100 protein-coding genes, 4 pseudogenes and 2 riboswitches (1 of these 106 running past the window's edge) are annotated in these 115,343 nt (G+C 36.0%); of the genes and pseudogenes, 34 read left to right on the top strand and 70 right to left on the bottom strand.

Annotation, left to right across the window (positions count from 1 at the left end):
* From KDN24_RS20765 to KDN24_RS20795, 7 genes are all read right to left on the bottom strand, one after another.
* On the bottom strand, nucleotides 1–199 hold the 5' portion of the coding sequence (locus tag KDN24_RS20765) for an RNA 2'-phosphotransferase (protein ID WP_409974324.1). The gene continues 341 nt to the left of window position 1, outside the view; only the first 199 of its 540 coding nucleotides appear in the window; the start codon lies at nucleotides 197–199; its stop codon lies off the left edge, out of view.
* Between the two features lie 47 nt (nucleotides 200–246).
* Entirely contained in the window at nucleotides 247–615 is a 369-nt protein-coding gene (locus KDN24_RS20770) for a hypothetical protein (RefSeq protein WP_409974323.1), read from the bottom strand.
* A gap of 11 nt (nucleotides 616–626) precedes the next feature.
* On the bottom strand, nucleotides 627–8,795 hold the full coding sequence (locus tag KDN24_RS20775; RefSeq protein ID WP_491348146.1) for an RHS repeat-associated core domain-containing protein: 8,169 nt from the start codon (nucleotides 8,793–8,795) through the stop codon (nucleotides 627–629).
* Nucleotides 8,796–8,810: 15 nt separating this feature from the next.
* Nucleotides 8,811–9,788 (bottom strand): hypothetical protein, encoded by a 978-nt coding sequence (locus KDN24_RS20780; RefSeq protein WP_409974319.1) that lies wholly within the window; start codon nucleotides 9,786–9,788, stop codon nucleotides 8,811–8,813.
* A gap of 1,213 nt (nucleotides 9,789–11,001) precedes the next feature.
* Complete coding sequence (locus tag KDN24_RS20785; protein ID WP_409974355.1) at nucleotides 11,002–11,196, bottom strand: helix-turn-helix domain-containing protein; 195 nt, start codon at nucleotides 11,194–11,196, stop codon at nucleotides 11,002–11,004.
* A complete protein-coding gene (locus KDN24_RS20790; protein ID WP_409974318.1) occupies nucleotides 11,183–11,314 on the bottom strand; it encodes a hypothetical protein in 132 nt (43 codons plus the stop codon). The genes KDN24_RS20785 and KDN24_RS20790 overlap by 14 nt, the downstream gene beginning before the upstream one ends.
* A gap of 92 nt (nucleotides 11,315–11,406) precedes the next feature.
* Entirely contained in the window at nucleotides 11,407–11,553 is a 147-nt protein-coding gene (locus KDN24_RS20795) for a hypothetical protein (RefSeq protein WP_409974317.1), read from the bottom strand.
* A 656-nt stretch (nucleotides 11,554–12,209) separates the two neighbouring features.
* On the opposite strand from KDN24_RS20795, the pseudogene istA reads away from it, so the two are divergent.
* The 3 genes and pseudogenes from istA to KDN24_RS20810 form a co-directional block, all read left to right on the top strand.
* Nucleotides 12,210–13,308 (top strand): annotated as a pseudogene (istA, locus tag KDN24_RS20800) (IS21 family transposase); the annotation flags it as partial.
* A gap of 67 nt (nucleotides 13,309–13,375) precedes the next feature.
* Nucleotides 13,376–13,669 (top strand): transposase, encoded by a 294-nt coding sequence (locus KDN24_RS20805; protein ID WP_409974316.1) that lies wholly within the window; start codon nucleotides 13,376–13,378, stop codon nucleotides 13,667–13,669.
* A gap of 11 nt (nucleotides 13,670–13,680) precedes the next feature.
* Entirely contained in the window at nucleotides 13,681–14,259 is a 579-nt protein-coding gene (locus KDN24_RS20810) for an IS3 family transposase (RefSeq protein WP_409974354.1), read from the top strand.
* A 592-nt stretch (nucleotides 14,260–14,851) separates the two neighbouring features.
* Here the strand turns inward: KDN24_RS20810 and KDN24_RS20815 are convergent.
* The gene (locus tag KDN24_RS20815; RefSeq protein ID WP_409974315.1) at nucleotides 14,852–15,031 is read right to left on the bottom strand and encodes a hypothetical protein; all 180 of its coding nucleotides are present in this window, start codon (nucleotides 15,029–15,031) and stop codon (nucleotides 14,852–14,854) included.
* 739 nt (nucleotides 15,032–15,770) lie between these two features.
* On the opposite strand from KDN24_RS20815, the gene KDN24_RS20820 reads away from it, so the two are divergent.
* Nucleotides 15,771–17,027, top strand: a complete 1,257-nt coding sequence (locus tag KDN24_RS20820) for a DUF445 domain-containing protein (protein ID WP_409974314.1) — start codon at nucleotides 15,771–15,773, stop codon at nucleotides 17,025–17,027.
* A 126-nt stretch (nucleotides 17,028–17,153) separates the two neighbouring features.
* Here KDN24_RS20820 and KDN24_RS20825 read toward each other — a convergent pair whose 3' ends face one another.
* Nucleotides 17,154–18,884, bottom strand: coding sequence for a glycine betaine ABC transporter substrate-binding protein (locus KDN24_RS20825; protein WP_409974313.1), 1,731 nt, complete (start codon nucleotides 18,882–18,884; stop codon nucleotides 17,154–17,156).
* 4 nt (nucleotides 18,885–18,888) lie between these two features.
* Nucleotides 18,889–20,094, bottom strand: a complete 1,206-nt coding sequence (locus KDN24_RS20830; protein ID WP_409974312.1) for a quaternary amine ABC transporter ATP-binding protein — start codon at nucleotides 20,092–20,094, stop codon at nucleotides 18,889–18,891.
* Between the two features lie 992 nt (nucleotides 20,095–21,086).
* On the opposite strand from KDN24_RS20830, the gene KDN24_RS20840 reads away from it, so the two are divergent.
* Nucleotides 21,087–23,111 carry a S9 family peptidase gene (locus tag KDN24_RS20840; RefSeq protein WP_409974311.1) on the top strand — a complete coding sequence of 675 codons (2,025 nt, stop codon included), beginning with the start codon at nucleotides 21,087–21,089 and terminating at the stop codon, nucleotides 23,109–23,111.
* Between the two features lie 129 nt (nucleotides 23,112–23,240).
* On the opposite strand, the gene KDN24_RS20845 is transcribed toward KDN24_RS20840, so the two are convergent.
* The 3 genes from KDN24_RS20845 to KDN24_RS20855 all read right to left on the bottom strand — a co-directional run bounded on the left by KDN24_RS20845 (nucleotide 23,241) and on the right by KDN24_RS20855 (nucleotide 24,769).
* Complete coding sequence (locus KDN24_RS20845) at nucleotides 23,241–23,444, bottom strand: DUF1259 domain-containing protein (RefSeq protein WP_491348147.1); 204 nt, start codon at nucleotides 23,442–23,444, stop codon at nucleotides 23,241–23,243.
* A gap of 445 nt (nucleotides 23,445–23,889) precedes the next feature.
* Nucleotides 23,890–24,582 carry a YfjL-like protein gene (locus tag KDN24_RS20850; protein ID WP_409974310.1) on the bottom strand — a complete coding sequence of 231 codons (693 nt, stop codon included), beginning with the start codon at nucleotides 24,580–24,582 and terminating at the stop codon, nucleotides 23,890–23,892.
* Nucleotide 24,583: 1 nt separating this feature from the next.
* Complete coding sequence (locus KDN24_RS20855; protein ID WP_409974309.1) at nucleotides 24,584–24,769, bottom strand: hypothetical protein; 186 nt, start codon at nucleotides 24,767–24,769, stop codon at nucleotides 24,584–24,586.
* A 123-nt stretch (nucleotides 24,770–24,892) separates the two neighbouring features.
* On the opposite strand from KDN24_RS20855, the pseudogene KDN24_RS20860 reads away from it, so the two are divergent.
* The 4 genes and pseudogenes from KDN24_RS20860 to KDN24_RS20875 all read left to right on the top strand — a co-directional run.
* Nucleotides 24,893–25,059, top strand: a pseudogene (locus tag KDN24_RS20860) (transposase); the annotation flags it as partial.
* A gap of 114 nt (nucleotides 25,060–25,173) precedes the next feature.
* Complete coding sequence (locus KDN24_RS20865) at nucleotides 25,174–25,611, top strand: LytTR family DNA-binding domain-containing protein (protein WP_409974308.1); 438 nt, start codon at nucleotides 25,174–25,176, stop codon at nucleotides 25,609–25,611.
* A 15-nt stretch (nucleotides 25,612–25,626) separates the two neighbouring features.
* On the top strand, nucleotides 25,627–26,061 hold the full coding sequence (locus tag KDN24_RS20870; protein ID WP_409974307.1) for a DUF3021 family protein: 435 nt from the start codon (nucleotides 25,627–25,629) through the stop codon (nucleotides 26,059–26,061).
* A 182-nt stretch (nucleotides 26,062–26,243) separates the two neighbouring features.
* Complete coding sequence (locus KDN24_RS20875; RefSeq protein ID WP_409974306.1) at nucleotides 26,244–27,542, top strand: alpha/beta hydrolase family protein; 1,299 nt, start codon at nucleotides 26,244–26,246, stop codon at nucleotides 27,540–27,542.
* Between the two features lie 303 nt (nucleotides 27,543–27,845).
* Here the strand turns inward: KDN24_RS20875 and KDN24_RS20880 are convergent, their stop codons facing one another.
* The 4 genes from KDN24_RS20880 to KDN24_RS20895 all read right to left on the bottom strand — a co-directional run bounded on the left by KDN24_RS20880 (nucleotide 27,846) and on the right by KDN24_RS20895 (nucleotide 31,888).
* The gene (locus KDN24_RS20880) at nucleotides 27,846–29,045 is read right to left on the bottom strand and encodes a benzoate/H(+) symporter BenE family transporter (RefSeq protein ID WP_409974305.1); all 1,200 of its coding nucleotides are present in this window, start codon (nucleotides 29,043–29,045) and stop codon (nucleotides 27,846–27,848) included.
* Nucleotides 29,046–29,160: 115 nt separating this feature from the next.
* On the bottom strand, nucleotides 29,161–29,814 hold the full coding sequence (gene deoC / locus KDN24_RS20885) for a deoxyribose-phosphate aldolase (RefSeq protein ID WP_409974304.1): 654 nt from the start codon (nucleotides 29,812–29,814) through the stop codon (nucleotides 29,161–29,163).
* 312 nt (nucleotides 29,815–30,126) lie between these two features.
* Nucleotides 30,127–31,560 (bottom strand): MocR-like pyridoxine biosynthesis transcription factor PdxR, encoded by a 1,434-nt coding sequence (gene pdxR / locus KDN24_RS20890; protein WP_409974303.1) that lies wholly within the window; start codon nucleotides 31,558–31,560, stop codon nucleotides 30,127–30,129.
* A gap of 133 nt (nucleotides 31,561–31,693) precedes the next feature.
* Entirely contained in the window at nucleotides 31,694–31,888 is a 195-nt protein-coding gene (locus KDN24_RS20895) for a hypothetical protein (RefSeq protein WP_409974302.1), read from the bottom strand.
* A 398-nt stretch (nucleotides 31,889–32,286) separates the two neighbouring features.
* Between KDN24_RS20895 and qoxA the strand changes: the two genes are divergently transcribed.
* The 4 genes from qoxA to qoxD are packed head-to-tail and all read left to right on the top strand — an operon-like array spanning nucleotide 32,287 to nucleotide 36,059.
* On the top strand, nucleotides 32,287–33,186 hold the full coding sequence (gene qoxA, locus KDN24_RS20900; RefSeq protein WP_409974301.1) for a cytochrome aa3 quinol oxidase subunit II: 900 nt from the start codon (nucleotides 32,287–32,289) through the stop codon (nucleotides 33,184–33,186).
* Nucleotides 33,187–33,231: 45 nt separating this feature from the next.
* The gene (qoxB, locus tag KDN24_RS20905; protein ID WP_409974300.1) at nucleotides 33,232–35,172 is read left to right on the top strand and encodes a cytochrome aa3 quinol oxidase subunit I; all 1,941 of its coding nucleotides are present in this window, start codon (nucleotides 33,232–33,234) and stop codon (nucleotides 35,170–35,172) included.
* Between the two features lie 3 nt (nucleotides 35,173–35,175).
* Complete coding sequence (locus KDN24_RS20910) at nucleotides 35,176–35,772, top strand: cytochrome (ubi)quinol oxidase subunit III (protein ID WP_409974299.1); 597 nt, start codon at nucleotides 35,176–35,178, stop codon at nucleotides 35,770–35,772.
* 2 nt (nucleotides 35,773–35,774) lie between these two features.
* Complete coding sequence (gene qoxD / locus KDN24_RS20915) at nucleotides 35,775–36,059, top strand: cytochrome aa3 quinol oxidase subunit IV (protein ID WP_409974298.1); 285 nt, start codon at nucleotides 35,775–35,777, stop codon at nucleotides 36,057–36,059.
* Nucleotides 36,060–36,120: 61 nt separating this feature from the next.
* Here the strand turns inward: qoxD and KDN24_RS20920 are convergent, their stop codons facing one another.
* Together KDN24_RS20920 and KDN24_RS20925 are read right to left on the bottom strand one after the other, a co-directional pair.
* Nucleotides 36,121–36,666, bottom strand: a complete 546-nt coding sequence (locus KDN24_RS20920; RefSeq protein ID WP_409974297.1) for an HXXEE domain-containing protein — start codon at nucleotides 36,664–36,666, stop codon at nucleotides 36,121–36,123.
* Between the two features lie 225 nt (nucleotides 36,667–36,891).
* Nucleotides 36,892–37,626 carry a polysaccharide deacetylase family protein gene (locus KDN24_RS20925; protein ID WP_409974296.1) on the bottom strand — a complete coding sequence of 245 codons (735 nt, stop codon included), beginning with the start codon at nucleotides 37,624–37,626 and terminating at the stop codon, nucleotides 36,892–36,894.
* A gap of 245 nt (nucleotides 37,627–37,871) precedes the next feature.
* Between KDN24_RS20925 and KDN24_RS20930 the strand changes: the two genes are divergently transcribed.
* The gene (locus KDN24_RS20930; protein WP_409974295.1) at nucleotides 37,872–38,468 is read left to right on the top strand and encodes a hypothetical protein; all 597 of its coding nucleotides are present in this window, start codon (nucleotides 37,872–37,874) and stop codon (nucleotides 38,466–38,468) included.
* Nucleotides 38,469–38,661: 193 nt separating this feature from the next.
* Here KDN24_RS20930 and KDN24_RS20935 read toward each other — a convergent pair.
* Nucleotides 38,662–38,997, bottom strand: a pseudogene (locus KDN24_RS20935) (alpha/beta hydrolase family protein); the annotation flags it as partial.
* 81 nt (nucleotides 38,998–39,078) lie between these two features.
* Here KDN24_RS20935 and KDN24_RS20940 point away from each other — a divergent pair.
* The 4 genes from KDN24_RS20940 to KDN24_RS20955 all read left to right on the top strand — a co-directional run bounded on the left by KDN24_RS20940 (nucleotide 39,079) and on the right by KDN24_RS20955 (nucleotide 42,991).
* The gene (locus KDN24_RS20940; RefSeq protein ID WP_491348498.1) at nucleotides 39,079–40,374 is read left to right on the top strand and encodes an ATP-dependent nuclease; all 1,296 of its coding nucleotides are present in this window, start codon (nucleotides 39,079–39,081) and stop codon (nucleotides 40,372–40,374) included.
* Between the two features lie 182 nt (nucleotides 40,375–40,556).
* Nucleotides 40,557–41,408, top strand: coding sequence for an ornithine cyclodeaminase family protein (locus KDN24_RS20945; protein ID WP_409974294.1), 852 nt, complete (start codon nucleotides 40,557–40,559; stop codon nucleotides 41,406–41,408).
* 30 nt (nucleotides 41,409–41,438) lie between these two features.
* Nucleotides 41,439–42,308, top strand: a complete 870-nt coding sequence (locus KDN24_RS20950) for a PhzF family protein (RefSeq protein ID WP_409974293.1) — start codon at nucleotides 41,439–41,441, stop codon at nucleotides 42,306–42,308.
* A 425-nt stretch (nucleotides 42,309–42,733) separates the two neighbouring features.
* Nucleotides 42,734–42,991, top strand: coding sequence for a hypothetical protein (locus tag KDN24_RS20955; RefSeq protein ID WP_409974292.1), 258 nt, complete (start codon nucleotides 42,734–42,736; stop codon nucleotides 42,989–42,991).
* Between the two features lie 145 nt (nucleotides 42,992–43,136).
* Here the strand turns inward: KDN24_RS20955 and KDN24_RS20960 are convergent, their stop codons facing one another.
* From KDN24_RS20960 to KDN24_RS20975, 4 genes are all read right to left on the bottom strand, one after another.
* A complete protein-coding gene (locus KDN24_RS20960; RefSeq protein ID WP_491348148.1) occupies nucleotides 43,137–43,466 on the bottom strand; it encodes a hypothetical protein in 330 nt (109 codons plus the stop codon).
* Nucleotides 43,466–44,236: a hypothetical protein gene (locus KDN24_RS20965; RefSeq protein WP_409974291.1), complete on the bottom strand. Its 771-nt coding sequence runs from the start codon at nucleotides 44,234–44,236 to the stop codon at nucleotides 43,466–43,468. Before KDN24_RS20965 ends, KDN24_RS20960 begins: the two co-directional genes overlap by 1 nt.
* 448 nt (nucleotides 44,237–44,684) lie before the next feature.
* Nucleotides 44,685–45,314: a hypothetical protein gene (locus KDN24_RS20970; RefSeq protein ID WP_409974290.1), complete on the bottom strand. Its 630-nt coding sequence runs from the start codon at nucleotides 45,312–45,314 to the stop codon at nucleotides 44,685–44,687.
* A gap of 63 nt (nucleotides 45,315–45,377) precedes the next feature.
* Nucleotides 45,378–45,539: a hypothetical protein gene (locus KDN24_RS20975; protein WP_491348149.1), complete on the bottom strand. Its 162-nt coding sequence runs from the start codon at nucleotides 45,537–45,539 to the stop codon at nucleotides 45,378–45,380.
* Between the two features lie 482 nt (nucleotides 45,540–46,021).
* Between KDN24_RS20975 and KDN24_RS20980 the strand changes: the two genes are divergently transcribed.
* A complete protein-coding gene (locus KDN24_RS20980) occupies nucleotides 46,022–46,231 on the top strand; it encodes a sigma factor-like helix-turn-helix DNA-binding protein (RefSeq protein WP_409974289.1) in 210 nt (69 codons plus the stop codon).
* Here the strand turns inward: KDN24_RS20980 and KDN24_RS20985 are convergent, their stop codons facing one another.
* A complete protein-coding gene (locus tag KDN24_RS20985) occupies nucleotides 46,232–47,305 on the bottom strand; it encodes a Mu transposase domain-containing protein (protein ID WP_409974288.1) in 1,074 nt (357 codons plus the stop codon). It lies immediately after the preceding gene.
* Between the two features lie 331 nt (nucleotides 47,306–47,636).
* Here KDN24_RS20985 and KDN24_RS20990 point away from each other — a divergent pair, with 331 nt between their 5' ends.
* Together KDN24_RS20990 and KDN24_RS20995 are read left to right on the top strand one after the other, a co-directional pair.
* Nucleotides 47,637–47,972, top strand: coding sequence for a YolD-like family protein (locus KDN24_RS20990; RefSeq protein ID WP_409974287.1), 336 nt, complete (start codon nucleotides 47,637–47,639; stop codon nucleotides 47,970–47,972).
* Nucleotide 47,973: 1 nt separating this feature from the next.
* The gene (locus KDN24_RS20995; protein WP_409974286.1) at nucleotides 47,974–49,248 is read left to right on the top strand and encodes a Y-family DNA polymerase; all 1,275 of its coding nucleotides are present in this window, start codon (nucleotides 47,974–47,976) and stop codon (nucleotides 49,246–49,248) included.
* A 110-nt stretch (nucleotides 49,249–49,358) separates the two neighbouring features.
* On the opposite strand, the gene KDN24_RS21000 is transcribed toward KDN24_RS20995, so the two are convergent.
* On the bottom strand, nucleotides 49,359–50,099 hold the full coding sequence (locus tag KDN24_RS21000; RefSeq protein ID WP_409974285.1) for a hypothetical protein: 741 nt from the start codon (nucleotides 50,097–50,099) through the stop codon (nucleotides 49,359–49,361).
* A gap of 203 nt (nucleotides 50,100–50,302) precedes the next feature.
* Here KDN24_RS21000 and KDN24_RS21005 point away from each other — a divergent pair, with 203 nt between their 5' ends.
* The 3 genes from KDN24_RS21005 to KDN24_RS21015 all read left to right on the top strand — a co-directional run bounded on the left by KDN24_RS21005 (nucleotide 50,303) and on the right by KDN24_RS21015 (nucleotide 51,899).
* Nucleotides 50,303–50,620, top strand: coding sequence for a hypothetical protein (locus KDN24_RS21005; protein WP_409974284.1), 318 nt, complete (start codon nucleotides 50,303–50,305; stop codon nucleotides 50,618–50,620).
* Between the two features lie 261 nt (nucleotides 50,621–50,881).
* Nucleotides 50,882–51,376, top strand: coding sequence for an SRPBCC family protein (locus tag KDN24_RS21010; protein ID WP_409974283.1), 495 nt, complete (start codon nucleotides 50,882–50,884; stop codon nucleotides 51,374–51,376).
* Nucleotides 51,377–51,599: 223 nt separating this feature from the next.
* Nucleotides 51,600–51,899 carry a CotD family spore coat protein gene (locus tag KDN24_RS21015; protein WP_409974282.1) on the top strand — a complete coding sequence of 100 codons (300 nt, stop codon included), beginning with the start codon at nucleotides 51,600–51,602 and terminating at the stop codon, nucleotides 51,897–51,899.
* A gap of 223 nt (nucleotides 51,900–52,122) precedes the next feature.
* On the opposite strand, the gene KDN24_RS21020 is transcribed toward KDN24_RS21015, so the two are convergent.
* From KDN24_RS21020 to KDN24_RS21050, 7 genes are all read right to left on the bottom strand, one after another.
* On the bottom strand, nucleotides 52,123–53,478 hold the full coding sequence (locus KDN24_RS21020) for a purine-cytosine permease family protein (protein WP_491348150.1): 1,356 nt from the start codon (nucleotides 53,476–53,478) through the stop codon (nucleotides 52,123–52,125).
* A gap of 32 nt (nucleotides 53,479–53,510) precedes the next feature.
* On the bottom strand, nucleotides 53,511–54,119 hold the full coding sequence (locus tag KDN24_RS21025) for a substrate-binding periplasmic protein (RefSeq protein ID WP_409974280.1): 609 nt from the start codon (nucleotides 54,117–54,119) through the stop codon (nucleotides 53,511–53,513).
* Nucleotides 54,120–54,126: 7 nt separating this feature from the next.
* Nucleotides 54,127–55,173 carry a 2,5-dihydroxypyridine 5,6-dioxygenase NicX family protein gene (locus KDN24_RS21030; RefSeq protein WP_409974279.1) on the bottom strand — a complete coding sequence of 349 codons (1,047 nt, stop codon included), beginning with the start codon at nucleotides 55,171–55,173 and terminating at the stop codon, nucleotides 54,127–54,129.
* Nucleotides 55,174–55,437: 264 nt separating this feature from the next.
* Nucleotides 55,438–57,048, bottom strand: coding sequence for a PucR family transcriptional regulator (locus tag KDN24_RS21035; protein ID WP_409974278.1), 1,611 nt, complete (start codon nucleotides 57,046–57,048; stop codon nucleotides 55,438–55,440).
* A gap of 244 nt (nucleotides 57,049–57,292) precedes the next feature.
* A complete protein-coding gene (locus tag KDN24_RS21040) occupies nucleotides 57,293–58,279 on the bottom strand; it encodes a metallophosphoesterase (protein WP_409974277.1) in 987 nt (328 codons plus the stop codon).
* Between the two features lie 343 nt (nucleotides 58,280–58,622).
* Entirely contained in the window at nucleotides 58,623–59,189 is a 567-nt protein-coding gene (locus KDN24_RS21045) for a class I SAM-dependent methyltransferase (protein WP_409974276.1), read from the bottom strand.
* A 47-nt stretch (nucleotides 59,190–59,236) separates the two neighbouring features.
* Nucleotides 59,237–60,295, bottom strand: a complete 1,059-nt coding sequence (locus tag KDN24_RS21050; protein WP_409974275.1) for a suppressor of fused domain protein — start codon at nucleotides 60,293–60,295, stop codon at nucleotides 59,237–59,239.
* Nucleotides 60,296–60,527: 232 nt separating this feature from the next.
* Here KDN24_RS21050 and KDN24_RS21055 point away from each other — a divergent pair, with 232 nt between their 5' ends.
* Both KDN24_RS21055 and KDN24_RS21060 read left to right on the top strand, forming a co-directional pair.
* Nucleotides 60,528–62,138, top strand: coding sequence for an ABC1 kinase family protein (locus KDN24_RS21055; RefSeq protein ID WP_409974274.1), 1,611 nt, complete (start codon nucleotides 60,528–60,530; stop codon nucleotides 62,136–62,138).
* A 377-nt stretch (nucleotides 62,139–62,515) separates the two neighbouring features.
* Nucleotides 62,516–63,340, top strand: a complete 825-nt coding sequence (locus KDN24_RS21060; RefSeq protein ID WP_409974273.1) for an aldo/keto reductase — start codon at nucleotides 62,516–62,518, stop codon at nucleotides 63,338–63,340.
* 591 nt (nucleotides 63,341–63,931) lie between these two features.
* On the opposite strand, the gene KDN24_RS21065 is transcribed toward KDN24_RS21060, so the two are convergent.
* From KDN24_RS21065 to KDN24_RS21180, 24 genes and pseudogenes are all read right to left on the bottom strand, one after another.
* Nucleotides 63,932–64,366 (bottom strand): hypothetical protein, encoded by a 435-nt coding sequence (locus tag KDN24_RS21065; protein ID WP_409974272.1) that lies wholly within the window; start codon nucleotides 64,364–64,366, stop codon nucleotides 63,932–63,934.
* Between the two features lie 219 nt (nucleotides 64,367–64,585).
* Complete coding sequence (locus KDN24_RS21070; protein ID WP_409974271.1) at nucleotides 64,586–64,972, bottom strand: OsmC family protein; 387 nt, start codon at nucleotides 64,970–64,972, stop codon at nucleotides 64,586–64,588.
* A gap of 82 nt (nucleotides 64,973–65,054) precedes the next feature.
* Complete coding sequence (locus tag KDN24_RS21075; RefSeq protein ID WP_409974270.1) at nucleotides 65,055–66,050, bottom strand: ABC transporter ATP-binding protein; 996 nt, start codon at nucleotides 66,048–66,050, stop codon at nucleotides 65,055–65,057.
* A complete protein-coding gene (locus tag KDN24_RS21080) occupies nucleotides 66,031–67,050 on the bottom strand; it encodes an ABC transporter ATP-binding protein (protein ID WP_409974269.1) in 1,020 nt (339 codons plus the stop codon). The genes KDN24_RS21075 and KDN24_RS21080 overlap by 20 nt, the downstream gene beginning before the upstream one ends.
* Nucleotides 67,051–67,077: 27 nt before the next feature.
* On the bottom strand, nucleotides 67,078–67,986 hold the full coding sequence (locus tag KDN24_RS21085; RefSeq protein WP_409974268.1) for an ABC transporter permease: 909 nt from the start codon (nucleotides 67,984–67,986) through the stop codon (nucleotides 67,078–67,080).
* A gap of 14 nt (nucleotides 67,987–68,000) precedes the next feature.
* Nucleotides 68,001–68,951, bottom strand: coding sequence for an ABC transporter permease (locus KDN24_RS21090; protein WP_409974267.1), 951 nt, complete (start codon nucleotides 68,949–68,951; stop codon nucleotides 68,001–68,003).
* Between the two features lie 93 nt (nucleotides 68,952–69,044).
* Nucleotides 69,045–70,625, bottom strand: a complete 1,581-nt coding sequence (locus KDN24_RS21095; protein WP_491348151.1) for an ABC transporter substrate-binding protein — start codon at nucleotides 70,623–70,625, stop codon at nucleotides 69,045–69,047.
* Between the two features lie 431 nt (nucleotides 70,626–71,056).
* Nucleotides 71,057–72,391: pseudogene (locus tag KDN24_RS21100) on the bottom strand (MFS transporter).
* 35 nt (nucleotides 72,392–72,426) lie between these two features.
* Nucleotides 72,427–73,146, bottom strand: a complete 720-nt coding sequence (gene deoD, locus KDN24_RS21105) for a purine-nucleoside phosphorylase (RefSeq protein WP_409974265.1) — start codon at nucleotides 73,144–73,146, stop codon at nucleotides 72,427–72,429.
* Between the two features lie 245 nt (nucleotides 73,147–73,391).
* Entirely contained in the window at nucleotides 73,392–74,126 is a 735-nt protein-coding gene (locus KDN24_RS21110; RefSeq protein WP_409974351.1) for a GntR family transcriptional regulator, read from the bottom strand.
* Between the two features lie 515 nt (nucleotides 74,127–74,641).
* Nucleotides 74,642–74,974: a hypothetical protein gene (locus KDN24_RS21115; protein ID WP_409974264.1), complete on the bottom strand. Its 333-nt coding sequence runs from the start codon at nucleotides 74,972–74,974 to the stop codon at nucleotides 74,642–74,644.
* 289 nt (nucleotides 74,975–75,263) lie between these two features.
* Nucleotides 75,264–76,217: a HAMP domain-containing protein gene (locus KDN24_RS21120; RefSeq protein ID WP_409974263.1), complete on the bottom strand. Its 954-nt coding sequence runs from the start codon at nucleotides 76,215–76,217 to the stop codon at nucleotides 75,264–75,266.
* A 293-nt stretch (nucleotides 76,218–76,510) separates the two neighbouring features.
* A riboswitch (cyclic di-GMP riboswitch) is annotated at nucleotides 76,511–76,612 on the bottom strand.
* Nucleotides 76,613–76,626: 14 nt separating this feature from the next.
* On the bottom strand, nucleotides 76,627–76,992 hold the full coding sequence (locus KDN24_RS21125) for a hypothetical protein (protein WP_409974262.1): 366 nt from the start codon (nucleotides 76,990–76,992) through the stop codon (nucleotides 76,627–76,629).
* 103 nt (nucleotides 76,993–77,095) lie between these two features.
* Nucleotides 77,096–77,197, bottom strand: a riboswitch (cyclic di-GMP riboswitch).
* 153 nt (nucleotides 77,198–77,350) lie between these two features.
* Nucleotides 77,351–78,217 (bottom strand): alpha/beta hydrolase, encoded by an 867-nt coding sequence (locus KDN24_RS21130; protein WP_491348152.1) that lies wholly within the window; start codon nucleotides 78,215–78,217, stop codon nucleotides 77,351–77,353.
* Between the two features lie 180 nt (nucleotides 78,218–78,397).
* On the bottom strand, nucleotides 78,398–79,636 hold the full coding sequence (locus KDN24_RS21135) for a M20 family metallo-hydrolase (protein WP_409974259.1): 1,239 nt from the start codon (nucleotides 79,634–79,636) through the stop codon (nucleotides 78,398–78,400).
* Between the two features lie 109 nt (nucleotides 79,637–79,745).
* Nucleotides 79,746–81,872, bottom strand: a complete 2,127-nt coding sequence (locus tag KDN24_RS21140) for a heavy metal translocating P-type ATPase (RefSeq protein WP_409974258.1) — start codon at nucleotides 81,870–81,872, stop codon at nucleotides 79,746–79,748.
* 57 nt (nucleotides 81,873–81,929) lie between these two features.
* Nucleotides 81,930–82,799 (bottom strand): cation diffusion facilitator family transporter, encoded by an 870-nt coding sequence (locus KDN24_RS21145; protein WP_409974257.1) that lies wholly within the window; start codon nucleotides 82,797–82,799, stop codon nucleotides 81,930–81,932.
* A gap of 631 nt (nucleotides 82,800–83,430) precedes the next feature.
* Nucleotides 83,431–83,880: a nucleoside deaminase gene (locus KDN24_RS21150; RefSeq protein WP_409974256.1), complete on the bottom strand. Its 450-nt coding sequence runs from the start codon at nucleotides 83,878–83,880 to the stop codon at nucleotides 83,431–83,433.
* A 229-nt stretch (nucleotides 83,881–84,109) separates the two neighbouring features.
* Nucleotides 84,110–85,651, bottom strand: coding sequence for a xanthine permease (locus tag KDN24_RS21155; protein ID WP_409974255.1), 1,542 nt, complete (start codon nucleotides 85,649–85,651; stop codon nucleotides 84,110–84,112).
* A 574-nt stretch (nucleotides 85,652–86,225) separates the two neighbouring features.
* Nucleotides 86,226–87,176: a carbamate kinase gene (gene arcC / locus KDN24_RS21160; protein ID WP_409974254.1), complete on the bottom strand. Its 951-nt coding sequence runs from the start codon at nucleotides 87,174–87,176 to the stop codon at nucleotides 86,226–86,228.
* 26 nt (nucleotides 87,177–87,202) lie between these two features.
* On the bottom strand, nucleotides 87,203–88,378 hold the full coding sequence (locus KDN24_RS21165; RefSeq protein WP_409974253.1) for an ankyrin repeat domain-containing protein: 1,176 nt from the start codon (nucleotides 88,376–88,378) through the stop codon (nucleotides 87,203–87,205).
* Between the two features lie 315 nt (nucleotides 88,379–88,693).
* Nucleotides 88,694–90,121: a YlbE family protein gene (locus KDN24_RS21170; RefSeq protein ID WP_409974252.1), complete on the bottom strand. Its 1,428-nt coding sequence runs from the start codon at nucleotides 90,119–90,121 to the stop codon at nucleotides 88,694–88,696.
* Between the two features lie 14 nt (nucleotides 90,122–90,135).
* Nucleotides 90,136–91,671, bottom strand: coding sequence for an acyl-CoA synthetase FdrA (gene fdrA, locus KDN24_RS21175; protein WP_409974251.1), 1,536 nt, complete (start codon nucleotides 91,669–91,671; stop codon nucleotides 90,136–90,138).
* Between the two features lie 162 nt (nucleotides 91,672–91,833).
* Complete coding sequence (locus tag KDN24_RS21180) at nucleotides 91,834–92,751, bottom strand: oxamate carbamoyltransferase subunit AllH family protein (RefSeq protein ID WP_409974350.1); 918 nt, start codon at nucleotides 92,749–92,751, stop codon at nucleotides 91,834–91,836.
* Nucleotides 92,752–93,065: 314 nt separating this feature from the next.
* Between KDN24_RS21180 and KDN24_RS21185 the strand changes: the two genes are divergently transcribed.
* From KDN24_RS21185 to KDN24_RS21195, 3 genes are all read left to right on the top strand, one after another.
* On the top strand, nucleotides 93,066–94,760 hold the full coding sequence (locus tag KDN24_RS21185) for a PucR family transcriptional regulator (RefSeq protein WP_409974250.1): 1,695 nt from the start codon (nucleotides 93,066–93,068) through the stop codon (nucleotides 94,758–94,760).
* Nucleotides 94,761–94,915: 155 nt separating this feature from the next.
* Entirely contained in the window at nucleotides 94,916–95,080 is a 165-nt protein-coding gene (locus KDN24_RS21190) for an aspartyl-phosphate phosphatase Spo0E family protein (protein ID WP_409974249.1), read from the top strand.
* 135 nt (nucleotides 95,081–95,215) lie between these two features.
* Nucleotides 95,216–96,214 (top strand): potassium channel family protein, encoded by a 999-nt coding sequence (locus KDN24_RS21195; protein ID WP_491348499.1) that lies wholly within the window; start codon nucleotides 95,216–95,218, stop codon nucleotides 96,212–96,214.
* Between the two features lie 48 nt (nucleotides 96,215–96,262).
* On the opposite strand, the gene KDN24_RS21200 is transcribed toward KDN24_RS21195, so the two are convergent.
* The 3 genes from KDN24_RS21200 to pruA form a co-directional block, all read right to left on the bottom strand.
* Entirely contained in the window at nucleotides 96,263–97,612 is a 1,350-nt protein-coding gene (locus tag KDN24_RS21200) for a glucose-6-phosphate isomerase (protein ID WP_409974349.1), read from the bottom strand.
* A 554-nt stretch (nucleotides 97,613–98,166) separates the two neighbouring features.
* Nucleotides 98,167–99,366, bottom strand: coding sequence for an ornithine--oxo-acid transaminase (locus KDN24_RS21205; RefSeq protein WP_409974247.1), 1,200 nt, complete (start codon nucleotides 99,364–99,366; stop codon nucleotides 98,167–98,169).
* A 228-nt stretch (nucleotides 99,367–99,594) separates the two neighbouring features.
* Nucleotides 99,595–101,142 (bottom strand): L-glutamate gamma-semialdehyde dehydrogenase, encoded by a 1,548-nt coding sequence (pruA, locus tag KDN24_RS21210; RefSeq protein ID WP_491348153.1) that lies wholly within the window; start codon nucleotides 101,140–101,142, stop codon nucleotides 99,595–99,597.
* 230 nt (nucleotides 101,143–101,372) lie between these two features.
* Here pruA and KDN24_RS21215 point away from each other — a divergent pair, with 230 nt between their 5' ends.
* A complete protein-coding gene (locus tag KDN24_RS21215) occupies nucleotides 101,373–102,791 on the top strand; it encodes a sigma-54 interaction domain-containing protein (RefSeq protein WP_409974244.1) in 1,419 nt (472 codons plus the stop codon).
* A 99-nt stretch (nucleotides 102,792–102,890) separates the two neighbouring features.
* Here KDN24_RS21215 and KDN24_RS21220 read toward each other — a convergent pair whose 3' ends face one another.
* The 5 genes from KDN24_RS21220 to yugI form a co-directional block, all read right to left on the bottom strand.
* Nucleotides 102,891–103,541, bottom strand: coding sequence for a nucleotidyltransferase family protein (locus KDN24_RS21220; RefSeq protein WP_409974243.1), 651 nt, complete (start codon nucleotides 103,539–103,541; stop codon nucleotides 102,891–102,893).
* 1 nt (nucleotide 103,542) lies between these two features.
* A complete protein-coding gene (locus KDN24_RS21225) occupies nucleotides 103,543–104,364 on the bottom strand; it encodes an XdhC family protein (protein ID WP_409974242.1) in 822 nt (273 codons plus the stop codon).
* A gap of 18 nt (nucleotides 104,365–104,382) precedes the next feature.
* On the bottom strand, nucleotides 104,383–104,715 hold the full coding sequence (locus tag KDN24_RS21230) for an XdhC family protein (RefSeq protein WP_409974241.1): 333 nt from the start codon (nucleotides 104,713–104,715) through the stop codon (nucleotides 104,383–104,385).
* Nucleotides 104,716–104,884: 169 nt separating this feature from the next.
* Nucleotides 104,885–106,225 carry an acetyl-CoA carboxylase biotin carboxylase subunit gene (locus KDN24_RS21235; RefSeq protein WP_409974240.1) on the bottom strand — a complete coding sequence of 447 codons (1,341 nt, stop codon included), beginning with the start codon at nucleotides 106,223–106,225 and terminating at the stop codon, nucleotides 104,885–104,887.
* Nucleotides 106,226–106,376: 151 nt separating this feature from the next.
* Complete coding sequence (gene yugI, locus KDN24_RS21240) at nucleotides 106,377–106,778, bottom strand: S1 domain-containing post-transcriptional regulator GSP13 (RefSeq protein WP_409974239.1); 402 nt, start codon at nucleotides 106,776–106,778, stop codon at nucleotides 106,377–106,379.
* Between the two features lie 206 nt (nucleotides 106,779–106,984).
* On the opposite strand from yugI, the gene KDN24_RS21245 reads away from it, so the two are divergent.
* Nucleotides 106,985–107,815, top strand: a complete 831-nt coding sequence (locus KDN24_RS21245; RefSeq protein ID WP_409974238.1) for an alpha/beta fold hydrolase — start codon at nucleotides 106,985–106,987, stop codon at nucleotides 107,813–107,815.
* A gap of 39 nt (nucleotides 107,816–107,854) precedes the next feature.
* On the opposite strand, the gene KDN24_RS21250 is transcribed toward KDN24_RS21245, so the two are convergent.
* Nucleotides 107,855–108,139, bottom strand: coding sequence for a DUF1871 family protein (locus tag KDN24_RS21250; RefSeq protein ID WP_409974237.1), 285 nt, complete (start codon nucleotides 108,137–108,139; stop codon nucleotides 107,855–107,857).
* 60 nt (nucleotides 108,140–108,199) lie between these two features.
* Between KDN24_RS21250 and KDN24_RS21255 the strand changes: the two genes are divergently transcribed.
* The gene (locus tag KDN24_RS21255; protein ID WP_409974236.1) at nucleotides 108,200–109,369 is read left to right on the top strand and encodes a MalY/PatB family protein; all 1,170 of its coding nucleotides are present in this window, start codon (nucleotides 108,200–108,202) and stop codon (nucleotides 109,367–109,369) included.
* Nucleotides 109,370–109,461: 92 nt separating this feature from the next.
* Here KDN24_RS21255 and KDN24_RS21260 read toward each other — a convergent pair whose 3' ends face one another.
* From KDN24_RS21260 to KDN24_RS21270, 3 genes are all read right to left on the bottom strand, one after another.
* Nucleotides 109,462–109,992 carry a superoxide dismutase family protein gene (locus tag KDN24_RS21260; RefSeq protein ID WP_409974235.1) on the bottom strand — a complete coding sequence of 177 codons (531 nt, stop codon included), beginning with the start codon at nucleotides 109,990–109,992 and terminating at the stop codon, nucleotides 109,462–109,464.
* A gap of 1,049 nt (nucleotides 109,993–111,041) precedes the next feature.
* Nucleotides 111,042–111,254 carry a hypothetical protein gene (locus KDN24_RS21265; RefSeq protein ID WP_409974234.1) on the bottom strand — a complete coding sequence of 71 codons (213 nt, stop codon included), beginning with the start codon at nucleotides 111,252–111,254 and terminating at the stop codon, nucleotides 111,042–111,044.
* A 96-nt stretch (nucleotides 111,255–111,350) separates the two neighbouring features.
* Nucleotides 111,351–112,022: a peptidylprolyl isomerase gene (locus tag KDN24_RS21270; RefSeq protein WP_409974233.1), complete on the bottom strand. Its 672-nt coding sequence runs from the start codon at nucleotides 112,020–112,022 to the stop codon at nucleotides 111,351–111,353.
* 239 nt (nucleotides 112,023–112,261) lie between these two features.
* Here KDN24_RS21270 and kapB point away from each other — a divergent pair, with 239 nt between their 5' ends.
* Nucleotides 112,262–112,642 (top strand): kinase-associated lipoprotein KapB, encoded by a 381-nt coding sequence (kapB, locus tag KDN24_RS21275; protein ID WP_409974232.1) that lies wholly within the window; start codon nucleotides 112,262–112,264, stop codon nucleotides 112,640–112,642.
* Between the two features lie 41 nt (nucleotides 112,643–112,683).
* On the opposite strand, the gene kapD is transcribed toward kapB, so the two are convergent.
* Nucleotides 112,684–113,304 (bottom strand): 3'-5' exonuclease KapD, encoded by a 621-nt coding sequence (gene kapD / locus KDN24_RS21280; RefSeq protein WP_409974231.1) that lies wholly within the window; start codon nucleotides 113,302–113,304, stop codon nucleotides 112,684–112,686.
* 145 nt (nucleotides 113,305–113,449) lie between these two features.
* Here kapD and KDN24_RS21285 point away from each other — a divergent pair, with 145 nt between their 5' ends.
* Entirely contained in the window at nucleotides 113,450–115,324 is a 1,875-nt protein-coding gene (locus KDN24_RS21285) for a transglycosylase domain-containing protein (protein WP_409974230.1), read from the top strand.
* Nucleotides 115,325–115,343: the final 19 nt, after the last annotated feature.

Raw genomic sequence — 115,343 nt, forward strand, 5'->3', positions numbered from 1 at the left:
CATGTCGTTTTTTATCTGATATCTCAACCATTTTAACCATATCATTCACATCTAAATGTTTCCACTGATTGTTAATTCGAAAGGTTATTAATAGTTGTTCAATATCTACCCAACCTTCATCATCTAGCTCTAATTCATACTCCCAAGGAGCATGACGTAGCGCATACGAAATTTCTTTACTTAGTTTAAAGTAATCCATACTCCTCCAACCTTTTGCTTTAGCCCCCTTAAAAAGAAGGCTAAAGATTATAAATTTAACCCTTTAATGAAATTGGTTCCTAGAAATTCATAAGCACCAAAGCCATCAAAATAGATCAAATAATGGTTATAATAAGTCTTGTCTTTTTTTATAGGACTTTCTTCTTTTAACCAATTAGACATTTTTACAATTCCCACAGCATTATACGCCTTTAGCATATCCTCATTAACCTTGTTATCAGGAGTATGCCTATACTTAGCAACGTCCTTAAATGTAATTCCTGTCCATTGATAAGAACCCGATTCTGATTCAAAATCAAACATAAGGATATAATCTCCCCCCCTTTGTTCAACCTTGGGAGTATGCATAAAGTCTTGGGCTAACTCATCAATTATAAAAACCTTTTCAACTTCCATGCCTAACCTCCTTATTTTAAACTACTAGCATTTTTTCCTACACCAGTAATTCTAAGAACGTCAGTTCCGTAATTATCCAATCCATTCCGTAACAGTCTCTCGGTTATTTTGGCTTCAATAACTGAGTCTCCAGTTTTATTGACTAAATTCCATTTTGATTCCGCCATGCCTGCACGTTTTAGCGCTAATGAAGATCTAGTATTTTCGATTAATTTTACACCGTTCCTTTCGATATAAACCACAGGAACATCCTTAACATTAATTTGACCATTTCGAATCATACCTGAAACTTCTCCAATTGTTTTGCCAGCAAATTTTCCTTCTTGGCTGAAATATGGTGATGCAGTTATCTGTGTAAACTTTGCATTACCCCTACCCTTATAGATATTCTTTCCAGCCTTAATCAAGCCCTCTGTTGCATGCTTCCCTACAAGCTTCATTCCAGGGATCGGGATGAAACTCATTGTGGAACCTATTCCTTCAGACCAGCGTTCTGCTGCGGAAAGCTTTGTACCGGTCACGTGATTCATTCCGCTAAAGGCTTGTTGGAACCCTTTTAACGTTCCAACATAAGGAATCAAATCAGCTAAAAAGTTTCCACCTTGAAGCCATTTTGAATCACCATCTCGACTCAAACCGAATGGGTCAATATAGGTGACTGGATTGCCGTTTACATATGCATAACGATTAAGAGTTTGAGCTGTGTCGATCGTACCTCTCAGGACGTCACGATTGATAAATCGTTTTATTTCTGGGTTGTAATATCGTGCTCTCATTTGATATAAACCGTTAGGATCTGTCATGACACCATCGCGTCCATTATACATGAATGGTTGCACTGTTGTCCCTTCATGTGCAAGCATTTCTCCATATGGGTCATAGTGATACGTATCAGTTATTTGCCCACTTGTATTTGTCAGTGCAACTGTACTTCCACGGCGATCAAAATGATATATCTGGTAATTGCCAGAACTATCCTCCCGACCAATAAGCCCAACACCGTACACATAATAAGCTTGTGCCCGTCCATCTACATCTGTTTCCATCAATAATTGAGACAAGATCGCATGAGGATTGATCACAAAGTTTGTCGTTTCTCCATTAATTGTGAGTGATGTCCTAGTGTTCTCACTATTGTATCCATATTGAACTTCCCCCGCCTTTAGAAGTCGATTACGAGAGTCATACACATAGGAATCCATTTTACCATTCAATGGACCATAGACCATATTTCCATCTTGATCAAATTGAACATCTACATCATTATAAGTTTCTAGACGGTTATCACCCGTGTAAGTCATGGATGCATCAGAATCTTTTATCTCATTTTTCTCGTCTGACATACTAGGGGACAAACCCGGACCATCAAGAGAGAAATAAAATGATGATTCATCATCTGTTCCTTCTTCAAGTAGTGTGTCAGATGTTAGACCCAGAGAATTAAAATCAGACAAGTTCGGTGAAATCCCACCTTCTTCAATCAATAGATTACCAACAGCATCATATTCATAACTATAATCATGAATGATTTCACCGTTTGCTTTCTTATTAGTAAGCCTCGTCATTTGTCCTAAGGAATCATAGGTTCTCGTTTCTACAGAGCGATCAGGACGTGTCGTTACTATTAATCGACCATTGGCATCATATTTATAAGTTGTCTTTCGACCCTTCCAATCTGTAACTGATGTCATTTGATCATCAGCATCGTACGTATAAGTTACTGTTTTCCCATCTGGGTATATGAGATGAGTTAAACGACCGGCAGCATCATATTTATAAGAAATTGTCTGACCATTCTCATCCGTATATTGCTCTACACGGTTTAGTTTATCATATTGTCGAGTAAGCTTACGACCATTCTCATCTATAATGGCTGTAACATTTCCATTCTCATCGTATGTGTAACTCACTTTTCCATCTGGGTCAGTAAATTGAGTTAATTGTTCAGCCGCATCATAATTATATGTTGTTTCATTTCCTCTACTATCCTTTTCACTTTTTAGCATACCGAGACGATTGTAACGGTATGAATGTTTTCCCCCGATCGCGTCGGTTTCACTTAGATAACGACCAATACGATCATATGTGTTGACTGTCAAATTTCCATTTGGATCGCTCAACTCCACGATTTTGCCTATTGCATTATACTTGTGGTTCGCCTGTCCTTGTAGAGGGTCGGTGACAGATACGAGACGATTCAAATCATCATAACTGAATTTTGTTGTACGTCCAAGTGGATCAGTGATCTCAACTAGTTGATTCAACTCATTAAAAATGTTCTTATACGATGCGTCTAGACCGTCAGTCCATGAAATGATATTTCCTGCTTGATCATAATTCGCTGAATAAAACTTTTTACTATTCGCATCATACGCTTCAATTAACTGATCCAAGTCATCATATACATAGCTAAAAGCTTTTCCTAAACCATTTTTAAAATTCACGACATTTCCAACAGCATCATACTTCAAATTTGTTTGATAACCTAATGGGTTTTTAACGGATATTATTCGTCCTTCTTTGTCATTCGTAAATGTTGTTGTCTGGTTTAAAGCATTCGTTATTCTAGTTAAGTCACCGTTTCCATCGTAGTTATAAGTCGTAATGTTACCTCTCGCATCGGTTTCACTTACTAAATTCCCTTGGCTATCGTAAGTAAATAACTTCGTTCGACCGAGTGGATCGGTTTCTGATAAAAGTAGATCGTTATCGTTATAATGCAACAACATTTTATTGTCTTCTTCATTTATCATGCTGTTCATTCGATTAGCATGATCATATCCGTAATTCAGCTTTTCACCTTCAGCATTGATTACCTGAAGCAATTGACCATTCCGATAAATATATTCTGTGACACCGCCTAGTGAGTCCATCATAGTTTTCAACAAGCCATCTGTATCATAAGTATAAGTTGTTACATCGCCTTTTGGATTTGTGACCGATATTAAACGATGATTATTATCATACTTATAACTAATGGTTTTTTTATCAGGGCCAATAACTTCTGTAAGATTGTTATCTGCATCATACTTCATAAAGACAGATTGACCACTATAATCAACAACTGTTTCAAGATTGTTGCATGTATCATACGTAAAGCTTGTCCTTTGATTTAGAGGATTCGTTATACTTGTCCGATTGCCTGCTTCATCATACGTATAGATTGTAGTCCTTTTAAGTTCATCTTCTATTCTAATCAAATGGTAATTCTTATCATGAATATGTTTCTTCTTATTACCATTTCGGTCGGTTATTGTTGTAAACAACATTTCCGCAGCTTCTTCATAAGCAAATCTTGTTGATGAGCTATTTGCATCCCGCTGTTCTATAATACGCCCTTCTCCATCATACACATTGTAGAAAAGCTTGATCCCATCACTAGTTGCCGAAATAATTTGACCAGCTTGATTATAACTGTAAACTGTAGCCGTTCCAATTGGTTCAGTTATTTTTATTAATCTTCCTTCAATATCATAATTAAATTCGACTTTTCGTCCAGCTTGATCTTTTACTTCTGCAAGATAACCTAATGAATTATAGTTAAATTGCAATTTAGCACCAGATATTTGATCCTTAATCATCAATAGATGCCCAGAATCAGAATAATTAAGTGTCAGCTTTAACCCAGTTTTATCCTCCATAGATGTTAGCTGTCCATTAACATTAAAATGGTATATTGTCCCATCATTACGTTTTAGCAAATAAGTACCATTTGGATTTTTCTTTAGTCGATCCAATTTAGTGGCCGTTTCTTTTGAGATGAAATTTCCTTTTGAATCCTCTTCAAACATATTAGAACGGAAATCGTTCCAGAAAACATTAACTATGCTTCCCTTTACTTCTAAACGGATATTGAAATTATGGCTCCAACTCTCCCCAAGTATCCCTTTATCTGTTAAGAGAGAATGATACTGTGCTTGAAATGGAATCGGTACAATTCCATATGATGTTAACAATGTCCGGTTAATTATTTGTGCACCAGTAGAAGTATCAATTGGATCAGCATGGAATGACTGTGGGTCATGCTGGATAGGATCTAGTTTCTTAATTTTCTCTGCTGCCTTAATTCCTGATAGTTGCTTGTTATTTTCCTCTTTAAATTCATCAAATTGTAAAATCCCATAAGGGCTATACAACAAAGTATTTTTAACAGTAGAGTTACGAACTGTTGCCGCTGATCCTGAAGGAATAATAATTGAATTTTGACCGTTTCTTTCAGAACCTGCTCCAATTTTATAGGAAAATTTCCCATCAACTCCTACTATCTGATTTACTTTTGTAAAATTTATAGTACTAACCTTTTCACTAGGTACAAGTATCTTTTTAAATAAAACTGGATAAGAGAGATTCTTTATTTCGAAAGCATCGTAAGGTCCTTCTATCATCATTGTAGTCGTACCCACATTTGTAAGAGTTAATCGTGATTGACTACTTAAGGTTGAGGTAGTGGTTTTGACATTATGATTGATACCCGTAATATTGCCTAATTGATCATACAATACAAAGTCATATTCTCCTGTTAAATTTACTGAATAGCTGCTCGATGCCTTATTTCTTAGCTCTATGCTTTTACCTGGAAGTAACATTCCCGTGAATGTCACAGGTGTTGAGCGTTTGGATACTTCTAATAAATCGTAGACACCATATGCTTCGATCGCTTCGGCAGATGTGTTCATGACCGCCAAACGACTCCCAACTCCGAGACTTGTAGACCCTGCACTAGTTCGTCTCGAATAATTTGTTTGTTGACCTTGAGCATTATACATAGCAAAATCATGTTTTCCTGTTAGGTAAACCGTTGAGGAGCCACGATCCTTTTTATACTTGAACTCAATATTTTCTTTAGGGGCAAGTAGTTGTTTGATCAACACTGGATTGGAACGTTTATTTATCTCGAAAGCATCGTAAGAGCCTTCAATTACCATTGTTGACGTGCCCACATTCGTAAGGGCTAAACGGGACTGACTCTCTATTGTTGAAATGGTCGCCTTAACATCACGACCAATGCTAAGGACACTGTCTGATGCGCTATAGGTTACAAAATCATATTCCCCTGTTAAATTTACCGAAAAAGTACTTGTTGCCTTATTTTTTAGTTCTATACTTTTACCTGGAGGTAACTTCTCCGTGAATGTCACAGGTGTTGAGCGTTTGGATACTTCTAATAAATCGTAGACACCATATGCTTCGATCGCTTCGGTAGCTGCGTTCATAACCGCCAAACGATTCCCTACCCCAAGACTTGCAGACCCAGTACTTGTTCGTCTCGAATAACTTGTTTGCTGACCTTGAGCATTATACATGGCTAAGTCATGTTTTCCTGTTAAGTAAACCGTCGTGGAACCACGATCCTTTTTATACTTCAACTCAATATTTTCATTAGGGGCAAGTGGCTGCTTGAGCAACACCGGATTGGAACGTTTATTTATCTCGAAAGCATCGTAAGGGCCTTCTATCACCATTGTTGACGTACCCACATTCGTAAGGGCTAGACGAGACTGACTCCCTATTTTTGATGTAGTCGCCTTAACATCACGATTAAAGCTCTGGACGCTATCAGATGCGCTATAGGTTACAAAATCATATTCCCCAATTAATTTTACCGAGTAATCACTTATTGCCTTATTTTTTAGTTCTATACTTTTACCTGGAGGTAACTTCTCCGTGAATGTCACAGGTGTTGAGCGTTGGGATACTTCTAATAAATCGTAGACACCATATGCTTCGATTGCTTCGTCAGCTGTATTCATGACAGCCAAACGATTTCCTACTCCGAGATTTGCAGACCCAGCACTGGTTCGTGTCAAATAGTTAGTGATTTGCTCTTGAGCATTATATAGTGCATAATCATGTTTTCCTGTTAGACGAACCGTCGTGGAACCACGATCCTTTTTATACTTGAACTCAATATTTTCTTTAGGGGTAAGTGGCTGCTTAAGCAACACTGGATTGGAACGTTTACTTATCTTGAAAGCATCGTAAGGGCCTTCAATCACCATTGTTGATGTGCCCACATTCGTAAGGGCTAGACGAGACTGACTCCCTATTTTTGATGTGGTTTCCTTAGCATCACGACTAAAGCTCAGGACACTATCAGATGCGCTATAGGTTACAAAATCATATTCCCCTGTTAATTTTACCGAATATTCACTTGTTGCCGTATTTTTTAGTTCTATACTTTCACCTGGAGGTAGCTTCTCCGTGAATGTCACAGGTGTTGAGCGTTGGGATACTTCTAATAAATCGTAGACACCATATGCTTCGATTGCTTCGTCAGCTGTATTCATGACAGCCAAACGATTTCCTACTCCGAGATTTGCAGACCCAGCACTGGTTCGTGTCAAATAGCTGATGATCTGCTTTTGAGCATTATATAAAGCATAATCATGTTTTCCTGTTAAATGAACAGTCGTAGACGAGCTATCCTTTTTATACTTGAATTCAACATTTGATTCTGGAGCTATAGTTTGCTTGATCAATGCAGGATTGGAACGACCATTGATCTCTATCGCATCACGCGGTCCTTCGATCACTATTGCAGATGTACCTACGTTCGTAAGTACTAATCTTGTCTTATTTCCAAGTTTAAAATGATTCGACTTTTCATCACGTCTAAAATTAATTACATTATCTATATTACTGTAGTAAACATAATCATATTGCCCTGATAGATAATTTGAAAATGTATTAGTAGTTTTATTTTTAAATTCAATACTTTTACCAGGCAACAAAGTTTCTGAATATGTTACTGAACTTGCTCGTGTATGAAAATCAAATACTCCATAAGGAGCATAAATTTCTTGGGGCTTTTCACCTGTATTAGTCAATGCCAATCGTTGCTTACTATCTACACTAATCTTTTTTATCTGCTGTTTTTGGTAATGACTTGACACTTGATTAGTCCCATCATAAAAAGAATAATCATAAACTCCATTTAGAGAAATTGCTGTTAAATATGAATTTTGGTTAGTTACATCAAGACTATTCCCTTCCTGGATAGTTAATTTCGAAAGCGCAGGATTTAAACTATTTTCCCACTTAACATCCTCTCTAGGTCCAATGACACGAACTGAATCTCCGTTCAAATTAGTTATTACTATTGAACTGCCTTTAGAAAGGTTTTTCACTGAATCAGAAATATTTTCCCCATAACTAACTACTTGACCATTTGAATAATATTGTGCATAATCATATGTTCCTTCTAATTGTAATCTTAATGATGTATTAGAATTATTAGTTACCTTAATACTTTTTCCATTTTGTAATTTCTCTCTATGCAGTGCAGATATGTTTCTAGATATTAATGTGAAACCATCATATGGACCTCTTACTTCCAACTCCTCGTTAGACTGATTAGTCACAATCATTTGTCCTGAGGATAATATATTAGTAGAGTTAGAGCCTAGTACGCCATAAGAAGTTAATTTATCATTACTGTAGGTCGCATAATCATAATTATTATGATTAAAATATAAATTAAAATTGTTTGAAGATATACTCTTAAACTCAACAGTATCACCATTCTTAATAACTTTTTTAAAAGTAGCAGGTGTACTTCTACCTGAGAACGTGAAAAGTTTATAAGGTGCAATAACTTCATAACCTTTTTTACCAGAATTTGTAACAACCATACTTTCATCTACATATACATTTTGAGTACCTGATGAAGAATTAATGCGATAATTTTTAATATTTCCAGTTTTATCATAGGTCGCATTATCATGTGCTCCTCCAACTTTATATGAGGCGGAGCTTGTACTTTTATTTTGAACCTTAATAGTTTCCCCTGGATCAATTTGTTCTTTCTTTAACGCTGGTGTTCCCCTTCCGCTTATTTCTACTAATTTAGATGCTGTACTTATTTTAATCGTACTCCTGGAAGTATTTGTTACTACAGCTTCCTGATTGCCATAAATATCAAAGTAATAATCCCCTTCACCTTGAAATAGTGAAGAATACGTCCCTCTGCTAGTATATTTCGCAAAATCGAACGAACCGTTCCTAATGTACACCCTAACGTAACTAGTATCGTTTTTATAAGGAAAACTAATTGACACCGAATTACCTGGCTCTAGTTCATAAACATTATTATTTGCTTTAGTAACCTGTATACTAACATTAAATAAAATAATAAAAACTATTAAAATACCAATAGTTAGATTAGTTTTATTTTTAAACATTTTTGTCAAAACACCTTACTTCCTATATATGGAATCTTTTTCTAGAGTAATACCTGAAAATTTAGCAGTACCTAAACCAGATGAATTAGGAAATAATATTTGTAAATGAACCCTTGCGTATGTTGAATCAATTGGAGGTGTCACACTTGAATCAATCCAAATCCAATCTGTAGGTTCAAGTATATTTTTTATATTTTCATGACTAATCAACATGTTATTTATATCATAATAATTAATGACCACTTGTATAGCTGCCCGCTCTAATTCTTCTGCTTTCACCCAACCTTTGATAGTGTAAGTGTTATGATCCTTTAAGTGAAAATCTCGATAAATATTTGCTCCACCAGGCTGAACTGAAATAGCTGATATTTGCTGAACTTCATTAAGTTTCCCAGCATTATTATCCTTTATATCATGAGGACTTGTCCTATTTTCACTCTCTTCCTCAACCTGCTCTCCACTTTCAATTACTTCCTCAATTTGTTCGCCACTTCCAATTTTTTCTTCAACCTTTTCATTGTCTATAATTTCAGATTCTTCCCCTGATTTTAGTTCTTCTTGTAATTCATCCTTTACATCTTCCTCTAATTTACCTTCATTCTCTAGCTCATTCTCTACTTCAATATTTTCAACCATCTCTAGGTTATTATCTTCTACAGTTCCCTGATTCTCATTAAATTGATTTACTTTTTCTAACAATAACCTGTATTCTGACGTAACCCCGTTTGTGGCATAAGGGTTCCAATTGTTGCTAACCTCTAGTGACGAGAGTTCATCCATAGAAGATAAAACCGTTTGGGCACTCGATGTATTAACTTCTAACAGATTCCCCCCTATATCATAAACATAATTGAGCCGCTTTTTTGTTACTACATCAGCTTCCACCAACCGATTTAACTCATCGTATTTATAGTGGATTTTTTGTGCAGAAACTGGAGTAATACTACAAAAAATTAACATAACAGTCATTACTAAGTATTTTTTTCTCTTCATATACTTACTGTCACTCCTCTCGTTTTAATTATTCACAACTAATCATACTGCAGTTTAATAGGAAAAAACAACTATTTTTAATCATATTTTCCAGTAAATATAGTATAATTTAACTATTTATATCATATATAATAGAAATATATGTAATATAATGTATAATTTATATTTCAACACTTCTTTATGAAATATTTGTTCTATACTAAACACAATTTAGAAGATTGTTTTCTAGAACTTTAGTTATTTAGCTTACTCTTAATTGAAAAAAATTTTTATTATTTTTTATAGTCAACTGTGGTAACTAATTATGTTCGGTCATCCACCAAAAAGGAAGCTGACTAGAATGACGTTAACAACGACTTTTAACTCAGATTCTACTTTTTTCTTTTAGAAGTTATAAAATGAATTAATTAGGTTTATTTTCATTCCTTAAATCGACTATTATGTTCTATTTCTTTGTTTTTACTATCTTCTCTCTTCTGTGGTAAGCGTCAAAAAATCCCCACCTACTCCGTAGATGGGGATCAAGTTTTTATTTAGATAATTGGTTAAAAACTCTGCAAATGATTGGTAAGGTTGTTGACCAAGGTAGTAATTTATCTAAAGCATTTCCATCTATAATATACATGTTGGGAAGAACCTCAAATAGATAGCGAAGATAATAATATGGGCACCTTCAAACGGAATTGCAACCACATTTAATTGAGCCGAAGGTAACCTAGTACTACTAACAGTATTTACTTTTCTAATGTATTTTTTCATTAGTTCTCTGGCTGTAGTAGAAAGGTTTTTTAATGTGGACTACCTTTTTGATTCTTCACTATCACCATTCGATGAATCCTTAGTACAAAACCACCTTTTACATTAGTTAACTTTACATTTACAAAAAAGAAGTTTGAATCTTGGTCGTTTTCTTCCGTAAATGCTGGTAAAAATGATTTAAAATCGGCTCATTGTCTTCACTAAATGTATAATTAAAGTTTGCTATGTGCAAACTTTTCCCCAATCATATCCTATTGTATTAAATTCCAACTTCCAAATAATTATCCTCGGTTCGTTAAAGTGTTGATCCGATATATTTTAACAGGTGTAATATTATCCTCCGAAATCTTTACCATTTAATCGAGGATTAATCTTAAAATAAAAATTACATTATTTTTAGGTGTACCAGAACTTATACATAACTGGACTTAAACCCAGTCTTTGAAACTACATATTATACTTTTCCATTTGTCTTAAGCCATTCAAAAAACTCATCTCGTAAAACCCTTTTACATCTCCTAATATTTAACGACAGAAAGTTCTGAATTTTCATGACTTCATATGCAGTTAGCTTTGATATTTTTAAGATTTGACTAATATCTTGGGCAGTAAGAACGATAGGATAATCTTCCACATCATTCTTTTTCATCACTATCAACTATCCTATGTTCAAATTGTTCATATTTATCCAAAATCCCTTTCCATTCTCGTAATATCTCTAAAGCCTTTCGTTTTCTCTTACATGAAATTGATTTTTCAGAATTCAAAATAAAACCTCCTATTATTTAATAACAAGAGGTTTTTCATTTAATATCTTTAAGCTACCCTTATCTAATAAATAGGATAATTATTTTTTTCTTTACTTATATGGAATAATATAGTTGCTTGGAATTTCTAGAATTTCTTCAATAAAGTAATCTAACTCTTCTACATCTCTATCCAAATTATCATAGTATCCATAAAATGATACTTTTGAAGCCTGACGAAAAGGTGCATTAGATTGCACGATATATTTCACCTTATTGTCTAACGCACTATTAATCCCTCTTACTATTTCAAGATCCATGTGTCTTTTTGAAGTTGTGTAAAATTGTAAGCTGAAATAATTCAGATTTCTATCCAACCGAGCTATTGTAATGTTCTCATATTACAAAAATGAACTTTCACCAGTATTAATAACAAAATCTTCTATTTTCCTAGTATCAGGCATTGTAAGGGTTGTTTTTAAAACTTTTTTTAAACTAACTATTTCGCTTTTATTGTATTTGTACTCAAAAAAGCTATTCCTAGCTTCAAAATTCAGCATTTCATCACTAATGTAAGCATCTCCATTGGCACATCGAGGACTATCGCCAATTTCAACAACTTATTACTAATTCCTCTAATTTTGGTATTTGGATAATCTTCACCAATATATCTTTCAGCTCCTTTAAGTCCCATATAATTAAGATTCTCAAAAGTTAATTCATGAACCTCCAACAATGCTTTCAATCTTAACCCAGGGGGAAGCTTTCTAATAAATTGGTCAAATAAATAGGATTCCCTTACAAAATACTTTATGTGTTTCCAATTAGAAATGCTAATTTAAATATGTACAATAATGCTTGAATAAACATGTACAAAGTTGATGGTGACCTACATACTAGTCTTGAGGTGATTAGTATGTACATACCGTTGAATCTTGATATCAATTTTGAGATTAAAAGTCTGTTAGACTTACCAAAATTCAAACAATTAATGGAGTACATGAAAATGAAAATTAATAAAAGTAAATTAGCAGAAGAATTGGGTGTGGATCGCCGAACCATTGATAAATACCTAAATGGTTTTGTGCCAAAAAGGAAACGGGAAAAGCCATCCAAGATTGATGAGTATTATGAAATAATAGCTGCCCTCCTTTCGGAGGAGTCCAAACAAGTATTCTACTATCGCCGAGTGCTTTGGCAGTATTTAAAGGATAATCATGGATTTGGAGTGTGGGGCTTCTACCTTTCGTGCCGATATAGCACGTACACCAGAATTTAATGCCTACTTTACAGAGGACAAACGTATTGCTTCTCCTAAGGGAACGATTCGTTATGAAACTCCACCAGGCAAACAAGCACAATTAGATTGGAAGGAAAACATTCTGTATGAGACAAAAGATGGTGAACAGGTTGAGATAAATGTGGCTGCCCTCATTCTATCAACTTCAAGAGTACGTACATTCCACATGAGTATATCAAAATCACAAAGCACATTGTTTTCCTTTTTAACAGAAGCTTTTGAAACGTTTGGGGGTGTGCCTGCAGAAATCCTTACGGATAATATGAAAACCGTGATGGATGAAGCTAGAACGGAACATGGTCCAGGTAAAGTGAATATAAAGTTTGAACAGTTTGCGAAAGACTTTGGCTTTAAAGTGAGGGCATGTATCGCTGGCCGACCAAGGACAAAGGGGAAAATAGAGACCACAATGAAGCTACTAGACGAAATACATGCCTATCAGGGACAACTAACATTAGAGGAATTGCATCAGTTTATACAGGATTTAGCCAACCGAGTTAATCACCAGATCCACCAAGGTACGGGAAAAATTCCGATCATTGAATTTAAAAAAGAAAGGAACCACTTATCCCAGCTACCAACTGAAAAAATAAGAGATTCCTATCGCATCAAGCATACACTGGTAAAAGTCAATGCATCCAACATGATCTCCTACAAATCAAGCCAGTACTCCGTACCACCAGAATATCAAGGAAAGAAAGTAGGCTTACAAGTGATGCTAGACTAAAAAGTAGACACAGATTGTTATAATAAATATATCAACTATAACGAGGTGTGTCTGTATGACAAGAGGTAATGGCAAACGATACGATGAGACATTTAAAATTGAGACGGTAAAATATATTCGTGAAAACCATAAGTCTGTAGCCCAAGTAGCTAGAGAAGTAGGAGTGAACGAAAATACTTTACATGGCTGGGTAAAGAAATATGGCAACCAACCAGAAATTAAAGCTGTACAAACATTTCCCACCGAATCAGCTGAATTAAGAGCTCTTCAGAAGGAACTTCGGGACCTCAAGGAGGAAAATGAAATCTTAAAAAAGGCGATGCACTACTTCGCGAAAAGCCCTCGGTAAAATATGAATTCATTCATGACAATCGCTCCCGATACCGAGTGGAGAAGATGTGCAACGTTCTGGGAGTTTCCAAAAGTGGCTACTTCAAATGGATAAACCGTCCGAAGAGTAACCGACAGACTCAACACGAGCAATTATACCAAGAGATTCTTCAAACCCATTTAGAAGTCAAGCAGCGTTACGGTAGCGTCAAAATCGCTAAAGCCCTGAATAAACGCGGTGTAAAAGTCAGTGAGCGTACGGTTTCTCGTATTATGACAAAGAACCAATGGAAGTCTTGTACCGTCAAAAAATACAAGGCAACGACCAATTCTAAGCATCAACATCCAGTAAGTGAAAACGTCTTAAATCGGCAGTTTAAAGCAAGTAAACCAAACCAATATTGGGTCACGGATATCACTTATATTCCGACCAATGAAGGCTGGTTATATTTGGCGACCGTAATGGATTTGTATTCTCGTAAGATTGTAGGCTGGGCTATGGGCAATAACATGACCAAGGAATTAGTCATTTCCGCATTAAAGATGGCCTACAAGCGAAAGCACGGTAGAAAAATCTGTGTCTATTTTCTTGACGTAGTATCAAAATAGACATAGATTTCTACCGCGCTTTCGCTCGATTGCGTTCATTAAACGGTTTAAATAAAGGGAAATTAAAAGGAAAATCAAACTGCGGAATTTCCATACTTTTGCCCAAATACATCCGGTGAATATACCCTTACGTCGAATGAATCCGTTTGGAGTTATAGAAGAACTCTATGTATTTCAAACAATGATTTCTTGGTTTCCTTCTTAATTTTATACCAAGTCTGATACGTCCACTTCTAGGATTACATGCTTGGATTTCAAAGCCATAAAAAGCTGCAAACTGTAAAAACTCATTCGTGAGTGTGGCTTCCTCATTCTTTCCTCTAGGCTTTATCATGCGGCTTTTAAATTATCGATCTTAATTTTTCTAGGTACCCACCTAATGATTGAACATAATCTTTAGCCCATATAAGAAACATTCTTGATTCTTACTTGGTAATGGGATACAAGAGGCTGAATTACTGTAAGGTAGCTCATGATTAAACAATGTACATCATTATACTTTCCATCTTTTACTGCCTCTGTAATTCCAAAATCAACTTGTGCTTCAGCTGGAGGATGATTTAGGCACTTGAAGTTTCTATCCTTCCATCTTCTACTCTATCTTTTCCTTCTCGCCAATCAGAAACAAAATAACAGACGGATAGGATCCGGTAAATCCCATCATTTGTAGATCAGTGAATAGCCTTTTATTGGTTCTTCTTTGTTTTCTCTTTAACTTTTCATCCTCCGCAAGCCAATCCCATACGATTTCTCCCCATTTTTCTTTGCACATCATCCCACTTTTTTATTGTGTACTTCCTCCAAAATTTTAAGGAATCAAAAATTATTATCCATTAATATAATATCAAAAAACTAGGAATTAATTGGAGTGCTGGCAAGGCCTTTTTTCTATAAAAATAGAAGTGCAAAGTTATGTACTTTTATGTCTCATAACTCTGTACTTCTATTTTGCAATAAACATTAGTTTCGTATTTCTCTTCAGATTAAACCAAATAGATTCTTATTGAATAATCAAAAGTGTGCACAAAAATGTGCACAGACTTAATTTTTTTATTTTATCTTGATTATCCTAGATTTCTTTTAGTAGCCCTCAAACCCTTGATACACAAGACTTAATCAATCTGTATTTATCTTATTTAACTCAGTTTATTTACTTGAATCCCTCTGGCAGCGTAGAGGTCAGGGGTTCGAGCCCCCTATTCTCCATACACGTAAACCCTTGATATTTGAAATGACCCTAAAAGTTAGACACGGTTAATTCATTAGGCAGCTTGAGGGTGGTCTGGCTTACTCCCATTGAAAGGGGGTGAGGCTAATGACAACATTTGAAGCTATCATGTTAATGCTAACATTCGGCTCCCTTGAACCGTATCTTCTCCCCAAACATTCAATAACTTCTGATTTTTCATCATGCGCCACAACATTTCCTCTAGTTCAAATTCATCTGGTGACTGAAATATTTTATTATTTTATGGTATAGTTAATCAAAAATATATCTGAGGGACGTTACGATGAAGAAGAAAGAAAAAAATTCAAGATATTTTGCGAAAATTTCATTGGGAATTATGTTTGCAGGGTTTCTCATAAGTATTCCTTTTCAAGACTCTTTTATTGGTCGATTATTACTTGGAGGATTTGAGGCGGGTCTTGTAGGAGGACTGGCAGATTGGTTTGCTGTTACAGCTCTTTTTCGCCACCCTCTTGGTATTCCTATCCCGCATACGGCATTACTTCCAAAAAACCGCGATAGAATGATCAGAGGTCTTATATCCATGCTTGAAAACGATTGGCTGACAAAAGAAAGTATTCAAGGGAAAATCAAACAATTCAAATTTACAGACAGATTATTGCAAATGACAGAGAAAGAATTGTATTCGGATACATTTAATAAACGGATTGGTTCAATACTCCGTCAGGCCATAAGCTATGTTAATCCAGAAAAAATAACCCCGTTTATAGAAAAGGAGCTAAAGAAATATATACTGTCTATAGATGCAGCAGGTTTTCTCCAATCTATAATTAATAAAGCTCTCAACAGGAATTTAGATGAAAAGGCTTTGGACTATATTCTGACTGAAACTGAAAAATGGATGGCAAAAGAAGATACAAAATTAAAAATCGGTATTATGGCTAAACAATTGCTTGATAATACTGAAGCAGATGGCTTTCTAAAGATAGCGATTAATTCTATTCGCAACTTAATTAATGAGGAAAAGCTTGGGAATATTCTACAACCATTTATTCTTAAAAGAATTGTTCTCTTACAAGAGGGTAATAATCCATATAGGCACTTGATCCTTTCACGAATTCGCAAAGAATTAGAAAGTGTGCAAGATAAAAAAGAGCTAGTAGTTGAATTAAATGTTTGGAAAGATACGCTGGTAAATAATTGGAGTCCAGCAGATCAAATTACGAAGATTTTGGAGCATTCTCAGAATAAATTGATTTTACTGACCGAGGATAAAGAATTTATCGAGCAGTATGTACTATCAATTATTAGAGATCTTTTAGATAGAATGAAGGAGGCTCCAGAAAAAATCGACAGCATTGAAAATTGGGTACAAAATCAAATTTTCTATTTGATTGAAAAAAACCATTCTAAAATGGGTAATCTTGTAAAAGAAAATCTTGAGAAACTGGATAACGAAACTCTTATCGATTTAATGGAAAAAAACGTAGGTAAAGATTTACAGTGGATTAGAGTGAATGGAGCTATTTGCGGTTTTTTAATTGGTTTGATTTTAACAATTTTTAAGGTTATTGTGTAAAACCATTATTAAAGAGCTTGTCGTTGTTAATTTAGAACAAGCATGTATCATGATTTTAGGAGTGGGTATCTAAGGACCTGCTATAATTTTTTGAGAGAGTCTCCAGAAGGACACTCTCTCGTTATTTTATTTCAAGTCTTCAATCGAATGAATGTCGACATACTCTGGTACAACTAGTCCATTCTTCGTCCCATGAAGATTTCGTCCAAGGTCAATGAAATCCTTCTTATAGGTATTATAATACTCAACATGCGTAGTTGGGAGCCATGCACCAACCATCCCATCCGCACTTCCATTGGCTACACCAGCAAACATTGGCCCAACTTCAACTTGGCTTAATGTCACATCATAGCCATTTTGCTCAAGAACCTTGCCAATAACATATGTACTAGCTATTTCTGTGTCCCAAGCAACAAAAACAAGCTTAAGCGGTTGGCCACTTTCTGATCGGGCACCGTTTGTCCATTCAGAAACTTTGTCAGGATTGGCATCAATCCACTTTTCAGCCGCTTCTGTTGGATCCATTCCATCTGTAATATCGACCATCACGGCTTCCATATCACTTGGTTCCCAAGAAAATTGATCAAGGATTTTATAGGCGCCAGGTGCATCCTGTTCAAGACCTTTTCTTACGATTGTATGAATACTCTCAGCCCCACCAAAGGATCCTTTCGGGTCGTCGAGATATTTCAAATCGAATGAGGAGAACATCCAATGTGGTGACCATCCAGTGATAATAATGGGTTTTTGATTATTATAGGCTTTCTTCAGTTCAGCAACCATTGCGGCAGAAGAGCCTTCAAGTAACGTCCAATCATCTAACTGGTAATCTTTTAGTGCTGTACTTGTCAACCCCATCAAGCCTGCTCCAGGTTCAATCCCAACAATTTCATAATCTGTTTGGACACCAATACCATTCGCATTTCCATTCTCAGTAGCCTTGTTTTTTGGAATCGCTACCACAATAGCCGTACCAACTACAAGAATAGCTAAAATAGAAAAGGCTATTTTAGGCTTAACAACATGTCTGTAAGCTGGGTTACGTAAATTTTGCGTGATGCGGTCAAGAATAATAGCGATGAAGACAATCGATAACCCAGCTTCAAATCCTTGTCCAACGTTAATTTGACTAACCGCTCGGTAAACATCTGCCCCAAGTCCAGGTGCACCAACTAACGATGCCGTAACAACCATCGATAGAGCAAGCATAATACTTTGGTTAACCCCTGCCATAATGGTTGGAGTAGCTAAAGGTAATTGAACTTTGAACAATTTTTGACTGGTAGTTGCACCAAAAGCATTTGTCGCTTCAATTAAATCTTTCGGCACTTTCTGAATACCAAGATTCGTCATACGTATGGTTGGGGCAATAGCGAAAATAAAGGAGGCAATAATTCCTGGTACGACTCCAATCCCAAAAAATAAAATGGATGGAATTAAATACACAAATGCAGGCATGGTCTGCATAAAGTCTAAAATAGGTGTAACAGTGTTTTGCACTGTTTTTCTTTGCGCACACCATATTCCCAGCGGGATCCCAATGATGATCGTAAGTAATCCTGATAATAATACAATTGCAAGAGTTTGTATACTTGAATCCCAATAACCAAGATTATCAATCAATAGTAAACTAATGAACGTAAAAACTCCTAATGGCCATCTGCTTGTATAGATAACCAAGAGAGTCAAGAAGAGAATTAAGACAATGGGAGGACCTACACTTAATACATCCACTATTACATCCAAGAGCCCATCGATTAAATTGGTTATAAAGGTAAAAAGTCCAGCCATCGCAATGGTTAACCATGCAACAAAAGAATCTACCCATTCTCCTAAGGGAATTTTGGGAATATCCATTTATTTAGTCACTCTCCAATTCATTCAAAGAATCTTTATTTCCCGTTAAAGCACCAATGACTGCCCCGCGTATCACAATTCCTTTGAATCGATTTTCTTCATCAATAACCGATATTGGTAAATTGGATGTTGCGATCACTTCCATCAGATCCGTAAGTAATGTATCTTCTGATACGGTTGGGATATCCGTTGTCATGGCTTCGGCAATGGATTGATTTTGATCAATGGCTTGACGTGCTTGTTCCGCAGTAATTGCCCCCAACAATTTATTTTTACGGTCTACAATAAATATGCTGGAATATCCTTGATTTCGCATAATTTCCAATGCAACCCTTGGACCTCGGTTTACACCGATTTTTTCGCCTCGCTTCATCACATGTGAGGCAGTTAGGACTTTTGATAAATCAACATCTTCAACAAACTTTTCAACAAATTCATTTGCGGGCTTGATCATAATTTCTTCGGGTGTCCCTAGTTGAATGACACTTCCATCTTTCATCAGGGCGATTCGATCCCCAATTCGCAGCGCTTCATCTAAATCATGTGTGATAAAAATAATCGTTTTCTGGTATTGTTCTTGAATGCCCATTAATTCATCCTGCATATCTTTACGTATTAACGGATCTAGGGCGCTGAAGGCTTCGTCCATCAAGATAATATCAGTATCGCTTGCAAGAGCTCTAGCAAGACCAACCCTTTGTTGCATTCCACCGCTTAATTGTGATGGGTATTGATGTTCGTAACCTTTTAACCCGACAGCTTCTAAAGCCTGCATCGCTTTTTCGCGGCGTTCATCCGGAGCGACTTTCTTAATTTCAAGACCAAATTCAGCGTTTTCGAGTATCGTTTTATGTGGAAAAAGGGCAAAGTTTTGAAAAACCATACTGATTCTTTTTTGTCTGGTTTCCCGTAATCTTGCGGCATTCATTTTAACAATATCCTCATTTTTTATTAGTATTTCTCCAATTGTAGGATCGATCAGCCTGTTAAACATTCGAATTAAGGTTGACTTTCCGCTTCCAGATAAACCCATTATGACAAAAATTTCACTGGGATAAATGTTAAAACTAACATTATTAACTCCAACCGTGAGCCCTGTTTCTTTTAAGATTTCTTTCTTTGATTTGCCCTGTTTCAATAAATCAATGGCAGCTTTAGGAGATTTACCAAAAATCTTTGAGACATTCCTAACTTCTACATATGGATTCACCGAATCACCTCATTTTATTAATCACCTAGTCCCTATTTAGTTTTCCCTATTGTGTGTCTCAGTATGAAAGATTCTAAAGGAGAAGGGAAAATAGCATGAACCCATTGAATGATTTGATCACCACAAAAAGATCGAAAAATGGATGAGATACAAATTTTTATTACAATACAAAAAGGATATGAAATCTTTCCTTTGAAAGAAAAGTTTCATATCCTTTTACTCTTTTAGTATAAAAGTTCAACCATTTAGTGTAATAAAGCAAATTGACTCTGATTCAAATTTCTGTAGAGTTGAGGTAAAATAATAATCATTTTTGCCTAATACAATAATTAGCAAATCGAATCCTAAAATAAATATAAATAACAGCTTTATTAATCTGCTAAAAACCTTCAAAGTTTTACCCCCGATTTTTCTTAACCTATATTACATAGAATACAAACGTACATATTGACCTTAATTTCTCTAAAAATCAAATACATTAATATCCAAATAGGTAGGTTCTTATCGCATCAACTCGTCCGATAGTTAAATACCATCTTTCTCAAATACCATACTATTATTACCAGATTTTTTCAATTTTTCCCGATGTTCTTCCTCCGTTAAATGGCTCTTTTCATGAAGAAAGACGCTTTCCTTATTTCAGAAAAGCGCACTTTAATGGAATAATTAAAATATGGCCGTAGTACAAACATAACTTAATTATTCTTGTACCAACTCCCCCATTAGTTCAACGAGAAAATGCTAATTTCGTAAAACATATGGAGGCTTTATTTTTTATTTATTATTTCCACGAGACCAGATCACGATTGGTATGATACTAAGGACATAATCCCGCCAGCAAGTGATAAAGCTGTACCACTTATCAAACCAAAATTCCATCCTATTAAAAGTAAAGCAAGAGCAACGACCTGAAGGAATAAAGAATCACCCGGTCTATCCGGATACAAAATTAAATAGAATATATAGCAAAACAAATAAAGGAATGATTGGAAATGAAGAGGCCATTAAATCCTGAGGATCTGTTTGAATTAAAAGTCGTTAGTGATCCGCAAATTTCACCTGATGGTAAGAGCATTGTCTATGTTGAAACAAAGATGGACAGGGATACCAATAAATATAGCAGCCGCATCTGGATCGTTTCCACCTCTGGAGAGAACGCCCCACAACAATTCACCTCCGGTCCCGGACTTGATTTTGCTCCCCGTTGGTCTCCGGACGGCAAGTGGCTTGCTTTCGTATCAACCCGGCGAGGACATTCCCAGCTTTGGATTATGTCCAGTACGGGTGGCGAAGCCGAAGCTCTTACTAATATTCGGTATGTCAGTGGCATTCCTGTATGGTCTCCAGACAGCCGAACCATCGCTTGTGTAGTTCATGTGGGCCCGGAAGGCCCGGAAGATGATATTGGTCGAAAACGAACACCAAGACAACGGTTTTCAGAAGATGTGCTCGTCATTGATCGTCTTAAGTATAAGTTGGATACCACTGGTTATTTAGTCGGGAAAAACTGGCACCTTTTCACTATCCCTGTCGTCGGTCCTGATCGCGGTAAATTCCAGCAACTCACGTTTGGCGACTACAACTACTCTTCCCCAGCATGGTCTCCCGATGGACAATACATCGCCGTAGCCGGTAACAGGACACCAGAACGTTTAGACCTCGCTTTGGTCAATGATATTTGGGTGATTGCTGCTACAGGGGGAGTACCTCACCGGTTAACTCGAAGTCAAGGGCCTGCCAACCATCCGACATGGTCTCCTGATGGACAAGTGATTGCTTATGTTGGACATGATCGGAGATACGGCGGTTATACGAACCCAGGCATTTGGATGGTTGCTGCCTCCGGGGGAGAGCCATGGGAATTGACTAACGGCTTCCCCTATCCCATAGGCGATAAATCCATTGGGGACATCCGCGGTCATAAAGAGCCTTCGATTAGCTTAACTTGGGCTCCTAATGGTCAAAACATTTATACATGTGTAAGTAAAGCCGGAGCTGTTCATCTTTGGCGCTTTTCCATTCCAGATAATCAAGCAATTCAAATGACCACTGGGAATTCAGTCATCTACAATGTAAGCTTTACTCTGGACACTCGTCAGGTGGCTATGGCCATTACTACAGCTACGCTGCCAAATGACATCTGGGTTGCTGACATCTCTAATGAAACGATTACCAACAAACGTCGGCTCACAAGAGTGAACCGAGATTGGCTCAGTCGGCTTGCCATTTCCGAGCCGCTCCATTTTTACTCGCGTTCGGCGAATGGTCCGGAGGTCGAAGGTTGGATTCTTTATCCGCCTAGGAGGATTCCCGCACGAAGTCTAATTCCTGCGATCCTGGAAATCCACGGTGGACCGATGATTATGTATGGCTATGTCTTCTTCCTTGAATTCCAGTTGCTAGCTTCACAAGGTTTTGCCGTGATTTATACCAACCCTCGTGGGAGTATGGGCTACGGACAAGAGTTTGTCGCATCCATTCGAGGAGATTGGGGAAACCATGATTATATGGACTTGATGGCGGCAATGGACTACGTTCTATCGAAGGGAACGCTCGATCCGAACCGTCTTGGTGTTGCGGGCGGAAGTTACGGTGGTTATATGACTAACTGGATCGTCACCCAAACCCACCGTTTCAAAGCTGCCGTTTCGATGAGAGGCATCAGTAATCTGTATAGTCTCTTTGGTACGTCAGATGGTGGATTTTTAAAGGCCGATGATTATGGGGGGCCACCTTGGGTGTTTCCGGAAAAGTACATGAAGCGCTCACCAATCAAGTATGTGGCCAATGTTCGAACACCGCTCTTGATCATTCAAAGCACCCTCGATTTTCGAGTTCCTATTGAACAGGGTGAACAATTTTATACTGCCCTGAAGTTTCAGGGACGTAACGTGCGCATGATCCGCTTTCTCAATGATACCCATGAGCTGTCACGTTCTGGAAACCCCTGGCATCGGGTGATTCGACTGGAACATATTCTAAGCTGGTTTCAGAAACACCTTAAGTTGACTGAATAAGGAAATAAAACAAAGAAGACCTTCAGACCGCGCCGGACGCCTTTCTTAATATTAATATCTTGTTGAAGGAAACAACATCGTAGTACAGTGAAATGACGAAAATTCTACTTAGCATTCGAACTAAACAGTCTACATACTATGAGTTTTATCTATAGCTTCTCGTAGTGCTTTAGCTAATTTGATTGGATCGTCCTTTGCCCAAAAATGCATAAAAAACAGTCGAGGATTCTCGGTTAACATGTGATTATGTATAATATATTTCCATTTGTACATTGAGTAACTCTCCTTTAGATGTATAGTGAAATATTTGGATATAATATTATAATTTCCCATTCATCCTTTTTCTTGCACATAACAGCTCGTTAGTGAAGGAGGGTTAAAGAAATAAATAGCACAGGACTATTTTTAAAAAGATAACACTTACTCAATTAAATGGCTCTTTTCATGAAGAAAGACGCTTTCCTTATTTCAGAAAAGCGCCATATTATTGAATAACGTTCAGCTTATATTAGCAGGTTTATGATATAACATATGAATTTCTAATTTTAGCTGTATAAAACTTCATATTATTAATTTAATACAAACTTTTAATATCAACATTGTCTGGCAACTTGTATGGGTTTTCTGTATTTATTCTGTCATAAAACATTATTCCATTTAAATTACGGAGTTTAAATTTTTTAGATATATCTGGGTCTTGGCTGTTTTTCAAATATTGAAGCATACAAAACTTTTTTGAATGAACATACTTAGTTCTTCTTTATTGTTACTTTCTTTTTTAAAATACTTGAATATACTTTTTTACATCGTCTTCCGTCTTAATGGAGTTTAATTTATCACTTGGAATTGTAATGTAAAATGTTTCGGGCTTTTTATCTTCTAGTTCTTGTTCTTTTAAATAAAACGTTAATTCGATATTTTTAATCTCTTTTTCGTTTACTTTTTGAATGAAAGAAACAACTTCTTTAATCAATGCTTCTTCTGTTTTACTAGAACGTTCCTCTTTGAAATGAATGACAACATTGATACCTGTTTGAACATCTTTGTAACTCGGTACGTCTTTTTTTATATCTTCTAGGCTTCCTATGCCATACACAGGATATACACCATAACGATCAACAGAAAGAGAATCAAAAGAACTATCTATTAATGGGACTAGGTCCCCTTTTACTTCTTTCTCCCAAACTGCTTCTGGATAGTAATCATGTAATGTATTATCGCGTTGTTTTTCAGCGCTAAATGAAAATTCTTTATCATCTTTTAGTGTAAAAATGGTTCCGTAATTATCAAATTTAAAATTAAAATAAGATTCTTTAATGTCGACCTTGATGTCGTATTTTTCTTCAACATACTGTTTTAATTCTTTTGAAACTTGTGTTTTTTTCCATGGAAGTCCATAGAAAGAAACATAAATAAAAAGTACAAAAGCTACTATTAATAACAAAACAACTAGTAGGATAATTTTTTTCATCCTAAATCCTCTCCTTGTCATGATAATATCCGCACCCGTTACTTGATATTCTTTTTCTTTTATTTGAGAGTACGATTGCCATAACAAATAAAATTATTGAAATCAATAGAGCTGTTCCCGAAGCAATAGGTGTTAATATTCCTATTATTAGTAGAATAATCCCTAAAACAACTAATCCGATAACCATTGAAATTCATCCTACCCTTATTAAGGAAATATCATAATTATTTCATCTTAGCATTTATTACCTTTTCATTGTACAAAAAATGGAGAATTACTTACTTTTTGGCGTAAACTACTCCGCTACTTTGAATCTGGAACGTTCAAAGGTACTCAAAATCGAATTACTAAAAGAGGCTCTAGTAGATTGAGACAAACTCTATATGTGCCATTCGGGACTGTCGAAAGCAAAAAACGACCAATGAAATCATCCCACGCAACAAGTGTTTACGAGCTTTTTATGATAAGAAACGTGAAATCATTTGAGTGTGTTATAATGATCTGGTCTGAAGGTTGTTTTTTCCAAATCCGGTCGTGCTAGTAAAATTACGGACATCTAACCTGAAATAGTGAATTTTCGTGGGTGATAATTTGAAAATTTCAATAGAAGAAATAAGTAGAGAACTGGAAGAAGAAATCCTCATTAGGTGTCATGAGATAGATGAAGAAATACGAGAAATCGTGAGTATACTAAAAACTGAAACACTCATCATACTCGGATATCAAAATGATAGAGTTCATCGTATTAATCTTAGAGATATCTATTATTTTGAGGCAGTTGACGGAAAGATTTTTCTTTACGGCAAGGATAACGTTTTTGAAGTAAAACATAAGCTTTATGAGTTAGAGGAAATATGTAAAGAAAAGGACTTTTTTCGTGCCACCAAATCAACCATTCTAAACATAGCTAAAATTTCGTCCGTTCACCCTTCCTTTAGTGGTCGATTCGAGGCAGTGCTTGATAATGGGGAACGTGCTGTTATATCAAGGCAGTATGTGCCTGTTCTAAAAAAAATGCTTGGATTGTAAAAGGTGGATACATATATGAAACTTTCCGAATTTGTACGAAACATCATTAGCGATTTCTTGATTATTTTCGCATCGATAATTATTATTATTACTATTTTAAGACAAATATATTATCCCAATATGGCCTTTGATTTAAAGTCAATTTATATCATTATTGCTTTTTCATTTTTAAGTGCACTAACGGGATTTATTTTATATTCTCCTAATAAAATAAGTGAAAAGAAAATGCGGATAAAAATGGTTATTCATTTTTTCACCTTAGAGATTCTATTGATTACCCTTGCTAGCATTTTCGGTATTGTGAGAAGTGGATTAGATGTAATTATTATTGCACTGCAAATTGCTGTTATTTATATTATCGTTCGTCTGTTGTCATGGAAAAATGATATAAAAGAAGCCCAAAAAATTAACGAAAAACTAAAAACATTTAAGAATAATGATAATGAGTAGTCGAGAAAATCATTATGCAGTTTTTTCTGCAACAGATTATTTTACGGTAAACTTTATAGTTTACCTCTTTTTTTTGCATCTTATTTGTCTGTAAGAGCAACTTACCGTTTTTCTATATACTTCTTTTCGTCCACTTATTATGATAAGTTCATAAAAATGTTTGGAAAAAAGGAGTAACAAAAATGGGAACTTTATTATTAATTATCACTTTGATTTTCGAAATTGTTTCTACAGTTTACTGTATGATAACAAAGCAAACCCATAGAAAAATAATGAATTATATTAGGATTGCTGGATTTATTGCATTTGTAATACTCACACTTTCCTCTGTGATTGAGTGGAGTTTACGCTGGGGAATGTTTGGTATTCTGCTTCTCTCATTAGCGGTAAGGGCGACAGTTTCTCTTATTCGTAACAAGGAAAACAAAAAATATAAAACTTCTAAAATTGTGTGGAAATCCATTGTAATGATAGTTGTAACAGCATTTGCGCTTGCACCTGCAATTGTTTTTCCGGAGCATAAATCACCAAAAGTAACTGGTAACTATAAAGTTGCAACCGCTACTTACACATATACGGATAAAAACCGTATGGAAGAATTTACGGATAAGGAGCAACACAGATTTGTGAATGTAAAGTTTTGGTACCCAAAAAACGGCAATGAAACATACCCAATTTTAGTGTTCTCACATGGTGCATATGGCATTAAGGATAGCAATAGCTCTACCTATACTGAACTTGCTAGCCACGGTTATGTAGTCGTTTCCATCGATCATCCCTATCATTCCTTCTTTACTCGTTCAGAGGATGGAACAGTAGCTATGATCAATTCAGATTTTAGCCATGAAGTCGAAAATATGAATAAGGGCAGTTACTCGAATGAAGAATTATATAATATCATTCAAAAATGGATGAAACTGCGAACAGATGATATGAATTTTGTCATTGATACGATCCTTAAAAAAGCACAAAATGACAATACCCCTCTTTATCAACATATCAATACAGAGAAAATTGGGGTGTTCGGGCACTCAATGGGCGGTGCCGCAAGCGTTTGGCTAAGCAGGGAGCGCGATGATGTAAGTGCAGTAGTAAATATCGATGCGCCTTTCTTTAGTGAACTTGTTTATAACAAAGCAGATGATAATTTTATGGCAAACAGCAAAGCCTACACAACCCCTCTTTTTAATATTTATTCTGACGATGTTTGGAGACAACTGGATAGTACTCCTGTTTATGTAGCGAATAAACTCAACAATAAACAGTTCGAAGGAGCATATACTACTCATTTTAAAGGCGCAAAACATTTAAGCTTGACCGATTTACAACTTTTCTCTCCTATACTTGCAAATATTCTGCAGGGTGGAAAAGCCAACATCGATCCATATTACTGTCTTGAAATGGAAAATGAATTAATTCTTGAATTTTTCGACTATGAATTAAAGGGCATTGGTCATTTCAATCCGAAGATGACGTATTGATTTTGTATTTAAATAGACTTAGGCTTTGTACAAAATTTCTGCCATAACTGTCCCAAAGGGCTGACTCAAAAAGTCGATAATAATGATTGAGGATTTGTAAAAAAACATTGGTTGGAGCTTAAGGCACAGACTCCTGCGGAAAAAGTGGGATAACTGGTAGATTAAATAAGGAGTGACTAAAAGGTACTTATTTACTGACCTCTGATCACTCCTCAATACATTACCTATATTAAGTGGTCCTCCGCCCATATTGATTTATTAATGGTTTAATCTGTTGAAAGATGAACTTACAGTTTCATAAAATTAAGCCGTTCTTTTTGCCTTTTTCTCCTCGTTGATTAGTGAGGACTTTTCAATGTACCTCGCAATGCAAGTACCAACCAATAAGGAACACAATGGAGCACTTATATTTAAAATTGAAACATTAGAAAAAGCAATTATATAAGAAAATGCTGTACTTATTTTCATTGATGACCTTGAAAAACTTTGGTTCAGACTATTTCCGAAAACACCAAGAAGAGAAAATCCTACAATAATTGAAATAAACTCTTTCGGCAAAGTTTGGATCAACGGAATTAGTTTCCATGAAAATAGACCGAAAACAAAAAGGAGAATACCTGAGACAACTGCTCCCATGTACCTTTTTTCTCTAGGACCTGCCTCTTCACCTGAACATATTGCAGTAGCCATCCCCGCAACATTTGCCGATTGTCCCCCAAAAAGGCCTGATAATATTGAAAATAATCCTCCTGCGGAAATAATTTTATTTACAGGAGCTCGATAGTTATTTTGTTCTAATGCACCAATCGCTACTGCCGCATCATTACTTAAAATAAGCAGAGCAAGTGGAATAGAAATAGAGAGAAAACTTACAGGATTAAACTCTGGAACCTGGAACCGAAGAATAGATACTCCTGCAGACCATTCGATACTGTTCAAAGGATAAAACAAAATCATCGTCATAAACCCGACCACAATTGCTGCAATCGTAGGTGGAATTCTTGACTTCCACCTGCTTAAAATGAAGAAGGTGGCCAGAGAAACGCTACCAACAAGTAATAGCTGATTGATAGAGATAACGAAGTTCACCATATACTTTGTAATCATTCCTGCTAGCATAGCTGAGATTATTTCTTTAGGTACTAAATTTATTAATTTGGAGAAAACATCTATTGATCCAATAAGTAACATTAATAATCCTGAAACCACATATGCCCCGATTAATTCATGAAAAGTAAACTGAGAAGTCATTGTTGTAAGAAATGCAATTCCTGTTAGTGTAAGTCCTCCTACTATTGGAATCTTATAATATAATGGAAGTAATATCCCTAAAATTCCTCCAAATACATAGACGGAAAACATCCATAAAGACGTCTGTTCATTCGTAAAAGCTCCATTTGAGGTTGCTTCTAATATAAGAGCAGATGGTCCAGTTATAATAAATATTCCCGCAATAACTCCGCTTGAAATATTTTTACTATTTAAATCCCTAAAACAAAACATATTCCTCCTCGGTTTAGCTGTTTAGTTAATTTTCAAAATAATTAGTGTTTCCACGCAAAAAACAATCTATAAGTATGATAGTATTCTATTTTTGGTTGTTATAGACCATCCACATTCAGGAATCGAGTTCTCCCAATATCCTTATGGCTGAACTAGTACCTATCCTGGATGCACCTGCATCAACCATTGATTTTATATCATCCTTGTCACGAACTCCCCCTGATGCTTTAACCCCAATATTTGGTCCAACTGCCTTTCTCATAATCGCAACATCTTCAACAGTTGCTCCGTACAGTGAAAAACCTGTTGAAGTTTTGACATAGTCTGCGCCAGCTTTGACAGATAATTTACATGCTTTTACTTTTTCTTCATTTGTTAATAGACAGGCCTCTATAATAACTTTAACTAGAGCTTTTCCTTTTGCAGCATCCACAACTGATCTTATTTCTTCCTCAACAAGTGTATAGTTTTTATCTTTTAATGCCCCAATATTTATTACTGTATCTATTTCTGTAGCTCCATTTTTAATGGCATTTATTGTTTCAAATACCTTTGTTTCTAGAGTGTTTGCACCTAAAGGAAATCCTATGACCGTACACACGTTTACTTCTGAATCCCGCAAAAGTTCTGCTGATAGGCTTACCCATGCAGGATTTACACATACAGATGCAAAGCCATGTTGTTTTGCTTCTTGACATAAATTAATGATTTCTTTTTCATTCGAAACAGGTGAGAGTAATGTATGATCTATTAATTTTGCAAAGTTCATCTACTCCGCCTCCCTTATCGTTTTTGATCTCCCTCCTAAACTTCCGCGATCCTTCTAAAGTTTTGAGGTGGGGCCTTGCTGCTTGTTCATTCTCGATAAATAATTACTAACAAAAAACTTAACAACATAATTGTGAATCAATTCGCGCACCTAAACATTCTATAGGGTGAATATGAATTGTGAGTAACCTACTCTTTTATCATAATGAATGTAAGTATTTTTTGATCATCCACTTCGGTGCTTTTTTACCCATCCATTTACTCCTAGAGCATAAAAAAAGAGAATCATGAATGAAATCATGTTTCTCTTTTTTTATCTGGTTGAGTTAAAGGCATTCGCAAACCTTTTAATTCCTTCGTTTATTGTCTCTTCATTCTCTCTTGCAAAAGTGAATCGTGCATAACACTTTTTGGATCCCATCATAGATCCTGGGACATAGATCACTCCTCGCTTTATAGAGTTTTCTAATAACTTCATTTCATCTACATCTCTTTTTAATTTACACCAAATATGGATTCCACCTTGAGGAATCGTAAACGCGACTTGATCTTTTAGAAAATCATGAAAACTTGATACAATTTGATTGCGCCGCTTCTCTAATTCCTTTACTAATTTCTTGATATGAAAATGGAAATGTTCTGATTCTAAAAAATCGTTAGCGATCCATTGGGTAAAGCTAGCATGTCCAAAATCAATTTGTTGTTTGGCATCAGATAATCTTTCTATTACCGATCGTGGTCCTATAATCCAACCAATTCTTAAACCCGAAGCAACAAACTTCGATAAAGAGCTAATGTATAGGACATTTCCGTGTTTATCCAGGGATTTTAATGTTGAAACTTCCTCTCCTTTAAAAGACGTTAAACTATATGGATCATCTTCCACAACAGGAATTCCATGTTCTGATGATATTTCTAAAATAGCTTTCAGCTGGCTCTCTTTTAGCAAAGTTCCCGTTGGATTTTGAAAAACTGGATTTAAAAATATCATTCTTATCCGATGTTTTTTGTGTAATTCTAGTAACTTATTTGGATCTACACCATTCTCACTTACTGGTAAATAGAAAATTCTTAAACCTGCTGATTTAAATATTGGGAGATTAAAATGATAGGATGGATCCTCAATCACCACTGCATCACCGGGCTTTAATAAGCATTGAACGACTAAGTGTAGAGCCTGTTGAGCTCCGGAAGTAATCAGAATAGATGATGGGTTTGTTTCAATATTGCGAAGCTGCCTCACATGCTTTGTAATGGTAGTCCTTAATATTGCATTTCCCTGTGGATGATCATAACCTAACCTACCGATAAAAGACCTAGTTGAAGTAATCTCTCTAAAGGCGTTCATCGGAAAGAGATCTTCCGATAATTCACCACTGGCTAAATTGATTAATTTTTGCTCTTCCATCTCTTTACGTATTCTTTGAGCGACTGGTAGATTAGGTAAAAATGAACCTGCTTCAATGTATCTGTTCCAGCTAGGTATACGTTTTTTTGTGATCCCCCATATATCTTTACTTATCGTAGTACCACTTCCACGATTACGTTGAATGAGACCATTTGATTCAAGCTCATCATATGCAGCGACAACAGTACTCCTATTTATATTTAACTCCTTAGCTAAATATCGCTCAGAGGGTAAGGGTTTATCTGGCGGAAAAGTTCCATCAGCAATGCCATTTTCAATATACTCAGCAATTTGTTTATAAATCGGTTTTTTAGCTTTTCGATCAATATTCCAATCCATTTATTTGCATCCCTTTTTAAAAACTTGTTTTTGTTTTATTTATTGTAACCCAATTTTCCTTACTTTTCCCATTAATACAAATAAATACCCTATTGAGTCACAGGTACCAATAGGGTATTTACGTTACTATCTTCTAAACAATTTTACTAATATAAACACCAAGCGCGATGACAGACAATAGAATAACGATAGCATATATGAATGTTAAGTTAGTAGTATTTCTTTTTGTAGAGTTACGATAATTTTTATCACTTTTACTCGCTACGAGTACTGTCCCAACCCCAGCTAGTATAGAAATAATTACGACAAATGCAATCAATATAGTCATACGTCACCTCTTTACTGTATTTTTATAACAAAAGTCTATCAAAAATCCCCTTATATAATATTTCATCTAAATCATCACTATAAAATAAAAAGTAATATTTGCACCCATCCATTTTTAAATAAATTTCACCATCCACTTTATTGTATTTCACCATCTCCCTTCATCTTAACCTTATTGTAAAAGCCCATTTATTAAGCTATTTTAAGATTTTTGAAAGCTATTAAATAGCTAAATATCCCTTAAAAAAATTTTTTCTTATTTGAACAATTTGTGAAACATCTTTACATTTAATTGCATTTAAAAATGGGTGTCATTAGTATAAAAATCAATTGTGAATCAGTAACCTATCAAAACCATTTCATTTTTACTTGAACATAAAAAAGTAAAGGAGTTTATTTATGAAAAAAAAAGGGGCTTTACTAACTATTTTTTTTACTATTACCACACTGTTAATAGGGTGCGAGCCGTTATTGGTTTTAGACCCTAAAGGTCCCCAAGCAGAGACACAAGCTAAAGACATTATGATTTCTATATTGATCATGTCTTTTATTGTCATTACCGTATTTGCCATGCTTTCATTTATGGTAATAAAATACCGTGCTTCAAAACAAAGTTCTGATTACGAGCCACCACATATAGAGGGAAGTATACGTGTTGAAGCAATATGTATTGGAATTCCTGTGTTAATTGTTACATTCTTATCTATCCTATCTGTCCAAAGCAACTATAAAGTTGAAGCTACTCCAGAAAAATACAAAGATAAGGAGCCGCTTGTGATTTACGCTGCCACTTCTAATTGGAAATGGCATTTTAGCTATCCTGAAGAAAACATTGAAACGGTTAATTATTTGTATATTCCAGTTGGCCGCCCTTTAGAATTTAAGCTTTATTCGTACGGACCAATCACAAGTTTTTGGATTCCTCAACTAGGTGGCCAAAAATACGCAATGGCGGATATGGTAAACACTTTACATTTGGCAACTGATGTTTCAGGTGAATATATGGGACGAAATGCAAGCTTCAGTGGGAAAGGGTTTGCCGAAAATACCTTTAATGTCACAGCCATGACTCAAGATAAATTCGAAGATTGGATAGACGATGTAAAAAATACAGCTGAACCTTTAACGGAAGAAAAATTTAATGAATTGTTGAAACCAGCTATTGTTGGGCAGTCAACCTTCACGGGTACACATTTGGATTTTTTACCGCCTCCTGAAGGACATCACGGTTCAAATAAATTAGAACATGCTAATAAGGATACCCATTCTGACACTGTAACATCGGATGATAAACATTAAAACTATAACTGAAACTTATACAACCCGGAAGGAGATTTATGTAAAATGGATTACTTCGAACGATTTGCCGTTCCTCATCCTAACCCCGCTATTTATGCATCAATGGTGGCCATTGGGCTAACAGTTATCGGGATAATTGCAGGATTAACATATTTTAGAAAATGGGGATATCTTTGGCGTGAATGGTTGACTACCGTTGACCACAAACGTATTGGGATTATGTATTTGATTTCTGCTCTATTAATGCTTTTCAGAGGTGGAGCAGATGCTATTATGATGCGTGCCCAACTAGCTGTTCCTGAAAATAAGTTGCTAGATGCGCAACATTACAATGAAATTTTCACTACTCATGGAACTGTCATGATAATTTTTATGGCCATGCCATTTATTATGGCCTTTATGAACTATATTGTTCCATTACAAATTGGTGCTCGTGACGTAGCTTTCCCAAGACTGAACGCACTGAGCTTTTGGTTATTTTTTATGGGGGCCATGTTATTAAACATCTCCTTTGTCATAGGAGGATCACCGGATGCAGGATGGACTAATTATTTCCCGCTTGCAGCAAATGAATTTAGTGAATCTGTGGGAGTAAATTATTATATGTTTGCTCTTCAGATTTCCGGTTTGGGGACATTAATGACTGGTATTAATATGATTACCACTATTTTAAAAATGAGAGCACCTGGTATGTCTTTAATGAAAATGCCCATGTTTACATGGTCTTCCTTAGTGGCTAATGTTATTATCGTGTTCGCTTTTCCAGTATTAACAGTGGCACTTATTATGGGAACGATGGATCGATTATTTGCCACTAACTTCTTTACCTCCACAAATGGCGGAATGGATATGCTTTGGGCAAACTTCTTCTGGGTTTGGGGACATCCCGAAGTATATATTTTGATTCTTCCTGCATTTGGTATTTATAGTGAGATTATTTCTACTTTCTCAGGCCGCAATCTTTACGGCTATAAATCAATGGTCGGCTCGATGGTCATAATCTCTGTATTATCATTCTTAGTTTGGACGCATCATTTCTTTACAATGGGTCAAGGAGCTTTAACAAACAGTATCTTCTCAATTACAACGATGGCCATTGCAGTTCCAACAGGAGTTAAAATATTCAACTGGTTATTTACACTTTGGAAAGGAAAAATTGTTATTACAACTCCAATGCTTTATTCATTATTATTTATTCCGATTTTCACAATCGGTGGAGTGACTGGGGTTATGCTTGGAATGTCAGCCGCCGACTACCAATACCATAATACGATGTTCTTAGTTGCCCATTTCCATATGGTGATTATTCCTGGTGTCGTGTTCGCGATGCTTGCTGGTCTCCATTACTATTGGCCAAAAATGTTCGGCTTCAAGTTGAATGATAAAATTGGGAAAGTGGAAGCTTGGGTAATTTCCATGAGCACTCTATTAGCATTCATGCCCATGTTTTTCTCTGGATTAGATGGTCAAGCACGTCGGATGTACACTTACTCTTCTTCAACTGGATTTGGTTTTTCGAATATGCTTTCGTTTATCGGAGCAATTGGACTTGCTATCGGTTTCTGTTTAATTGTTTACAACGTTTACTACAGTACTCGTCACTCTTCCAGAAAGATCAGTTCAGATCCATGGAATGCACGTACTCTTGAGTGGGCTACTCATAGTCCAGTTGCAGAATATAACTTTGCCATTACGCCACAGGTTAAATCTGTTGAACCGTTATGGGATGCAAAGAAGCGTGGGCATGAATTATTCCCTGGTTATTATGAAAAAATTCATATGCCAAATAATAGTGGTGTTCCTTTCATTATGGGCTGTATCTTCTTTGCATGGGGATTCTCATTTGTATTCGGAATGTGGATTCCTGCCATCATCACAACCATTGGCATCTTTGCGTGTCTGGCCCATCGCTCATTTGAGAACGATCATGGTCGTTACATCTCTGTAAATGAAATTCAAAAAACTGAAACATCGCGAGGTGCTTAAATAATGAAAATAGATAACTCGCTACCTCTAGAATATAGTACAGGACAAAACCAAGCTAATATTTTAGGATTTTGGATTTTTATAGGTGCCGAAATTATGCTTTTTGGTACACTTTTTGCCGCATACTTTACATTAGTGGATCGTACCGGTACCGGTCCAGCAGGAACAGATATTTTTGAAATCGCGCCTGTATTGATTGAAACCTTTATACTGTTAACAAGTAGTTTTACGATTGGATTAGCCATTCATGCTATGCGTCTCGGCAGACTGAAGGCCATGATGACATTCTTTTGGATTACACTTCTTCTTGGTCTCGGATTCTTATGTGTCGAGATTTATGAGTTTAATCACTTTTATCACGTTGGAGCAGGATTACAAACAAGTGCATTTACCGCAATCTTAATAACAACATTAGGAACACATGGAGCTCACGTTACGTTTGGTCTATTTTGGGGAATATCCATTATCCTTCAAATGAGGAAGCGTGGATTAACTCCTGAAACGGCTAATAAATCATTTATATTTTCACTTTATTGGCATTTCCTAGACGTTGTTTGGATCTTCATTTTTAGCTTCATCTACCTGAAAGGACTGATGTAAACATGAGTGAATTATTTCCGCGTAAACAAGTCATGGGTTTTGTATTTTCACTAATACTTACGGCAGTAGCCCTTATGGTTTACTTCACTAACATGCCATTCACAATAGGCATGACAGTCCTACTCATTACTGCCTTCATACAAGCAGCACTTCAGCTAATTGTATTTATGCACGCTAGTGAAACAAAAGATAAAGGACCCATTTACACAAATATTTATTACTCATTGGTGATTGGTCTTGTAACTATTTTTGGTACATTACTTTGTATGATATGGGGTTATGTATAATTTAATTGTTTTGAAGCGTCTTTTAAAGACGCTTCTTTTGTTATACATTAGATGAAATTGATTATCGTATTAGTTTCCGTCCTAAAAGATTCCCTATAAGAAAAATTGGTGCCATAAAAATACTTAGGGGAATACTTTTGAATAGTAAATGACTGTCTATGAAACCTAATTCAAACAAGCGGTTATAGGTAAGGATAGAATAGGGAATTACGATGAATAACGCCGTTATGACACCAGGTGTATAACTACGAAAAATAATCGTTTGACCAATATGAGAAAATGACTGTATAAAGAATACATTTAATGCAGCAGTAAATAGAAGAAAGTTTGCCCCGATTGGCAGCAGGCAAACGGTCATAAATGCGATAAATGATATAAAAAGCAAAATCCATGCCATACTAATAGAAAGTTGGACAGATTTCGCACCCAATTTTTTTTTGATGGTTAACGTAAGTTTGACAAGGAAAGTTTCCCGAACCTTATTTTTGTACTTTGTTATAAAACTCTCAATAGTTATAATCTCCTCTAAGCCATGGAACATAAAAGTGACAGGGAACAACCAAATAATTGTTTCAATATAAAAAAGTTCATATACTGTCTCTAGCATCTTTAGCCTCCTCATGGGGATACCTGAGCATGTCTATCTAATTAATATATTTTATGCCATGGATCGAATTTAAGAATTAGACAGTGACTAAATGGGTGGTCTTTGAAGATTTTCTTAGTTCTAACTAGTAATTTTCCAGTTTCTTAACCTATTTGCTTATCTACACTATTAACCACTTTCCCTTGGTTCCAAAAAAAAAACGATTACCTAGTATAGTAACCGCCCTCATTCTCCGTTAACGATCTTCGCAAATTCATCAAGAGTAGTTGAATATTTGATATAGATTCGTGGTAAAAGATACAATTCGTCTTTTATGCCCTTCTCAGAAAATAGTTCAGGAGTTGTCGTAAGCCCAAACATATAGTATTTCTTCGTTTCTGCTACGACCTTGTTACTAAAATTTCCGTATGGATACGCAAGAGCATTAACTGGTTTGCCCGTTATTTTTTGGATTTTATCTTTGGATCCTTTCAATTCATATTCATAATTTTTTATTTTCGTCAAATCAGGATGTGTAGCAGTATGAGACTGAATGGAGATAATCCCCGAATCAGCCATCATTTTTATATCCGATTTCGATAATCGGTTGGAGCGACCGATAAAGTCAGAAATAATAAACATGGTACCAGTTGGTTTAAAACGTTCGTTTTTTAGTTTTTGAAAGATACCAAATGCATTCAAATTGTTTTTGTACCCATCATCAAAGGTAATGAAAATGGGTTTGTTTACTTTATAAATGTCTTGCCAACGCTCAAAAGTTAATAATGTATAGCCATGATCTCTTAGATAAATCATTTGTTTCTCGAAGTTCTTCGGTGTTACATATAACTCCTTTGAACCCTGTCCTTTAAATTCGTCAATCGAATGATAAACTAAAATAGGTATTTTCCGTTGAGCAAAAGCTTGTGATGGAAGAAATAATATAAGAAGGCATAGGAAAAACATGGCAACCTTTTTCATAAAACTCCTCGCTTTTTATCCTTTTTATTATTGTTCAATATATTGTTCCTCCAAAAACATCGGATTATGATGATTTCTCCAATATTTCATTCCATCTACCCATTTTTTTGTTTTTAAAATCCATCCTCATTTCAGAACAATTATCACTAATTGTTTCTTGGCTTTTCTATATGAGAATTCTTTTGCAAATTAGATAAAACATGTAAAATATATGTTAAATCCGAATAATAAGGAGGATGAGTATTTTGGAGCAAAAGCCCTTTGACTTTTCAAATAATCCATATGAAGAAAAAAATTACTTAATCGGTGAACAGCTTTGTCAGTCATTGAAACAATGTAAGATGATTTTTGATAATGATCCATTTTTCTCATTTTCTAAATATATTCCATATTGGTCTAAAAACTTTGTTCTTTACAAAGATTTAATAGAAACAGTTATTGAAGCTGTACAAAAATCTGAAGAATTTAGACCACGGATTAAACCAAACGAATTCAAAAAAAATATATCTATTTTTAAATCCATTGAAAAGGGACAGTGTTTATACTCAGTGCCCTTTATTCGTCAATATAAAAATGCAAGTATAGTACAATTTAATATTGATCGAGTTCCTAATGATATAATGAATAACCAACATATTGATTCTTATTTTGAATTATTTTTAGGTGAACAATACGAATGCCGAAGGATAAATAGTTCTGACTCTATGAATCATTCTTCCATGAACTTCATAGTATCCCCAGCGCTACCTGACGATCTATCAGGTATTGAAATGATTTTCAAAGAATACAATACACCTTTTAAGTATAATTCCACAGGTCTTGAAATAATAATTAAAATTTAAATTAAATACAAAATTTTCAACTGACATAAAACCGGAACTTTATCTTCAGATTTTTTTCCGCTTTTACTAATATCACAAATTCGTATGAATAAAAACCCCGAATCGAATTTACAATGATCCGGGGTTAATCTTAAATTATCACATGATTATTTTTAACCTTAGGTATCCTGTGAGGATATCCATTTATTAATCATTAAACCCTAAAATCTTTCATACTTTCTCCAAGAATATAGTGTGAAAACCACATCAAATTCTGCTTCATAATAGCCGCATTAATTCCTGGCTGGTCAGAACTATAGGCCATTCCTTTAAATATAATTAATTCTGTATCAACTTCCATATCTCTTAATCCTTGATATAGCTCATATGCATTTGGTACTGGAACTCTTGCATCTTTTTCGCCATGTTGGATTAAAGTGGGCGTACAGGCTGATTTAATATATGTCATCGGTGATGTTTTAGCATATATCTCTGGATCATTCCATGGAGTATTTCCTAAATACATCCTCATAAAGTAAGGGATATAGGTGGCGGGAAAGGAGGTTCTCATTTTCTAAATGTTTTCCCTGAGATTATATATATCCCAGCGGTAAAAAATGCAAGTGACGATATTAAGGATTCATCTCCATATATGAAAACCCTGTCTACTCTATATAAAGATGTTATTAAAAATTTAGATGAATATAAAGAGGCCCAGGCTAAAACCGAACTTTTGCAAGATAAAATCAATGCACATGATAATGAACAAATTAAGTATTTTGAAAATGAAGTTCAAGGATTTTTGAAAGAGGTAACTGAAACAAAAATAAGGTTTAATGTTGATATAAATCCTTTGGATGAGATAGTTGGGACTTCTTTAAAGCCTAATTTTGACTATAATGGACTCGAAACTTTATTAGATCATCAGGGAAATGGTGTTCAACGTACTTTTATATTGTCTATCCTTAAAGGATTTAAGATGTATAATAAAAAATATCAATCTGAAGAAAAAGGTGTAGGTAGACCATTAATAATAGCTATTGAAGAACCAGAGCTTTATCTACATCCTCACCTCGCTAGAGTATTTAAAGACACACTCTATAGCTTAGCAGATGAAAGCTTTTTTCAAGTTTTGGCAACTTCGCATTCTCCTAATTTTATAGATTTGTCACGGTCCAATAGAACTTTAGCTAAATTTTCGCTTGATGATAATAAAAATGTGTTTGCTCATCAAGTGGATTCAGATATTTTTGGATTACCGACTCAAGAGAAGGACAAATTTCAGGCTCTATTAAAATTTAATCCATACGTTAATGAAATATTTTTTGCCGAAAATGTAATTTTGGTGGAAGGGGATACAGAAGTAGTTGCACTAAAATTAATTGGAGAAAAGCTCGTGGAAGGTAATGAATTAGAAAGTGACATTTATAATAGGACGTCTGTAGTAAATTGTGCCGGTAAAGGTACAATGTATGTTGTACCAAACGTCCTTAATAATTTTGGTGTAAAGTATACTTGTATACACGATTATGATATCACAGAGTATAATAAAAAGGATGAGAAAAGAAGTAAAGCTGCTTTAAAAGCTGTTTTGACTCTCAATCATAAAATAGAAAGGTTATCTAAAAATCAAGATAATAAAAAAGCTGTGTTTCGGCATACTTTTGAAGCGGAAATGCCAGCGGATTATGAAAAAGGGAGTTCAAAATCATTTGCTGCATATGAGTATTTAAAGGGAATAAAAATTAATGATTTACCTATCGGATTGTTAAATATAGTACGGTTTGCATATAATATTCCGTTGGAAGATGTTCTAAATCATGACAATGAACTCCTGCTTAGTTATTATGATTGGGATGTACTCAGGGAGGCTAAAGAAGAGTGGCTACCAGAACCCGATGAAAATTATATAATTACTGTTAAATAACAGTGATTTCTATAGAATAAAGTGCAATAAGTCTTTATAATTATCACTAGATGATTTCGCTATGCATTAAGCCGGTTTTTCCTACACTAAGGAATCATCGGCTTTATTGTTTTTCTGTAATATTTCCTGTTCTTGATCTAAACATACAACTTTTTCTCCTTACGAAAACGCGCATTTTCTTAATGGAAGGTTTCATCGCCTTTTCATGGTTTGGTGATAATAAAAATCAAGGGCTTCCAGCTATAACTGGGCTGACTATGTTATTTGATTTGAAGAATGGGTTTCCTAAGGCAATGATCAACGCAAGTTATTTGACAGGAATGCGTACTGGAGCAGCAGGTTCAATAGGCGTGAAACACCTGTCAAAACAAGATTCAAAAACACTAATGATTGTAGGTACAGGAGTTCAGGCGATTTTTCAAATAGCAGCCACTCTATCTCAAGTTCAGACAATCAACAAGGTATATATATATAACCCCGAAAAATATGAAAATGCATCAAAATTCCAGTATTCAATAAAGACGGAACTAGATAAAATCATAAATGATATCAACGATACTTATAATAAGAACTGGAAACAAAGAATTGAGTCAGTTCAGTTTGTAGCTGTAGAAAATCCAGTGAAAGCTTTGGAGGAAACCGATGCAGTAATTACGATAACGCCTTCGCGAAAACCACTGATTTTTAAGGAGTGGATTAAGCCAGGCATACATTTCAGCCGTGTGGGGGCAGACATGACTGGAAAACAGGAAATAGATGAAAAGATCTTTGAGGTAGCTTCTGTATATGTAGATGATATTACACAAGCATCGACAGTCGGAGAAACACAAAGTGCTATAAGGGCTGGTATATTAGGCAAAAACAATTTGACTGAAATCGGACAATTCATACTTGGAAATGCGAAAGGACGTACAAGTGATGAAGAAATTACGATTTTTGATAGTACTGGCATAGCATTGCAGGATCTTGCAGTTTCAAAATATATTGTATCAAAAGCAGAAGAAACGAATGTTGGGACAATCGTGCAAATATAAAATCGATATACAATTTGGAGGGATCATATTATGAAGTTAAAAGTTTATACATTAAATTCATTTGCAAAATCCATTGAGGGAGGGAACCCTGCCGGAGTGGTACTTAGCGCTGATTATCTATCAGATGAGGACATGAAAAAAATAGCAGGTATCATCGGTTTTAGTGAGACTGCTTTTGTCATGAGGTCAGACCTTGCTGACTTCAAGGTTAGATTCTTTACACCTAATGAAGAGGTTGATCTTTGTGGCCATGCAACGATAGCAGCGTTCTATACACTTTCAAGCCAAGGGTATATTAAACCTGGAAAATATTCTCAAGAAACAAAGGCTGGAATTTTAAATGTAGAAGTAATGGAAGACCTATCAATTATGATGGATCAAAATGCTCCAAGCTATTATGAAATAATAGACAAGGAGGAAATTGCAGATTCCTTAAATATTACTATAGATGAAATGTTGGGGGATCTACCAGTGCAAATTGTATCTACTGGCCTTAGGGATATACTTGTACCGATTAGAAACTTAGATATATTAAATTCTATAAAGCCAGATTTTGAAAAAGTAACAAATATCAGCAGTAAATATAATACCATTGGTTATCATATTTTTACCCTTGAATCACTAAAGGGTTCAAATGCTCACTGTAGAAATTTGGCACCTTTATATGGAATTCCAGAAGAATCTGCAACTGGTACATCCAATGGTGCCCTTTCATGTTATCTATATAAATATGGTAAAATCAAACCTGAACATGTTATTAATATATCTGTTGAGCAAGGTTACTCTATGAAAAAACCTTCAGAAATAGTTATAGCGTTAACCACTCAAGGGAAAGAAATTATTGAGGTAAAGGTGGGCGGAAAAGCATTGAATTTGTCCGAAACAGAGGTTGAAATATAATTGTAGAATATAAATATCTAATAAATTGAAATAATAAGATAGCTGGATTAGGTGTTATGTTACATCTAGTATGGCTATTTTTTTCTTAATTAAATATCCTTGGTAATATGTTAGCTATTATTATAGCCAATTATATTTTTAAGCATAAATTCGGGCTATATACAAAGGCAACCCCCTATATCAATGGGGGGCTTAAGAGGTCTAAACCCATTATTTCTGCTTGTTAGTATCATCTTTCTATTACAACACATGAATTCTGCTTGTCTTCAGGCTTTGTGCATATGTCGCTAAGGCAGGACACCTACTTCACTTAAATTAGACAGTGAGGTACGTTATTTTATGTTTTTATTGAATATATCTGGAGAAAAAAGTTACTGGCCCAGAGGGAGAGCCCCAGAAACAGTTTGTTCCTTCTGGTGGTGTGAGTGGAGTTGTTTTTGCTCTACCCTATTGAGCAATTACAAGATTTAGTTAAAGGCTTTACTAATTATAGTATTGATTCAATTGAAGTCCATGTTAAAGGTGTAGCACAGACAGATGGTCTTACAAGATTAGTAGTGGGGGTTTCTGGTGAAGCAGGAGTTAAATTAGTAATGAAAAAAAATCAATATATTTTTATCAAACTTTATTCAAAACCAACAGGTGATTGTGGTTTTGAAATAAAGTCATACTGTTTAAAATAAAGTTGCACTATTTTACCCATTTGGATATGCATTGTTCAAATGGTGGTGGAAACAAAAATACGGTAAATGATGTCAAAGTAGTTATTATGATGGATAATTTAAAAGCCCTTTATTAATAAGGGCTTTTAGATTTATGGAATAACCGTTAAATTGCTATAAATAATAAAAAAGAATAGGAATCATCCGGTGAAATCACCTTAACCATGTCCCAGGTTAGATGAACATGTAGAAGACTATAATTGGACGCTCTCGGAACATGAACGAGCACCTGATCAATTTTTAATTCATTGTATTTATTCACTTTTCCCAGCTCTTCCTTAAATACAGGATAATCTGCCTCAGGAAGGTGAAGCAGCTGTTTCCTCTCTTGTTCCCAAAGTTCGTTGATAAGCACATTCTTCTCATAATGCAGGCGGTTCCGGTCCTCTATTAATTGTCTTTCTAATTGAACTGTTAAGTCTTCAAAACTGCTCATCAATGGTGCCTTATTAAAGAAGTTATATCGAACATATCCGACCTTGTTCTCAACGTTTCCTTTTTCATGTCCACTCCTTGGATTACAGGCTTTGACCTCAAAACCATAGTGATTTTGAAAGGAGATAAACTCGTCAGTGAGTTGAACTTCTTCTGTTTTTGAACGTACTTTTTTACAGCAGGAGTAAGATTATCAATTCTTACCTTTATAGGTACACCGCCTGCCTGTTGGAAAAGTTGCTTGAATCCAAATAAGAAACATTCTTGATTTTCAGACGGTAAAGGTATGGCAAACCCTGAATTACTATAAGGAAAAGACATGATTAAAGCACGAATATCTACTAGTTCTCCGTCTTGTACAGCTTCCATGACACCGAAATCTACTTGTGCTTCTCCAGGAGGATATTCTAACCGTTCAAAACCCTTGTCTTTTTCGTAATTGTGCGTATTTTTCCACTCTTGAACGAAATAACAAATGGTCCGGTAGGACCCTTCAAATCCTAGACCCTGTAATTCTTTGAACAATTGCTTGGTCGTTCTTCTATCTTTTCTCCTCATTTTAGAATCTTCAAATAGCCAGTCTGAAACAATATTTCCCCATTTTTCTTCATACATCATGCCACTCTTTTTAGTTATAGTTGCTTCGGGTAATTGTTCCCCGTCCGCATATTTCTTCGCTGTTCTCCAATTAATGTTTAAGGTTCTTTGTATATTGGTAATAGATAACTCTTTGTTGTTCCTTAAGTGTTTGATACAATTAATATCAGACATTGCTAGCATCCTTTCCATTCCTCCACTCTAAGTTGATTCGACACCAATTACAGTAGAGGAACTTGGGGTGACTGGCAAGTCTTTTTTTATGCCCTATAAAAATAGTACAGGACTCTGCAGTTTTACCTTGCAAAGCCCTGCACTTCTATTTTGCAATAAAAATAGCATCCTTATATGACAAAATCTATATAAAAATAGATAATGCTATTGTTCAAGATACAAACCAAATTAGTTATCTTATAGAAAGAAGGAAAACTCATTATTCTTGAAAATAAAGTGATATTGAATACAAATAAACAAAGAGGCTGGTAGATTTCGAAAAATTTCTATCAGCCTTTTTTACAGCTAAAATACAGTATATACTCGCTATCTAAGTATTCTTCTCAGAACAAGCATTTTCCCTTATAGGAATGGATAGGGTTATCAAACTCTATTAAAAATAAAATTTTTAAAACTCTCTATAAAATGTTGCAGTAATTTTTTCTGAACTACTCATTCTTGGATATATTGTGCCCATTCTTCCATCCCAAGAGTACACAGAGTTAAATTTGAGACCAGTATTATGATCATAGCCCTGAACTATTAAAACTGGCTTCCCATAATCAGAGTATGCTCTGATATTACTCGCGAATACGGCTCTCTCAGTAACTGTATAGAAACCTAGAACTGAAAAGTATGGAGAAGCTTTAGGTATTATGGATCCTATAAACCACGCGACACCTTCATATACACTTGCTTCAACTTTAGAAGCATATTGAGCTGCTTCTCGAGAATTCATAAAAAGATAATTATATTCTATGTTTACACGGCCACCACTTTGATAAATTTCTGTCTTCATATATGCAGAATGAATTGGTGTTAAATCAGGTAAGCCTAGCATTTCAAGATCTGTATCTTCAATAAATTCTTCAATAGATTCTTCAATAGATTCTTCAATAGATTCCTCTGCGACAATATCTTTTTTAGAAAAATCACCTTCCGTTATAGAGGTAGTTGAAGCAAAAGTACTATTAGTATTACTTAGAAATACAAATCCCATGGCAAAAAGAAACAGAAAAGGTACAAAAATTCTCTTCATTGTTAATAATCCCCTCTCTTGTAATATTTTACAAATTAATATTACTATAAGGAGATTTTATTTTCAATATTTTCTGTTTTTTTTATGTTTTCCGATAATATAAATCAGCAATCCTCCTAAAAGTACAAAAAAAGAGAATAATATATCAAATTTAAAAGTTAATAGTAAAATAGAGGATCCCATCGTTAACATCCCTAGAAAAATAATAATATTCCATTTCAACATAAGAATTCACTCCCTATTGGATTTTTTTACACTTTTAGAAAATATTCTACACGGATACATATAACCCTCTTATTAATATGGCTAAATTAAATATTTAGATCAAAATCTATTCTAAAGTTAGCAACTGAACAAGAGGCTTAAGCTTATTCGAATATGTCCTATGACTCTATACAATAGGGAGCTAGCCTTACATCCCCGGCGAGGGTAAAATTAATCGAGTTAATGATAAAGCAAATATTATAAATTTAGAGTGAAAGTTCAATTCTGGATGAATATTATTACCCTATTGCACCACTGAATATCATAAGTTGCACCACCGCATATAAAAAAGAAAACCACTTAATGTGTTTTTGATAAGTTAGTTTTGAGCCACTTTTATACGATTTGATCACATAAAAAATGAGCTACTTAATTTCCAATTCTATTAACCTCTCTTATGATAGAAAGTGACCAAACTTACTACATCTAAGAGGAAGAAAAGGATGATTCAAATGGCTCAATTTCATAATATCAAATTTTTAAAAGAGGTTGAAGGTTTGTCGCAAAGGCAAATAGCGACAAAACTTGGTATCTCCAGTAATACAGTAAGTAAATATCTTAGAGAAGACACTGCGCAACAACTATCTTGCGAAAAACTGTGTATGGGATTAAGGAGATTCTTCAGAAACAAAACGGGTATTGCCAATCATTGATCAGTGGCTTGAATTGATGATCAAAAAATCTGGAAAAAGCAAAAGCATACAGCCATCAAAATTTATAAGAGATTGATAGATGAATATGATTTTAAAGGATCTGCCTCCAATATTAGAAAAATCGTAGCCAAACGCAGGAAAGAAATTCAGAAAGTCTTTATCCCCCTTGATTTTCAACTCGGCCACCAATTCTAATTCGACTGGGGAGAGGCGGATGATCTCATGGACTTTCTCATAACGGAAAACTTGCGTTTTCTTTGCTTCCAATAGAGCATTCGTCGAATTTTCCATGCCAATATCTCGATGAAGGAGGAGAAGTCGAATGAACTTTTGATCGCTCGCTGAACCTTCCTGCTCTCGCATTTTCAAATGGAATCTCCTGAAGACATCAGGAACTTCTGAAGATTGGAATGCGTGAGAGTCCCGAATTGCCCGTGGTTTCTTAAGTAATACTTCTAAATAATGATCCAGAATCGTAATAATTTGATTGCTTTCATAGGAGCGAGGATGTTCAGCGATCACACGGTTTTGAGCCACAACGATTACTCGATCAACAAAATTTTTTACCCACACAGTTTGACCAGCATAGCTACATGGAACAGAATAATGATTTGTTTCTACTGTTATAAGAGAAGTTTTATTTTCTTTACGGGACACAAGCTTACAAGCTTCAAAACGATTGGCCGGAAGGGGATGAAGATGTTCTTTTTCTTTCACCCACATTTCTAGAACCTTTTCAGATTTATTAGGGACGTGAGTCCTATTAGCTTCCTTTAAAACAATCCAAGAGATAAATTCATTCAGCACATCCATGGATTGTACTTCAGGGTAAGGCACCAAGGCATTACGTCTTACGTATCCTACAGCGCCTTCGACACGACCTTTTTCATTTCCACTTGCAGGATTACAGAATTCAGCTTTAAAAACATAATGAACCTGGAGTCCAATAAAGGCATCTTGTTCTAGTCTGTCCCTGCCTTGTAGAACTTTTTGTACGGCTGTTTTAAGATTATCAAGTAGACCCTCCGTTGGAACTCCTCCTAAGAATTCAAACGCATGAATAAACCCATCCAAAAAAAAATGAACTAAATGCTGATACCTTAAACCTTTAAAAAATCCTTGTATTTTCTAATACAATAAAAACATATTCTCTAACTAATTCACCTTCATTTCCTTATTCAAGGATAGCACCTTTATTATTCGTTGACTTATTTTATCTTAGCTTGGTAAAACATATCTAATATAACACCAGTTATAACAACTTCATAAGTGAACCCTTCATCATTCAGACCTCCTTTACCAAAAATTACATCGAACTCTTGTTCGATTTTTGATTGAATAAAGAACGTTTGTTTGCATATAATAAACATAAATTAATTTTACTTGATCTAAGGAGCATGATTTTATGTACAAAGATAGGGGCATGCAAAAATGGCAAGGTTTTATGTTAAGTGAACACAATGAAGATATCCATTACCATAATAAAACCAAAATACAACCTGTGTTTCTTGAAGAACAGGAATTAGAAATGTTTAATGTTTTGCTGCAATTATCTATGGAGAATAAAACGATAATTAAAATAACATCATCAATCTTTAATGATGAATACGGAAAAATAATTGAAACAATTGGTTATGTGAAAAAATATGACCCCATAGAGCAAAAAATTCAATTGATGGATATTCAAAATAATAAAGTCAACATTGGCATTAAACAAATTCAATCAATTGAGGAACTTTAATATGATATTTGATTTAAAAAATCTACCTAAACGAGACATTCTTTGTATAGACATGACAGCTTTTTTCGCTAGCGTAGAATGTGTAATGAGAGGACTAGACCCCCTAACCACTTATTTAGTTGTTATAGGGAAAAAAGATCAACCAGGCTCAGTTGTGTTAGCCGCTTCCCCTTCTGTCAAACGTGATTTCAGAATAAAAACTACTAATAGGCTATTCGAGATTCCTAATGATCCTAGAATCATTATTGTTGAACCTCGAATGAAGCTATATTTAGAACAGAATCGTGCTATTCAAAATATTTATCGAAGATACGTAAGTAATGATGATCTACACATTTACTCAATTGATGAAAGCTTTTTAGACTGTACATCGAGCAGACGATTATTTGGTGACAAATTTACAATCGCTAAACAGATTCAAAAAGAAATATGCGAAGAGTTAGGATTAATTGCTAAGATTGGGATTGGCGACAACTTATTACTTAGCAAATTAGCTTTAGATAATGCCTCTAAGAAAACTAAAGATGGGATTGCTTACTGGAGCTATGAGAATGTCCAAGAAACAATATGGAAAATTCCTAACCTAACTGATATGTGGGGAATCGGCTCACGTACTGCTCGTACTCTAAATTCAATGGGGATTTTTTCTGTGAAAAGTCTAGCAAATTGTGATGTAAAATTACTTAAAAAGAAGCTTGGTGTCATTGGTGAACAGTTATATTATCATGCCTGGGGAGTGGATTTTAGTCGAATATCTAAAAGGGTCCCACCAAAAGAAAATTCGTATGGAAGAAGTCAAATACTACTCAGAGATTATGAAGATCCTTATGAAGTTGAAACGATCATTCGTGAAATGGTTGAAGACGTAGCTGCGAGACTAAGGAGAAATAATGTAGTTGGTGGAGTTGTTCATTTAGGAATTGGCTACAGTAAGGCAGAATATGAAAAAGGCTTTTCTCATCAATTGAAATTAATGTCACCTACTAGTCAAACTAAAGAAATTACAGATGTGTGTTTAAGAATTTTTCGTACTTATTATACTGGTCAAGTCGTGCGACAGGTAAATGTTTCTGTAGGTAAAGTATTAAGCAAGTATGATATGCAGCTTAATTTATTTATGGATACTGACGAAATGAGAAAGCAAGAAGCATTAGATAATACTATTGATACAATTCGGAATAAATTTGGAAAAGCCGCCATTCTTAGAGCGGCCTCTTACACAAAAGGTGGTACAGCAAAGCAACGTGCTGGTATGATTGGTGGACATAAACAATAGCTCTCGAATGAGGGCTTTTTTATTTGTCACTATAACATATTGACATTGACCAATAAAAAACCAACAAATGGACATTTTTACGTATCCTGTTTGTTGGTTATATTTTTTTCTTAAAATTTAGTCCAAGGAATCAATGGGAAATTAGGATGTGTAGAATCAAGTTGCCAGTAACGTGATGTTGCATTTGCTCCTACCCAAAGCTTAAATGTATCATTAATAAATCCTAATCCTCCAGTAGCATAAACAGTCCATTCCCCACGATGATAAGCTAATCCTCCTGAAAGATAATCAGATCCTGTTTGTTTCGTCCAAATCATTGCAGGATTAATATTTGAATGCCAGTGGTTTCCTGTTACTACTTTTGTAGCATTTCCACCATTATGCTCAAAAGTTACGCTTGAATAAATGGTTGAAACTTTTAAAGAGCCTACATACAAACTATAACTTTTTTCTTCGGTTTTTGAAGCTGCTAATGAATTTCGTGGAGTTTCATCATTTGCTTCTACTCCAATTTGAAATTCTTCGCCATTAATAGTTATACTTGAGCTTCCTCTTGAAATTTCATCTAACAAATGTCCAGTATCAGAAAGAATTAAAAGAAACGCTTCTTGTTCATTTTTTTCTAAAGCAAGAAATTTTTCAAGTCCCTCCTTTGCTAACTCATTTCCTTCAGTAATAAGATCTTCTAAATATCCTATATAGCCATCAGCTGATTCAAGATATTTTAATTGCTCATTTAGCTGTTTTTGAAGATCTTTCTCGTTACTGACCGTGGCTGCACTCGCATTAGACAGCGAGAAAACAAAGATTAATAGGGTGAAAAATGTAAAAAATGTTCTAAAAAGCTTCATTTCATTCCTCCTAAAATTTAATTTGTAATGCAACTACTATTGTAATAGTTAATATTTGTAAAATAAAGGATATTTTAACAACAAATTGCGATATTACTAGTCTTTAAACGACAATAAGCTCAAATGGAATTTTTTAGACATATTTAATGATATTTTGAATAATACTAGAAACGTAGTGATAAAAAATTGGAAGGAGTAGTCATGTGAGTGAATTAAAAAAAGTTGCGTTAATTTCATCAGAAGCCCTATTTTTCTTAGTAATTGGATTATATCTCTTACTTTACATAGTTAAGGATTTCTACGCTATTTATGAAATTGAATTGTTAGGGAATATTTGGATTAATTGGTTTGGGATTTCATACATATTATTTGCCCTAAATACCCTTATAATTGGATTGTTTCTTTTCAAAGATAGGCTCTACTTTAAGAGGAGGCTTACATCCTTATCGTTTTGGATATTATTTATTGGTGCTAATGCTATTTTCATAAGTCCATTTATTATCGGGCACAATCCATTTTAAAAAAATGCAGAAAAATAACCCATGCCTATCATATTTTTCATACATTGGGTTATTTTTCAGCTTATTAATAGAATTCCTAATTTTTAATGATTATTATTTAGAAACACTAAAAACAATGATATTTGCTATTAGAGAAAGTTTCAAAGTATTAAAGAAGAGGGATATTAAAGTAGTTTACTTTTACTTCTAAAATTTAGTTTCTATTTTATAAAAGTTTGTTTAATATTAAACTAGTAAATATTTTACACAGGAGGAATTATATTGGAATCCACTACAAAAGAAACAATCATAAAAAAAGAAATTTTGATTGAATCCCCTCTTAACTTAGTTTGGTATGCTTGGACTATTTCAGAGCGAGTTTCTGAATGGTTTGCTCCCGAAACATTTATAGAACCTAAAGTTGGTGGTGCGTATGAACTTTATTTTGTTCCTGGTAATAAAACCGGCATGAACACTAAAGGATGTAAAGTAACAAAAATTGTTGAACAAGATGAGCTTCACTTTACTTGGAAAGGTCCAGACCAATTCGCAAATATGATGAATCAAGAGGATCAATTGACTCTTGTAAAAGTACGTTTTAATAAAAATGACTATAACTCAACGAAAGTAACTATTGAACATACTGGCTTTAAGGATGCAGATAATTGGACAGATGCTATTGATTGGCACAACATGGCTTGGGCAGGTGTCCTAAGTAGTTTAAAATCCTCGCTTGAAAAAGGTGAAGGAAATTTATGTTGTCAACCCACTGAATAATTAATTCTTACTAAAACATCTATTAGTACTTGAAATAGATGTTTTTTTATGGAGTTTACTACTCAATTAATTTATTGCAAATATGGATTTTGAAGTAGAATTTTATTTTATCAATGGTAACCTCATATTTTTTGGGTGTAATAAAATAGGTGTTTTCACTAGGGCAAATATATGGTTCATTTCATAGTCTAATAATGAAAATATTTAAAATGGAGGAGATCAAATGTATTATCAAAACTGGGGACAACAATGTCCGCCTCAATTTTGCCCACCTAAAACATTACCCACTCAATTCGATCCAGGACAAATTTCGCCAACGAAACAATATGTCAGCCCAGTTCTTTCCAACACGGTAATTTCACATGTTCATCCTTCCCACAACACGACAGTTAATGAGCATTTAATTACTCATAAACATTATTTTCCTCACACTGAATCCGTTGTAAACGTATGTAATGAACAACATATTATGTGTGGAATACCTTATAATCCTTGCTGCTCACCATTTAGACCATTTTTTTAATTTAATTCATGCAGCCCACCGCACCCCAATTATTAGACATTATCTAAAAATTGGAGGTGCTTTTTTATGGATAAAAAGTAGAAGATGCTATCCTCTTGAAGAATAGCGCCTTCTACTTTTAATAAATCCTCTAATAGGAGTGTGGTAATAGCTATTTATCTAGGTGGCGACAGGCGGAATTTCAAAAACCGCCGCGGTGTTTCCCTCGTCGCCATATTATAAATTATTCGCCGATTCCTGTTTCTACTTTTGTCACGGAGATTCCTGATTCTACTTTTTTAATCGTTATTGCTGCACCAAATAGTTTCATGCAAATGTAATAAACGACTCCAGACACGACTAATGAATTTAATGATGATACTCCAATATCTGTAACAAAGTAACCAACAGCGAAACCAGCTATCCAAGCAACAATTGAAATTGGATTCCAGCTTTCACATTGTTTTGGCAGTTCATTATTCCTTCTGCTTTCATCCAGCTCAGCCCTACTGCGCTTTAAAATAAAATAATCAACAATGACTATCCCGACAACTGGCGGTATGACTACCCCAAGTAAAACGAGAAAGCCGATAAATTTGTCAAGAATCCCTGCAACTGACATGATGGTACCGAATAAACCAACTACAATCGTCATAGTAGCACGATTAAAGTTTTTCTTGAAAAATATATTCATAGAATTTGTTAAACCAAGACTAGATGAGTAAAGGTTAAGGTCATTTGTTTTAATAGTAGAAAAGAGTACAATTGAAGCTCCTAGCCAGCCCGACAATGAAAGCATAATGGTGACAACATCTGGAGATTTAACAACATGCGCCATTAATACGGCAATTAAGCAGATGCTTAGCTCCCCTACGAACGTACTTATTGCGGTCATCCAAAAGACATCTTTCCAGGTACGTACATAACGGCTTATATCAGGCGTCGTTACAACCCCTACAACAAACCCGCCTGTTACCATCGTAATCGCTACTCCCATTGGAAGTGGGGTACCTGGTGCGGGAGAAACTAGCAGACTGCCAATATCAGCCGTTGCAAGCAGCTTATAGGCAGCAATGCCAACTGCAAGTAAAAATAAAGGTAGCGCTATATTTGCTGTATAACTTAATACCTTAAAACCAAAGACAACAAGTAATGTAAGACCCAATCCCGTTATTATGGACCAAATTTGTACATTAAACATATTTGTCCCTTCGTAAATCCCTAGCGCAAATACACCATTTTGAACACCAAACCATCCTGTTAATGATATGGCAATAACTAGTCCGATAAGCAATGAACCAAAATTCCCAAACCCTGACCATCTTGTTAATAAAGCGGTTGACAAACCTTCCTTTGCAGCTGCATAGCCAATTCCAAATCCAATAATTTGTAGGATTACACTTCCAAACATAACTGCCCAAAATGCGTCCCAAAAAGACATTCCACATCCTAATGTTGCACCAAGCATCAATTGCGATACACAGGCGAAAAAGCCAAGTCTTACGACTAATACTTGCCACATTGGCCTCTTGTCGGAATCAGGAACACGCCGTAAAGAATGATCATCATGAGACTCTAGATTTTCTTGAACTTTTGCCATACCGACACCCCTTATTGTTTGTTTTTTCGATACTAGTATGATAGATACTTATTAAATTCGTCTCTAATTAAAGGGTTATTGAAAACAACATAAAGTGGTCTTGAGAAATCAAGATGTCTTAATATCTTAACACCTTTAAACTCTTTCACTTGTGCCTGATATTCAAAGACACCAAGATCAACAACTGCATAATCAGCTTTATTTTGCATGATAAACTCAACTTGTTCCTCTTGATCATGACAAAAGACTTTTATTCTTTCCGGCAGAAGATCGATAACATCTCCATATTTATAGCCTTTAATGACAGCCAATTTCTTATCTAATAGAGCAATATCTTCAATAGATGTAATATCTTCATCTATGAGTGAAATAATTGTCGTAATCGCATTCCTAAAAAGAGTTGAAAAGTAGTAGAGTTTTTCTCTTTCTGGCGTTTTTTGAACTTGAAAAGCCATATCAATTTCTTTATGAATGAGCTTTTTTTCAATTTTACTCCATTCATCCAAAATGTACTCTGGAGTAGCTCCCATTTTGTTAATTATTTCATTTACAGCTCTGTAATCTGAGCCTTCTAAAACTCCTAACCCATTATAAAATTGATAGGGTGGAAAAGGGTCTGCACCTACTAGACATTTCTTCATACTAATCCTACTTCCCTAACTTCTTCGCTAGTTCAGCAAGGTCAGGGTGTATGAATTTTCCATTATCCAATATTAGCTCCCCGTCCAGCCAAACAGAACAGGCCAATGATATTCCATCTACATGACTTTTCGCTACTCTCGGTGCGCCTCCTGAATAGTTTGGTCCTTGATGACCAAAGCCCCATTCCGTACTTCCCCAAATTCGTTCATCCTCTGTCGTGCAACCCTCTAATTTAGCATTAGGACTACAGCCATAACAAACATGTGCTGCGATATACATATTGGGGTCATTCAAGGACGCGAAATAATCTTTAACCCGCTTTGCAAGCATTCCACCTTCAAACTCAACGATTCTTCCTTTTTCTACAACATAGGTTATCGTTTCACTTAGAACACCTAATTCGAGATCTCCACCTCCACTAAGTGCCCCATCAAATGCTATTCTTCCATTGATACTTTCCTCAATAGGTGCCCAACCTATCTGGCCAATAAGGAAATGTGCTCCCGGTGTACTATAATCAATTTCATTATTCATTGGTCTTTTCGGATCATTTTTAAAGGTTACGTCAGTCCCTGCTTTATTTGTTATTCTTACTTCTGTTGCTTCTTTAGTTAGTTGAGTAAGCCTTGTCTGGAACTCTTTTTGTGCTTCCATATCGACCATACCTATATTCCTTACAATTCTTTCAATTCCTAATCCGCCAAGCATAACTTGTCTAGTTCTTCCATTTGTAACAGCTTTATCCCATATCGGAGAGTATAAAAGCCATTGGTCATTTAGTTCTATCCATACATCCGTTTTGTCCGCACATTCTATCAGTGGTTCTGGTAAGTATTCCATCGTAAGTGCTCCATAACCTTTTGGCGTTGAATGCCAGGCCAGCATTGCCTTAGCACCTAGAGCATCAGCCATTTTGACAATTTCCTCAGCCACTCTGAAATCTCCAATTGAATCGAGAGTTACCAACACACTTTCTCCAGGTTTTACCTTTACCATATCGTGCATTAGTTTATAAGCCGTTTTTGTAAGTTCCATATCTAAAAACTGTGCCATACTATCCCTCCGTTATTTTTTGTTATACTCTACCTTACTGATTTTGCTTTTCTATCGTCTCTTTTAATTGAATATATATTTGTATTCTTTACACTTACATTCGCGTTTGTGTTTGAATCTTCTGAAATCTCACATCCTTTTATTTTTTATTAAGATAGACTTATTTTACAACAATTGAGTGAACCATTTGAATGTTCTGAAAAACAAAAAAAGGTTAGCTATTTGTGCTGGAACACAAAACGCTAACCAGAAGTTCCTAAAAACCTACTTATTTTCAAGTGCTATGACCATCAATGTATTTAGTAAATAAGGCATTTTCCAAGGCTCATAACCTAATAAATCAATAATTTTATTCTTTCGATAATGCACTGTATTTTTGTGAATATACATAAAGTCAGCCACTTTGTCCACATCCATATCATTGATAATAAGTTGGCTCAATGTCTTATACAAATCTTGCTTGTTCTTTTCGTCATATTCCTTGAGTTTCCGGAAAATATCCTGTAAAGACGTAGTCAATTTTTGGTTCTCTCTGAACTCTCTAATTAATCCGAAGCAGCCTAAGTCTTTGAATAGCGTATATTTATTTTCTCCGAAATAGCTTCTTCCAAATTTAAACGCATCTATAGCTTCTGTATATGCTTTCGGTATATCTCTAAAATCATGAAACACATTGCTTACACCAATAGAGGTGTCGCCCGCCAAATCATGATCCCAAGTTTCAAGCAGATCGTTACATATTTTACTTATCCTATCTTCTCTTTCTACTGTTTGTTTCGCAATGAGTATAATAATTAAATCACTTCTTAACCCGACCAAATTATCCTTATTCTCTCTTTCAATCATGTCTTTTGTCTTTTTGTACTGAACATTTTCTATATACCGCTCTAATTCTCTCAGATCTTCCCTAGAATTTTCTTGGAATTTGTTAATATTAAGGACAATAATCTGACTGATTTTTTGTATATCCCAATTTAGATCCATTCCAATCTTGACAGCAACTTCATCCGACCTAAAATTCCATGTGATGAGATCCCCAATATACTCTTGTTGCCTTTGCATTTCAATTTCAGATACTCTGCTACTTTTAGTCGATATTAATGTATAGATTCTAGCTATTATATCGAGTATTGACATGGAGTCCTGTAAATGATGATCATCAAGCTCAGCAACGACTGTACCAAAAAACATCGCTTGTGATCGGACAAATGTAAGCAAGTATTTTTTATCATTAATCATTAAAATTTTATTTTTATCATCGATGGTTTGTATCTCATGACTTCTTTCAAAAAGGTAATTTGATAACTGACTAAACTCGTTATTGTATTTAGGATAAATAAGCTTATTGTTAATATCTAAAAACCATATTTTCCTCCCGTAAAAGTCTGCCATTGTTTTATAAATAACATTAACATCCTTTTTAGAGACCACATATTCAATTAACGTATTTTGCATGTGGTTTGCATTGAGATACGCACCAGATGTTTTTTCCATTAGCTTTAATATTATTGGATTCATAATCTCAATATATGTTGTCTCACTCTTAGCAATTATTAAAGGAAAGTTCATCTTGTTACATAGTTCTTCGATTCTTGGATCAATATTCTTAAGCCAAAGATCTAAATGGCAAATAATGACCCCTGCAGATTTAGCTTTTATAAGTGATTCAAAAATGTCCAGTTGCTGCTCAACATTATTCATTACAGCATAAAGAGAAGTTATATATAGTTGTCCCTCTATTAACCAACTTTGCTCTTTCGTATCAGCGACTTCCAAAACGGTTACTGAAGATATTTTATTGTCCAGACCATCAATACCCGCTTTTATATAAGCATACTTAAGACCACTTAATGAAAATACATCCCTTACCTTCATCTAATCACTCCAGATTAATATTGTAAAATTGTAGTTTCATTCTTATTAATTGATAGGGCATTACAATATCTAAAAGCATTCTTCTTATATGTATTATAATGTTTTTTTGATAGCGGTCATATTTCTTCTCATTTTATTTCAACTGAGTAACCCGATTCTAGCCCTTCTTCTCCTCAACACCTTATAATAAAAAGAAAACTCAAATCCCTTACCAAAAAGGAGTTGAGTTTTCTTTTTTATTTCTTTATTGAAAATGCATTTTTATCTCCACAACCTCAGAGCGAGTGCCAATTCTAAATGGCGGGCCCCAGAAACCGAACCCTGATGTAACGATTGAATGCAAGTTTTCTTTTTTCAAATATCCCCAATCATTTTCATAGATCCTGTTAGTTATGAAATTAGCTGGTGCTACCTGTCCCCCGTGAGTATGACCTGATAGTAAAAGATCTACCCCATTCTCGCTTGCTTCTGCCAATGCATTTGGTTGGTGATCGAGCATAATGATCGGCTTCTCATTGTTTAAGGGAGCGACGATTTCTTTTATGCTTTTTCGATTTCTATCTGTTAAATCATTTCTGCCGACAATATAGAAACTGTCATTCATGTTAACTGCCTCATCAGATAACATCGTAATTCCCGCTCCTTCCATTTCGACAAAAAGCTGAGCTAAATCATCTCCGTAATAATCATGATTTCCAGATGTAGCATAAACACCAAGTGGTGCTTTAAGTTTCTTCATCGTTTCTCCAAGATTTCCCTCCAAAAACGGCTCAATATAATCGTCTATAATATCGCCAGGCATTAAAATAATATCTGGTTGTCTTTCTTTTGCTATTTTCACAAACCTTTCTAGATGGTTTTTCCCTACCATTTTTCCAATGTGAAAATCTGATGCTAAGAGGATGGTAAGTTCCTTTTGCTTTGATGGTTTATCTATTGATACTTCATATGTCCGAACAACGGGATTCCAAGCATTGTAGGAGCCAATGGAAAATACGAAGATGAAAAAGACAACTATCGCCCAGCCTATTAGCTTAAGACCTTTCTTTTTGGAAAAATAATAAATAAGGTTGGCAATCGGTAAAATTATTAGTCCATATCCAATGATTAAAAGCCACATTCCACTAATGAAAGCAAGAACCTTAGAAGATACAAACCTATCTATGAAAATATTCAATGCTATAAAAGCCATACATGCGATATATGCCTTTTTATAACGAAATGAAAACACTTCTTTCAGCCAAACGAAAGCGTTATAACCCACATAAAAACAGAGTGCCAAATAAATCAACAAAAATATAGCTAGTGTCAAAATCATCATAATAGGTTATTTTTGTCTCCTTATCTCCAAGAGGTGTGTATATCTATTATTCTACCAATAGTGCATCTTAATTGGGAAATTAAAAGCAGTGATCCCCAATAAACTATTAAGTATATGGGCTAGAATAAAATTTTATTTAGACAATATAAAAGGACGCGTTACTAAATATACACGTCCTTTTATTGATAGTATTCTAAAATGTTCATTTTATAAAAAAAACATCCCGTTTTTTTGTTTTACTCCCCTCCCCCATTTAGATAGTACGTTTCTGACAAAGAATCGTTTGCCTACCTTCTTCCTCATGTTCCTCGAAATAGTGAATGTTCCATCGATCGAATATCGAAAGTAATTCCTTTGGCTGAAGCTTGTAATCATTTGAAATCCCTTGATTCACATGAAGTGGAGAGCGATAAAAAGTTTCCATAAAAAAATAACCGCTTTCCTTTATCACCGACTTTACAAAAGGAAATATCGAACGATCCAAGTAATAAGTCATGACAACTAAGTCATACGTATTTTCTGCTATATCTAACTTCTTCCATTCTGTCAAATCACATAAACGAGGATAGAGCGGGAGTAAATACTTTGTCGTCTGTTCCTTCATATACTGGATTGCCACATCAGAAATGTCTAATGCATGCACTTCATACTGCAGTTTTGCTAAATAGAAGCTATTCATTCCTAGCCCACAAGCAAGATCAAGAGCCATTCCTCCCTTAAGATGGTGTGCATGGCGCTTTAATCTTTCATTTGGGACAAGCCTCTCTATTTGATTGATACGTGATGTATGTTTTATATTCCATTTATTTTTTGAATTCATTAAAATCACCTAGTAAAAAGTCTACTTCAAATGGAATGCTCACATTCTTAGCCAATCGTCTCAACAACATTTCCATCACTATCCTTAATCTCGCTTTTCACAATGTTAAACACAATCCCTTTAAAACTATTTAATGTATACTCCCCAACCTTTGGTACAAGTACTTCCAAAAGTTCATTTACACATTCTTGATTCAAGTAGAGAATAGCTTGATTTGCTTTTATTTCAACTTTTGGCTGCTCTGCAGGTGAAAATAAAATCGATAGATTCTGTCCAAATAATTGCAAGTCTTTGTTATTCGGGATTCTGCCATTTACGATTTGCGCAATGAGGGGCGCATCCTTTGCACCTATCGTTATCATAATGGTTGTCTTTTTAAACAATGATTTCTTTTCGTTCCAAGCAAGATTATCCAAAAATAAACTTCCCGTACTTGATCCATCTCGTTGCATGCCTAACTGAAAAGCTTCTTTCATTAACGGATCATTCATAAAGGATTGCCTTGAAAGATCTGTTATATACAATGGGAGATGAGAGGAAGCGGCTTTTAACAATCCAAGCGTATTCCACATTTCCATGGCTTCACGCTCATCAACTGTAATCCCAACGACTTGCAAAAATTCTACTCGCCCATTTGGACTTGAAATAGGCGGCAGCTCAGGATCTTCAATAAAGGCGATAGATTGAAGTAATGTATCGCTATCCAAAGCAATAGGGCCATTCGTATTCAAATAATGCCCTGCCTGAAAATAATTGCCGCTTGTAAATATGTATCTACCAAGATTTTGTAAGAAATTTAAACTCCATGCCGGCGGCTCTTGCTCGTTCTCATGCTTTAAAAGCCTAAAGGTTAATTCGAAGCCATAACCACTATATTCCGATTCTTCATTCTCTTTTTCAAATAAATCGGAGAACCCATATGTAACAAGATGCCAATGGGGCAACGGCTCCTCTTTCACATAAGCACTTATTCCTTCTAACGGATCAGGACCTCCAAGAGAATACGGGATCATCGTACCATAATGCTTGGGCTCCTGCTCACCGTAAAGCCGCTCCATCTCCTTATCAATCGCTTCCCAACCAATTGCCTGTTCCTCTTCACTCATCTTTTTCTCCTCCTTCTATCTAATTTACAAAGCTGTAGTGGAAAATTTATTGTAAATTCTAAAATATAAATACTATTATACTTAAACAATTGACTTATTAGGACTTATTTGCAAATATAGGATAAACTATCCACTCTCGAAGAATTTTAGTTGGATAAATGAAAATTGGATATTCACAATTTATTACCGTATATGTTGATAAGATGAATCGTGTATTGGGGGGGATTCTCTAATGAAATCCGAAAGAAAATGGTATCGCATGTGGAGAGTATTGTCTTTTGCGTTGTCCTTATTTATTCAAGTGTATTGGTATAAAATGAGGAAAAAGCCAGCTGCTGATTGGGAGCAATTATGGGAGAAGCTCGGACGGCAATTCCGAGAGCTCCTCTTTGAATTGCAAGGATTACTCATTAAAATAGGACAAATGTTAAGCATACGTGCTGATTTACTTCCGAATCATTTTGTCAAACAAATCGAGGATCTCGTTGATCAAGTTCCTCCATCACCATGGGATGATATAAAAAGCGTATTGGAAAGAGAGTGGGATGGGCAAATTGAAGAAAAGCTTTTGTCTATTGAACCAAATGCTGTAGCTTCGGCATCCATCGGTGAAGTGTATCGTGGTGTATTAAAGGATGGTACTGAAGTTGCCGTAAAAGTTCAGCGCCCCACCATCCAAAAGATCGTCCAAACAGATTTTCGTACTTTATCAATTATCATTTGGTTCGCAAATTACTTTGCTCCTATTCCGAAAGGATTTATTCACTTTAAATTGCTTTTCCAGGAATTGAAACAAGTAATAGAGAGAGAGTTAGATTATAAAAAAGAAATGGAAACAGCACAGCATTTTCAGCAACGCTTTCAGGGCTTTTCTAAATTAAAAATACCTACTATTTATGAGGAGCTTTGTACATCACAAGTCCTTGTAATGGAATGGGTAGAAGGATTTCGGATAACAGATGTAGAGGCACTAGATCGTTTTGAAATTGATCGTGTTGAATTAGCACAAAGACTCGTCCGAATTTTTCTTCCTCAATGGTTGGAAGCAGGAATGTTTCATGCCGACCCTCATTCCGGAAACGTTTTAGTAAAAGAAGATGGTACTTTAGTTCTGCTTGATTTCGGGATGGTAGGAGAAATTTCTAAGACTGATGCAAGCAATTTTCAAGGATTACTGGAAGCCATTCTATTAAAAAATTATGCAAAGTCTGCTGAAGGATTACTAAACCTTGGATTTTTACTACCCGGAGCTAATTTAAAGATAATTGAAAAGCTTCTCGCTGATGTTATCTCATTTGATTTAACCCAATTAAAGGAATTGGATCTTATTAAAATGAAAAAGGAAATGACTGACCTTGTGCACTCACTTCCCATCCAAGTCCCGACACGGTTTGTCTTTCTAGGCCGTTCCTTCGCGACAATTGAAGGCCTTTTTTTCACCCTTTGTCCTGAAAAAGAACCGCTCGAAATTATAAAGCCAGCATTTTTCAATTGGCTGGAACAGAGTGAAACAAGTAAATGGAAGTTATTTTTTAAATGGGTTCATTCCCTACCCGTTTTTCAAATCATTCATTCCGTTACAGATTTAATTAATAAACCTCAGGAATTTCTCGAACAGAAGGAATTGCAGCAGCAGCGAGATTTCCAATTTATGATTTTTGAAAATCAGAAAAAGCGGATATTCTTCTTAGGCTTACTTGGGGTAGCAGGAGCATTGTTTGGATTATATGAACAAGCCACGATTATTTGGCAATGTTCATTCGGAGTAATCGGAGTTTCCTTGCTTAGCTATGGTATCAGCAGCAGGAAGCAAAAAAAGTGGCTGAAGTCCATTCATAAATAATTAGCCATAATCAAACCAATACTGGGATTGACAAGGAAATTGGCAAGAGATCGTCCATATGGGGATGCTGCAAACGGAATACTTTAAAAGAAAGAATAAGACAATTACTTCTCAGGACTAATTAGGCTTCGTAATATTTTGACTTTAAAAGGACATATTTTACCTTGATCACTAATAAAGGTAGAATATGTCCTTTTAGGGGTGAGAATTGTGGAAAGTTTGCGATTTCGTTCATAGAAATGGTCGTTTTTAGCAACAGGCTTAATTTAAATACGATGACTAGTTATTTGAAAAATGCTATACATCTTTGCTATTCTAATTATGATTAATAATAACGGAAGCAGGAATAATGCTTTGACGAAGGGAGAAATGCTTTAATGAATCTTGTTACTTTAAATAATGGGTTAAAAATGCCTCAGCTTGGTTTTGGTGTTTGGCGAGTGGAAGATGAACAAGCAACGACCGCTGTTACGAAAGCACTTGAAGTTGGCTATAGATCGATTGATACAGCGATGGTTTATAAAAACGAAAACGGTGTGGGAAAAGCGATTCGCGAATCATCTATCCCGCGCGAGGATCTTTTTATTACGACAAAGGTTTGGAATACGGATCATGGCTATGAAAACACATTGCGTGCCTACGATGAAAGTTTAGAAAGACTTGGGCTTGATTATGTTGATTTATATTTAGTTCACTGGCCAACACCAGAATATGATCAATATATCGAAACATATAAAGCACTAGAAAAGCTATATCAGGATGGTCGTGTAAAAGCGATCGGTGTATGTAATTTTGAACTTGACCATTTACAACGCCTATTAAAAGAATGTGATGTTAAACCAGTATTAAACCAAATTGAATGCCATCCATATTTATCACAAACAGAAATGAAAGAATTTTGTGCGAACAATGACATTTTTGTAGAGGCTTGGAGCCCTCTTCATCAAGGCGGAGAAGTCTTACAAGATGAAGTCGTTCAAAAAATTGCTGAACAACATGGAAAAACTCCTGCACAAGTCGTATTGCGCTGGCATTTACAAAACAATTCAATCGTCATCCCGAAATCTGTAACTCCTTCTCGGATTGAAGAAAACTTTAATGTTTTCGATTTCGAACTTTCTACGAGTGAAATGAATAATATTCACAACCTCAATCGCAATGAACGAAAAGGACCAAAACCAAGCGAATTTAACATGCGCTAAAAAGGAATCTTACTTAAACGATAGAGAAAATAGAAGAATTCGCTACATATACTGGCGAATGTACAAAATTAGCGGTGAGTTGCTGGATATATCAATAATTTTCCTGATATATCAGCAACTTTCGAGATTATATCGGTCACTTCGGGATATATCGGTCACTTTCGGGATTATATCGGCCACTTTTCAGATATATCGGCCACTTTCGGGATTATATCGGTCACTTTTCGGATATATCGGCCACTTTCGGGATTATATCGGCCACTTTCGAGATTTATCAGCAACTTCCCAAAAATAACAGCAACTCCTAAAAAGGAATGTGATTGCATTCTTTTGAGTTGCTGTTTCATTTATATCATATGGAACTCTTCACTTTTATTGTATATATACCTACACTTCACCGGTTTTTTTATTAAGTGTAAAAACTCATTTCTTTACCAACTATTTTACTCATTTTTGTAAAGCCAATAAAAAAAGACCAGCTTATTTATACTTCAAGCTAGTCCATTTTTCATTTCTCATATTGACCATACATGCACTTATGACCCCCCAAAGCTGATTTTCAAAAAGGATACTCTTAATGGTATAGTCTAATTAAGATCGATGTTTTAGTGAGTAAACATCTTCTTCTATTCTATTCAGCTTATCCATCATAAAATTTATCTTCGATTCGGAAATTTTCATTTCTTCTAGCTTCTTATCGTATGCTTCAAATTTGCCATCTTGCTCAATAAATCCACCTCGGATTGCAGAAAACATTTCACTTAAATTTTTTTCAACATCATCCATCCTTTTATTGACCTTCAATAACTCATTCCTAACTTCTTTAAAACCATGATTCATCTCGTTGCTTACTTCAGAAATACCTTGTTTCATTTCATTTCTTACTTCCGAAAAACCATGTTTCATCTCATTTCTTATTTCCGAAATATCTTGTTTCATTTCATTTCTTATATCTGATATTCCTTCTTGCAGCACATTCATTTGTTCTCTCATATCCAAAAGCATGTTAAACAGTTCTTTCTCCATCAAATTCACCACACTTTCATTTATTAATTTTACACTAACATAAAACGAACATACGTTCTGTAAGTTTAGTCACAATTTTCAAATTATTTATTTGTTGGCTACGCTCTATTAACAAAATTAACACAATCTAATTTTATCATATTCGTGTTTATTAAAAATAATAAAAAAAGTACTAACCCAATATTGAATTAGTACTCCGTTTCGATCTATTCTAGATTTTTATTTATCATCTTTTACAACGACAAGCCCTTTGCGCAATGTATTCCCAATCGTACAAGCCCGTTCGGCAGATATGATAAGCTTCTTTTTATACTCATCTGAGAAACGTTCAGGTAGTGTTATTTTCATTTCGCATTTTTCAAATCGGGCCGGGCTATTTGGTGCTTTAATTGCTTTTACTTCTACGGAGAATTCATCAGCTCGGACTTCAACTCCATCGCGTTCGAACATTCTTTGCAGTACGATGATCGTACACATTGCTAATGAAGCTTCAAGCATTTCCTTCGGATTAAGTCCTTCAGAATCTGGTGAAAAGCTCCCTTCTACTTGGAATCCTGCACCATTATATATGCCAAATTTCCCGTTTTCCCCTTTTATTAGTGTCAATTTTATGTTCCTCCTTTTCATTGCCCATGCAGACAACTAGCAAATACGATTACAAGAATTATATAACTTTATGAAACCATTCTCATTCATATAGATGACAGGCCACAAAATGTTTCGGGGCCATTTCTTTTTTGAGTGGAATCTTATTGCGACAAATATCCGTCGCATGTGGGCAGCGCGTATGGAACATACAGCCAGACGGCGGATTTAAAGGAGATGGTATTTCCCCCTTCAAGACGATACGTTCTCTCGTTTGTTTTCTATCCGCTCTCGGTACAGCCGAAAATAAGGCCTGAGTATATGGATGAAGCGGTGAATCAAACAAGCTATCTGTTGGTGCTTCCTCTACGATTTGTCCTAAATACATCACACCGATTCGATCTGAAATATGCCGGACGACACTGATATCATGGGTGATGAATAAATATGTGAGCTGAAGCTCGTCCTGCAGTTGCTTTAATAAATTGATAACCTGTGATTGAATGGAAACGTCAAGAGCTGAAACAGGTTCATCACAGATGATGATTTTCGGATTTACAATTAAGGCACGGGCTAGTCCGAGACGTTGTCTTTGCCCTCCTGAAAATTCATGTGGATAGCGATAATAATGCTCAGGCTGCATCCCTACTTTTTGCAGCATCTCAAATACACGTTCTCTTCGCTCCTGCTTATTGCCGAGCGAATGAATGATTAATGGTTCCTCTAAAATATGACCAATCCGTTTGCGCGGATTTAAAGAGGAGAACGGATCTTGAAAAACGATTTGCAAATCTTTACGTATATTGCGAAGATCTTTTTTCGACATTTGAAAAATATCCTCGTTTTTATATAATGCTTTCCCTTCGGTCGGTTCTGTTAAGCGTAATATGGTTCTTCCTGTCGTACTTTTCCCGCAGCCTGATTCCCCAACAAGGCCAAATGTCTCCCCTTCGTACAATTGAAATGAGACATCATTTACCGCTTTAACTTGACCTTTTACACCACCTAAACGACCTAATTGACCTGTCACTGGGAAAAACTTTTTCAAGTTTTGAACATCTAAAAGTAATTCTTGTTGATTATTTGCTTGAAGAGACATAATCACCCTCCTCTTCTAGGTCAATTTTTTCATAATGCCAGCATCTGACCTTTTGTATTCCTTTATGGACGCGAAGCTCCGGTTCCCTTTCCAGACAAAGCTCATCTGCATATGGGCAGCGTGAAGCAAAACGACAACCAGTTGGGACATTGTCTAAGGAAGGAACTGTCCCTTCAATCATATGAAGTTCTGCTGAGCGTTCCCCATCTAGCTGAGGAATTGATTTCATTAAACCTTTCGTATAGGGGTGAAGTGGTTTTGAAAACAAACTATCTGTATCTGCCTCTTCAACAACCTGACCGAGATACATCACCATAACTCTCGTACATATTTCAGCTACGACCCCTAAATCATGGGTGATGAATATAACCCCCATTCCTAGCTGCTCGTTTAACTCAACAATCAAATCTAATATTTGGGCTTGAATTGTAACATCTAATGCTGTAGTAGGCTCATCCGCAATCAATAATTTAGGCTGGCAAGAAAGAGCCATGGCGATCATGACACGCTGCTGCATTCCTCCAGATAATTGGTGAGGATATTCATCGACACGCTTCTCAGGTGCAGGAATCCCAGTCAGTCTTAACATTTCAATTGCTTTTGCATAAGCTTCTTTTTTCGTAACTTTTTGGTGCAGCAAAATGGATTCACGAATTTGGTCACCGATTGTATAGACAGGATTCAATGAACTAAGTGGGTCTTGGAATATCATTGAAATATCATTTCCACGAATCTTTTGCATGCTTGATTTAGATAGCTTCAAAAGGTTTTCACCTTTAAAGGAGATTTCACCTTCATATTTAGCTGTATATTTTTCATCAAATAGTCTCATAATGGACTGGGACATGACACTTTTTCCACATCCAGATTCTCCGACAACGCCAAGAATCTCTCCTTCGCTGACATGGAAGCTTATACCATCTACCGCAGTAACACGCCCCCGCTCAGTGTGAAAATGTGTCTTTAATTCTTTCACTTCCAAAAGAGGCTGCTTCTCCATGGATATACCTCCTATCAAAATACACATCTATTTAACTCTGATTTTTTTCCTAGAAGAATGTGGATCAAGAAAGTCCCGTAACCCATCACCTAGAAAGTTCAAACCTAATACGGATAAAATAATGGCTAAACTAGGGAAAACGACCATCCACCACGCCTTGAAAATAACTAGCTTACCTGCAAACAATATATTTCCCCAGCTTGGTTCTGGCGCTGGAATACCTGCTCCTAGAAAACTAAGTGCAGCTTCAGAAATAATCGTTTCCGCAAAAATAAATGTTGCTTGCACAATGAGCGGTGAAATGGTATTTGGCGCGATATGCCGCCAAATAATACGCATTGTGCTTGCACCTTGTGCTTTCATTGCTTCTATATATGTCTGCTCTCGAATAACTAAAGCAGTCGAACGAACAATTCTAGCAATATTAGGGGTAAATACGATACTTAACGCAATGATCACATTTGTAGCGGAGGGCCCTAAAGCAGCCATTAAAGCGATCGCTAAAAGAATGCCTGGAATCGACATTAACCCGTCACAAATCCGCATTAAAATATGATCTAATACAGCATAATAGCTTGCGTAAAGTCCAATTATCATTCCTAATATGGATGAAATTAACGTTACCGCAAGTCCAATCCCCATCGATACTTGTGCCCCATAAACAATTCGGGTCAAAAGATCGCGGCCAAACTCATCCGTTCCTAATAAATGAGCCGAGCTAGGTCCTTGTAACCGTTCCGCTACTTTCATTTCATACGGATCAAAAGACATGAGTGATGGACCAATTAAAGCCGTTATCACCAAGACAATGAAAATAAAGCTGCCGATTACCATTAATTTATTTGAGAAGAATCGCCTCATGACCAATTGACGCTGTTGTTTTTTTAGACGGGATTTAATTGTATCAAATTCATTCTTTCTCTCGATTGCCTCCATATTCTACCTCCTCTCTATTTACGCTCAAGTCGGACCCGTGGATCGATTACACCATAAAGTAAATCCACGACTAGATTGATAGAAACATAGGCTAATGTCACGAACAATACGACACCCTGAATGACAGCAAAATCACGGCGTTCAATGGAATTGATGATGAGCTGACCGATGCCTGGAATATTAAAGATGGTTTCAACGACAACAGCTCCTGTTACTAATGTTGCAAAGGATTGACCGATAACTGTTAAAATTGGAAGAAATGCGTTTCGAAGAGCATGCTTATATACGACTTTATGCTCCTTAACACCTTTTGAACGAGCTGTTTTAATAAAATTCGTATTTAAAACCTCTAGCATTGATGACCGAGTCATCCGTGCCACAAGTGCAGTTTGAATGGCCCCTAAGGAGATAGCGGGCAAGATTAAATATTGAAAATGATTCCACAGCCCATTGCTTAATGGCTCATAGCCAGCTACCGGCAGCCATTGCAAGTGAACACCAACAAATAGCATTAATAATAATCCAAGTAAAAAACTTGGAATTGTCATACCTAATAAGGAAGCTGCCATAAGAGTTTGATCTGTAACAGATCCTCGGCGATAAGCCGCAATAATTCCAATCGGAATCGCTAGGATTAGGGCAACAATCTCAGCTAAAATCGCTAAAGAAACGGTTGGCCCTAAGTGATTAAAAATCGCCTCCGTAACAGGCTCTTTCATAAAGTATGATTCACCTAGATCGCCTTGAAAAACGCCGGCAACCCAATCAATATATTGTTGATAGATTGGGAGGTTAAGTCCCATCTCTTCACGCAACGCCTCAATCTGTTCTTCAGTCGCTTCTAAACCTAAAATTACTGAAGCTGGTTCACCGGGAGTTAAATGAACGATCAAAAAAATCGCGATGGACACAACGAATAAAACAGGAATGAGCGAAAATATACGTTTGAAAATATACATTATCAAAGGGAATCCCCCGCTTTTTCTAAACTTAATTTGAGCCTGCATTAAAGCAATAGTAATCCTCCATTACGAAAGTAGCAATGGAGGATTACAATATTATTTTATTACTTTCGTATTCCAAATGATCGGAGCTTCAAATACTTCAAAGCCTTCAAGCTTATTGGTTGTAGCAAGGATGCTCTTATATTGACCAATCGCAGTGGATGGTAAGTACTCGTATAAGAAGCCTTGTAATTCATCCCAATGTGTTTTTGCTTCTTCTGAAGTGCCAGCAGATCGAATCGCAGTAAGCAACTCAGTTATTTTCGGATTTTCCGTACCCGCCCAATCACGTGTTACTGTTAATAACTGTGGTGGTGTCGGCTGATATCCGTTACTTGTAATAAAGATATCCCATGATGTAAAATCATTTTTCCGTTCTAGGAATGTTGGGAAATCGAAGTTTTCTACTTTCACATTCATGCCTAATTGTCTTAGCTGTTCTTGGACAACAAGAGTTGCTGTGTACATTTCGGCGTAATCAGCTGTTGTTAGCAATCTAATTTCTTGTCCATTATAACCAGCATCTTTTAACAACTTTTTCGCTTTCTCTACATCACCTTGGTTATAGATTTCCTTCCCCGCATCACTTGCCCATTGCTTTTGGTTCGGATTCATATAGCTTGGTTCTAGTGTATATAGTTCATCATTTACGAAGCTAGCCATCATGATTTCATCCATTTTTAAGCCTGTATTCACGGCTTGACGCATGTTTACATCAGCTAGTATACCTTCGTTCGTATTATAGAATAAAGTTAGTGTTCCACCAACAAATGGATGGACCTCAACATTTTTCGCCGTGCTTAGTTGCTCATAGTTTTCAATCGGAATACTTTCAGCAATATCATATTTACCTGTTTGAATTCCCGCAATCCGTGTTGAGTGGTCAGTTACGAAATGATAGTAAACATCATTGACAAATACTTCTTTCTTCCCTGATAATCCACTTGCTTCTTGTTCAACAGCTTTATAATCTTCATTTTTCACCAAATGAATATACTGATCTTGCTTCCATTCCTTAAATTTGAATGGCCCCGTACCAATATATTCTGAAACTCCTTCTGCAGGAGCAGATTCAATAATTTCCTTCGGCATAATTGCAGGGAATTGCGCCTTTGAAGCCATAATAATCAACACGTCAGATGTCGCTTTCTCTAAATTCAAAACAGCTGTATATGTATCTTTTGCTTCGAATTTTGCGTTAGCTAAAAGTGCTTTTGCCCGTGATGATTTTTCCAACCAACGATTCATTGAGGCTACAACGTCCTCTGAAGTCATTTCTTTCCCATTATGAAATTTAATACCTTCTCTTAAGTGGAAAGTATATGCTTTGCCATCATCACTAACATCAACAGATGCAGCCAACATTGGAACTGGCTTATAATCTTTGTCAAACGCCATTAAAGGTTCAAATATACCTCCGGCAATATTAAGGGCCGCTTGAGATACAGTCATAGCTGAATCTAAAGTTGGCGGCTGTGCAGTAATAGCAATATTTATTTCATCTTTATAATTTTTATTCTCTCCTGTATTTCCTTCCTTAGAGTCTGTCGACTCATTTACCTCTTTATCTTTGCTGCAGCCGATCACTGAAATAGCTAAAATAACTAATAGTAGAAACATGCCTATTTTTTTCATTTTTGTTCGAGACCCTCCTGTTAGTTGCGTTTTTCTCTATTGTCTACTGCGCTCTTTTCATAGCGCAAAGATTTTATTGTTAACACATTCCTCCTCGAATGGACTTGATAATAAGTAAACTCTCATAATTCACACCTTTTTCATAGGAATTATAAGATATGAAAATATTAACCTAGTTCAAATAGTATTGTCAATGATTTATCCCCCAATCCGAAAACATGAATAGTTCTTTCTCTATTCATTGATAAAACCGAACGGAGACTTCTTTCAATAGTGTATGACATTTTTCCGCTTTAAGGAAAAAAGTCTGCTCCTCACTTTTATTACATAGAGAGAAGCAGACTTTATTTTTAAAATGACTTTTATATATTAGTTTGCTTTTTCAAGCAATCATTCAAGTTATCTGATTAACCTCTATCTTAAACCACTCGTCATTCGTTTTTCAAACGCCCTATTAAAATGCTGAACAGTAATAATGCGGCAAGTGCAATACCAGTAATGACAAACAATGCTTGACTGAATGATATGGAGTCAATCATAACGGCTGTGTAGGAAATACCAATTGAAGCAGCTACATTTAGCACTAAATTGTAAAATCCAACCGCAGTTCCTGTTTTTTCTTTCGGCATCGTGCTCACACAGCTGTCAAGCATTGGTGCATACATGAAAGCAAACGATCCTGAGAATAGCATCATCGATATAATAAATAGCACAACTGAGCTTTCAAGAAATAAGCCTGGTAAGACAACACTTATGGCAATACATGCCATCGCTATCATAATTGCTTGTTTGCTGCTAAAGAGTTTTGCTATTTTTCCTGAGAGAGCACCGATAATAACAGCCGTAACATAACCTGGAATTAAAATTAAGGAAATCGTGTCAAGCTTCAGTCCATATATTTTTTCAAGGAGAAATGGAAACATAAAAATATAGGCCAATTGAACTGTATAAATAATAAATGCTACTGAAAGGATTGAAATGAAACGTTAATTTTTGAAAAAGGATATATCAATAAGAGAATTGGAGCCTTTGTTAATGTAGAGAAAAAATAAAATCGCAGCAGCTGCAAATGCAATCATATAGATCCAATTAAAATTAGAAATATAAAGCATAATGGATGTCGCAACAGCAGCAATTAAGATTAAGCCAATCACATCGACATTTGACTTTTTTGCCTTTTCCTTCGGTAAATATTTCAAAATAAACGGTAATATCACTAAAGTAATTAATGGGACGAGAAATAAGGTTGTCCAATGTAAGTACGTTGAAATATACCCACCAATTAAAGAGCCCGCAATTAAAGAAAGTGAGAAGCTGCTCGTGCTAAAGCCAAGAAATTTCTTCTGTTCATCTTTTGGCAAATGCTTTGTAACATAGATAACATAAAGCGTTTCAGCTGAAGCTAAACCAGCTGTTTGAATAACTCTTGCTATGAGTATCATGACAAATGAACCATGAAACAGAAATCCGAGAATAGAGCCTGTACAAATAAGAACAATGCCTATGCTTAATAGAGTTCGAATACTAATCGAGTCAGCTAACGAAGCATAGACGACTGCACCAATCCCGATAATGAGCCCGGCTAATGTAGCTTGCCAACCGACGGTTGTTGCTGAAATACCAAGATCATTGGCGATCTCGACAGAAATAAGCTTAAAGGCATTATCCATAATTAACGCTAACACGAAGAAGGTTAAGATTATAGGTACAGCTTTTTTTGCTTGATGACTATTTGTATTATGTGTTGTTTCACCTGCTGCTGTCATCAATTAACTCCTTTTCTGCAAACATGCTTTTATTTTTACGCAAGCTCTAGAGCAATTTCCATCATTTTTGTAAAGGCGGTTTGTCTTTCTTCCTGTGTCGTTTTTTCTTCTTTAAAAATATGATCACTAATTGTTAGTATACAAAGTGCATTCACTCCAGCATGTGCGGCATTTAAATAAAGTCCTGCCGATTCCATTTCTGCACAAAGAATCCCCATCTCACTCCATTTTTGAATTGCTGTAGGATCTGCATTATAAAAAACATCGCTGGATAATACATTCCCGACACGTACTTTTTGTCCCTGTTCATCTGCCACCTTTTTCGCTCTTTCTAAAAGCTCGTATGAAGCAGTAATGGAATAATGTCCTGGAACATTGAATTGGTGTCCATAATTAGAATCTGTTGAAGCGCCCATGGCAAAGACAATATCATACAAATTCAAATCGTCTTGGAGTGAGCCTGCTGACCCAATCCGTATAAGATTTTTGACACCGAATACATGAATGAGCTCCCAAGAATAAATACTCATACTGGGCGTTCCCATTCCAGTTCCCATGACAGAAATTCGTTTCCCTTTATATGTTCCTGTATATCCAAGCATGCCACGAACTTCGTTAAACTGAATGACATCCTCTAAATAGGTTTCTGCAATAAATTTTGCCCGTAACGGATCACCAGGTAATAAAATCGTTTCTGCAATTTCTGCACCATTTGGTTTAATATGCGGGGTTTCTTTAAAGTTCGTTGAGCTCATTTTCTTCGCCTCCTAGTTGTATACGCTTACTTTTCTTTAAAACATAAATGACATCATGAATATACAAATATATTTAGTTGTATAACTAGTTGTCTAATTTATACATTATAAAATTACCACGATTTTTATTCCCTTTCAATCTATATTTTATGGAAAGGCAAAATTTCTACTCACAAAAAAAAACAGTGCCTTCTTTAAAGAAGTAACACTGTTTTTTGAAGTTAATTTTTGCTGCAATGAAAACATTATTTTGAAGCATTAACATGGATGATGCTAAAGTCTCTCGGAATATAGTATTTATTAAAGACTATTGGCTGGACTTCATTCATATAAACACTCTCTAAAAGTAAATCACATTCCTCGCCACCAATAATTTTATGTTTTTGGGTTGTTGAATTTACAGATGTTGACCGCTTAAATTCTATTGTGGCAGAATTGGCTAGATCATATACTTTGTTTTCAAGCATTTGTAATAATTGTGTTTTATCTTGTAAATCTAATTCCAACTCTGAAACGGTTTCAATGGCCATAAAAGTAAAAGCATAGCCGACAACATTGTTATTGCTTTTATACCAGCGTTCAAAGGCAACAACTGCAGCAGCCTTCCTTTTTAACACCTGTTGTGTATAATCACTTTCAATGTCTAAACGAAAATCAAGCTCCACTTCATCGATTTTTTCTGTGTGACATTTATACATTGGATTGCCGATTTTTTCGAGGCCAATTGTCCTTTTAAGCTGCTGCTTTCTCGTAACAAAGCTCCCTTTGCCATGAATGCTTTTCACTAAACCATCATCCTGCAAAAGCGAGAGCGCCTGTCTTAATGTCATTCTGCTGACACCAAATATTTTTGCTAATTCATGCTCCGTTGGTAGCTTACTTTCAGGTGGAAAAAATCCATCGATAATTTGTTTATATAATTGATCATAAATATTTATATACAAAGGCTTCTTTCCTTTTTGGAAGCCATCATTGTTCAGCCACATTCTATACACTCACCTGTTTTTATTAGACTTCTAATACTTCTATTCTTACATTAATATATTATATCATGCTGTCATTTCATAACATACCATCACAAAACATGAACATTCCTAAAGTCCAATGATATATAGAAGAGGCTGAACAAACCGTCATTCGATTTTTTAAGTATAGAAAAACTCCACTAAGATGACGGTTATTCTCCATCCATCATCTTGAGAGGAGTAAATTTTAAAAATAGGCTCTGTTAATCTTGGCTGTTGATTTCCACTCCAGGTTGCTCGCTTTCCGCGGGCGGTCCGGAAGCCTCCTCGGCGCTATCGCACCTGCGGGGTCTTCCCTGTCCCTTCCTCCCGCAGGACATTGAATAACCCTCCTTGAAATAACACCGCACGAAGAAAATGCGAATGCATTTTCGAGGAGTCTCGCACCTTCCGCTACAATCAACAGGTGCAAAAATCAACAATTCTCTTTAACAGAGCCAAAAAATAAGAATACGGCTTTCATTTACCGATTATAAATTTATCCATAAGCTTAAATTTTGTAATGATAAATCAACTTTTGGTAATTCTTTTATTTCCTTTTTCGTCTTTAAGAAGAAAAGGAAGTTTCTTATGTCTTCGACAGCCTGTATAAAAGTGAGTGTTTTAAAATTATTTGAACAATGATGTTTCAGATAGTGGACTAAATCTTCTTGTTTAATAAATATTAAATAATGAATACTTGTGCAGTTATACAAAAATAGGCGGATTCTGTCTAACGATTGCTGTGTTTTTTCATCAATTTTTAAATCATGTTGAAATTGCGATAGCAACACATCGTATCTCGAGTACTCACTTTTTAGCATTATCATTGCTCCTTATAAAATTTCTTTTTTTAAATTAAACACTATTTATTAACAATCATTAACAATTCCTTAAAGCTTAAACTTAAGGACTAATTCATTTAAATTTTCTGCTTGTTTAGCTAGTTCTTCTGAGATTGCAGCGATATCTGCAATCGATTCATTCATTTGTTGCTATTCTTAGAAATCGTTGCTAGATTTGTCGAGACAATGTTGATTTTATTTGCGACGTCGGAGATCGCTGTACTAATATTGTTAAATGTTTCTTTCGTTGTTTTTATTTGATTTGTTCCTAATTCAACCTCATGATAGCCAACTTTAGTTGACTTCCTTCAACTGTCATTCCTAATACTTCATCAGAAGCGTGCTTTATTTGTTCTCCATTTGTATTGGCCTCTTCTACATTCGTTAAAAATGCCCTCATGATAGAAGCTAAATCACTTGCACTTGTTGCTTGTGTTTCTGTTCCAGTTGCCATTTCCTGCATAGTGACGGCAATTTGCTGTGTTCCTGCATTTACTTCGTTCGCGGATTGTGATAATTCCTCACTTTGTCCATTAATCACTTCAGAAACCATGTTAATTTCGCTTAATACATTGCGGACATTACTACTCATTTCATTCGTAGAAACAATAAGCTGGCCAATTTCATCATGTAGTAATGTATGTAACCGTTCACCGCTAAAATCTCCGCTGGCAATTAAGTTCATTCTTTCTTTAACCCTATTTAATGGATTTGTAATGATATTTGCTGTAATAATCGCGACAATAATGCTAATAATTATGACAACAGCAATTAGTCCGATTGCTACATACAATGTTGCTTGTCCACTATTCATAATATTTTGACCGATATCATTTATTTTCTCTCGGCTTTCTGTTGCTCGCTTCTCATAGCCAGTCATAATATCACGAACTTCTTGATTTTTGACCGCAAGATTTTGTCTAGCTAACACGTCATTTCCTTTGTCATACTCAGCAAACACTTTTGTGATAACGAATTCTTCCCAGTCAATCGTTCGTTTCTTAAGAAGTTCAAACTCTGGAGTATTCCCTAAGGATGTAATAATTTCTCCGTTTTCTTTTCCTACTTTGCTATATTCATTAAACCGTTCTTTATAGTCGCCGCCATATAAAACATAACCACGTGCTGTTGAAATTCTGTTAGCTACTGATTTAGCTAATTCTTCATTTGCAATTAATAGCTGTGTTTCCTGATCAACAATGACTTTCGTATTTTCATTCATTTTATCAACGAAATAATTTTTTGTTCATTTTATCTTTTTTTACTTCTCTTATTCTCTTCACACTTCTTTCTTTTTTCACATTTTCCCCGCCTTATCAAAGCATTTAAAAAAAGGTAAAAAAAATAGGCATTCTAAATATAATTAGAATTACCAATAGCTTCTTGTATAAATTCTCTGTTTGTGTTTTTAGTTTCAAAACGATATAAGTAATAAACTGAATGATTCAAAAGCTATGCTGCTTTAGCCATTCAAGCCTATAAATATTCCTAAACAGATTTTTTTATAAATAAACAATTGGTAACCAGGCGATCATAGCTTATAGAATTAATTACCTATTTTGCCTTAGACCCTTAGCTTTGCGTCCTATCTTTTCAAATAGTTTGCCTTTTTCAATCTTTTGATTTCACATTTATCTACCGATTGCACCCATACCCTCTAATAGTACCCTCGCATCTTGATTTAAGTAATCAACCGCATCTTTTCTTAATAACAATTTTGCCTTATCTTTGACGAGCATTTTTAAAGATCTCATATCAAATTTAGACGCATATGAATTGATTGCAATCAATATTGCCATATCCTGTCTTGTAATAGGATCTTGACCAGATTCCGTTCTTTCAACAATGAGTTTCAATAATTCTCTAGCATTACTTTTTAGTGATACTCGATGTTTCTTTAAAATTTCGAGATTATCCTCCATTAATTTTCTAGCCGTTATAAAATCTAACTGCTCAACGAAATTATTAATTTGATCAATTAAATCTTCTGGTTTCATGATTATTCACCCCTATTTTCGTGTATCTATCAATAAAAATTGACTATCCTAAAAAAATAGAATAGCCAACAGAATTTTTATGAAATATAAAAAAATCATATCAATTGGTAACCAGGCGATCATAGCTAATAGGATTAATTACCTATTTCACCTTAGACCCTTAGCTTTGCGTCCTATCTTTTCAAATAGTTTGCCTTTATCTTCATATTATTGTAGGTATTTAAAACTATTACTTTAGTAGTGTAATATACTGCATTTCATTTTTCAACAAATTTCTACATTTTTCTTTTTTACCCCTATAAAAAACCCGAATCCTGCCTATATAGGATTCGAGCTTTTATATTTATTCATTCTTCGGTTATACGTGTACTTGCAGAAAATCGATTACCTGTTTAAGTGCATCTTGAACAATTGGATTATGAAAATCATTTTCAAATACATGTTCACCATTAGGGATCGTAATTAATCTTGCCTCAATGCCTTCCTTGACTAAAGCTCCACGCATAAAAGCAGATTGTTCATATGGAACATCGACATCTTTTGTTCCGTGTAGTAATAACGTTGGTGGAAATTCTTTTGAAATATTATACATTGGGCTAAACTTGATAAGCTCCTCTTTTTCTGTCAAAGGATTAAATCCTGTTATTTCATGAATCCATTCGCCTGTCTGCCTAGCATATAAATAAAGGAGGAAACGCTCATGAACCGATCCTTCTGTCAGAATTCGATTAGAAATAAGGTTTTTAGCAATTTCCTTTGGCACACGGTGCTTTTGACAATAAAATTTATTTGGAGTTGTTGCCCAACTTGCACTTATATCCCCATATCCATAGAAGGAAACGATTGCACGAGGTTTATTTTGAAATGTTCCTGTACTAAGAGCTAAATAACCACCCGCAGAGCCTCCAATGACAGCAATTCTATTCGGATCAATACTAAATTGCTTCGGCCCTTCCGTTTCAATCCAGTGAAGTGCATCTTGGACATCTTCAAGAATATCTTTAAGTTTTGTTTCAGGAGCTAGTCGATAATCAATCGAAAATAATGCGAATCCACTATCATAATATAGCTTTTTTATATCCTCTTGAATGTCTTCTCTCGTTCCCCAAAGCAAACCACCCCCGTGGATATAAACGATAACAGGAGCATGTTCTTGATTTGCTTCATAAAAATCAGCCTTAATTTCAAAGCGTTCATCTTTTTTGAAAGTAACTGTAGTTTTCATAGTAGTATTCACATCCATTCAAATAAAATCAAGGGAATAATCTTTATTCTCTTTTTTTCAACATATAAAATAATATCAGTTGATGAGTAGTGGGTCTAGCGTAATCTTTTAGTTCAATTTATATACTTATAGTAATTGTCAATATTTTGTTTATTTATTACTTATTTTAGGATTAACAAGTTATGAGGTTTCCTTTGCATATTTTAGAACAGCTTCCTCTAATACATCGATTCCGAGGATAATATCATCAAGGTCTGTGTACTCCTCAGGATGGTGGCTTAGTCCGTCTACAGATGGGACAAAAATAAGTGCTACTGGTCCTAATTTTGTCATATTCATCGCATCATGCCCTGCCCCGCTATGCATGACTTCATAAGGAAGAGCTTTCCTTTCACAAATCGTTTGAATTTCCTCCATTAGTTCCGTAGAAAGCAGGACTGGCTCTTCCATACTAATGATCTTCGTATCAATTTCAAGCTGGCGGGCTTCTTTTACTGACAGGATTGTATTATAGACATGATTCAATACCCGCTCTCTTGAATCAGTTGATGTCGATCTAATATCAATTTTCAACTCAACTTCACCTGGAACGACATTCATCGCCCCTGCCGGAATATGTAATACACCTATGGTACCAACTGTCCCAAAGGCTTGTTCAAGATTTGCCGATTTTTCTAGCTCTAATGCAATTTCAGATGCCCCCAGCAGCGCATCTTTACGCATAAACATCGGTGTTGTTCCTGAATGTGATGCTTTCCCATAAATGTTAATAAGCAATCTTATCGGCGCGGCAATGCCAGTAACGATTCCAATTTTCTTCTCATTATTGATCAGGACTGGACCTTGTTCAACATGCAATTCAAAATATGCTTTAAATTCTTCATCTTCCCTACTCGCTTCCTCAATGCTATTAAAATCAAGTGCACAGAGGGAAAATGCCTTTTCCATCGTAATCCCATCTCGATCTTTTAAATCTCTGTATTTCTCCTTATCAATAAGTCCAGCCATTGCCTTACTGCCGACAGTTGAAACACCAAATCGAGATGATTCTTCACAAGCAAATGCAATAATTTCAATTGGATGCTCAGTAGTAATCGACTTATCATTCAACCGTTTGATCACTTCAAGTGCTGCTGTTACACCGACAACTCCATCATATTTTCCACCTTGATAGACCGTATCCAAATGTGAACCTATGACAACTGGAGGGAGCCCTTTTATCACACCTTCTCTTCTAGCAATTAAATTCCCGCAAGGATCAAGACGGATTTCTAAGTTTTCAGCTTTACACATACGCATGAACGCATGTGTACAAGCTTGTTCTTCATTCGTATAGGCTACTCTTGTTATTCCGATTTCACCCGAATTGTATTGATTCATTTTATTTAAAAGGATTTCATATCTTTCTTTCGATTCCATACAATCGCCCCGCTTAGCCTAGTATTTTCATATCATACTGTATTAGACAAGAATTGTATATTATTGTTGCTAACTTAAAAAGCCGCCTCCAACTACATGGGGCAGCATTTTATTCCTTTACCTTTAATAAACGCAATGAATTCAGAACAACGATTAGTGTTGCACCCATATCCGCAAAAACAGCCATCCACAACGTTAACCATCCGGGAATAATGAATAGTAAAGCTACTATTTTTAGACCGAGAGCAAAGATTACATTTTCCTTTATAATCGTTAATGCTCTTCTGCTTAATTGAATCGTGTAAGGAAGCTTGTCTAGATCATCTGCCATTAAGGCGATATCAGCTGTTTCTATTGCTGCATCTGTTCCGGCACCACCCATCGCAATTCCAACTGTTGCAGCTGCCAAAGCTGGAGCATCATTTACACCATCTCCAACCATTGCAACTTTTCCATACTTGTCTCGCAACGTTTTGATCGTCGCTAATTTATCTTGCGGCAATAACTCAGCTCTTACTTCACTTAATCCGACTTCATTCGCAACCGCTTGACCTGTTGCCTTATTATCGCCTGTCAACATAATTGTTTTTTCGATACCGATTTTTTGTAACCTTTTCATAACGTTTGAACTGCTGTCTCGCAGTTTGTCAGCTACCGCAATTAAACCGAATATTTCATTATTCGTTCCTACTACTATGACTGTTTTTCCTTCAGTCTGCAATCCATTTATTTGTGTTATGACCGCATCTGGAAGATGGCCGATTTCTTCAAATAGCTTTGGACTCCCAATATAGTACAATTGATTGTTTACTTCTGCTTTCGTACCTTTTCCTGTAATGGATTGAAAATTTTCAGCTGTGTACTCATGTTGAGAAATTCCTTTTTCTTTCGCTTTTCGAATTATCGCAGAGGCTAAAGGATGCTGTGACAGCTTCTCCAGTGCTACAGAGATTCGTAATAATTCACTCTCATTCATTTTTCCTAGCACTATTATATCTGTTACTTCCGGTGTTCCATTCGTTAATGTCCCTGTTTTATCAAAAGCAATGACCTGTAATCTGCCAGCTTCTTCTAGGTGAACCCCTCCTTTAATGAGTACACCTTTTTTAGCAGCATTCCCAATGGCTGTTACAATTGCAACCGGTGTAGAAATAACTAAAGCACATGGACACCCAACAACTAAGACAGTTAAACCACGATATACCCATTCGGACCAGGCCCCTCCCATTAATAGTGGGGGAACGATGGCTAATAACAGTGCTATTAGCATAATTACGGGTGTATAGTACCTCGCAAACGTATCGATAAACACTTGTGAAGGAGCTCGTTCTGCCTGTGCTTCCTCTACTAAATGAATAATTTTTGCAATCGTTGTGTCTTCAACACGTTTTGTAACCTTTACTTCTAGTGCACCCTCTTCATTTATCGTTCCTGCAAATACTTCATCACCAACCGTTTTTAAGACAGGTATTGACTCGCCTGTTATCGCTGCTTGATTGATTGAAGATTGTCCCTTTACGACTTCACCATCCATAGCTAGTTTTTCACCAGGCTTAATAATTAAAACGTCCCCTAATAAAATGTCTTCTACGTTCAATTTTTTTTCGTGAATCCCTCGTCTTACAAGTGCTGTTTTTGGAGCAATGTCCATTAGTGAGCGAATCGATTCTCGAGCCTTATCCATTGAATAGCTTTCTAATGCTTCACTTAATGCAAATAAAAAAACAACTACTGCCCCTTCACTCCACTCACCAATAATGGCTGCTCCAAGAACCGCAATCGTCATTAGTGTTTTCATGTCAAATTGGAGTTTTGAAAGATTTCTTACACCCACTTTAAAAAGGCTAAACCCACCAATGAATATGGCTACAGCAAAAATAATAATTGTCGTTAAGTCTACTTCTCCCAATTTGAACATTGAAGTATATCCAACAATAATAAATAGAAGGGAAAGGATTGTCGTTTTATTTTCTGCCTTCTCCCAAAATGGGCGTTTCATTTCTTCGATTCGCTGATTTTCAGGCAGCAATTTTATTCCATCAAAAGCTCCTGCCTTTTCAAGCTGTTCAATCGTTGCTTCTCCAAATACAGTTAATTTCGAAGCACCGAAATTTAGTTGCACATCATTCACTGTATGAATTTCACGAATATTCTTTTCAAATTTTGCGGCACAATTTGTACAGGAGAGCCCCTGTAATCGATATGTTTCCTTCTTATTTTCTAATGCTTCTCCCATCGCTGACACCTTCTTTAGAATGAATCAAGGCAATTGATACAAATTGATAAGCTTCGTTTATTTCGGCTCAACATGAACATGAACATCAAATACCCCATGCACATTTTTTAAGATATTTTCAACCTCTGTTGAAATATCATGGGCAACTTGAATATCTAAATTAGGATTAACTAAAATGACAATATCTACTACAGAATTATTTCCGTAATTTCTGGCTTTAATTTCTTTAACAAAGCCTACACCATCTACTGTTAAAGCTGTTTTTCTGAAAGATTCAATCTTTTCCTCATCGAAACCATCTGTTAATTGATGAGTGGCATCGCGAAAAATATCCCATGCCGTTTTACAAATAATTAAACCGACGATGACCGCCGTTACAGGGTCAAGCCATGGGAGATTGAACTGAGAGCCGATAATACCAATGGCTGCTCCAATACTGACTAAACCATCAGAAAGATTATCTTTCGCAGCGGCTATAACAGCTTGGCTATTTATTTTTTTTCCTAAATTGCGATTGTACCGATAAACAAAATACATTACTACAGCACTGAAAATGCCCGTCCACGCTGAAATTAAATCAGGTGATTCCTGCTTCCCATCAAAAATAGAAGAAATTGCTGTAAATAAAACTTGAATGCCGACAACAGCCATAATAAAGGAAGCAATTAAAGAAGCAACCGTTTCCGCTTTCCAATGTCCGTACGGGTGATCTTTATCTGCTGGTTTTTGGGATAATTTAAGTCCGATCAGAATGGCAATGGAGGCGATGATGTCTGTCGCATTATTTAAACCATCAGCTTTTAACGCTTCTGAATTAGCCATATAGCCAATAAACAACTTTAATGAAGATAAGCAGAGATAGGCAATTATGCTAATAATAGCTCCTCTTTCCCCCATTTTTAAGTCATTCATTCTTTGTTGTTCCATTATGCTTCCTCCCTAATAAATCCTATCTTGATCATAGTATCATCTAAGTATCGAGTGGGGATAGAGCAACCTTTTTTCACTTATTTATACTTGTAACATCTGGCAAAAAGAGTTTCTTGAGGGCAAAGATTATTTGTAAAAAAAGTAAAACCACAATTTTAAAAGGACCTATGATTTAAACCCATATTTTTTGTTAATCTATACAAAAATATGTGTTCATGCAGGAAAAGGAGGGAACAATGATGGTTACTTGTCTGAAAAGGGTGGATTATTTTTAACAAGCATAAAAAAGAGCCGTAAATCTTCCTCTTCTGTAAAAGCTAATTCAATTATTCTTCCATATGCGATCTAAAATAATAACAACAAAAGTGCCAACTAGTAATCCATTTGAGAAAATATGCTGAAAGATATTTGGCAGCCCGAAGTGCAACTATATCAAATTAGATGCCAAAATCCGACATTGGAAACACCAGCGCCGGATTTTGGCAAAGAATCAAATTCGCCTTGGCATATGTGAGTCCAGATTTTGTCGGGTTTGCACGATTAAACCCTACAAAAATCTGAACCAACCGACGAAGGCTTTAACTTCATTTAGCCAAGGTTTAAACCTCAAATTGAATGACGATTATTTTTAATCATTTAATTTATGAAAGTGCTCCCATAAATAATCACAATCTTCTCTGTCGTCAACTTTAATCATGTTGACAACGCTATCATCTTCACCTTTTAAATATGCACGAAGATGTTTGTCAGAGAAGCCATGCTTTGCGGCATCTTCATTTGTGCTGCAGTAGTAAACTGTTTTAATACCAGCCCAGATAATCGCTCCCATACACATTGGGCATGGCTCACAGGTTGCATAAATTTCGCAATCTGATAAGTCAAATGTTCCTAACTTTTTAGTAGCTTCACGAATAGCAACCATTTCTGCATGTGCTGAAACATCCGTATCTCTCATCATTGTATTTCCAACGGCAGCAATAACTTCACCGTTACGAACGATAGTAGATCCGAATGGGCCACCGTGTCCTTTATCCATACCTTCGATTGTTGCGTCTACAGCTAATTTCATGTAATCCATTTTAAATCCTCCCAATACTCTCACATTAATTATTTTAAACCAGGTGGTAAAAAGTAAACAAATACGACAAAAGCAATTGCCCATTCATTTTATTACTTTCCACCCGGTAAAGTATAAAGAGTAAATGATACTATCAAACTGTGAAAAATTCCAATTTTTTCAATTCTAAAAAAAGTATTGAACCAACTAAATAAGAAGAATAATGTGAAGCTGTATCGTGAGTTTCTATTTACTCTGTAACAGGACCAATATTTTCTTTCTTATTTACATAAAGTTTATAAACTAAAAATGCTGCTATTAGTAGATATCCCCAAACGAAAGGCATAGCAATATCTTGTGCAATTCCAAGAGTGTTTGTATGAATTGCACCCACAAAAGATAAAATGGCTCCGAACACTGCAGCTATTATAGCTCCAATAGGCGTGTTACGGATAGTAAATACAGCTATACAGCCCCAAAGTACACTAGTAATAGGAGCACCATTACCTAGAGCTTGCAAGCCATCGTAGAAAAGTCCAGCATTGTGAAGGGCAAGTGAAGAAACTTGACCAGCGCCCTCCCCTACGGACATACCAGTAGCTGAAAGTGCATTATTAACAGCAGTAAGTGCCCATGTAGCAACCCATGGGAAGAAACATACAAAGATTGCTGGCGCTTCAAATTTCGGACTTTCTTTAACAACTTGATGCCCTGTTACAATCGCAATAAACACGAGCATCGGAACAATAGCAGCAATTGGAACTACAGCGAGTAAAAGACCCATTAGACTGAAAACCGATAATAAGAATATGGCAACAGAACTAGCAATGGAATAGCCTAACCCTGCACCAACTTCTTTCCAACCAGCATGACCTACATATACTGTTACTGGGAATGGGTTACCACAAAGGCCACCTACTAAAGTAGAAAAACCGTTTGCAAGCATAACGTCTCTAGTATTGTATTCATCTCCCACAACAGCTGCAGCTTCAACGTTTTCTAGATTAAATATGAAGTTTGATAATCCTAGAGGTATAGCAGTTAATAAATATGGCAACGCAGCTTCAAAACTGTCGGCAAATCCAGTTAAATGCAGCTTAGGAGGATTAAAGCCGAATGATTTTAGAGCTTCTGTAACATCAGCAGGATTTTGATATCCAGCTATCCAAGCAATTGCAGTTCCAATTACTATCAATAATAAACCTGTAGGGATTTTTTTAAGTATTGGATGTTTACTTAACCAGTTCATGAAGATGATTATTAATGCAACAAAAGCTACTACAGGCATTTCAAAAGATTGTAGCATTGGGTTCATACCTAAGAATACAAATGCCAAACCTGCCAAGGCTGCTAGTAATACCGTTCTTGGGACAAGCTTTCTAATCGTTTCACCAATGAATGCACCTAAAAATAAAATAGAAGCCTCAAGAAAGCCCCAAAGCACAGCAACTGTTGTTGTGAAGGCAGCATCTTGTGTTTGATGATATAGAGGGAGCATAATCACAAATACGATAAGAAAAATTCCAGGTGAACTAGAACCTGATGGTAGTGCAGTAACATCTGTTCTACCTGTTTTCTTAGCTAATTTATAGGCAAAATAAGCAAAAATAATACCAGATATTAATACCGCAAGTCCAAAGCCTGGAACAATACGTTTAAAAATAAACTCTGCTGGCATGCCAACTACGCCAATTAATAATGAGATCATAACTAAAAAGTCTGTCAAAACATTGACGAACAAACCGAAGGAAGCAGCAAAGTCTCCCTTTTTCCAAAAAACTACATTACCCATGATGAACACTCCTTGCTTTTAATTAAAAAGCCAGTTTAAATTTTGCTCCTAAGCGAGGATCCATTCGCTTGTTAGCGTTTTCAATTTAGACAAAAATTTTGTGTGTTTGCCTATAGGTCTCCAATATTCTTTGAATTAATTAATTCGACATTTTTGCAAGGCTCATTTCGATGCGAGTATGGATTTTTTCTCGGCACTTGCACTAACCTTACATAATAAGTTTAAACAAATTGCACAAAACAGTCATTGTATATTGAATCCAAAAATAGTTACTTGTCTTTAGGCATGTTATACAAGTTAGTATGTACAAATTAAGACAAAGGTATTTAATCATTTCTAAAAAGTACAGTTTGAAAAATAGAAGGGGTATTTTCCTATATTTATGCAATAAATGGTTTTGGGAGATTGAACCTATAAAGATATAAAAATAGAATAAAGTTGTTGCACTAGATACTAGCTTCCAAGGCAAGATTAAAGTTCCAACGATAGCTGTTAAAATACCAGCCTAATACGTTCATTCCGCTAGTACAATGACCGACCTTATGCAAGGTCGGTCACTGTACTAACTCCACTATTATTTAACAATATGTGTACCAGCTTTTTCCTTAACTGCATCTTTTAAGCTTTCTGGATCTGTAATGATTACTCTTGATCCATTTTTCTCCATAAAGCTTAAACTTGCTTCAATTTTCGGCAGCATGCTACCTGGTGGGAAATGGCCTTCCTCTACATATTGCTTTGTTTCCTCAATTGTAATTTTCTCAAGTGCCTTTTGGTTGGGTTTACCAAAGTTAATGCACACTCTTGATACGCCTGTTGTAATGATGAGTGTTTCAGCATTTACTTGTTCTGCTAAAAGGCTTGTAGCAAAATCCTTATCAATAACAGCGTCAATCCCTTCATAAGTGTTGTCAGCGTTTTTCACTACTGGGATTCCGCCTCCGCCGACAGCAATAACAACAAAACCTGCGTCAATTAAAGACTTAATGGCATCTTTTTCAACGATATTAATTGGTCTTGGAGATGGAACAACTCGACGGTATCCTCGACCTGAATCCTCAACGAAAATCCAGTCTGGATGTGCTTTTTTCATTTCTACTGATTGCTCAAGTGTGAAGAAAGAGCCAACCGGTTTTGTAGGGTTTTTAAAATTAGGATCATCCTTGCTTACTTCAACCTGTGTGATGACAGTAGCAACCTTTTTATCAATGCCTCTTTTTACAAATTCATTTGTTAAAGCTTGTTGGATTTGGTAGCCGATTCCACCCTGTGTATCTGCTCCACAATTAACAAGCGGCACTTCAGGCATACCAGCAACTTCATGAGCGATTTCAGAACGTCTTAATCCGAAGCCCACTTGAGGTCCGTTTCCATGTGTAACGACAACATGATAGCCTTCTTCTATCATATCTGTAATATTAACAACGGTTTCTTTTACTGCTTCATATTGATCTTGAACTGAGTCACGACCGTTTTCTTTCACTAGTGCATTGCCTCCAATGGCAACAATTACTACTTCACTCATCCGATTACCTCCGTTGTGTATGTTTATTAAGCTTGTTTGCTCTTTGCTAATAATTCAAGAGATTGCTCTTTGTGCAAATGATATAAAGGATTTTCCGGGTCATTAGCAATTGCATTTTCGATAGCTTCAATCGCCTCTTCATGCTTGCCTAATGACCTTAGGCTGTTTGCCTTATGAAAAGAGAAATCATAACGATGCGGCTGAAGGGCCAACAGCTTATCCATTTCAACAACAGCTTCCTCATGTCTGCCAAGTTCTCTTAAATAATTTGATTTATGATAACGATAGAATGTTTCTTCAGGATCAAGCTCACAAGCCTTATTGTATTCATTTAGGGCTTCCTCAGGTTTTTTCCATAATCTCAAACAATTAGCTGTGTAGAAATAGAAATCAAGATCTTTCGTATCAATTGCTAATGCTTTGTTATATTCCAGAAGAGCCTCTTCGTATTTCTTCAATTCTTGCAAGAAATAGCCCTTATAGTAAATCAAATCAAGATTTTTATCATCTGTTTTTAAAGCTTTATTAATTTCAGCAATCGCTACTTCATATTGATCATTTTTAGCAAAAGCTTTTGCTTTTACAATTGCCTCATTTGTATCTTTATATTCCTTCTTAAGAATTTGAAGGACTTTGTGCTGGTTAAGCTCTTCTGCATGCTTCAAGGATGACATTCCATCTCTGTCCGGTAAATTCACATCTGCTCCAGCATCTACAAGAGTTTGAATAATGTCAGAATACAAACGGCCTCCATTCCCTAAAATAACAGCCTCAAGTAGAGCTGACCATCCTAAATTATTCACATGATTTACCGGAACTCCTGCTTCAATACAAATTTGAACCGTTTTTAAATAGCCCTTTTCACTAGAAGGCAGCAGAGCTGTTCCTCCAAAACGATTCACACTTGGTAAATCTGCACCACCAGCAATCATTAATCGCAAAATTTCATGGAATCCGTTTGCTGCAGAACAAATAAACGGTGATAATTGAGTAATATCTCTTGTATTAACATCACTGCCCGCTTCAATAAGCATTTTTGCCGCTGCCACTTGATTTTTTTGTGTAGCCACCATTAAGGCTGTACGACCGGCAGCATCTTTATAATCAACACTGGCTCCTTCTTTCAGTAAATTCTTAATAACAGTTATTTCTCCACGTTCACTTGCAAGTAGAAGTTCTGTGTTCAAGGGTTGATTTTCCACAATCATTCTCTCCTTTAGCCATTATCTAAGCTCTGTTAAACTAGACTGTTGATTTTCGCTTCAATCAACAGAGTGTAAAATCAACATTGGGCTTTAACAAAGCCATTATCTAAAAAAAGCGGTCTGACCCCATTCCAAATAAATTGGTTTGGGGTCTGACCTTTTTAGAGTTTGGCTCTTTTCGTATGTATTATTGTTTTCACCTTTAAATTTTGCCCGTTGATTTCCGCTACGGGCACGCAGCGGAAATCAACTCAGATAATCAAACAAAAATCGCATTAAAAACAACAAACTTTACAAAAACAGTCTTAGGTTTTATTGAATATTTTCAGCTAAAGCAAGCATTGCTTTTTCAAAAGCTTCAACTGGAGGATTAACAATACCAGCACCAATCATTCCGATACCTGCATCTTTATGTGCAATAGCCGTATTAATAATCGGCATAATGCCAGATTGAATAACTTTACGTACATCAATCCCTGTAGGAATTCCCATGAAGTCAAGTAATGGAATCGTTACGTTTGGATTTTCGGTTGTTGTAATTTCCTTCATTTGTGTTGAGTAGCTAATTGCATCCTCAGCTGTTCCTCCTACAAGAGCAACAATTGCTGGAGCTGTAGCCATTGCAAATCCACCGATACCATATGTTTCAGTAATTGCACTATCACCAATGTCAAGACCAGAATCTTCTGGTTTGTAGCCTGCAAACATTGGTCCAATTACTTGCTGTGCTGGACCAGTAAACCATGTATTACCAGCCATACCACTTACACGAATACCGAACTCAACACCATTACGTGCCATCGTTGTTACGACTGTGCTGTTTTCAATACCATGTGCAGCATCCATTGCACATTTAGCCATAGCCATCCAAGTTGGACCAGAGAAATAGTCACTGCTCGCAACGAAGTCGAATACTTCTTTCTTCTGCTCAATTGTGTAGTCTGTTTGTATAATATAAGGTGTTAATGCTTGAATTAATAGAGTTGTCCCTGCAATGTTACGGTTATGACACTCATCACCCATATGAAGAGCTTGGGCAAGCATTAAACGAAGATCGATTCCTTCAGGATTTAACTTCATCGCATCTCTTAACATTGGACCAAAAACATCACGCATCCAGATTAAGCGATTAATAACACTTTCATCATTCGCACCCATACGAAGAATTTTTGATAATTGCTCACTCAAGTTTGTATAAGCAATATTTCCGTATGTTTTGTTCTCTACGATATGCATGAACATAGAAGCAGATGTTACACCAGCCATTGATCCTACACAGTTATGCTCATGACAAGGCGAGAATGTAATTTCACCAGAAGCTGCAAGCTCAGCAGCCTCTTCAAGGTTCTTCGCTAATCCTTCAAATACGATTGCTCCCGTTACTGCACCCTTCATCGGGCCATTCATTTTGTCCCAAGTAATTGGAGGACCAGCATGAAGAATCGTTGTTTTAGTCATACCTGGAACGCAATTAATTGCTTGGTCATACCCAATTAATACAGGTTGAGAGTTAATAATACGTTCAACTGCAAGCTTATTCGCTTCCTCAATTTTTTCCAAAATAGAAGGATTCTCTAATTTATCAAGTGCTGCAATAAGATCTGGATTCCCTCTACCTGGTGGAGTCCACTCTAAGTGAGTTACTTCTGTATTTTGCGCTTGTAAATCATCTTTGAAAGATTCGATTCCCACATTGATAACATTGAGTTTTGTATTAAAAAGTTCATTTATTTTACTCATGGCTATTCTCCTTTCTAAACGAAATCTCTAGCCAATAGACCAGCGTTTTGGCTGCTGCTTGCATGTGTTACACCTGCAGCTAATAATTTATTTACTTGCTCATCAAGATTTTGGGGATCTAATTCTGTTCCAAGAACATAACCGATAATTTCTAAATGTCTACCTTCTTGATCAGCATTTTGTTTCGCTTCAATCATTGCAGGAAGCATTGCACCAACTGGATCTTCATGTGCTCCGAATCCTAATACAAAGTCCATCATGATTACGCCAACTTCTGGATCTTTTGCTTCTTGAATAAATCTCTCAATTCGAGTTGATGGATCGATCATTGGATGTGGCTTTCCTTGTGTAAATTCGTCATCACCAAAATCAATAAATGTATGCTCAATGCTTGTGTTTCTATCTTTTAAGTGATAATTTGGATCTCTTTGAATATTGCTGTAAACGTTATCAAACTTTTCCATTGCCGCATGCATCGCTTCATCACATAGCGTACCGCCACTGAATAATCCACGAATATATTTTTGTTCTGGTTTTAGTTTTGAACGAACTTCTTCAATTAATGAAATGTTTAGCGCGCGTTTGTTAAGCTTGCTTTCATCTGCACCAGCCAATACAACTGCTTTAATAGCTGCTTCTTTTGACATTTTCGCGAAATGTGCACCAGCTTCCGTTACTTTCTTTTCGTCTCCACCAATAAACCAAACAACAACTGGTTTTGTACATTCTTTGATTTTCGCAAGAACTTTTTCTTCCACACTTGGTGCAGGTGGCTTAGAAACAAGAACGATCACTTTTGTAGCTTCATCATCTTCAAGTGCTTGAATACCATCAAGCATCATAATTCCACCAACTGCTTCTTTCAGGTCTCTTCCGCCTGTTCCGATTAGTTGAGAAATACCGCCGCCAAATTCATGAATACGTACACTTACTTCTTGGCTTCCTGTTCCTGAAGCGGCTACGATCCCGATATTTCCTTTTCTTACTGCGTTCGCAAAACATAATGCGACATTATTAATGATAGCTGTACCACAGTCAGGTCCCATCATTAATAGGCCTTTTTCATGTGCTAATTTCTTTAAAGATATTTCGTCTTCTACACTAACATTGTCACTAAACATCATAACGTTTAGATTGTTTTCTAATGCTTTTCTTGCTTCTCTAGGTGCATAAGCCCCGTTTACAGCGATAACAGCAAGGTTTGCATCAGGAATGTTTTCTGCAGCTGAAGAAATTGTTGAGTATTTAGCTTCGCTTTTCCCTTTTGAAGTATCTTTCTTTTTAGTGAACAGTTCATTGATAGCAACGAAAGCGTTTTCACATACTTCATCTGATGCAGCTTTTACAACAATGATTAAATCACTTGTTTTCGCCTCTTCGATTTCTTTCGTCATGAGACCAACGTTTTTCATTACCTCTTTATTCATTTCAGTACCCATTGCAATAATGGCTTGCTCAACACCATCAATTTGATTGGCTCTTGTTGAGAGTGACATTAAAGAAACTGAATCAAAATACGTGTTTGGCTTAATTACAGCTTGTACAGTCATAATTTTCCTCCTATTATCAAATTCGCCTTGGCGTATTTGCGCCCAGATTTTTATCGAGCTTGCACGATAAATTTCCCTTAAAAATCTGAGTCATCCGCCGGAGGCTCTAACTTTATTCAGCTGAAGTTTAACTCTCCTGCTGAACTGACCCCATATTAGCAATCAGTCACCACTTATTGAAGTGGAAGATTTTTTGCTGAATGAAGTTAGATTAGCTTCCAATCCAGCAACAAGCCCTAGAGCAATATCTGTTCCAGATGAAGAGCCGATGGTTAATACTTTATTTAAAGAGAGAATTAACTCTTCTTCACTACCATTAATAATGGAATGAACAAGTTGAATAATAGATTCTCTCACCTTCCCAATAGATGCCTTTTCTAATGCCATATAGCTGATTTCATTCGTTAGCGTTTTCGCTTTTTTTACAACCTCTTTACAAAAAGATTGATATGAAGAATAAGGACTATCTTTTATATAAAAAGCTGTGAACAAACCAACTAAAAAATCATCGCCTGATGGAGTTAATCCAGGCCCTAGGCCTAATATTGTAACCGCATGCTGTAAGGCTTTATCAATTCTACTAGATGATAATTCTTGTAGAAGAAATCGAGATTGCTCGTGAAGTACTCTAGAAACTTCTCTTGCAAAAAGATTATCAGATGTCAGATCTAGCTTGACGCCTCCACCTTTACCATGAATATCAATAAATTCCTTTACTTTCCTTAAATTAGTAATCGTGACTTGCTCATCTTTTGGATAATTAGGTAAAACACTCGCCCATTTTTTACTATTTTCAATAGAAATAGTTAGTTTATTTCCGATATGCAAGAGCTGATTTCTTGCGACTACTAATTCATTAACTAGCAATCCAACACCTTTAAAATTCTCGGTGTCAATTATTAAAGTATTAGGTGCGTTATCAACTTCTCTACTAGCTACCGTAAATAATTCCTCATTATCTCGGCTTTTGATGTTAAATGTACGATTAAATACACTATGTACAAAGCCATGAAAATCCGAGCGATTAATTCTTTCAATAAATTCAATATCTCCTGATTGAGTAAAAATCACATTATTCATATCCAAGTTTAAAATTCCCTTTTTCAAATAAAATATTCGATTTCACAAAGTTCTTAGGATGTCTACATTTTAAGAACAAATAAAAAAAATGTGATATATTAACGGTAAAAAGATGAATAACCTCCTTTGCCACTAAAGTCACATTATTCTAGCTACTTATCCAAAATAATTTGACAAGTAACAAGCCTTACATGATTATTCTAGATAGAATGTCTATAATTGTCATCGTCTATTAAAACCAAAAAGGACTCACATCACTTGTGCATGTTGTACAATGGGATGTGTTCATTTTAAGTCAAAGGAGTTGAGTTGAATTGCTTAGAATAAAAGATTTATTGGAAATTAAAGCGATTGAAGGATTAAAAGTCGTAGCAGGGGAACAAGGCATTGATAATGTCATTTCACTTGTGAATATTATTGAAAATCCTGATAAATTTGATTGGCTGTCATCAAATGAGCTTTTATTATCTACTGGATATATTTTTAAAGATAATGTGGAATTGCAAAATAGAATAATTAAAGAGCTTGCTGAAATAAATTGTTCCGGACTTATTATTAAAATAAAGCGCTATTTTGAGCAAGTTCCACAAAATATGATAGATCTTGCAAATGAATATGGCCTTCCTCTTTTAGAATTGCCTTACGAGTATACATTATCTAAAATAATTTCGATTTTTAATGAGAAATCTTCTGGTAGATATGACTTATTGAATCGAAAAACATTAGATATGCACAATATTCTTTTTAAGATCGTACTCGAGGGTGGTGGAATCGAAAGAATTTCTTCCATGTTAGCTGAAACAGTCAATAATCCGATTATTTTTTTGGACAAGGATTGGAAGCTACTGCATTATACTGATTATATTGATAACCCCATTCCATTAGCTTATTGCCTTAACCTTGTGAAGAACCATACAACTTTTAATAAAGAGTTTACAGACTCAATTCCTAAAGAAATTAGTGAAATGAAGAAGTCAATTAAGCGGATATACCATGCTGAAAATTTCGACATAAAATGCCGTATCCTGCCTGTTGCTGTATCTAAATTTATATACGGATATATTGTTGTGTGGCAAACCGTTCGTGAATTGACCGAATTTGATTATATGGCACTTGAACAAGCTTCGCCGATAATGGCTCTTGAAATGATAAAAGCAAAAGAAATTGAAGATGTTAAATTAAAAATAAGACATGACTTTTTCGTTGATTTACTCACTGGAAAAATTACCTCTAGTGAAACCATTCAAACACTTTGTAATTTGCATGGATTAAATCCATCGTATATGTATTACTGTATCGTCACGACAATTGAGTTTGGTGAAGTAGAAAAATACGAAGATATGATAGCAAGAAAATTCCAATTGGAAAGTAAAGTCAAAAAATGTATTGAGGTTATTTACGAATATTCGCATAAAGCGAACGGAGAAGTAACATGTTTTAATCGAAATAATCGAATCATTACTTTAATTGGACAAAATAATAATCGATCACCTATTTCCGTAAATGAGGCGAAACAATTCGGAAATGATATTTACAACATTCTTAATGAACAAGTTAACAATACGATTTTCTTAGTTGGCATTGGCAGACAGTATAGCTCTATTAATTCTATTCACAAAAGTTTTTCTGAAGCGAATGAGGCCATTAGACTAATGCAAAAGTTTGAGGATAAAGGGGGAGTAGCTCATTTTGAGAATCATTCTGTCTATCATTTCCTAGACTCGAATATTAAAGACATCGAATTGGATGACTTTTTCATGAAAAGCCTTGGGAAGCTATATGAGCATGATTCTATACACGGAACAAGTTATATTGCTACGTTAGAAAATTACTTTAATAACAACTTAAACATTAGTGAAACAGCAAAAGCCATGTATTTGCACCGAAATACCCTTATTTACAGAATTGAAAAAATCAAAGAAATCTTAAACTCAGATTTAAAAAATGCTGAAGAACTATTTCAAATACAGTTGGCATTAAAAATCTATAGACTATTAAATAAATCATAAATAACCCTATTTTTTATGTGCTATGAGAATTTCTCCTTAACCATCGGCTAATTTTGTCTTTTTCTTAGAACCTTTGTCGAATCTATTTCGAAAATAGAATTATCTTTTATAATTCTTTATGAGAGGAATTATTATATTTATAGGAGTAGAGAATAATGAATAAGACTTTACTTGAACAATTAGTACTAAGACGTATTAATAAAATGCGAAAGGAAATGATTCTTACTGCCCGTAAAACGGGTTTAAATAGTAATGAAACACTAAATACTAGTAAGAGGCTCGATAAATTAATATACTTCCATCTTCAGTATTTTTCTTAACTTCCAAAAAACTACAATTTAGCTAGGAATAACCCTAGCTTTTTTATTTGTCTTTTTTGCAAATAATTTCTTCCAATATTTATGAAACTGTTTAAACTCGTCTATAATACGAAAAGTGGGCAAATGAATGAGGTGGTGTTTGTTTTGCCATATAATGTATTAACAAGTTTTGCACGGTTGCCACTCGTATTTCGAGTACTAGTCATTTCAATAATCATCATTGTCTTTTTTGGAATGATTGTTCATTTAGTGGAACCAGAACAATTTCCAACAATATTCGAAGGTATTTGGTGGGCTGTCGTAACAGCAGCTACTGTTGGTTATGGTGATTATGCGCCAAAAACAATTTTAGGAAGATTAGCTGGCATAGCTTTAATAATGGTTGGAGCAGGATTTTTAGCTGCTTATTTTGTCAATTTGGCAACTGTTGCTGTAACAAAGCAAAATGATTTTCTTGATGGAAAAGTTGAATTCAAAGGAAAAAATCATATCGTTGTTATCGGCTGGAATGAACGTTCTCGTGAAATACTGAATATGCTCTGCAAGCACCATAAAGGACAAATGTTCACTTTAATTGACGAATCACTTAAAGTGAATCCATTACCGACAATGAACATTCATTTCATACGTGGTCGTGCAAGTGTTGACGACATACTTATTAAAGCTAATGTTTTCGAAGCAAGTAAAGTCATTATAACCGCTGATCCGAATAAAGGAGAGCTGCAAGCCGATATGCACACAATTTTAACATTATTGGCTATAAAAGGATTAAACAGAAATGTTCAATGCATTGTCGAAATATTAACATTAGAACAAGTTGCGAATGCAAAACGGGCTGGAGCTGATGAAATTGTGCAGACGAATATTCTCACAAGCTTTGTCATGATAAATAGTATTACATCACAGGAAGTTGTCACATCTTTTTTAGATCTTTTAAACCAGCTTGATAGACGAAAATTAACCTTTCAACCTGCTGCACCAGAGGCCGTAAATCGTACTTTTATGGAATTAAGTCAACTGCTTATTGTAGAGGAAATTCTTTTATTAGGGATAAAAAGAGGGGAAGAAACATTGCTGAATCCTCCCCATCCTTTTACAATTCTTCCTCAAGATCAATTAATTGTCATTCAATAAATACAAAAAATGAGTGTCACTCATCTGAACGAGGACACTCATACAACTTTATTTCAAGCGCTTTTCGAGCTCATCTTTCTTCTCTTCAAATCCAGGCTTTCCTAGGAGAGCGAACATGTTCACCTTATAGGCTTCAACTCCAGGCTGGTCAAAAGGATTTACTCCTAATAAATATCCACTCATCGCACAGGCTTTTTCAAAGAAATAAACTAAGTAGCCGAATGTATATGCATCTATTTTAGGAATTGAGATGACAAGATTCGGCACGCCCCCATCTGTATGAGCAAGCATAGCTCCTTCAAATGCTTTGTTATTTACAAAATCTACCGTTTTATCAGCTAAATAATTTAAGCCATCAAGATTATTTTCAGCCTTTTCCATTTTTATTTCATGACGAACTTCTTCAACATGAATAACGGTTTCGAATAAATCCCGTCTTCCTTCTTGGACATATTGGCCAAGCGAATGAAGATCAGTTGAAAAATTGGCTGATGAAGGGAAAATGCCTTTAAAATCCTTTCCTTCACTTTCACCAAATAATTGCTTCCACCATTCAGCAAAATATTGAAGGCCTGGCTCATAGTTAATAAGCATTTCAATCGTTTTGCCTTTATTATATAAAACATTTCGCACTGCAGCATATTGATAGGCTGCATTTTCAAACAGCTCTGATTTCGAGAAATCTTCCCGTGCAATCGCTGCTCCTTCCATCATCGCTTCAATGTCCACACCACTTACTGCAATCGGCAATAACCCCACAGCTGTAAGGACAGAATAACGTCCACCAATATCATCAGGTATAATAAATGATTCATATCCTTCTTGATCTGCTTCTGTCTTCAATGCGCCTCTTTCTTTATCGGTTGTAGCATAAATACGTTTTTTCGCTTCTTCTTTACCATATTTTTCTTCCAATAATTTTCGAAATATCCTGAATGCGATTGCTGGTTCAGTAGTTGTACCGGATTTCGAAATAACATTTATCGAAAAATCCTTTCCTTCAAGAAGGTCCATTACATCTTTCATATAAGTTGAGCTGATATTATTACCTGCAAAAATTATTTGCGGTGTATGGCGTTTTTCTTTAGAAAGCATATTGTAAAAGCTATGGCTTAACATTTCAATTGCTGCACGAGCACCTAAATAAGAACCACCAATCCCAATAACTAATAATACATCCGAATCATTCTTTATTTTTTCTGCGGAATCTTTAATCCGTGTAAACTCATCTTTGTCATAATTAACAGGTAAATCAATCCACCCTAAATAGTCATTTCCAGCACCTGTTTGTTCATGTAATGAATGATGCGCGACCTTAACAGCATCCTGCAAATATGTAAATTCATGTTCCTTAATGAACGGAAGTGCTTTCGAATAATCGAAACGAACATGCGTCATTACAGTTCCTCCAATCAATTGATTTTCTCTATTCACTTTACCGAAACCCACCCTTATAATCAAGAAACTAGCTATTTTGTAAGCGTAAACATTTTTGACATATTTTTCATTAGAAAAACTTAGCGTTCGCCAAAGTCCTTTCTGCTAATGCCCTATCTTTTTTTATGCGGTATTATAAGCAGTAATCTTATATGAATTTCACTTGGCTTTAGTCGTTAATAAGCTTAAACTTTCCTACTAGCCAAAAAAATCCAAGCACTAAAAAGCACTTGGATTTTTTATTTTTGCTCTTTTCACATATATTGTTATTTGCCTTCAAATCTTACAACGTAGATTTCCGCTGCGGGCACTTGCTTTCCGCGGGGAAGGACGTGAGCCTCCTCGGCGCTTGCGCCTGTGGGGTCTCACGCTTCCCTCCATTCTCGCAGGACATTGGATAAACATCCTTGAATGAACATCGCACGAAGGAAATGCGAATGCATTTTCGAGGAGTCAAGTACCCTCCGCTCCAATCAACTCAGTGCAAAAATTGGTTCAGCCGCAGTTACTTATGATTAACTTAATACTTTCTTAATCCGTTCGATTGCCCAGTCTAAATCCTCTTCACTGATAACGAGTGGTGGAGCAAAACGAATAACCGTATCATGTGTTTCTTTGCACAGTAAGCCTTCTTCTTTCAATAGTTCACAATATTTACGTGCAGGCTCTGATAATTCAATTCCAATAAATAAGCCGCGTCCACGCACATCTTTAATGATCGGATTTTTAATTTCTTTCAGTTTTTCCATGAAATATTCGCCTAGCCTAAGTGAACGCTCAGCAAGCTTTTCTTCCACAAGCACGTCAATGGCTGCTATCGAAATGGCACAAGCCATTGGATTTCCACCAAATGTTGAACCATGTGAACCAGGGTTAAATACACCAAGAATATCTTTATTCGCAACAACACATGAAATCGGCATCACCCCGCCACCTAGCGCCTTACCCAAAATATACATATCAGGAACAACATCTTCCCACTCGCAAGCAAACATTTTACCGGTACGAGCAAGTCCTGCTTGAATTTCATCAGCAATAAACAGGACATTGTTTTCTTTACAAACATTGTAAGCTTCCTTCATAAAGCCTTCAGTCGGAATAAGAATGCCTGCTTCACCTTGAATAGGCTCAATTAAAAAGGCTGCGGTATTTTCAGTGATCGCTGCTTTTAATGCTTCTAAATCTCCGTAAGGAATTAGTTTAATTCCTGGAAGCATTGGGCCGAATCCACGCTTATATTCATCATCAGAAGAAAGTGAAACAGCTAACATTGTTCGACCGTGAAAGTTGCCTACACAGGCGATAATTTCAGCTTGATCATTTGCTACTCCTTTAACATCATATGCCCAACGTCGAGCAGCCTTGATCGCTGTCTCAACAGCTTCAGCTCCTGTGTTCATCGGAAGTGCCATCTCTTTATTTGTTAGCTTACAAACTTTTTCATACCATGGTCCGAGCTGATCATTATGGAAAGCTCGTGATGTTAAAGTTGCTCGGTCAGCTTGATCCTTTAATGCTTGAATGATTTTTGGATGACGGTGACCTTGGTTTACTGCAGAATATGCACTGAGCATATCTAAATATCTATCTCCTTCAGGATCTTCTACCCAAACACCCTCTGCTTTTGAAATAACAATTGGCAGTGGATGATAGTTATTTGCGCCATACTTTTCAGTTTGTTCAATGATTAAACTAGATTTTGTTAATTCAGTCATATGTTTTCCCCCTCGTTATTTAGCATTTCATATCATTGTACGTTAATCTTACACCTATTTCTGAGAAAGTAAAACTCAATCACTGGGATTTTTCGACACAACGCGACAGGATGCCGCGTTTTTGTCTACTTTCATTCTTTTACAGGCGGTTGATCCCCCACACGGAATTTTCAGTTTCACTCAACTTTTTAAAATGGGGGTTTTTACCTAAATTTTAAAAATAAAAGTTTAAAACATTTCAGATGTTGTTTTTGCTTGCATATGAAGCAATAAATAGTCAGGGCCGCCTGCTTTTGAATCTGTTCCTGACATATTGAAGCCGCCGAATGGCTGGTAGCCTACGATCGCACCTGTACAGCCACGGTTAAAGTAAAGGTTTCCTACATGGAAGTCTTCACGTGCTTTTTCCATGTTCATACGGTTGTTTGTGATAACTGCTCCTGTTAAACCATATTCCGTGTTGTTCGCAATTTCAAGTGCATGATCGAAGTCTTTTGCTTTAGAGAAACCAACGACTGGTCCGAAAATCTCTTCCTGCATTAAACGGGCATCTGGCGCAAGATCAGCGAATACAGTCGGTTTAATGAAGTAGCCTTTTGAATCGTCTCCTTCTCCACCTGTCATCAGCTTTCCTTCCTGCTTGCCAATTTCAATATAGCTCATAATTTTATTGTAAGCGCTTTGGTCAATCACAGTTGCCATATAGTTGTTTTGGTCTGCTGGGTCTCCTTGTGTTAAGTCATTTGTCAGCTCAACCACACGGTTTAACACTTGATCGTACACCTCTTCAACGATGACAGCACGAGAACATGCAGAACATTTTTGGCCAGAGAAACCGAATGCAGACGCCACGATAGAAGTCGCTGCTAATTCCAGATCTGCTTCCTTATCGACAACGATTGTATCTTTACCGCCCATTTCCGCGATTAAACGCTTCATCCAAATTTGCCCTTCATTCACTTTGGAAGCACGATCGAAAATACGAAGACCGACATCACGTGAACCTGTGAAGCTGATGAAACGCGTATCTTTATGATCCACTAAATAGTCGCCTACTTCCGCACCACTTCCTGGGACGAAGTTCAGCACACCTGCAGGAAGTCCTGCTTCTTCCATCACTTCAACGAATTTTGCTGCAACAATGGGTGTTGTTGAAGCCGGCTTCAAAAGAACCGTATTTCCTGTTACGATTGCCGCAACCGTTGTTCCCGCCATAATCGCAAGTGGGAAGTTCCAAGGAGAAATGATGATTCCTACTCCTAATGGAATATAGTCATATCGGTTAAATTCATTTGGACGGCTATGCACACGTTGGCCGTCTTTAATGCGCAGCATTTGACGGGCATAATATTCTAAGAAATCGATCGCTTCTGCTGTATCTGCATCCGCTTCATTCCATGGCTTTCCAGCTTCCTTTGTTAAAAGAGCAGAAAACTCATGCTTGCGGCGACGGATGATCGCAGCTGCTTTAAATAATACATCTGCCCGCGTTTCCGGCTTTACTTTTTTCCATGTTTTAAATGCTTCAACCGCTGCTTGCATCGCTTTTTCTGCAAGCTCTTTGTTTGCCTTTGAGACACGGCCGATTACTTCTTCTTTATGAGCAGGATTGTACGATACAATTTTCTCATCAGTTGTAATGCGCTCTCCACCAATGACTAAATCATAATCTTGTCCTAAATAACCTTCAACTGTTTTTAAACCGGCTAAATAAGCTTGACGGTTTTCATCTACTTTAAAATTTGTGAATGGTTCATGCTTGTATGGTTGTACCATTTTTGTTCATCCCCTTAACTTTTTAATATACCTCAACCTCTATTATGCAAGTATTGTGCCAAATAATAAAAAACAGCATTCTTCACATAAAAGTACATTTTTATAAAAATACAGCAAAAATATTTTGCCTTTAACAAGCTCTTCTTAGTAATATGTGCAAAATTTCATTGCACTACTTCCTATTGCAATTTAAACTAACGTAAGAAGGACTTTGAAAGTGGTGTATACCAATGAATAAGAAAGAAATAATGGAGCTTCAATTAAAAAATAGGATTTTTCAACAAATCCTTAAAGAAATCGATATTGGTGTTCACGTCGTTGACAATGAAGGAAAGACTATTATTTATAATAAAAAGATGGCGGAAATTGAAGGAATGAATTTCGAGGACGTCGTTGATAAAGATTTGCTCGATGTTTTTTCCTTTCATAAAAATGAAGATAGTACATTAATTAAGGCTGTCACAAATGGTGAAGAAATCACCAATGCGAAGCAAACTTATTTTAATAATAAGGGACATGAAATTACCACGATTAATAATACATTTCCGATCATTGAAGATGGCGTTCGTATCGGTGCGATGGAAATTGCCCGTGATGTTACGAAAATTGAGAAATTAATAAGAGAAAATATGAATAAAAAAAGTGATACTCGCTACACTTTTGATAGCATTATAGGCACAAGCAATGAAATTCAAGAGATTATTGCTGCAAGTAAAAGAGCGACAAGAACTAGCTCATCGGTTCTGATTATTGGTGATACCGGTACAGGTAAAGAATTATTTGCTCAAAGCATTCATAATGGAAGTAGCCGTTCCTCGAAGCCATACATTTCCCAAAACTGTGCTGCCCTTCCTGACAGTTTAATAGAAGGCTTACTATTTGGGACAAAAAAAGGCGCATTCACAGGTTCAATTGAACGACCAGGACTTTTTGAACAGGCTGATGGCGGAACATTATTGCTTGATGAAATCAATTCTCTTAACCCTTCATTACAAGCAAAGCTATTACGAGTCCTGCAGGAAAAAACAGTGCGCCGCTTAGGGGATACGAAGGATAGAAAAGTAGATGTGCGAATCGTTGCGACAATTAATGAAGATCCGATAGACGCCATTTCAGCAGGCAGACTTCGCAAAGACTTATATTACCGGCTAAGCGTTGTTTCTCTCTTCATCCCGCCATTGCGCGAAAGAAAAAATGATATTTATGATCTTGTTCATTTTTTCATCGAAAAAAACAATCATTTATTTGGCCTGCAGGTTAAAAATGTTGATGAACATGTTTTGGACATATTTAATTGTTATGATTGGCCTGGAAACGTCCGGGAGCTGGAGCATGTCATCGAGGGAGCAATGAATTTAATTGATCATGAGGAAAGAATTGAATACTCACATTTACCTATTCACTTTCGAAATAAACCTCAATTTAAAACTAGTGAACAAGCTGCTCAAGTAAACGACCTTACTTTTAATGAAAAAAACAATGCTCCCCTCCCTTTTGACAAATATATAGAAATGAAGGAAAAGCATTATTTACTTGAGATCTTAAAACGGCATAACTATAACATTACCCAAGCTGCAAAATCTCTTGAAATGAGCAGGCAAAATCTTCAATATCGGCTAAGAAAGCATCAAATTCAAAGGGACACTTAAAATAGACGATAGGCAGGGACTTTTTTTCATCATTTCAGCTATTTTTCAAGCTCCTGCCTTCTTTGCAAATAGCCTACCTAAATGTAGACTGAAATGGATTTAAGGAGTTCTTTTCAAATAATCAACATAATATTGCTTCGCTTTTTCATAGGCTTCTGGTGTGTCAATATCGGTTAAAATGCCTTTATCCTTTACTTCAATCATTTTGCGGTTAGGTATGTTCTTTATGACTGCTTTTGCACCTATATCTCCTTTTAAGCCCATAAATAAGTTGCGATCAAAATTTCCGAAAAAAACCGGATGCCCGCTTTTCCCATGATAACTTGGCTGAATCATAAAGCTTTTATCGCTTTTCATTAGCATTTCGTTTCCTGCAAGAAAAATAGATTGAACCGTTTCCTTTAATAAGAAAGGGAGATCTCCGAGGAAAACCATGATGCCATTATGATGTTTACTGACATGCAAAATCCCTGCTTGCAAGGAGGTACTTAGCCCTAAAGCATATTCATGATTGATGACCCAGTGAAAGCGATGATCGTCAACAGCTATTTTATTTTGTATTGGCTGAGCATTATAGCCAATGACAGTTATCACTTCGGCGAAGTCTACCGCCAATGCATGTTGAATGACATGTTCTAAAAGCGGTTTCTCATTTAATAAAAGCAGCTGCTTCGCTTTTCCCATTCTAGTAGAAGTCCCAGCTGCAAGAATGATTGCACATATGGAAGATGTCTTTTTCGTTTCTTTCATTTTATACGACCATTTTCGTATTTCCTCGGTGGTGGATATGTTCAGACTCTCTTAAAAAGCCGGCAGTATGCCCGTTTTTCTTAGCAATGATTTCGGCCATGATACTTATTGCGATTTCTTCTGATGTAGCCGAACCAATATCGAGTCCTATTGGGCTATACATTCTCTTTAATTCATCATCATTGAAAACAACACCCTCACTTTCAATTGCTTTTAGCATTCTTATGCGGCGAGAGTGTGGACCAAGAACCCCAACATAGGGAGCGATAGAAGGCAATACAAATTTCAATGTTTCAATATCACGTTGAAAATGATGATTCATAACGATAATATATGTTCTTTGTCCGATATTTAGTTGATCATGAAAATCATCTGGACTTAAAATGAGTATATTGGTGTTCGGAAATCTTTCTTCATTATTATATGACCGTCTTTGATCAACTACAGTAGTCTTAAAACCTAGTGAAACAGCATATTTCGCTACTGGTATGGCATCATGTCCAGCACCAAATATCATTATTTCTGATGGGGGAATATACACATCTACAAAAATATTCATTTCTTTACCGTTTTCTAGTGTAAATATATATGTTTCTGACTTCGGGTTTACTTCTTGCAATTTCTTTATTGCTATTTCAGTTACTTGGAAATTAATTTTCTCTTCTCCAAGATCGCCAAGAGGATTATTTCCACGTGATAGTAAAAGTCGAGCTTGATTCGTTCTCGTCTCTGAGCGACTATTCGGCAAGACTGTTGCAAGAACACTTTCTTGCTCTTCTTTAATAAGATTTAACCACATATCAAACAGCGGCAGCTTATCCATATTCCCCCTCCTATATCTTTATTTTGCTAAAGGAAAGATTGGCTCAATAAATATTTTTACTGTTCCTGGACAGCCAAGTCCAAGACCCCAAACAAGCTCCTCATCAAGTTCGTACGTCTTTAATATAGGTAAGCCCGATTCCATTACCGCTTTCGCCTCGCAAACTACATCAGGCTCTAAACAACCACCAGATATCACGCCAATAATGCTTTCATTTTCATCCACAAGCATTTTTGCCCCTTCACGTCGATAAGCTGATCCTTTTACACTTACGACAGTTGCTAATGCAGATTTCCGACCAGATTTCCTCGTTTCCTCTATCGCTGTGAAAACGATATCATTCCCATTCATTTTCTCCCCCCTAAAACAAAAAAACATAGGGACTCCTTTCGATTAATTAAAAGGTGCCCCTATACATTTATTCATTTATACGAGGAAATATTATGTCAGTTGAAGGAAAATAAATAATTTTGCGGCAATTCTTTATATATCTATACAACATTGGCATGCCTTACGAGAATCAACTTTTTTTCGACGCTAAAAATTCTGTCGTATAGTCCCCGCGATTAAATCTGGAGTCTTCCATAATTTGTTTTAGCAATGGCAGATTCGTTTTTATCCCTTCAATATTCATCTCTTCTAGTACACGTCGCATATTCGCAATGGCAGCCTGACGGGTTTCTCCATGCGTAATAATCTTACCAATCATTGGATCATAAAAGGGTGAAACGACACTGCCATCAGCAATGCCAAAATCCAGCCTTACATCCTTTTCGGGTAATACTAGTTTTGAAATAACTCCTGGAGATGGGAAAAATGTTACCGGATCCTCTGCATATAGTCTACATTCAATTGCATGTCCTGTTTTATTTATTTCATGCTGCTTGACCGCTAATTTTTCCTGAGCAGCGATTTGCAGCTGAAGCTCAACTAAATCTAATCCAGTCAGTTGTTCGGTTACTGGATGTTCGACTTGAAGACGGGTATTCATCTCTAGAAAGTAAAAATTTTGCTGCTCATCAAAAATAAACTCCATTGTCCCTAAGTTTGTATAGCCAATTTGCTTTGCACCCCGAATAGCTGCCTCAAACAATTCAGCCCTTAGCGTCTCATTAAGAAATGGCGATGGCCCTTCTTCAACAACCTTTTGATTTCGACGTTGAATGGAGCATTCTCGTTCAAATAAATGAATCATATTTCCGAAGGAATCGGCAGCAATTTGCACCTCAATATGGCGAGGTTTCGAAATCCACTTTTCCAAAAACATTGTACCATCATTAAAAAATGACAGTGCTTTTTTCTTCGTCCCTTCAAATGCTTTCACTAATTCTTCTTGATTTTGAACAAGCTGCATTCCGATTCCACCGCCGCCTGCACTTGCTTTTAGCATAAGAGGATAGCCTAGCCCATCCGCGATAATGATCGCTTCTTCAACCGACTCAATGCTTTTTTCCGAACCAGGTACAACTTTGACTCCTGCCTTCAACATTTGATTACGAGCCTCAAGCTTGCTGCCCATAATGCTCATCGTTTCCGCAGAAGGACCGATAAAGACGATGTTTTCCTGTTTACATCTGTGGGCAAATGTTGGATTTTCAGAAAGAAATCCATATCCGGGATGAATGGCGTCAGCCTTCATATCCTTCGCTGCCTGGATTATATTTTCAATATGAAGATAGCTCAATTTTGCCTGTGCAGGTCCAATACAAACAGCCTCTGTCGCCTCACTAACATGAGGTGACTCTGCATCAGCTTCTGAATAGACGGCAACAGTCGGAATCCCAAGCTTATGGCACGTCCGAATAATTCTTCTAGCAATTTCTCCCCTATTCGCAATTAGCACCTTTTTAAAATAACTCATTGCTTTAACTCCCTTATCATTCGTCTTAGCGTATTGCTACGCTTTGACTACTTCGCTTTAAGTACCGTTATTTCCTGCACGTATAACATTTCCGTTAACATAGCTTATTCAAAAAAAAAACCAGGCTAAGCCTGGTTTCAAATCAAGATTATTATTTTTTAATTAAATCATCACGTTGAGATTGGTCAATCCACTCTTGAAGCTTATCTTTAAGTGTATTGAACCCTTGAGCAGAATCATTGTCAATATTAATTGGAGCTGCTTGACGTTTACGAGGTTTTTTCGCTTTTACTTCTGGTGTTGGAGGAGCTTCAACTGTAGCACGAATAGATAATCCAATTTTTCCTGCTTCTTCATCAATAGATAAAACTTTAACTTGTACTTCATCTCCTACTTTAAGGTGTTCATTAATATCTTTTACAAATCCGTGAGTAACTTCAGAAATATGAACAAGCCCTTGAGTATTTTCATCTAATGCAACAAATGCACCGTACGGCTGTACACCCGTAACCTTTCCTGTAATAACACTTCCTACTTCAATTTTTTCTGACATGGAAACACTCCTAAATTTATTTGATTTTATACCCTTTTATTCGCAATTAAAAATTATACCATAAACATAACCTATTGTGAACTATATCTACTGAGCAAGGGTGTTTTTGATCGCTGTGTACATACTGAAGTTAATTGGAGTGTTATTTATCATTTAGGGTAAAATAAAGGAAATTCTTATTCACATTTTTAGGGAGACTTTGTAAGATGATACAAACTAACTTCGGAAGACAAATGAGCATTAACGAAATAAATATTTACTATGAATTATACGGGCATGAAAATACGAAAGAAACAATCATCTGTCTACATGGGTTTCTTTCCTCCTCCTTTAGCTTTCGGCGCCTAATTCCCTATTTAACAAAACATTACAATGTTATTTCTATCGATTGGCCCCCCTTTGGTAAAAGCGGGAAATCAAAACGATTCCATTACTCAATTAGAAATCTTGCCGACACCATCATCAAACTTATTGAAAAGCTTGGAATCAAACATTTTACCATCATTGGCCACTCTATGGGCGGACAAATTGCGCTGAACATCGCTCATTCTCGACCAGAGCTAGTCGAAAAATTAATTCTATTATCAAGCTCAGCATATTTAAAAAGATCAAAACAAACACTCATTTTTCTAAGTTACTTTCCGTTTTCCCATTTATTTGTTAAGCGATACTTGGAGCGTTCAGGATTAGAGCGAAATTTACAGAATGTCGTCTATAATCAAACCTTGATTGACCAAGAAATGGCGAACGGCTATTTAGAGCCATTTTTACAAGCGGAAATTTTTCATGCTTTAACGCGAATGATTCGAGATTGGGAAGGAGATTTATCGATAGAAAGGCTAAAGGAAATTGAAACACCTAGTTTACTCATTTGGGGAGAGCATGATAAAGTCGTCCCGCTCCATATCGGACAACAATTAACGAAGGACTTGAAAAATTCAAGTCTCATTATTTTAAATGAAACGGGACATTTAGTTCCTGAGGAAAAACCAGAGGAAGTTATGAGCCATATCGACGAATTTATAAGCAATGGTTGAAAGGCTCTATAAATTAGTCATTTCAATTGACACTTCAACCTAAAGGGTACATATGCCATTATTTTTAATAGTAAGAAGCTCATTTGCGATTTTGCTACATTTTTCTAGTGGAATGATTTCTTCGAACGAAAATTCAAAGATGGCTTGAATTTTTCGAGCAAGAATTTCTTTATTATCAAGAGCATGAATAGCCTGAACGATATCAGCAATTTCCAGATCATAATGACCAGAACCAATGTCAAATGGATCCCAATTATTGATAAGATCTACAAAGCGAAGATTTATTTGCTGTGTTTGCATGCAATCACCTTTACCTTTATCCATTACTTTTTATTCCAACTTATTATAAAATATATCTAACAAAATGAAAAAGGTGGAGATGAAATGAATCAATACAATTTTCATCCAATTATTAAACGTGAAAATACTTCATCTGTTAAATGGGGATTAACAAAGGAAATCTTCGGAGCAGATGATGTTTTGCCAATGTGGGTCGCTGATATGGACTTTCAGCCTCCAAAGGAAGTAATGGAAGCTCTGCAAAAACGATTGGACCATGGGATTTTCGGCTATACATATTTGTCGACCACTACTTCAAATGCCATTAAGCAATGGTTAGAGAATATGCACAATTGGACAATTGAAGAAGACTGGATTCTTTATGATTATGGAGTTGTGCCTTCGATTTCTACCGCAATCAAGGCATACACTTCTCCTGGAGATAGCGTTATGCTCCAATCACCTGTTTATGCTCCTTTTTTTGAAATGATCGAAATTAATGACCGGAAAATTATAAATTCTCCATTAAAACTAAGTCATAATCGTTATGAAATTGACTTTGAGGATTTTGAGAATCATTTAAAAAAGGGTGTAAAACTATTCCTTCTTTGCAACCCTCATAATCCTGGAGGTAGAGTATGGAACGAAGAAGAATTAAGAAAAATCGGAGAGCTGTGCCAACAATATGATTGCCTGATTCTCTCTGATGAAATTCATTCTGATTTAATTTATAAACCTAATCGCCATCATCCATTAGTTTCTTTGGATGAAAAATATAAAGATATTGTCATTACATGTATTGCACCGACGAAAACATTTAACATAGCAGGGCTACAGGCTTCTGCCGTCATTATCCCAAATAAAAAATTAAGAAAAGCCTTCCAGAAGATTCAGCGACAACAAGGGTTTTATTCATTATCAACCTTCGGCATTATCGGAATGGAGGCAGCTAATGAACATGGAGAAGCTTGGCTTGAAGAGCTATTAGTCTATTTATCTGAAAATATCCGAATAACAAAGGAATTTATTCAAGAAAATGTCCCTAACGTATCTATTATTGAGCCCGAAGGAACATATTTAATCTGGATAGATTGCCGAGAACTTCAGCTCAGTGATGAAGAAATCAAAAAAGCCTTACTGGAAAAAGGCAAGCTTGCCTTAGAGCCTGGAGGGAAATACGGTCCTGGGGGCGAAGGCTTTGTCCGCATGAATATTGCCTGCTCACGAGAATTGCTTTTAGATGGACTGGAGCGATTCAAAAAAGCCTTTTCTTAAAACGAATAGTGTTTTTTCACGGATGGGATGAAAAGGAGGCTGTTTGGCTGGCACTTAGCCATTAAACAGCCTCTACTATTTCTTCTAACTAGTTATTTCGTCTTTTTCTTATCATTCGCAATAGATCCACATGCAATCCGTTCACCTGAATCACCAGCAGGCTGTGTCATCCCATCATCAGCACCCTCATGAATGACAATAGATGTCCCATCTTTTGTAAGCAATGATTTTTTCTTCCCTTTTTTCAATGTCACATTCGGGGCCATTATGTCCACTTTAACATCGCCATTATCCTTCACAATTAAGTTAGGAAGGTCCCCTGCATGGGCTCCTTTCGGATTCAACAAACCGTGCTTTTTATCATCAGGGTTAAAATGATTGCCCGCAGATTTAAAATCAGGCGGCTTACACGTTCCCTTTTCATGAATATGCATAGCATGCTCGCCTGGTGGCAGCCCTTTTAAATTAATTTTTAGTTTTACACCTGAAGCCTGCTCCTCTAACTTAATTTTTCCTAAAGAATCACCGTCAGGATTGAACATTTCAACCTCTTTATGTGTCACATTTCCTTCTGCACATCCTGCTAAAAAAAACAACAGAATAAGCATACGAACTTTTTTCATTATGATAAATCCTCCATCAGCCATTTATCATTATTATTTCCAAATGAATCCTTTAGTAAACAAGCGGACTTACAATTAGAAAAGCTTTCATTCGCCAAATTCTTTCGGCGTATGTTATAGCTTTCCTAATGTGAGGTCTAGTTGTATATTATTTTAGCGCTTTACAATTTTAAACTTTCTAGTTAATTGGAAAAGCTCTTCGTGCACGCTATTTACGAGAAATACGTGATTCTCCCACTGATTCCCGAAAATGACGAGGGACTCGACGTTCGGGAATCAAAACCGCTTACCTTTTCCCAAAAATGACGAGGCGCCCGACGTACGGGAATCAAAACCACTTACCTTTTCCCGATAATGACGAGGCGCTCGCCATTCGGGAATCAAAACCGACTACCTTTTACCGAAAATGACAAGGCACACGCCGTTCAGGAATCAAAACCGCTTACCTTTTCCCGATAATGACGAGGCACCCGACGTTCGGGAATTAAACCTGCATACCTTTTACCGATAATGACGAGGAACTCGCCGTTCGGGAATCAAAACTACTTACCTTTTCCCGAAAATGATGAAGCACTCGCCGTTCGGGAATTAAACCTGCATACCTTTTACCGAAAATGACGAGGCACACGCCATTCGGGAATCAAAATCGACTACTGATTCCCAAAAACGAGGAGACGCACACCATTCGGGAATCAAAACCGACTACTGATTCCCAAAATCGATGAGACTCACACCATTTGGGAATCAAAACCGACTACCTTTTACCGAAAATGATTGTTTTGTTGGTACGGGAGTCTCATTCGAGCACTTTGAGATCACTACTAAACCTGTTTCGCCGTGGCTGTCGTCTCAATGATGTACTTTGAGACCACAGCACAACCCATTTTATTAAAGCAATGGTCTCATCCTAACTCTTTGAGACCATTACTATCCTATTTTGATGAAAGAACAGTCTCAATGAGCACGTTACTCATTTTTCAGCGAGTTCAAAAGACAGAATTTAAAGATACTAATTCCGATACTTTCAAAAAAAAAGAACAGTCCTCACATCAACTGTTCTCACCACTGTTATTCATTTGTTGTTTTAGCTGTGCTTCAAACTCTTTCGCTTTTTCTTCTTGACGTTTAGAAATCTTCAAAATGAAGCGAAAGGTTATTACACATAGAATGAAAAATATCGTAAAACTAATCGCTGCTGGAATATATTCTGACTTATCCTCTGGAAAATATAAAAATAAAGATAGTACAAACCATTGTAGCATGACAATCTTTCCTTTCTGCTATACGCAGTGGTTCATTTATTCATTATAACAACAATGCTGTAACTATCCAAACTATTTGCAACATGAATAAAGTAATTACTTCACTTTAATCTTTTTGATAACAACATCTTCAACTGGCTTGTTAATAGCCCCAATTTCAACACTTGCAATTTTATCGACAATATCCATTCCTTCAATTACTTGCCCGAATACTGTATGTTTATGATCAAGCCATGGTGTACCACCTTTTTCATATGCCTCAATGATTTCAGTTGGATAACCAGCTTGTTCCATCTCACCTTTATAATCCGGATCTAAATGACTATTTTGAACAATAAAGAATTGACTGCCATTAGAATCAGGCAGATCAGGCTTTGCCATCGATAATGCTCCTCGGATATGAAAGAGTTTATCCGAAAATTCATCCTCAAATGGCTGTCCATAAATACTTTCACCGCCCATGCCAGTTCCTTCCGGGTCCCCACCTTGTATCATAAAATCATTCATAACTCGGTGGAATATGACTCCATCATAGTAGCCATTTTTACTATGTGTAATAAAATTTTCAACTGCTTTTGGTGCATATTCAGGGAATAGCTTTATTTTAATGGTTCCCATAGACGTTTCCATTTCAACAACTTGTTCATTTTTTTGAACTTTATTTGTTAACTGTGGATACTCCACTTCTGCCTTTTCACTAGGGCTTGTACTACAAGCAGAAAGCAGCAAAATAACTGCCAGTAATGGAGCAAAAAATCTTCGTTTCATTTACATATTCCTCCATAATCCAAAAGTTTCTTTATCTAATAGATTACATGATTTATTTGACAAATGCACTTCGTTTTTCCAAAATAAGATTAAAAGCAAAGGCGACTTGCTCAAGGAACGACAAGCACAAAACAAAATGAAAGGAAAGTTGCTTTTTTAACATTCCTGACAGAGCGGCATGTGGCATCGAATCGATAGCGCCAAGAGCTTAACAATGAAAAGCGAAGGAGATGGTTTTCATGGCAGAATTTAAAGTAGGCGATAAAGTGACAGCCATTTATAAAACTGGAAAATATATTGGAGAGGTAACAGATATTCGCCCTCAGCATTATTTAGTGCGAGTGCTTGGTGTATTAAAGCATCCGATGCAAGGTGACTTGCATAGCCCAAGAGAATCAGACGTGATGATTTTTCATGAGCGCAAAGCATTAGCATATCGAGAACAAGCTAATATCCCGAAGAAAATGGTTCATGTGTATGAGGAAGAGATTCCGGATTATACAGAATCGTTAAAAGCAGCTTTGGAGAAGATGAAGCAAGATTTGCATGATTCTCCATCTCAGTTCGGAGAGTTAAGTTTAAAAAATATTGAATCGCTTGAGAAGGACTATTTTCATTAAAATGCTAACAAGCCAAATCGGTGAGTTGTCGATTTGGCTTGTTAAGCAAACTTATTAAGGAACTTAGAAAAATCGACACGTTCTCCAATTGTTGTTGGCTCCGGCTTTTGTAAGTATCTCTTGTCTTTTTCTACTAGTCTAAAAATATTATAGGTTGTCATTGCATCATCTAAAGCTCTATGATGTTTGCCTGTTCCTTCTTTCCCATATTCCTGAACAGCCTTCCATAAGCCAGTTTGATTTTGATCGCCAAAAAAACGTTTATATTCCATTGATAAGTCGACTTCATTTCCGATTAAAGGAAATGGGACTCCGGATCGTTGGCAATTATTGCGCAGCACCTTCATATCCATATTTCCCCAAGTAATGGTCGTACAGAACTCATTTCTACTTAACTCCTTTAACTGTTTGACGAGCTCTATAAATGAAATACCTTGATCCACCTGATCTTGAGAAATATGAAGGAATGACTTGCACCGTTCTGTTAATTTAGGAAAATGAACTGGAGAAATATAGGAAGAGAAGCGCTCACAAATTTGATCATTTGCAACAGAAACAATGCCTGCTTCAATGATTTCTGGGAAAAAGCCCTTATATTTTCCACCCTTTTCAGGCATCGTAAATTCAAAATCAATAAATAAATACCGTTGAACCTTCCCCATCTTTTCACCTTCTTTCAGTTGGTATAGACGCACATTTTTACTAATATTATAACATGAAATATTTTAATTTTTCTGCTTAATTAAATCTTTTTCATCTCAAACCGAAAAAAAAGATGTAGGCGAATTTATTATAAACGAAAGGAATGTGAAGCAGTTGCGTACATTTGCTGGCTACTTCATCATTGCTGCTTTACTCCCTGTTCTCATAACTATTCTTTTTACGACTGGAACAGAAATGAAGAAAGTAAAAAGTTTTCATCACGTACTAGAAGAAAAAATCACAATGAACGAAATTGCTTTGCCGCAAACAAGCTTAATAAAAGCAGACGATGGCGAAATTATTTCTGAAATTCACCGACCCGTGAATCGGATTAGTTTGAATTCCGAGGATATTCCATCTTTTCTTAAAAAGCTTTTCATTTTATCTGAAGACAAACATTTTTATGATCACGTTGGATTTGATATTACATCCATAGGTCGAGCACTTGCCATCAATCTTAAATCGAATAATATTGAACAAGGTGCGAGTACAATTACACAGCAACTTGCAAGAAACCTTTTTTTAACAAATGAAAAATCGTATAATCGAAAGCTAACTGAAGTCTTGTATGCCTATGAGATTGAACGAAAATATTCTAAGGAAGAAATTCTAGACCTTTATATTAACGCCATTTATTTTCAGAATGGTGCATATGGTATTGAGGCAGCAGCTCAATTTTATTTTCAACAACACACGAACGAGCTTTCTAAAGCCCAGCTTGCTTTTTTAGCTTCTATTCCTAATAATCCAACACTTTATGATCCACTTAACCATTTTGAACAGACAAAAAAACGACAGGAAAGACTAATTGATCAGCTTACCCAACATAAATATATGACGATAGAAGAAGCTGAACAAATCAAATCAGAGCCGATCACTTTAAAGATAAAAGAACGCATTGATCGATTTCCTGACTATGTAACATATGTTGAGGATGAGCTAAAGGAACTCATTGCAGAGCAAGAGGGTTTTACTGAATTGCGAAGAACATTAGCGGATGAAACTGAAAGGAAGGAGCTTGAAGCGAAGCTGCAGAAAAGAGTGGAAGAAGTTATCTCTTCTGGAATCATTATCGATACAGCTCTTCAGCCAACCATTCAAAAAAAAGCAAAATATGCAGTGGATGTAAAGCTGCCATATAAAGATATTGAAGGAGCAGCAGTCGTAATTAATCACGAAACCCATCAGATTGTCGCTCTTATAGGTGGAAAGCAATATAAAAAATATGACTTTAATAGAGGCTTTCAAGCATACCGCCAGCCAGGTTCAGCCATTAAGCCGCTCCTCGTATATGCACCTTATTTAGAAAGGACGAATGTGTCACTCGAGAAAACAATTAGTGCCGGTTATTTTTGTAAAAACGGATATTGTCCACAAAATTACGGTGGAGCTACGTATGGAATGGTTAGTCTTGAAAGAGCATTTATTTACTCATACAATACACCCGCTGTACGATTACTAGATATTATCGGAATCGAAAATGGATTTAAAGATTTAGCAAACTTCCAATTTGCCAAAGTTTCAAAATCAGACTATGTATTGCCTGCCGCAATCGGCGGATTTTCCACCGGAGTATCACCACTTGAATTAACATCTGCCTACACAGTTTTCGCAAACGGTGGCAATTACCAGCATTCAAGAGCAATAAAAAAAGTCACCACTCGAAGCGGTGAGGTCCTCTATAGCTGGAATGAAAGCCCAACTCAAGTGTGGAGCAAGGCAACGACAGATAAAATGAATCAACTATTAAGAAAAACGGTTCAGTCTGGTACAGCCAAAAAAGCATATATTCCTAACCAAAGGGCAGGTGGAAAAACTGGGACGACAAATGAGTACCAAGACTACTGGTTTATTGGCTTAACCGACCAATATACTGCAGGTGTTTGGATCGGCAAAGATCAACCACAAAACTTAAAATATATTGAAAACGCTGCCCCTCAGCAGCAGATTTGGAAGTATATCATGTCGGGAAATGAATAGTTAGAAAGAGAAAACGGTC

It is taken from the genome of Cytobacillus sp. Bva_UNVM-123, from assembly GCF_046351715.2.
Taxonomy (GTDB): Bacteria; Bacillota; Bacilli; order Bacillales; family Cytobacillaceae; genus Cytobacillus.

Bases quoted from the DNA above. Each gene is read 5' to 3' on its own strand.
- KDN24_RS20770 (WP_409974323.1), bottom strand. From the start codon at position 615: ATGGAAGTTGAAAAGGTTTTTATAATTGATGAGTTAGCCCAAGACTTT.
- KDN24_RS20775 (WP_491348146.1), bottom strand. From the start codon at position 8,795: ATGTTTAAAAATAAAACTAATCTAACTATTGGTATTTTAATAGTTTTT.
- KDN24_RS20780 (WP_409974319.1), bottom strand. From the start codon at position 9,788: ATGAAGAGAAAAAAATACTTAGTAATGACTGTTATGTTAATTTTTTGT.
- KDN24_RS20785 (WP_409974355.1), bottom strand. From the start codon at position 11,196: ATGAAAAAGAATGATGTGGAAGATTATCCTATCGTTCTTACTGCCCAA.
- KDN24_RS20805 (WP_409974316.1), top strand. From the start codon at position 13,376: ATGACAAGAGGTAATGGCAAACGATACGATGAGACATTTAAAATTGAG.
- KDN24_RS20815 (WP_409974315.1), bottom strand. From the start codon at position 15,031: ATGTGCAAAGAAAAATGGGGAGAAATCGTATGGGATTGGCTTGCGGAG.
- KDN24_RS20820 (WP_409974314.1), top strand. From the start codon at position 15,771: ATGAAGAAGAAAGAAAAAAATTCAAGATATTTTGCGAAAATTTCATTG.
- KDN24_RS20825 (WP_409974313.1), bottom strand. From the start codon at position 18,884: ATGGATATTCCCAAAATTCCCTTAGGAGAATGGGTAGATTCTTTTGTT.
- KDN24_RS20840 (WP_409974311.1), top strand. From the start codon at position 21,087: ATGAAGAGGCCATTAAATCCTGAGGATCTGTTTGAATTAAAAGTCGTT.
- KDN24_RS20845 (WP_491348147.1), bottom strand. From the start codon at position 23,444: ATGGGAAATTATAATATTATATCCAAATATTTCACTATACATCTAAAG.
- KDN24_RS20850 (WP_409974310.1), bottom strand. From the start codon at position 24,582: ATGAAAAAAATTATCCTACTAGTTGTTTTGTTATTAATAGTAGCTTTT.
- KDN24_RS20855 (WP_409974309.1), bottom strand. From the start codon at position 24,769: ATGGTTATCGGATTAGTTGTTTTAGGGATTATTCTACTAATAATAGGA.
- KDN24_RS20870 (WP_409974307.1), top strand. From the start codon at position 25,627: ATGAAACTTTCCGAATTTGTACGAAACATCATTAGCGATTTCTTGATT.
- KDN24_RS20875 (WP_409974306.1), top strand. From the start codon at position 26,244: ATGGGAACTTTATTATTAATTATCACTTTGATTTTCGAAATTGTTTCT.
- KDN24_RS20880 (WP_409974305.1), bottom strand. From the start codon at position 29,045: ATGTTTTGTTTTAGGGATTTAAATAGTAAAAATATTTCAAGCGGAGTT.
- deoC (WP_409974304.1), bottom strand. From the start codon at position 29,814: ATGAACTTTGCAAAATTAATAGATCATACATTACTCTCACCTGTTTCG.
- pdxR (WP_409974303.1), bottom strand. From the start codon at position 31,560: ATGGATTGGAATATTGATCGAAAAGCTAAAAAACCGATTTATAAACAA.
- KDN24_RS20895 (WP_409974302.1), bottom strand. From the start codon at position 31,888: ATGACTATATTGATTGCATTTGTCGTAATTATTTCTATACTAGCTGGG.
- qoxA (WP_409974301.1), top strand. From the start codon at position 32,287: ATGAAAAAAAAAGGGGCTTTACTAACTATTTTTTTTACTATTACCACA.
- qoxB (WP_409974300.1), top strand. From the start codon at position 33,232: ATGGATTACTTCGAACGATTTGCCGTTCCTCATCCTAACCCCGCTATT.
- KDN24_RS20910 (WP_409974299.1), top strand. From the start codon at position 35,176: ATGAAAATAGATAACTCGCTACCTCTAGAATATAGTACAGGACAAAAC.
- qoxD (WP_409974298.1), top strand. From the start codon at position 35,775: ATGAGTGAATTATTTCCGCGTAAACAAGTCATGGGTTTTGTATTTTCA.
- KDN24_RS20920 (WP_409974297.1), bottom strand. From the start codon at position 36,666: ATGCTAGAGACAGTATATGAACTTTTTTATATTGAAACAATTATTTGG.
- KDN24_RS20925 (WP_409974296.1), bottom strand. From the start codon at position 37,626: ATGAAAAAGGTTGCCATGTTTTTCCTATGCCTTCTTATATTATTTCTT.
- KDN24_RS20945 (WP_409974294.1), top strand. From the start codon at position 40,557: ATGGAAGGTTTCATCGCCTTTTCATGGTTTGGTGATAATAAAAATCAA.
- KDN24_RS20950 (WP_409974293.1), top strand. From the start codon at position 41,439: ATGAAGTTAAAAGTTTATACATTAAATTCATTTGCAAAATCCATTGAG.
- KDN24_RS20960 (WP_491348148.1), bottom strand. From the start codon at position 43,466: ATGAGCAGTTTTGAAGACTTAACAGTTCAATTAGAAAGACAATTAATA.
- KDN24_RS20965 (WP_409974291.1), bottom strand. From the start codon at position 44,236: ATGTCTGATATTAATTGTATCAAACACTTAAGGAACAACAAAGAGTTA.
- KDN24_RS20970 (WP_409974290.1), bottom strand. From the start codon at position 45,314: ATGAAGAGAATTTTTGTACCTTTTCTGTTTCTTTTTGCCATGGGATTT.
- KDN24_RS20975 (WP_491348149.1), bottom strand. From the start codon at position 45,539: ATGTTGAAATGGAATATTATTATTTTTCTAGGGATGTTAACGATGGGA.
- KDN24_RS20980 (WP_409974289.1), top strand. From the start codon at position 46,022: ATGATTCAAATGGCTCAATTTCATAATATCAAATTTTTAAAAGAGGTT.
- KDN24_RS20990 (WP_409974287.1), top strand. From the start codon at position 47,637: ATGTACAAAGATAGGGGCATGCAAAAATGGCAAGGTTTTATGTTAAGT.
- KDN24_RS20995 (WP_409974286.1), top strand. From the start codon at position 47,974: ATGATATTTGATTTAAAAAATCTACCTAAACGAGACATTCTTTGTATA.
- KDN24_RS21000 (WP_409974285.1), bottom strand. From the start codon at position 50,099: ATGAAGCTTTTTAGAACATTTTTTACATTTTTCACCCTATTAATCTTT.
- KDN24_RS21015 (WP_409974282.1), top strand. From the start codon at position 51,600: ATGTATTATCAAAACTGGGGACAACAATGTCCGCCTCAATTTTGCCCA.
- KDN24_RS21020 (WP_491348150.1), bottom strand. From the start codon at position 53,478: ATGGCAAAAGTTCAAGAAAATCTAGAGTCTCATGATGATCATTCTTTA.
- KDN24_RS21025 (WP_409974280.1), bottom strand. From the start codon at position 54,119: ATGAAGAAATGTCTAGTAGGTGCAGACCCTTTTCCACCCTATCAATTT.
- KDN24_RS21030 (WP_409974279.1), bottom strand. From the start codon at position 55,173: ATGGCACAGTTTTTAGATATGGAACTTACAAAAACGGCTTATAAACTA.
- KDN24_RS21035 (WP_409974278.1), bottom strand. From the start codon at position 57,048: ATGAAGGTAAGGGATGTATTTTCATTAAGTGGTCTTAAGTATGCTTAT.
- KDN24_RS21045 (WP_409974276.1), bottom strand. From the start codon at position 59,189: ATGAATTCAAAAAATAAATGGAATATAAAACATACATCACGTATCAAT.
- KDN24_RS21050 (WP_409974275.1), bottom strand. From the start codon at position 60,295: ATGAGTGAAGAGGAACAGGCAATTGGTTGGGAAGCGATTGATAAGGAG.
- KDN24_RS21055 (WP_409974274.1), top strand. From the start codon at position 60,528: ATGAAATCCGAAAGAAAATGGTATCGCATGTGGAGAGTATTGTCTTTT.
- KDN24_RS21060 (WP_409974273.1), top strand. From the start codon at position 62,516: ATGAATCTTGTTACTTTAAATAATGGGTTAAAAATGCCTCAGCTTGGT.
- KDN24_RS21065 (WP_409974272.1), bottom strand. From the start codon at position 64,366: ATGGAGAAAGAACTGTTTAACATGCTTTTGGATATGAGAGAACAAATG.
- KDN24_RS21075 (WP_409974270.1), bottom strand. From the start codon at position 66,050: ATGTCTCTTCAAGCAAATAATCAACAAGAATTACTTTTAGATGTTCAA.
- KDN24_RS21080 (WP_409974269.1), bottom strand. From the start codon at position 67,050: ATGGAGAAGCAGCCTCTTTTGGAAGTGAAAGAATTAAAGACACATTTT.
- KDN24_RS21085 (WP_409974268.1), bottom strand. From the start codon at position 67,986: ATGGAGGCAATCGAGAGAAAGAATGAATTTGATACAATTAAATCCCGT.
- KDN24_RS21095 (WP_491348151.1), bottom strand. From the start codon at position 70,625: ATGAAAAAAATAGGCATGTTTCTACTATTAGTTATTTTAGCTATTTCA.
- deoD (WP_409974265.1), bottom strand. From the start codon at position 73,146: ATGAGCTCAACGAACTTTAAAGAAACCCCGCATATTAAACCAAATGGT.
- KDN24_RS21115 (WP_409974264.1), bottom strand. From the start codon at position 74,974: ATGCTAAAAAGTGAGTACTCGAGATACGATGTGTTGCTATCGCAATTT.
- KDN24_RS21120 (WP_409974263.1), bottom strand. From the start codon at position 76,217: ATGAATGAAAATACGAAAGTCATTGTTGATCAGGAAACACAGCTATTA.
- KDN24_RS21125 (WP_409974262.1), bottom strand. From the start codon at position 76,992: ATGAAACCAGAAGATTTAATTGATCAAATTAATAATTTCGTTGAGCAG.
- KDN24_RS21130 (WP_491348152.1), bottom strand. From the start codon at position 78,217: ATGAAAACTACAGTTACTTTCAAAAAAGATGAACGCTTTGAAATTAAG.
- KDN24_RS21135 (WP_409974259.1), bottom strand. From the start codon at position 79,636: ATGGAATCGAAAGAAAGATATGAAATCCTTTTAAATAAAATGAATCAA.
- KDN24_RS21140 (WP_409974258.1), bottom strand. From the start codon at position 81,872: ATGGGAGAAGCATTAGAAAATAAGAAGGAAACATATCGATTACAGGGG.
- KDN24_RS21145 (WP_409974257.1), bottom strand. From the start codon at position 82,799: ATGGAACAACAAAGAATGAATGACTTAAAAATGGGGGAAAGAGGAGCT.
- KDN24_RS21150 (WP_409974256.1), bottom strand. From the start codon at position 83,880: ATGGATTACATGAAATTAGCTGTAGACGCAACAATCGAAGGTATGGAT.
- KDN24_RS21155 (WP_409974255.1), bottom strand. From the start codon at position 85,651: ATGGGTAATGTAGTTTTTTGGAAAAAGGGAGACTTTGCTGCTTCCTTC.
- arcC (WP_409974254.1), bottom strand. From the start codon at position 87,176: ATGAGTGAAGTAGTAATTGTTGCCATTGGAGGCAATGCACTAGTGAAA.
- KDN24_RS21170 (WP_409974252.1), bottom strand. From the start codon at position 90,121: ATGAGTAAAATAAATGAACTTTTTAATACAAAACTCAATGTTATCAAT.
- fdrA (WP_409974251.1), bottom strand. From the start codon at position 91,671: ATGACTGTACAAGCTGTAATTAAGCCAAACACGTATTTTGATTCAGTT.
- KDN24_RS21180 (WP_409974350.1), bottom strand. From the start codon at position 92,751: ATGAATAATGTGATTTTTACTCAATCAGGAGATATTGAATTTATTGAA.
- KDN24_RS21190 (WP_409974249.1), top strand. From the start codon at position 94,916: ATGAATAAGACTTTACTTGAACAATTAGTACTAAGACGTATTAATAAA.
- KDN24_RS21200 (WP_409974349.1), bottom strand. From the start codon at position 97,612: ATGACGCATGTTCGTTTCGATTATTCGAAAGCACTTCCGTTCATTAAG.
- KDN24_RS21205 (WP_409974247.1), bottom strand. From the start codon at position 99,366: ATGACTGAATTAACAAAATCTAGTTTAATCATTGAACAAACTGAAAAG.
- pruA (WP_491348153.1), bottom strand. From the start codon at position 101,142: ATGGTACAACCATACAAGCATGAACCATTCACAAATTTTAAAGTAGAT.
- KDN24_RS21215 (WP_409974244.1), top strand. From the start codon at position 101,373: ATGAATAAGAAAGAAATAATGGAGCTTCAATTAAAAAATAGGATTTTT.
- KDN24_RS21220 (WP_409974243.1), bottom strand. From the start codon at position 103,541: ATGAAAGAAACGAAAAAGACATCTTCCATATGTGCAATCATTCTTGCA.
- KDN24_RS21225 (WP_409974242.1), bottom strand. From the start codon at position 104,364: ATGGATAAGCTGCCGCTGTTTGATATGTGGTTAAATCTTATTAAAGAA.
- KDN24_RS21230 (WP_409974241.1), bottom strand. From the start codon at position 104,715: ATGAATGGGAATGATATCGTTTTCACAGCGATAGAGGAAACGAGGAAA.
- KDN24_RS21235 (WP_409974240.1), bottom strand. From the start codon at position 106,225: ATGAGTTATTTTAAAAAGGTGCTAATTGCGAATAGGGGAGAAATTGCT.
- yugI (WP_409974239.1), bottom strand. From the start codon at position 106,778: ATGTCAGAAAAAATTGAAGTAGGAAGTGTTATTACAGGAAAGGTTACG.
- KDN24_RS21245 (WP_409974238.1), top strand. From the start codon at position 106,985: ATGATACAAACTAACTTCGGAAGACAAATGAGCATTAACGAAATAAAT.
- KDN24_RS21250 (WP_409974237.1), bottom strand. From the start codon at position 108,139: ATGGATAAAGGTAAAGGTGATTGCATGCAAACACAGCAAATAAATCTT.
- KDN24_RS21255 (WP_409974236.1), top strand. From the start codon at position 108,200: ATGAATCAATACAATTTTCATCCAATTATTAAACGTGAAAATACTTCA.
- KDN24_RS21260 (WP_409974235.1), bottom strand. From the start codon at position 109,992: ATGAAAAAAGTTCGTATGCTTATTCTGTTGTTTTTTTTAGCAGGATGT.
- KDN24_RS21265 (WP_409974234.1), bottom strand. From the start codon at position 111,254: ATGCTACAATGGTTTGTACTATCTTTATTTTTATATTTTCCAGAGGAT.
- KDN24_RS21270 (WP_409974233.1), bottom strand. From the start codon at position 112,022: ATGAAACGAAGATTTTTTGCTCCATTACTGGCAGTTATTTTGCTGCTT.
- kapB (WP_409974232.1), top strand. From the start codon at position 112,262: ATGGCAGAATTTAAAGTAGGCGATAAAGTGACAGCCATTTATAAAACT.
- kapD (WP_409974231.1), bottom strand. From the start codon at position 113,304: ATGGGGAAGGTTCAACGGTATTTATTTATTGATTTTGAATTTACGATG.